The sequence below is a fragment of the Streptomyces sp. NPDC020845 genome, from assembly GCF_044334165.1.
Lineage (GTDB): Bacteria > Actinomycetota > Actinomycetes > Streptomycetales > Streptomycetaceae > Streptomyces.
Map to the genome: position 1 here is coordinate 115,344 of NZ_JBIRSJ010000006.1, position 115,343 is coordinate 230,686.

71 protein-coding genes and 1 pseudogene (2 of these 72 cut by a window edge) are annotated in these 115,343 nt (G+C 71.4%); 31 read left to right on the top strand and 41 right to left on the bottom strand.

The window, feature by feature from the left end; translation table 11 throughout:
• The 9 genes from ACH4U7_RS16465 to eccD all read right to left on the bottom strand — a co-directional run.
• Positions 1–31,288, bottom strand: the 5' portion of a protein-coding gene (locus ACH4U7_RS16465) for a lonely Cys domain-containing protein (protein WP_398528598.1). 11,411 nt of this gene lie to the left of the window's left edge; the window shows 31,288 of its 42,699 coding nt (coding positions 1–31,288); the start codon lies at positions 31,286–31,288; its stop codon lies off the left edge, out of view.
• Positions 31,289–31,290: 2 nt separating this feature from the next.
• Positions 31,291–31,677 carry a hypothetical protein gene (locus ACH4U7_RS16470; protein WP_398528599.1) on the bottom strand — a complete coding sequence of 129 codons (387 nt, stop codon included), beginning with the start codon at positions 31,675–31,677 and terminating at the stop codon, positions 31,291–31,293.
• Positions 31,678–31,683: 6 nt separating this feature from the next.
• Positions 31,684–32,139 carry a YbaB/EbfC family nucleoid-associated protein gene (locus ACH4U7_RS16475; RefSeq protein ID WP_398528600.1) on the bottom strand — a complete coding sequence of 152 codons (456 nt, stop codon included), beginning with the start codon at positions 32,137–32,139 and terminating at the stop codon, positions 31,684–31,686.
• Positions 32,140–32,181: 42 nt separating this feature from the next.
• The gene (locus ACH4U7_RS16480) at positions 32,182–35,499 is read right to left on the bottom strand and encodes an AAWKG family protein (RefSeq protein WP_398528601.1); all 3,318 of its coding nucleotides are present in this window, start codon (positions 35,497–35,499) and stop codon (positions 32,182–32,184) included.
• A gap of 62 nt (positions 35,500–35,561) precedes the next feature.
• Complete coding sequence (locus ACH4U7_RS16485; protein WP_398528602.1) at positions 35,562–36,065, bottom strand: type VII secretion system-associated protein; 504 nt, start codon at positions 36,063–36,065, stop codon at positions 35,562–35,564.
• A gap of 69 nt (positions 36,066–36,134) precedes the next feature.
• Positions 36,135–36,455, bottom strand: a complete 321-nt coding sequence (locus ACH4U7_RS16490; RefSeq protein ID WP_398528603.1) for a WXG100 family type VII secretion target — start codon at positions 36,453–36,455, stop codon at positions 36,135–36,137.
• A 55-nt stretch (positions 36,456–36,510) separates the two neighbouring features.
• On the bottom strand, positions 36,511–36,852 hold the full coding sequence (locus ACH4U7_RS16495; RefSeq protein ID WP_398528604.1) for a hypothetical protein: 342 nt from the start codon (positions 36,850–36,852) through the stop codon (positions 36,511–36,513).
• A gap of 90 nt (positions 36,853–36,942) precedes the next feature.
• A complete protein-coding gene (gene eccB, locus ACH4U7_RS16500; protein WP_398528605.1) occupies positions 36,943–38,421 on the bottom strand; it encodes a type VII secretion protein EccB in 1,479 nt (492 codons plus the stop codon).
• 21 nt (positions 38,422–38,442) lie between these two features.
• Positions 38,443–39,843, bottom strand: a complete 1,401-nt coding sequence (gene eccD, locus ACH4U7_RS16505) for a type VII secretion integral membrane protein EccD (RefSeq protein ID WP_398528606.1) — start codon at positions 39,841–39,843, stop codon at positions 38,443–38,445.
• A gap of 337 nt (positions 39,844–40,180) precedes the next feature.
• On the opposite strand from eccD, the gene eccCa reads away from it, so the two are divergent.
• Positions 40,181–44,179, top strand: coding sequence for a type VII secretion protein EccCa (gene eccCa, locus ACH4U7_RS16510; RefSeq protein ID WP_398528607.1), 3,999 nt, complete (start codon positions 40,181–40,183; stop codon positions 44,177–44,179).
• 245 nt (positions 44,180–44,424) lie between these two features.
• On the opposite strand, the gene ACH4U7_RS16515 is transcribed toward eccCa, so the two are convergent.
• On the bottom strand, positions 44,425–45,606 hold the full coding sequence (locus tag ACH4U7_RS16515; protein WP_398528608.1) for a S8 family serine peptidase: 1,182 nt from the start codon (positions 45,604–45,606) through the stop codon (positions 44,425–44,427).
• Positions 45,607–45,679: 73 nt separating this feature from the next.
• Here ACH4U7_RS16515 and ACH4U7_RS16520 point away from each other — a divergent pair, with 73 nt between their 5' ends.
• A complete protein-coding gene (locus ACH4U7_RS16520; RefSeq protein WP_398528609.1) occupies positions 45,680–48,994 on the top strand; it encodes a right-handed parallel beta-helix repeat-containing protein in 3,315 nt (1,104 codons plus the stop codon).
• Positions 48,995–49,246: 252 nt separating this feature from the next.
• Here the strand turns inward: ACH4U7_RS16520 and ACH4U7_RS16525 are convergent, their stop codons facing one another.
• The 10 genes from ACH4U7_RS16525 to ACH4U7_RS16570 form a co-directional block, all read right to left on the bottom strand.
• Complete coding sequence (locus ACH4U7_RS16525) at positions 49,247–50,389, bottom strand: sugar phosphate isomerase/epimerase family protein (RefSeq protein ID WP_398528610.1); 1,143 nt, start codon at positions 50,387–50,389, stop codon at positions 49,247–49,249.
• On the bottom strand, positions 50,386–51,816 hold the full coding sequence (locus ACH4U7_RS16530) for a nucleotide pyrophosphatase/phosphodiesterase family protein (protein WP_398528946.1): 1,431 nt from the start codon (positions 51,814–51,816) through the stop codon (positions 50,386–50,388). Before ACH4U7_RS16530 ends, ACH4U7_RS16525 begins: the two co-directional genes overlap by 4 nt.
• A gap of 35 nt (positions 51,817–51,851) precedes the next feature.
• Positions 51,852–53,021 (bottom strand): metabolite traffic protein EboE, encoded by a 1,170-nt coding sequence (gene eboE / locus ACH4U7_RS16535; RefSeq protein ID WP_398528611.1) that lies wholly within the window; start codon positions 53,019–53,021, stop codon positions 51,852–51,854.
• A 3-nt stretch (positions 53,022–53,024) separates the two neighbouring features.
• Positions 53,025–53,873: a TatD family hydrolase gene (locus ACH4U7_RS16540; RefSeq protein ID WP_398528612.1), complete on the bottom strand. Its 849-nt coding sequence runs from the start codon at positions 53,871–53,873 to the stop codon at positions 53,025–53,027.
• Positions 53,873–54,535, bottom strand: coding sequence for an EboA domain-containing protein (locus tag ACH4U7_RS16545; RefSeq protein WP_398528613.1), 663 nt, complete (start codon positions 54,533–54,535; stop codon positions 53,873–53,875). Before ACH4U7_RS16545 ends, ACH4U7_RS16540 begins: the two co-directional genes overlap by 1 nt.
• The gene (locus tag ACH4U7_RS16550; RefSeq protein ID WP_398528614.1) at positions 54,532–55,833 is read right to left on the bottom strand and encodes a sugar phosphate isomerase/epimerase family protein; all 1,302 of its coding nucleotides are present in this window, start codon (positions 55,831–55,833) and stop codon (positions 54,532–54,534) included. The genes ACH4U7_RS16545 and ACH4U7_RS16550 overlap by 4 nt, the downstream gene beginning before the upstream one ends.
• Positions 55,830–56,834, bottom strand: a complete 1,005-nt coding sequence (locus ACH4U7_RS16555; protein ID WP_398528615.1) for an SCO3242 family prenyltransferase — start codon at positions 56,832–56,834, stop codon at positions 55,830–55,832. Before ACH4U7_RS16555 ends, ACH4U7_RS16550 begins: the two co-directional genes overlap by 4 nt.
• On the bottom strand, positions 56,831–57,970 hold the full coding sequence (locus ACH4U7_RS16560; protein ID WP_398528616.1) for an inositol-3-phosphate synthase: 1,140 nt from the start codon (positions 57,968–57,970) through the stop codon (positions 56,831–56,833). Before ACH4U7_RS16560 ends, ACH4U7_RS16555 begins: the two co-directional genes overlap by 4 nt.
• Positions 57,971–58,129: 159 nt before the next feature.
• A complete protein-coding gene (locus ACH4U7_RS16565) occupies positions 58,130–60,622 on the bottom strand; it encodes a PQQ-dependent sugar dehydrogenase (RefSeq protein WP_398528617.1) in 2,493 nt (830 codons plus the stop codon).
• A 260-nt stretch (positions 60,623–60,882) separates the two neighbouring features.
• Positions 60,883–62,064, bottom strand: a complete 1,182-nt coding sequence (locus ACH4U7_RS16570) for an ROK family protein (protein WP_398528618.1) — start codon at positions 62,062–62,064, stop codon at positions 60,883–60,885.
• A 597-nt stretch (positions 62,065–62,661) separates the two neighbouring features.
• On the opposite strand from ACH4U7_RS16570, the gene ACH4U7_RS16575 reads away from it, so the two are divergent.
• Positions 62,662–64,005, top strand: coding sequence for a hypothetical protein (locus ACH4U7_RS16575; RefSeq protein WP_398528619.1), 1,344 nt, complete (start codon positions 62,662–62,664; stop codon positions 64,003–64,005).
• Between the two features lie 17 nt (positions 64,006–64,022).
• Here ACH4U7_RS16575 and ACH4U7_RS16580 read toward each other — a convergent pair whose 3' ends face one another.
• The 5 genes and pseudogenes from ACH4U7_RS16580 to ACH4U7_RS16600 form a co-directional block, all read right to left on the bottom strand.
• A complete protein-coding gene (locus ACH4U7_RS16580; RefSeq protein WP_398528620.1) occupies positions 64,023–66,521 on the bottom strand; it encodes an ATP-binding protein in 2,499 nt (832 codons plus the stop codon).
• Positions 66,522–66,588: 67 nt separating this feature from the next.
• The gene (locus ACH4U7_RS16585) at positions 66,589–70,410 is read right to left on the bottom strand and encodes a hypothetical protein (RefSeq protein ID WP_398528621.1); all 3,822 of its coding nucleotides are present in this window, start codon (positions 70,408–70,410) and stop codon (positions 66,589–66,591) included.
• A gap of 9 nt (positions 70,411–70,419) precedes the next feature.
• Positions 70,420–71,523, bottom strand: a complete 1,104-nt coding sequence (locus tag ACH4U7_RS16590; protein WP_398528947.1) for an alpha-L-rhamnosidase C-terminal domain-containing protein — start codon at positions 71,521–71,523, stop codon at positions 70,420–70,422.
• Between the two features lie 91 nt (positions 71,524–71,614).
• Positions 71,615–71,854 (bottom strand): annotated as a pseudogene (locus ACH4U7_RS16595) (hypothetical protein); the annotation flags it as partial.
• A 184-nt stretch (positions 71,855–72,038) separates the two neighbouring features.
• Positions 72,039–74,081 (bottom strand): spermidine synthase, encoded by a 2,043-nt coding sequence (locus ACH4U7_RS16600; RefSeq protein WP_398528622.1) that lies wholly within the window; start codon positions 74,079–74,081, stop codon positions 72,039–72,041.
• Positions 74,082–74,252: 171 nt separating this feature from the next.
• Here ACH4U7_RS16600 and ACH4U7_RS16605 point away from each other — a divergent pair, with 171 nt between their 5' ends.
• Positions 74,253–74,876, top strand: a complete 624-nt coding sequence (locus tag ACH4U7_RS16605; protein WP_398528623.1) for a hypothetical protein — start codon at positions 74,253–74,255, stop codon at positions 74,874–74,876.
• Here the strand turns inward: ACH4U7_RS16605 and ACH4U7_RS16610 are convergent.
• The gene (locus ACH4U7_RS16610; RefSeq protein ID WP_398528624.1) at positions 74,850–76,304 is read right to left on the bottom strand and encodes a YhjD/YihY/BrkB family envelope integrity protein; all 1,455 of its coding nucleotides are present in this window, start codon (positions 76,302–76,304) and stop codon (positions 74,850–74,852) included. The genes ACH4U7_RS16605 and ACH4U7_RS16610 overlap by 27 nt on opposite strands.
• A gap of 427 nt (positions 76,305–76,731) precedes the next feature.
• On the opposite strand from ACH4U7_RS16610, the gene ACH4U7_RS16615 reads away from it, so the two are divergent.
• From ACH4U7_RS16615 to ACH4U7_RS16670, 12 genes are all read left to right on the top strand, one after another.
• Positions 76,732–77,268, top strand: a complete 537-nt coding sequence (locus ACH4U7_RS16615; protein ID WP_398528625.1) for a GNAT family N-acetyltransferase — start codon at positions 76,732–76,734, stop codon at positions 77,266–77,268.
• 128 nt (positions 77,269–77,396) lie between these two features.
• A complete protein-coding gene (locus tag ACH4U7_RS16620) occupies positions 77,397–77,480 on the top strand; it encodes a putative leader peptide (RefSeq protein ID WP_309471194.1) in 84 nt (27 codons plus the stop codon).
• A gap of 252 nt (positions 77,481–77,732) precedes the next feature.
• Positions 77,733–79,430, top strand: coding sequence for a nitrite/sulfite reductase (locus tag ACH4U7_RS16625; protein WP_398528626.1), 1,698 nt, complete (start codon positions 77,733–77,735; stop codon positions 79,428–79,430).
• A 190-nt stretch (positions 79,431–79,620) separates the two neighbouring features.
• Positions 79,621–79,803 (top strand): hypothetical protein, encoded by a 183-nt coding sequence (locus ACH4U7_RS16630; protein WP_089508809.1) that lies wholly within the window; start codon positions 79,621–79,623, stop codon positions 79,801–79,803.
• Positions 79,800–80,516: a phosphoadenylyl-sulfate reductase gene (locus ACH4U7_RS16635; protein WP_398528627.1), complete on the top strand. Its 717-nt coding sequence runs from the start codon at positions 79,800–79,802 to the stop codon at positions 80,514–80,516. The genes ACH4U7_RS16630 and ACH4U7_RS16635 overlap by 4 nt, the downstream gene beginning before the upstream one ends.
• Positions 80,516–81,082: an adenylyl-sulfate kinase gene (cysC, locus tag ACH4U7_RS16640; protein ID WP_398528628.1), complete on the top strand. Its 567-nt coding sequence runs from the start codon at positions 80,516–80,518 to the stop codon at positions 81,080–81,082. Before ACH4U7_RS16635 ends, cysC begins: the two co-directional genes overlap by 1 nt.
• The gene (gene cysD, locus ACH4U7_RS16645; RefSeq protein WP_398528629.1) at positions 81,079–82,050 is read left to right on the top strand and encodes a sulfate adenylyltransferase subunit CysD; all 972 of its coding nucleotides are present in this window, start codon (positions 81,079–81,081) and stop codon (positions 82,048–82,050) included. Before cysC ends, cysD begins: the two co-directional genes overlap by 4 nt.
• A 2-nt stretch (positions 82,051–82,052) precedes the next feature.
• On the top strand, positions 82,053–83,390 hold the full coding sequence (locus ACH4U7_RS16650) for a sulfate adenylyltransferase subunit 1 (protein ID WP_398528630.1): 1,338 nt from the start codon (positions 82,053–82,055) through the stop codon (positions 83,388–83,390).
• A gap of 206 nt (positions 83,391–83,596) precedes the next feature.
• On the top strand, positions 83,597–84,739 hold the full coding sequence (locus tag ACH4U7_RS16655) for an aliphatic sulfonate ABC transporter substrate-binding protein (protein WP_398528631.1): 1,143 nt from the start codon (positions 83,597–83,599) through the stop codon (positions 84,737–84,739).
• A 105-nt stretch (positions 84,740–84,844) separates the two neighbouring features.
• Positions 84,845–85,669 carry an ABC transporter ATP-binding protein gene (locus ACH4U7_RS16660; protein ID WP_398528632.1) on the top strand — a complete coding sequence of 275 codons (825 nt, stop codon included), beginning with the start codon at positions 84,845–84,847 and terminating at the stop codon, positions 85,667–85,669.
• Entirely contained in the window at positions 85,656–86,594 is a 939-nt protein-coding gene (locus ACH4U7_RS16665; RefSeq protein ID WP_398528633.1) for an ABC transporter permease, read from the top strand. Before ACH4U7_RS16660 ends, ACH4U7_RS16665 begins: the two co-directional genes overlap by 14 nt.
• A gap of 73 nt (positions 86,595–86,667) precedes the next feature.
• Positions 86,668–87,444 carry a sirohydrochlorin chelatase gene (locus ACH4U7_RS16670; RefSeq protein ID WP_398528634.1) on the top strand — a complete coding sequence of 259 codons (777 nt, stop codon included), beginning with the start codon at positions 86,668–86,670 and terminating at the stop codon, positions 87,442–87,444.
• A 25-nt stretch (positions 87,445–87,469) separates the two neighbouring features.
• On the opposite strand, the gene ACH4U7_RS16675 is transcribed toward ACH4U7_RS16670, so the two are convergent.
• Entirely contained in the window at positions 87,470–87,934 is a 465-nt protein-coding gene (locus ACH4U7_RS16675; protein ID WP_398528635.1) for a hypothetical protein, read from the bottom strand.
• Positions 87,935–88,356: 422 nt separating this feature from the next.
• On the opposite strand from ACH4U7_RS16675, the gene ACH4U7_RS16680 reads away from it, so the two are divergent.
• Positions 88,357–89,958 carry a phosphodiester glycosidase family protein gene (locus ACH4U7_RS16680; RefSeq protein WP_398528636.1) on the top strand — a complete coding sequence of 534 codons (1,602 nt, stop codon included), beginning with the start codon at positions 88,357–88,359 and terminating at the stop codon, positions 89,956–89,958.
• Positions 89,959–90,038: 80 nt separating this feature from the next.
• On the opposite strand, the gene ACH4U7_RS16685 is transcribed toward ACH4U7_RS16680, so the two are convergent.
• On the bottom strand, positions 90,039–90,764 hold the full coding sequence (locus ACH4U7_RS16685) for a hypothetical protein (RefSeq protein WP_398528637.1): 726 nt from the start codon (positions 90,762–90,764) through the stop codon (positions 90,039–90,041).
• 50 nt (positions 90,765–90,814) lie between these two features.
• Between ACH4U7_RS16685 and ACH4U7_RS16690 the strand changes: the two genes are divergently transcribed.
• From ACH4U7_RS16690 to ACH4U7_RS16710, 5 genes are all read left to right on the top strand, one after another.
• A complete protein-coding gene (locus ACH4U7_RS16690) occupies positions 90,815–91,336 on the top strand; it encodes a hypothetical protein (RefSeq protein WP_398528638.1) in 522 nt (173 codons plus the stop codon).
• A 48-nt stretch (positions 91,337–91,384) separates the two neighbouring features.
• Positions 91,385–91,951 carry an exonuclease domain-containing protein gene (locus ACH4U7_RS16695; protein ID WP_398528639.1) on the top strand — a complete coding sequence of 189 codons (567 nt, stop codon included), beginning with the start codon at positions 91,385–91,387 and terminating at the stop codon, positions 91,949–91,951.
• 49 nt (positions 91,952–92,000) lie between these two features.
• A complete protein-coding gene (locus ACH4U7_RS16700; protein WP_398528640.1) occupies positions 92,001–93,107 on the top strand; it encodes a hypothetical protein in 1,107 nt (368 codons plus the stop codon).
• Between the two features lie 131 nt (positions 93,108–93,238).
• Positions 93,239–93,478, top strand: a complete 240-nt coding sequence (locus tag ACH4U7_RS16705) for a hypothetical protein (protein ID WP_398528641.1) — start codon at positions 93,239–93,241, stop codon at positions 93,476–93,478.
• On the top strand, positions 93,475–93,834 hold the full coding sequence (locus tag ACH4U7_RS16710; RefSeq protein ID WP_398528642.1) for a Uma2 family endonuclease: 360 nt from the start codon (positions 93,475–93,477) through the stop codon (positions 93,832–93,834). Before ACH4U7_RS16705 ends, ACH4U7_RS16710 begins: the two co-directional genes overlap by 4 nt.
• Positions 93,835–93,845: 11 nt before the next feature.
• Here ACH4U7_RS16710 and ACH4U7_RS16715 read toward each other — a convergent pair whose 3' ends face one another.
• Positions 93,846–94,283, bottom strand: a complete 438-nt coding sequence (locus tag ACH4U7_RS16715) for an organic hydroperoxide resistance protein (protein ID WP_398528643.1) — start codon at positions 94,281–94,283, stop codon at positions 93,846–93,848.
• Positions 94,284–94,387: 104 nt separating this feature from the next.
• Here ACH4U7_RS16715 and ACH4U7_RS16720 point away from each other — a divergent pair, with 104 nt between their 5' ends.
• The 3 genes from ACH4U7_RS16720 to ACH4U7_RS16730 all read left to right on the top strand — a co-directional run bounded on the left by ACH4U7_RS16720 (position 94,388) and on the right by ACH4U7_RS16730 (position 96,957).
• Positions 94,388–95,329, top strand: a complete 942-nt coding sequence (locus ACH4U7_RS16720) for an LLM class flavin-dependent oxidoreductase (protein ID WP_398528644.1) — start codon at positions 94,388–94,390, stop codon at positions 95,327–95,329.
• A gap of 4 nt (positions 95,330–95,333) precedes the next feature.
• Positions 95,334–96,005: a winged helix-turn-helix transcriptional regulator gene (locus tag ACH4U7_RS16725; RefSeq protein WP_398528645.1), complete on the top strand. Its 672-nt coding sequence runs from the start codon at positions 95,334–95,336 to the stop codon at positions 96,003–96,005.
• Positions 96,006–96,183: 178 nt separating this feature from the next.
• On the top strand, positions 96,184–96,957 hold the full coding sequence (locus ACH4U7_RS16730) for an SGNH/GDSL hydrolase family protein (RefSeq protein ID WP_398528646.1): 774 nt from the start codon (positions 96,184–96,186) through the stop codon (positions 96,955–96,957).
• Here the strand turns inward: ACH4U7_RS16730 and ACH4U7_RS16735 are convergent, their stop codons facing one another.
• From ACH4U7_RS16735 to ACH4U7_RS16745, 3 genes are all read right to left on the bottom strand, one after another.
• Positions 96,958–97,701 carry a class I SAM-dependent methyltransferase gene (locus tag ACH4U7_RS16735; protein ID WP_398528647.1) on the bottom strand — a complete coding sequence of 248 codons (744 nt, stop codon included), beginning with the start codon at positions 97,699–97,701 and terminating at the stop codon, positions 96,958–96,960. It lies immediately after the preceding gene.
• Positions 97,702–97,749: 48 nt separating this feature from the next.
• The gene (locus ACH4U7_RS16740; protein WP_398528648.1) at positions 97,750–98,391 is read right to left on the bottom strand and encodes a disulfide bond formation protein DsbA; all 642 of its coding nucleotides are present in this window, start codon (positions 98,389–98,391) and stop codon (positions 97,750–97,752) included.
• Positions 98,392–98,528: 137 nt separating this feature from the next.
• A complete protein-coding gene (locus tag ACH4U7_RS16745) occupies positions 98,529–99,749 on the bottom strand; it encodes a S8 family peptidase (RefSeq protein ID WP_398528649.1) in 1,221 nt (406 codons plus the stop codon).
• Positions 99,750–100,201: 452 nt separating this feature from the next.
• Between ACH4U7_RS16745 and ACH4U7_RS16750 the strand changes: the two genes are divergently transcribed.
• From ACH4U7_RS16750 to erm, 3 genes are all read left to right on the top strand, one after another.
• Positions 100,202–102,421: an MMPL family transporter gene (locus tag ACH4U7_RS16750; protein ID WP_398528650.1), complete on the top strand. Its 2,220-nt coding sequence runs from the start codon at positions 100,202–100,204 to the stop codon at positions 102,419–102,421.
• A gap of 151 nt (positions 102,422–102,572) precedes the next feature.
• Positions 102,573–102,725, top strand: a complete 153-nt coding sequence (locus ACH4U7_RS16755; RefSeq protein ID WP_385620783.1) for a hypothetical protein — start codon at positions 102,573–102,575, stop codon at positions 102,723–102,725.
• A gap of 290 nt (positions 102,726–103,015) precedes the next feature.
• On the top strand, positions 103,016–103,786 hold the full coding sequence (gene erm / locus ACH4U7_RS16760; RefSeq protein ID WP_398528948.1) for an ErmE/ErmH/ErmO/ErmR family 23S rRNA (adenine(2058)-N(6))-methyltransferase: 771 nt from the start codon (positions 103,016–103,018) through the stop codon (positions 103,784–103,786).
• A 7-nt stretch (positions 103,787–103,793) separates the two neighbouring features.
• Here erm and ACH4U7_RS16765 read toward each other — a convergent pair whose 3' ends face one another.
• The 5 genes from ACH4U7_RS16765 to ACH4U7_RS16785 form a co-directional block, all read right to left on the bottom strand.
• The gene (locus tag ACH4U7_RS16765) at positions 103,794–104,831 is read right to left on the bottom strand and encodes a CDP-alcohol phosphatidyltransferase family protein (protein WP_398528651.1); all 1,038 of its coding nucleotides are present in this window, start codon (positions 104,829–104,831) and stop codon (positions 103,794–103,796) included.
• 151 nt (positions 104,832–104,982) lie between these two features.
• Positions 104,983–105,816, bottom strand: coding sequence for a putative RNA methyltransferase (locus ACH4U7_RS16770; RefSeq protein WP_398528652.1), 834 nt, complete (start codon positions 105,814–105,816; stop codon positions 104,983–104,985).
• Positions 105,817–105,902: 86 nt separating this feature from the next.
• On the bottom strand, positions 105,903–107,222 hold the full coding sequence (locus tag ACH4U7_RS16775; RefSeq protein ID WP_398528653.1) for an ABC transporter substrate-binding protein: 1,320 nt from the start codon (positions 107,220–107,222) through the stop codon (positions 105,903–105,905).
• Positions 107,222–108,073, bottom strand: coding sequence for a carbohydrate ABC transporter permease (locus tag ACH4U7_RS16780; RefSeq protein WP_398528654.1), 852 nt, complete (start codon positions 108,071–108,073; stop codon positions 107,222–107,224). Before ACH4U7_RS16780 ends, ACH4U7_RS16775 begins: the two co-directional genes overlap by 1 nt.
• Positions 108,070–108,963, bottom strand: coding sequence for a carbohydrate ABC transporter permease (locus ACH4U7_RS16785; RefSeq protein WP_398528949.1), 894 nt, complete (start codon positions 108,961–108,963; stop codon positions 108,070–108,072). The genes ACH4U7_RS16780 and ACH4U7_RS16785 overlap by 4 nt, the downstream gene beginning before the upstream one ends.
• Before the next feature lie 306 nt (positions 108,964–109,269).
• On the opposite strand from ACH4U7_RS16785, the gene ACH4U7_RS16790 reads away from it, so the two are divergent.
• A complete protein-coding gene (locus ACH4U7_RS16790; protein ID WP_398528950.1) occupies positions 109,270–110,154 on the top strand; it encodes a phosphotransferase enzyme family protein in 885 nt (294 codons plus the stop codon).
• Between the two features lie 87 nt (positions 110,155–110,241).
• Here ACH4U7_RS16790 and ACH4U7_RS16795 read toward each other — a convergent pair whose 3' ends face one another.
• Positions 110,242–110,994, bottom strand: a complete 753-nt coding sequence (locus ACH4U7_RS16795) for a 3'-5' exonuclease (protein ID WP_398528655.1) — start codon at positions 110,992–110,994, stop codon at positions 110,242–110,244.
• Positions 110,995–111,160: 166 nt separating this feature from the next.
• Between ACH4U7_RS16795 and ACH4U7_RS16800 the strand changes: the two genes are divergently transcribed.
• The gene (locus tag ACH4U7_RS16800) at positions 111,161–111,904 is read left to right on the top strand and encodes a FadR/GntR family transcriptional regulator (RefSeq protein WP_398528656.1); all 744 of its coding nucleotides are present in this window, start codon (positions 111,161–111,163) and stop codon (positions 111,902–111,904) included.
• Complete coding sequence (locus tag ACH4U7_RS16805; RefSeq protein ID WP_398528657.1) at positions 111,901–112,779, top strand: ABC transporter ATP-binding protein; 879 nt, start codon at positions 111,901–111,903, stop codon at positions 112,777–112,779. The genes ACH4U7_RS16800 and ACH4U7_RS16805 overlap by 4 nt, the downstream gene beginning before the upstream one ends.
• On the opposite strand, the gene ACH4U7_RS16810 is transcribed toward ACH4U7_RS16805, so the two are convergent.
• The 3 genes from ACH4U7_RS16810 to ACH4U7_RS16820 all read right to left on the bottom strand — a co-directional run.
• Positions 112,725–113,249, bottom strand: coding sequence for a hypothetical protein (locus ACH4U7_RS16810; protein ID WP_398528658.1), 525 nt, complete (start codon positions 113,247–113,249; stop codon positions 112,725–112,727). The two genes, ACH4U7_RS16805 and ACH4U7_RS16810, sit on opposite strands and share 55 nt — an antisense overlap.
• Positions 113,250–113,315: 66 nt before the next feature.
• Positions 113,316–114,593 (bottom strand): SAV2148 family HEPN domain-containing protein, encoded by a 1,278-nt coding sequence (locus tag ACH4U7_RS16815; RefSeq protein ID WP_089508777.1) that lies wholly within the window; start codon positions 114,591–114,593, stop codon positions 113,316–113,318.
• Between the two features lie 65 nt (positions 114,594–114,658).
• A protein-coding gene (locus ACH4U7_RS16820; RefSeq protein ID WP_398528659.1) for a copper amine oxidase crosses the window boundary here: on the bottom strand, positions 114,659–115,343 show its 3' portion. It continues 647 nt past the right edge of the window; 685 of the gene's 1,332 nt are visible here — the last part of the coding sequence; its start codon lies beyond the right edge, outside the window — the gene reads right to left on this strand; its stop codon occupies positions 114,659–114,661.

Sequence of the window (115,343 nt, forward strand, 5' to 3'; positions counted from 1 at the left end):
CCCGTGCCGCCTCGACCCGAAGCGAGGTGCTGCGGAAGTACGGCACCTCGATCGTCTCGGCGCCGTAGACCGGGCCGCTCACCGAGGGCCGGTCCAACGGCCCCGGCGCCCCCCGGTCGCCCCACCAGACGTTCCGCCCGACCGGCGGCAGGATCTCCAGCGCCTCGATCGCCATGTCCACGTGCAGCTTCAGCTCGTCGTAGAGCCGGGCGGCGATGGCGTCCAGCCGGCGCCGGGGACGGGACAGCTCCGGGCTCGGTGTCTCCAGGTCCGCCAGCTCACTCAGCTCGTCGAACACCTCCAGCAAAGAAGGATGACTGAGCAGTACGAGCGGAAGCTCGTCGGCATCTTCCATCAGTACCGCGTCGCGCACCAGCCTCCATGTGGTGAAGCGCACCAGGTGACGGCCCATGCCCGGGCCGAACCGCTCACCGTTGAGCAGCGCCTTCATCAGCCGGTAGTCGGGACCGCTGTAGAGGTACAGGGCCGTGATGTGGGCGGGGGCGAGCCGCTTGAGCGCCTCGATGCCGCGGCTTCCGTAACGGTCCAGCCACTTGGACATGGCTGCGAGCCTCTCGGTGGTCGCGGGCGGCAGTGTGCCGGCGAGCGCGGCATCGACCATGGTGACCAGGGCATCAGGCACATCCACCGTATTGGTGAGCACCGCCGGGAACGTCATACGGCCCTCGTACACGGCCTGGTGCGGCGGAATCAGAGCGGAGAGCCGGCGGTCGGCGGGGGCGAGCCGGAGCAGTCCGCCCTCCGCGATGTGGTCCCGCGCCCAGTTGTGCAGACCGGCGCCGTCGCGGCCCGTGGCGGCCCGCTCGTCCGGGTCGCCCATGCCGATCAGGTGGGAGGCGCGCAGGATCTCGTGCAGCGATTGCAGATCGGCCGGAATCATCCAGGCGGTCAAAGCGGTGCGGAACACCGGCAGAGTGGACGGCGGCAGGCCGAGCGCGGCGAACATCCGCAGCAGTCGCAGCGCGGGGCCGCGCTCGCCACCCACCCGGCGGAAACCACGGCTGTCGTGCACGGCGCGGTAGGCGCTGTCCGCCGGGTGGAGCCGGGATCCGCGGCCGAGCGCGGCCAGCGCCCGCTCGACCTGGGAGGGCATCCCCGGACCGGCGTACGCGGCGTGGAGGAGAGCCCTCATCAGCCCGTCCAGCGCCTCCGGCCCCGGGGGCGCGCCGAGCAGCCGTTCCAACTCGGCAGCCGGGTCCTCCGGCATCGCGTCCGGGGCGAAGAAGGCGCGCAGCGCCCGCTCTTCTCCGTTGCTCCCGGCGAGCTTCTCGAACACGCCGCGCACCGCCAGCCCGACCACCTCGGCGAGTTCGGGGTTGTCGCTCAGCGCCTCGGCGAGGGTGTCCTCCCAGTCGGCGCTGCGCTGCCGCCACTCACGGTCCCGGTAGAAGCCCGTGAACCGCGCCGTGCCCGGGGCGCCGGCCGGCTGCCAGGCAGACACCGCCCAGGCCGCTCCCCCAGCGGCGTCGATGCGCTCGATTTCCTCCGGGGTGGCGTCCCGCACGCTGCCCGTGACGTTGAACTGTTCGCGGGCCGGATAGCCGACCGTGACGCGATTCCCGGTTCCCACGCCCGGGGCCGGCACCTCGGGGCCCGACCAGCCGTCCGGATACTCCGTCACCCACCCCGTGGCCCGCCCCTCGGCGTCCTCCAGCAGATGCGGCAGCCCTTCGGACACCGCGGCGCGGCCCCCGCCCAGATGAACCGGCAGCCCCGCCTGGTTCGCCATCCGCTTGGCCCGTGCCCTGGCCTCCGTCTCGCTCCCCGCCACATCGCCGGGACCACACGCGAGCACTGTCACGCTGCGGAACCCACGGCCCCGCGCCGACCGCAGCAACCGCCCCGCGTACGAACCGTCATCACGCCGGACACCGCCATCCTGGGTGACCAGCGCCAGCCCCTCGGGCCCACCGTGCGACGCGAAGAAGAACGTCCCCCCGGCCCTGCCGCCACCCGGCAACGCCTGGTAGGTCGCCACCGGTCGGCCCTGGCCGTCACGCTCCCACGACACGAACCCCGTCGCACGGCCCAACCGGGTGTGCTCCTCCCGGCGCACCGCCCAGTCCGCGTCGTCGAACGACGCCACGCCGATGAGCTCGCCGTCCTCCCCCTGAATCGGTCGCAACACCGGCGCGGGTTGCTGCCGGCCCTCGGCGGTGCCGGCCGTCGGTCCGACACGGAACAGGTCGTGCGGCAGGTCGAGTTGAAGAAGCGGTGGAGCGGAGCCGTCGGACGCGTGGTCCCCGGGCGGCGTGGCCTCCTGGACGGTCATGGACTCGTGCGGGATCGTCCGCTCGTCGCCGGGAACGACGCCCCGGCGGGTGAGATGGAAGAACGCACCCGGCGGATACGTGGCCTCCGCCTCCGACAGGGAGGCCACGAAGGGAGTGATCACCCGCGCCGTCGAGTTCGGAACACGCACCAGAGCGGGGTGCGAACCCTGGGGCGGGCGCTTGCTCCACGTCATGAACTCATGTGCCCGCGCGCGTACCAGCGATGTGCTGCGGGGGAACGGCATCGTGATCGTGTCCCGGCCGTACACCGGCCCGTCCACCGGCGGCCCGCCCAGCGGACCCGGCACCCCGCGGTCGCCCCACCAGACGTCACGCCCCACGGGCGGAAGGATCTCCAGCCCCTCGATCATCATGTCGACGTGCAGCGGCAGCTGGTCGTACAGCCAGTCGGCCATCGCGTCCGAGCGCTCCCGCAGCTCGGCCACCTCGGAGCCCGGCTCATCCAGGTCCGATTCGGCCCGCATGTCGTCGAAGAGCTCATCGAGGTCGGGATGGTTGCGGAGCATCATCGGCAGAAAGGCGGGCGCGTCCATCTCCACCGCTTGCCGGGTCAACGACCAGACGCTGGAGCGCAGCAGACGACGGCCCATCCCCGAGCCGAGACGCTCACCGTTGAGGTACGCCTTCACCAGCCGGTAGTCAGGCCCGCTGTACAGGTGTATGGCCGTCAGGTGGGCCGGTGCCAGGCGCGCCAGAGCCTGCATGCCCGCGTCACCGTACTCGCGGAGCCAGTCGTGGAGTGCCCGCTCCCTTCGGGTGCCGGACGGCAGATTCCCGGTGAGCGCGGCGCCGGTCAGCCTCACGAGATCGCCCGGGAGATCCAGCTCACTGGGGGTGATGTCCGCGCTGTACGTCATCCGCTCGCCGTACAGCCGGCGATGCGGCGGGATCAGATGACCGTGAGGATCGAACCTGTGGAAACCTGCGCTCCGTGCCGAGTCCGCCACCCAGTTGTGGAGCCCGGCGCCGTCGCGCAGCACGGCGCCGCGTTCTTCGGCGTTCCCCAGGCCGAGCAGGTGGGAGGCACGCAGGATCTCGTGCAGCGACTGCACATCGGCCGGGATCAACCAGCCGATGAGCGCGCCGCGGAACGCGAGCAGTTGGGCAGGGGACGCACCGAGCGCGGCAAAGGTCTGCAACAGCCGCAGCGCGGGACCACCCTCACCGCCCACCCGGCGCAAACCACGGCTGTCGTGCACCTCACGGTACGCACTGCCCGGGGCGTACCGCGCCCGGCGGCCCACCGGACGGGACAACGCCTCGGCGAGTTCGCGCGGCAGCCCCGGACCGGCGTACGACGCGTGGGTGAGCGCGGCCATCAGCTCATCCAGCGCGAGCGGCCCCGGCGGCAGCGTGCGCAGCCGCTCCAGCGCCGCCGCGGGGTTCGCCGACGCCGCGGCCGACGGGAAGAAGGCGCGCTGCGCCGCGGCCTCGCCGTGGCGCGCGGCGAGCTCGTGGTACATGCGGAACACGGCATCACGAGCGATCTCGGTGAACGCGCCGATCTGGCCCATGTACCCCGCGAAGACGAACTCCATGGCCACGCTGCGACGACGCCACTCACGGTCCCGGTACAGCCGCGCGAACCGCACCCTGCCCGGCGATCCGGCCGGCCTCCAGGACGACACCGACCAGCCCGGACCGTCGTCGGAGGCAGCGCTCTGCGGGTCGGCCGCGGACACGGGTGTGGCGTTGACCTGGGCGGGAGCCGGGTACGTGGCGGTGGTCCCGGGAGTGCCGGTGTCCGGGGCCGGGGCCGAAGCCGCTGCCGGAACCGGCCAACCGGCCGGATACGCCGTCACCCACCCCGTGGCCCGCTTTTCGGCATCCTCCAGCAGATGCACCTGCCCACCGCCGGACACCGCGGAACGGCCCACCTCCAGATGAACCGGCAGGCCCGCCGCGTCCGCGAACCGCTGAGCCCGCGCCCTGGCCTCCTCCACGCTCCCGGGCACATCGCCAGGACCACACGCCACCACCGTCACGCTACGGAAGCCACGGCCCCGTACCCACTTGAGCAGCCGCCCCGTATACGACCCGTCGTCCCGCCGGACGCCGCCACCTTCCTCGGCGAGTGCCAGCCCCTCGGCCCCACCATGCGAAGCGAAGAAGAACGTCCCCCCGGCAGCCCCGCCACCCGGCAACGCCCGGTGCGTCGCCACCGGACGCCCCTCAGCGTCACGCTCCCACGACACATAGTCCGTCGCCCGGTCCAAGCGCGCATAGCGATTCCGCCGCACCGCCCAATCCGCGTCGTCGAACGACGCCACACCGATGACCCGGCCGTCCTCCGCACGAATCTCCCGCAGCACCGGCGCGGGCCGCTCCGCCTCCTCAGCGGTGTCGGCCGCCCGGCCGATGTGGAACAGGTCCATCAGCGCGCCGAGTTCACGGACCGATGGAATGGAGCGGTCGGAGGCGTCGCCCATGGGCGCAGTGACCTCCTCGGCGACCATGGCCTCGTACCGCTGCCTGTCGGCGGGCGCTCCGATGACGCTCCGGCGGGTGATGTCGAAGGTCGCACCCGGCGGATACACGGCCTCGGTCTCCGACAGGAAGACCACGAACGGGCTGATCTCCCGCGCCGTCGACCCCGGAACGTGCACCAGACCAGGGTGCGAGCCCTCGGGCGCCCTCTTGCTCCGGGTCATGAACCCATGTGCCTGACCATGGAGCAGCGATGTGCTGCGGAAGAACGGCATCGTGATCGTGTCCCGGCCGTACACCGGGCCGTCCACCGGCGGCTCGTCCAGCGAACCCGGCACGCCGCGGTCGCCCCACCAGACATCGCCGTTCACCGGAGGCAGTATCTCCAGCGCCTCGATCGCCATGTCGATGTGCAGCGGCATCTCGGCGTACAGCCGGTCGGCCATCGCGTTGAGCCGCGTCCGCAGCCGGGACACCTGGGGGCTCGACGCCCCGAGGTCCGGCACGGCCCTCATCTCGTCGAACAGGTCCTCAAGATTGGGCTGCTTCCGCAGCATCATCGGAAGGAAATCGGCTTCGTCGACCGCCGCCGCCCTCCGGGTCACCGACCAGACGCTGAGGCGCACCATGCGACGGCCCATCCCCGAGCCGAGTCGCTCACCGTTGAGGAACGCCTTCATCAGCCGGTAATCGGGGCCGCTGTAGAGGTGCAGGGCCGTCATGTGGGCGGGGGCCAGCCGGTCCAGAGCCTGCCTGCCCCTGGGGCCGTAGTGGCGCAGCCAGCGCTGGAGCACGGCGCTCCTGCGGGTGACGGACGGCAGGAGACCGGCGAGCGCGGAGTCCACCATGGACTCGAGGTCGTCCGGGACGTCCAGCGCGCTCGGAGTGGACCGCCGGTCGTACCTCATCCGCTCGTCGTACAGCGCGCGATGAGGCGGGGTCAGCTGGTCGAAGAGAGCATCGTCGGGGCCGAGGCGCCGGAAACCGGCCCCCTTGGCTGCCTCCGCCGCCCAGTTGTGGAGCCCCGCGGCATCACGCATGGTGACGCTCCGTTCCTCCGCATCACCCATGCCGATCAGGTGGGAGGCGCGGAAGATCTCGTGCAGCGACTGCAGATCGGCCGGAATCATCCAGGCCATGAGCACGCTGCGGAACGCGAGCAGCTCCGCGCGAGACGCGCCGAGCGCGGCGTAGGCGCCCAGCAGTCGCAGCGCGGGGCCACGCTCACCGCCCACCCGGCGGAAACCGCGGCTGTCGTGCACGGCACGGTAGGCGCTCCCCGGCGCGTAGCGCGCACGGCGGCCGACCGGCCGGGACAGCACCTCGGCGAGTTCGGACGGCAGTCCCGGACCGGCGTACGCCGCGTGGGTGAGCGCGGTCATCAGCTCATCGAGCGTGAGCGGCCCCGGGGGCAGGGTACGCAGCCGCTCCAGCGCGGCCGCGGGGTCGGCCGGAACGGCGTCATGGGGGAAGAAGGCACGCGCCGCCGCGGCCTCGCCGTGGCGGGCGGCGAGTCGCTCGTACATGCGGAACGTGGCGTCGCGGGCGGACTCGGTGATCGCGCCGACTCCGCTCACCACCCCGGCGAGCGCGAACTCCAGGGCCACGCTGCGCCGACGCCACTCACGGTCCCGGTACAGGCTCGCGAACCGCACCATGCCCGGTGATCCGACCGGGCGCCAGGACGACACCGACCAGCCCGGACCACCCTCGGAAGCGTTCTCGGTACCTGCCTCGGGGGTGTTCTCCGGGTCGGCCGCGGACACGGGGGTGACATTGATCTGGACGGGGGCCGGGTAGGCGATACCGGATCGCTCGTCCCGCTCCCCGGAACCGGCGCCGTCCTGGCCGACGGTGAGAGGAGTGCCGGGCGCGAAGTGGAACGTCCCGACGCCGGAGGCATGCCGGATCCGCGGTGACAGCAGCGGAGCCGCCGCGGGTTCCTCGACCGTGGGAGGGCCGGACCGCGCGGAGGATGCCTGGCCGGTCGCCGGAGCGTCCGGCTGCCCGGCGGAGTCGCTCGGCGCCTCCCATTCGGTCCGGTCCCACCTGCCCCGTTTTCCGGCGTTGTCACTGCGGTGCGTCACGATGCGCAGCGGGGCCGACGGGTCGTCGGTCCCGGCCACCTCGTGGGGCGCGGTGTAGGAGTAGCCGACCCGCCCGGTGCGGTTGGAGTACGCCTGCGACACCGCGCGCTGCCGTCCGGCTCCGGGACCGGACATGAGGAAGACCGCCGGAACCTTCAGGGGGATCCTGTGGAACCGCGCCATGAGGTCGGTCAGGGCCAGGAACTCCCCCTGGGACACCGGTACGGCGCGGAGCTTGGGCAGGTGCAGCACCAGGTTCCCGGCCTGGTCCGTATCGGTCAACAACAGGATCGGCATGTCCGGCTGCCGCGCCCGCCACGTCGGCTGGTACGGCTTGGCGGTGGTCGTTCCGTCGGATGCGGTGGTCACCTCGTGCACGCGGTCCCACTCGATGCCGTTCGGTGCCGGCCTGCCACTCCAGTTGAGGCCCCGCAGGGACTCGCCGGCCGTGCCGGGATCACTGCTCCTCAGCAGCCTGGACTTGTGGAACGCGCCGCTCTCCTCGAGGTGGTACGCGGCCAGCACATCCGAGTTCAACGCATCCGCGCCCTGGGCGATGGCCTTGGCCGTCACCTGCCACAGCGCCGGGACCCTCGACGGGTCCCACGCGGTCCTGTCCCGCAGATGGAGCACCTTGCGGCCCAGTTCCGCCACGTCCCGCGGCGGCAGGGCGATGCGCTGGGACGCGGCGACGCCCGCCCACAGGGCCCACGCGACCTGTCGGGGGTCCACCTGCGCGGAGGAGCCCAGCCTCAGCAGGGTCCGTACGTGCGCGTCGCCACCCTTCGTCAGCTGGTCGAGGGAGTACGCCAGGGCCGGGTCGGGGGCTGGGGCGAGCCGGGCGTCCGGATCCGCGGCCAGCCGGTCGCGGGCGTCGTCGAGCACGGCCAGATAGTCGGCCCGGGTCGGGACGAACCCACCGGACCGGCGGGCGAGGAACGTCCACAGACCCATGTGGAAGGGCGTCAGCCGGCTCAGCTCCGGGTCGCCCGCGCGCATCCGCTCCAGCGCGGCGACGCCCTGGAACATCCCGGTGAACCGCGGATCGTCCTGGACGCCTTCGCCGAACGCCCGCTTCAGCGCCCGCACCAGCCGGAGCGTGGTCCTACGGGTCTCCGGAGACCCAGCACCCGGGCCGCGGTGCAGTTCCGCCTCCCGCGCCAGAGCGTCGAGTTCGTGGTCCAGCGGCTCCGGCCGGTGGGTGACCCTCCTGGCGGCCTCGCCGCCGGGGCCGTCGATCACCATCCTGCCGGTGTCCCCCGCGCCGGTCTGCCGGGTGTACGTGGTCGCCTCGCGCCGGCTCTCGTTGGCGACGCGCTGACCGAGCGGCACGTCCTCCAGCGGGTCGTCGACGAAGGGGGCCGGGGCGGTCGAAGGCTGAGGACGTGACGGGTCGCCTTCCGACTCGCCCCAGCACACCACGACGTCCAGCTTGTGGCCGGGAGGCAGTTCGGCCACCTCTTGCAGCCCGCCGATGTAGCGTCCCGCGTCGCGGGTGCTCAAAAACACCGTGCGGCCCTGCACACTGAGCCCCACCCTGCCCGGTTTGCCGTGCGCGACGAAGGTGTGGACCGCCGACTGCGGGGGCAGCTCTTCCGATCCGACGATGGCAAGGCCATCGCTCACCGGCACGAAGTGCGTGAGCCGGCGCGCGGAGCGGAACAACCGGTACCGCTGCTCGGCGGTGCGCCGCTTGGGCTCGTCGTCCCGATGCGACTCCAGGCCGAACCGCTCATGGTTCTCGTCGACCAGCGGCATGGTGTCCACGTCGCTGTCCCGGAACTCCGTACCGTCCAGCGCCGTCCACTCGCGGTCGGTGTAGCGCACCTTCACCGTCGGCGGGTCGAACGGCGCCCAGACGCCGAGCGGCCGGTCGGGGCCGGGGTCGACCAGCGCGAGAACGTGCGCGTCCAGCTCGCCGTCGTACCGCAGACGCCCGTCACCGCTGGGAGCCCACACCCGCCGTCCCAGGCGGATGGCCACCGCGCGCTGCAACGCCATGTACTGGCGGCGCGCCGCGTACGGCACGGCCAGCACCACCGGCACGTCCTTCGGCAGCTTCGCCAGCTCCGGATCGTCTCCCAGCTTCTCCGCGAACTCCTCGTACGTCAGCACCTGCCCGCCGAGGATCCGCACACCCCCCGGAACCAGCTCGCCGTCCACCATGTAGGCGTCGCCGCCCCACGGCGCGGGCTCGTCCGGTTCCCTTGCCTCCGGCTCGCCCGGCCTGTCCTGGACCACCAGCACACGATCGGTCCGCACCCGGAGGACCTGCTCATGCGTCAGGGTGCGTCCCCGCACCACACCGGAAGCGTCCCGCATCAGGGTGGCCGGCGACAGCAGGGGATCGGTCGCGTCCGAAGGTGCGGGGGGCGCGGTTCGGGGAGGCGGGGAGGACATCAGTGCGGCGCCCTGCGTGGCCGACGACGTGATGGTGGTGGGGTCGGGACGATCCAACCACGTCTTGCTCCACCTGCCCGGCTTCCCGGTACCCGCCTCGGGCAGGCCGAGGATACGCAGCGGGGCGGACGCGGCGCCTGCGGGCGGGGTGGTGGGAACCACCGTCAGCGGCGCGCCGTAGGCCCAGCCGTTGCGGCCCGTACGGTCGGTGAACACCTGTGACAACGGCGACGGCCGTCCCGCGCTTCCCACCCCGCCCGCACCGGACACCACGAACACCAGCGGCACGCCGAGGGGTGTCGCGCGCAGCATCGGGGCCAGGTCCAGCAGCGCCAGGAACTCCTGGTCGGGCAGCCGGAGCGGAGGCATCCCGGGCAGGTGGAGGACCACGAAACCGTCGGCGTCGGTATCCGTCCACACCACCATGACGTCCTCGGGCTCCCCGTCGGCCGTCCACGCCGCGCGGAAGTACTTGAGGGACGTCCCGCCGTCCTCCTGGTCCTGCCTGCCGACGACACGCAGGTACACGCCGTCGGGCGCCGGCGTGCCGCTCCAGTTGTAGCCCCGGACCGTCTCGCCTTCCTTGAGGAGATGTGCCGGCCCGAACGCCCCCTTGGACGCGAGGTGGAAAGCGGCCAGCGTGAAGTAGTCCGACGGGTCCAGCCCGGTCCCGATGGCCTGGGCCGTCAGGATCCACAACTCCTGCTTCTTCGCCGGGGTCCACTGTTCGTCCGGGGGCATGTGGAGCACTTCGCGCCCCAGCCGCTCCGTGAACGCCGCATCCATGCCGCCCATCCGCTGTGCGGCACCGGCCATCGCCCAGAAGACCCGCGTCACCGCGCGCTGGGTCACCGGCGTGGTCTCGGGCTGCCTCAGCACCGTCCGCACCAGACCCGCGCCCAACTTCGTCACCTGGTTCAGGGCGTGCTGGATGTACGGATCCGCGATGTCCTCGCTCAACCGGGCGTCCGGCTTCTCCGCGAGCCGCTTCGCGGCGAAGTCCAGAACCTTACGGTAGGCGTCCCGATCCGGCGCCTTACCGCCCACACGCTGCGCGATGAAGGTCCACAACTCCATGCGGAACGGTGTGAACCGGCTCAGTGCCGGATCGTTGGCACGCTGGATCTCCATCGCGCCGATGCCCTTGAGCAACTGCTGGTGCAGGTCACGGTCCGCCTCGGCCTCCGGACCGAACACCTTCCGCAACGCCCGTACCAGCCGGAGGGTGACCGCCCGCACCGCGGGCGGCGCCTCGCCCTCACCGGAGTGCAGCCCCGCCTTCACGGCCATGTCGTCCAGCTCACGCGGCAGCGGCTCGGGCACCGAGTCCTCACGGCGCCCGGCCACACCACCGGGCGTGTCCAGCAGAATGCGCGCGTCGTCGAAGAACCCGCTGCTCATCACCGACGCGTTGGTCACCCGCCGGCTCGCGTTGGCCGTGTGCTGGCTGAGGGACACCTCTGCCAGCGGATCGTCCACCGGGAGCGCCGGCCGGTTGTCCAACTGCGGCAGCAACGGATTCCCCGCCGAACCGCCCCAGCACACCTCCAGACCCATCCGGTGCCCGTCGGGCAGCTCGCTCACCTCACGCAGCCCGCCGATGTACCGCCCGCCGTCCGCGGCACTCAGCCACACCGTCCGGCCGCCGCGGAGAGCGAGCTGCAGTCCTCCTGGCAGCCCGTGAGCGACGAAGGAATAGACCGCCGGGTCCGACGGCGGCCGCTTCTCCTCGCTGACCAGCGCCGTCCGGCCACCGGACGGCACCAGATGCACCAACTTCTTCGCATGGAGGTACGACCGCAGCCGTTGTTCCCGGTCCCGTACATCATCCGCGTGCGACATCCGGCCGAATCGCTCATGCCGGTCGGAGACCACAGGCCGGGAGTCCACATCGCTGTCCCGGAACGTCGTCCCGTCCAGCGCCGTCCACTCACGGTCCACGAACAGCGCGGACTTCGCCGTCGGATGGAACGGCACCCACGCGCCGATCGGCTGGTCGGGACCGTGATCGATCAGCGCCGGAACATGCTCACGCTTCTTGTTCCGCACCAGGCGCCCATCACCACTGGGAGACCACACCGTCCGCCCCAGTCGATTCGCGACCGCGCGCATGTACTCCAGGTACCGCTCGTTCGCCAGATACGGCACCACCAGCACCACCGGCACGTCCTGCGGCAGCTTCGCCAACTCCGGATCCGCCGCCAGCTCCCCCGCCAACTCCTCGGCACTCAGCACCTGCCCGTCACGGAAGCGCACACCCGCCGGGTCCTTGTCGCCCCACACCGCATACGCCGCGTCTCCCCACGGCGCGGGGGCGGCGGCGCCCGGCACCTCCTTCAACGGCGCACCCGGCCGCTCCTCGAACACCCGCACCCGCCCGAGCCGCAGCTGGCGCACCGTTTCGCCCGTCACGTTGCGGCCACGCGGCGCCCCCGACGCATTCGTCATCAACGTCCCGGGCGACAACAGCGGACTGGACGAGGGCTCCCCCTCCGCACCGATCTGTAGCGCCCCGATGTCCGGCAGCTGTGTCGACGCGGCCGGGTCCGCCGGGCCGAACACGGTGACGGGGCCCGCTGCCGCCGATGACTGAGTGAGCGACTTCGGCGGTTGCCGCGTGGCCTCGGTCCACTGGCCCGGGGCCTGGGTGGCCGGGTCCAGGAGAGCGACGATGTCGAGCGGGGCCGACGGATCGGCGGCGGTCAGCCTGAGGGGCGCGCTGTAGCTGAAGGCGGGACGGCCGGTGCGCTCGGCGAACCGCTGCGCCACCTCCGGCCTCAGGGCGCCGGGACCTGAGGTCAGGAACAGGACCGGTTGCACAAGGTTGGTTCTGCGCATGACCGGTTCCAGGCTCAGCAGTGCCAGGAACTCGTCGTCGGACACTTCGATCGGAGGCCCGCCGGGCAGGTGCAGGACCACGTTCCCGGCCTGATTCACGTGAACCAGGTTGAGGATGGGGTCGGGCAGTCCCGGTCCGACCCATTCCGGCTGGACCTGTTGGGTGGTGGTCCCGCCCGGCCCCTGCGTCATCTGTTCCACGCTGCGCCAGTTGACCCCCGCAGGCGCTGGCGTGTCGCTCCAGTTGGCGCCCTGTATCACCTGCCCCTGCCTCAGCAGCTTGGACTTGACGAAGGCAAATCCCTTCAGGTGGAAGGCCGCCAGCACGTTGCGGTCGGTGACGTCCAGCCCCTCGGCGAGGGCCTTGGCGGTCAAGGCCCAGATCTTTTTCTGCTTCGGCAGGTCCCACGGGTCCGCGTCGGTCAGGTGGAGCACACTGCGGCCGTGTGCTTCCCGGTCCGCCGGCGGTATCTCGTTGAACAGCATCTTCGCGGCCCGGACCATCGCCCAGAGAGTGGACGCCACCTGCCCCGGGCTCGCCGTCGCCCCGACGGGCAGCCCCTGAACGGAACTCAATATGGCCTCGCCCGACGTGGCGAGCTCATTGAGCGTCACCGTCAGAGCCGGCGCCGGCACCTCCGTGCTGAGCCGCGCATCAGGATCCGCCGCGACACGGTCCCGGGCGAAGTCCAGAAGAGACTCGTAGGCGGCGGCATCCGCGATCCTCCCGCTGTGCTGCTGCGCGTAGAACGCCAGCATGTCCTCCCGCAGCGGGGTGACCCCACTGAGCGCCGGATCGTTCGCACGCATCGTCTCCAGCGCGCCGATGCCCTTGAGCAGCCGCTCATACCGCCCGCCCGGCACACCACGGTCGTTCTCGACGTCGTTGCCGAAGACGCCTCGCACCCCTCGCACCAGCCGCAACGCGGTCGCACGAGTCTCCGCCGGCACCGAACCCGGACCCTTGTGCAGACCCGCGTCACGCGCCAGCCCGTCCAGCTCATGATCAAGCGGCTCAGGCCGGAACGTGACACGACGCCCCCTCTCCCCATTGACCGCGGCGGTCATCACACGACTGGCACTCCCTATACCGGTCGATCTGGTGGTCGCGTTGGTTTCCCGCCTGCTCTCGTTGGCGGCGTACTGACCGAACGGGACGTCAGCCCAAGGATCGTCGACGTGGGGCACGGGCTGGTTCACGCCATGCGCCTGATGCGGGTCGGCGTCCGAGGCGCTGTAGCAGACCTCCAGGCCCAGCCGGTGCCCCGCGGGCAGTTGGCGCACCTCGCGCAGCCCGGCGATGTAACGCGCTGCGTCCTGCTTGCCCAACCGCACGGTCCGGCCGTCACGGAGGGCGAGCGCCATCAGGCCCGGACTCCCGTGTGCGGTGAAGACGTAGACCGCCGGATCAGGGGTTATCTCCTCGATCCCAACGTCCTGGCGGCCGGAACCGGCCGGAATCTCGTGCACGAGCCGCCGCATGTCGAGGTACGACTTGAAAAACTGCTCCGACCTCCGCAAGCTCTCGCCGTCCCGCGTGGAGATCCGGCCGAACCGCTCGTGATCCTCGGAGACCAGGGGCCGGGTGTCCACGTCGCTGTCCCGGAACGTGGTCCCGTCCAGCGCCGTCCACTCCCGGTCCTCGAACGGCAGCGTCGTGTCCTGGGGATCGTAGGGTGCCCAGAGACCGAACGCCTTCTTCGCGTCACGGTCGACCAGCACCGGAAGATGCGCGTTCCCCGACCCGTCACCGACCAGCCGCCCCTCACCGCTGGGACCCACCACCCGCCGACCCAGCCGGTCCGCCAGCACCTGCAGATCCAGGGACCGCTGCGCGAACGGCACAACCAGCAGCACCGGCACGTTCTTCGGCAGTCGTGCCAGCTCGGGGTCGGCGGCCAGCACGTCGGCCAACGCCTCCGTGTCCAGCACCCGGCCGCCGGAGACCCGCACCCCGCCGGGGTCGCCCTCCGCCGCGACGACATACGCCGAATCCGGCCACGGCGCGTCCTCCTCCGCGACGATCCTCGCCGGCGCACCCAACCGCGTCTCCATCAGACCCACCCGGCCGGGCCGCACCCGGCTCACCGGCTTGCCCGTCCAGTTCCGCCCCTGCCCCGCACCCGACGGACCCGCCATCAGGGTCTCCTCCGACAGCAACAGACCGGTTCCGTCCGAACCCGCTTGCTGTGCGGCGGCCGGGTCTGCCGGGTCTGCCGGGTCGGGCGAGTCCACGATGCTGGTGGGACCCGAGGGCTCCACGGGCGGCGACTGCCGGGTGGCCTTGGTCCAGTGGCCCGGGGCCTTGGTGGCCGGGTCCGGGAGAGCGACGATGTCGAGCGGGGCCGACGGATCGGCGGCGGTCAGCCTGAGGGGCGCGCTGTAGCTGAAGGCGGAACGGCCGGTGCGCTCGGCGAACCGCTGCACCAGCTCCGGCCTCAGGGATCCGGGACCGGAGGTCAGGAACAGGACGGGAGTACCCAGCGGCGTTGTGCGCAGCGCCGGGTCGAGGTCCAGCAGCGCCAGGAAGTCGTCCTCGGACACCGGGAGCGGGGTGCGGCCGGGCAGGTGCAGCACGATGTTCCCGGCCCGGTCCACATTGATCAGGTTCAGAAGGGGGTCGGGCAGCTCTGGTCCGACCCATTCGGGCACGACCTCTTGAGTGGTGGTCCCGCCCGGCCCCTGCGTCATCTGACGCACGCTGCGCCAGTTCACTCCCTCGGGCGCGGGCGTGTCGCTCCAGTAGACGCCTTGGACGTTCTGCCCTTGCCACAGCAGACCGGCCGGGCCGAAGGCGCCGGTCTGCTTCAGGTGGTAGGCGGCCAGCAGGCTGCGGTCGGTGACGTCCAACCCCTCGGCGAGGGCCTTGGCGGTCAAGGCCCAGAGGGTTTTCTGCTTCGGCAGGTCCCACGGGTCCGCGTCGGTCAGGTGGAGCACACTGCGGCCGTGTGCTTCCCGGTCCGCCGGCGGTATCTCGTTGAACAGCATCTTCGCGGCCCGGACCATCGCCCAGAGAGTGGACGCCACCTGCCCCGGGCTCGCCTTCGCCCCGACGGGCAGCCCCTGAACGGAACTCAATATGGCCTCGCCCGACGTGGCGAGCTCATTGAGCGTCACCGTCAGAGCCGGCGCCGGCACCTCCGTGCTGAGCCGCGCATCAGGATCCGCCGCGACACGGTCCCGGGCGAAGTCCAGAAGAGACTCGTAGGCGGCGGCATCCGCGATCCTCCCGCTGTGCTGCTGCGCGTAGAACGCCAGCATGTCCTCCCGCAGCGGGGTGACCCCACTGAGCGCCGGATCGTTCGCACGCATCGTCTCCAGCGCGCCGATGCCCTTGAGCAGCCGCTCATACCGCCCACCCGGCACACCACGGTCGCTCTCGACGTCGTTGCCGAAGACGCCTCGCACCCCTCGCACCAGCCGCAACGCGGTCGCACGAGTCTCCGCCGGCACCGAACCCGGACCCTTGTGCAGACCCGCGTCACGCGCCAGCCCGTCCAGCTCATGATCAAGCGGCTCAGGCCGGAACGTGACACGACGCCCCCTCTCCCCATTGACCGCGGCGGTCATCACACGATGGGTATAGGTCAGACCGGTCCGCCTGGTCGCCGAAGTGGTCTCACGCCTGCTCTCGTTGGCGGCGTACTGACCGAACGGGACGTCAGCCCAAGGATCGTCGACGTGGGGTCGCGGACCGTCGCCAGGGGGCTGCTGCGGGTCGCCGTCCGACGCGCTGAAGCAGACCGCCAGGTCCAGCCGGTGCCCCTTGGGCAGCTGGCGCACCTCGCGCAGCCCGGCGACGTAACGCGCGGCGTCCTGCTTGCCCAACCGAACGGTCCGGCCGTCGCGGAGGGCGAGCGCCAGCAGACCGGGCTTTCCATGACCGGCGAACACATAGACCGCCGGATCAGGGGTTATCTCCTCGGTCTCAGCCTCCTGATCGCCGGAACCAGCCGGAACCTGGTGCACGATCCGCCGCATGTCGAGGTACGACTTGAACCGCTGCTCGAACTCCCGCAGCTCCTCGCGGTCCTCCACCGAGATCTGGCCGATCCGCTGCGTGTGCCCGCTGGAGACCAGGGGCCGGATGTCCACGTCGCTGTCCCGGAACGTGGTCCCGTCCAGCGCCGTCCACTCCCGGTCCTCGAACGGCAGCGTCGTGGCCTGTGGATCGTAGGGTGCCCAGACGCCGACCGGCTTGTCGGCCGCGCGGTCGACCAGCACCGGAAGATGCGCGTTCCCCGACCCGTCACCGACCAGCCGCCCCTCACCGCTGGGACCCACCACCCGCCGGCCCAGCCGGTCCGCCAGCGCCTGCAGATCCAGGGACCGCTGCGCGAACGGCACAACCAGCAGCACCGGCACGTTCTTCGGCAGTCGTGCCAGCTCGGGGTCGGCGGCCAGCACGTCGGCCAGCGCCTCCGTGTCCAGCACCCGGCCGTCCGGGACGCGCACCCCGCCGGGGTCGCCGTTCGCCGCGACGACATACGTCGTATCCGGCCACGGCGCATCCTTCTCCGACACGATCTTCGCCAGCGCATCCGGCCGCGTCTCGATCACGCGGACCCGTCCGGGCCGCACCCGGCTCACCGGCTTGCCCGTCCAGTTCCGCCCCTGCCCCGCACCCGACGGACCCGCCATCAGGGTCTGCGGCGACAGCAACGGGTCCGTCGGTCCGGGGCTTGCCGGTTGCGGGGCGGCCGGGTCGGTGGGGGCGAAGGTGTCGGGGTCGGATGAGGCCGAGGACCACGTGGACGGGTTCGGTTGCCGGGAGGCGGCGTGCCAGGTGCCCGGGGCCTGGGTGGCCGGGTCCAGGAGGGCGAGGATGTTGAGCGGGACGAACGGATTCCCGGAGGTCAGCATCAGCGGCGCGCTGTAGCCGAAGGCGGGACGGCCGGTGCGGTCGGAGAACCGCTGCACCAGCTCCGGCCTCAGGGCGCCGGGACCGGAGGTCAGGAACAGCACCGGATGGGCGAGTGGGGTACTGCGCAGCCCCGGGTCGAGGTCCAGCAGTGCCAGGAACTCGTCTTCCGATACCGGGAGCGGGGGGCGGCCGGGGAGGTGCAGCACGATGTTCCCGGCCTGGTCCACATGGATCAGGTTCAGCAGCGGCATGGGCTGCCCCTGGCCCACCCAGGCGGGCTGTGCGGGCTGGGTGGCGGTCCCGCTGGGCCCGTTCGTCATCTGGCGCATGCTGCCCCAGTTGACGCCCGCGGGCGCGGGTGTGCCGCTCCAGTTGACGCCCTGGACGTTCTGCCCCTGCATCAGCAGAGCGCCGGGGCCGAACGCGCCGCTCTCCCTCAGGTGGTAGGCGGCCAGGACATTGCCGTCGGTGACGTCGATGCCTTCAGCGATGGCCTTCGCCGTGAGCGCCCACAGCGTTTCCTGCTTCGCCCGGTCCCATGTCTCGGTGCCGGGCAGATGGAGCGCCTTGCGGCCGAACGCCTCCCGGTCCGGCCCCGGCACCTGGCCCATCCGCTGAGCGGCACGAGCTGTCGCCCACAATGCGGATGCCACCTGCTTCTGGGTCAATGCCACCGTGCTGGGCAGTGCCTTCACGGAACGCACGACAGCTTCACCGTTGGTGGAGAACTGGCCGAGCGTCAGTCGCAGGGCAGCTGAATTGATCCCCTTGCTCAACTGGGCATGCGGATTTGCCGCGATCTGTTCCCGGGCGAATGTGAGCAATGCCAGATAGCCCGCCTCGTCCGGAGCCTTCCCGGTATGCGCCTGGGTCAGGAAATCCAGCATGTCCAGACGGAACGGGGTGCGATTGTTCAGCTCCGGGTCATTCGCGCGCAGTGTTTCCAGCGCGCCGATGCCCTTGAGCGCCTGCCGATACCGGAACGGATTGTCCTCGACCTTATTGCCCAACGCGGTCCGCAGCGCCCGCACCAGCCGCAAAGTGGTCGCACGCGTCTCGGGCGACACACCACCGGGCCCCTTGTGCAGATCCATGTCGCGGGCCAGCTTGTCCAACTGGGGATGAGACGGGTCCGGACGGTAGCTGACCCGACGCCCCCGCTCACCATCGGCCCCGTCCACCACCACACGGTCGTTGTCGTTCAGGCCCGTCGACCGCGTGACCGCCGACGCCTCCCGCCCACTCTCATTCGCCAGAAGATGACCGAACGGAATGTCCTCCAGCGGATCATCAATATGCGGCGCGGGAGCAGTGTCGGGATGAGCCCGCATCGGGTCGCCGTCCGAGGCACTCCAGCACACCTCCGCGTGCAGCCGATGCCCTGCCGGCAGTTCACGTACCTCGCGCAAACCCGCGACGTAACGCGCCGCGTCATGCTTGCCCAGCCGCACCATCCGGCCGTCGCGGAGCGCAAGAGCCAGCACACCGGGCTTCCCATGACCGGCGAACACATAGATCGCGGGATCCGGAGTTACCTCCTCGGACGTCCCGTCGTGCCGACTGCCACCGGCCGGCACCAGATGCACAAGCCGCCGCATCTCCCGGAACGTCCGGAACCGCTGTTCCCGTCGCCGCAGATTGTCGCGGTCCAGGATCGAAATCCGCCCGTAGCGCTCATGGTCCTTCGAGACCAATGGCCGCGTATACACATCGCTGTCACGGAACTTCGTGCCGTCCAGCGCCGTCCACTCACGGTCCTCGAACGGCGCCCCCGTCTTGGGCGTCGGATCGAACGGCACCCAAGCGCCGTACGGCAGATCCGCATCACGGTCGACCAGCCCCAGAACATGCGCGTTACCCGAGCCGTCGGGAATCAGGCGCCCCTCACCACTGGGCGCCCACACCATCCGGCCGAGCCGGCGGGCCACCTCATCCAGATACTCACTGCCCATGTCCGGCACAGCCAGCACCACCGGCACATCCTTCGGCAACCCCGCCAACTCGGGGTCCGCGCCCAGCACATCGGCCAACACCGCCGCATCCAGCACCCGGCCGTCAGGGACCCGCACACCCCCGTTCTCACCCTGGCCCGCCACCACATACGCCGAATCCGGCCACGGCGCGGGCTCATCCGACACGATCAGCGGCGTCTTTCCCGGACGCGTCTCATACAACCGCACCCGACCAGGCAGCACCCGGCTCACCGGCTTGCCCGTCCAGTTCCGCCCCTGCCACGCATCCGACGGACCCGCCAGCCGAGTCCACGCGGACAACAACGGATCGGACGCACCGGCGAAAGTCCCCGACGTGGCCTGGGGAGCGGGAGCGGGCACCGTGGACGGGGGAACGGGCGGGCCGGGGGGCGGCGAGAACAGGGAAGGCTCGTCCGTCCCGGCCAGGCCGGAACGGAGCGAACGGGCGGGTGCCGAGGACAGGGAGCCGAGCAGGGACGGTCCCTCGCCGGTGCCCTCCGCACGACGGCCGGTGTCCAGCCTGCCCGCGAGACCGGGCAGCCCGCCCCACGCCTCCGTATGGCGGCGCGCCTGCCTTTCCAGTTCCTGCCGGACGTCGTTCAGATCCCGCTCGATGCCGCGGACCTGGACCTGGACCGCGTCGCGGGCCCTGGTCCTGCGGGTCAGCTCCCTGACCGCCTGCTCCAGCCTCTGCTCCGCCCGGTCCACGGCGCCCTCGGCGCGTTCGAGGTCCTGGGTGAGGGTGCTCTCCCGCTCGCGTGTCCCTTCGAGGGTGGTCCCGAGCTCGTCGGCCGACTCTCGCGCGGTGGTCATCGCCGTGTAGTACTGCTGACGCTGCCGCGGGGCAGCCAGCACCCGTTCATGGGCGGTGGTGGCACGCTCCTGGGCCTCGGCCAGGGTGCTCCGTGGTTCGGCGGCGACGGCCGGGTCTGCTGCCGGTGAGGTGGCGATGAGCTGCTCGATGCGCTCCACCTCGGCCTGCGCCTGCTGCCACTCCTCGCGCATCCGCCGCTCCGCCTCCGGAGCGGCGTCGTAGCGCGCCTGCGCGTCACGCGCGGCCTTCTCCAGGCTCGCGAGTTCCTTCTCCGCCTCCCGGATCTCGGTCCGCACCCTGCCGAGTACGGTCCGGATGGCCAGGGCGCTCCGGACGGCATCGCCGTGGGTTCGATCGGCGCCCTGATGTGCGGTGGTGGCGGTGTCCACGGCACGGCCGGTGGTCTCCAGGGCCCGCGCCGCGCCGCGCTGCCGCCGCACCAGCCCGTCCTCCCTGTGGCGCGCCGTCGCCTCGGCCCGCACCGCGTCGAGGTAGGTGTCGATGGCGCCCTGTATCCGCTCCCAGGTGTCGCGGGTGGCCTCGGTCATATCGGCGAGAGAGCCGTCGGCGGCGAACGGCCAGTGACGCAGCCCCTCCTCGGCGCGCACCACCAGTTCGACCGGCTTCCCGGACAGCGCGGCCGTACGGGAGGCGACGAACAAGGCGCGGGCCAGCCGTGTTCCGTCCGGGTCGGCGCCGAGCGCGAGCCACAGCTGCGCCGACTCGTCCGCCTCGTCGATACCGTCCGTCAGCGTCTGTGGCAGGTCGGTGACCGGATGCCGTGCCCAGTCCCGCAGGTCGTCCGCGTCCTGGTGGGCGAGCATCGCGGGCAGGTCGTAGATCCCGGGGCCGGGGCGCGGCGGAGTGATGCCGAAGCCGAGCACGTCGCGTTCCCACAGCCGCGCGGTGGAGCTTCCGGTGACATACCGGGTGCCCTCGGGGCCACTCACCGTGGTGACGGTGTCCACCAGGGTCTCGTAGCCGCGCGTGCCGTGCCGGTCGTCGGGCTCGGTGGTGTTGCCGATCCGCATGCGGTTGAGGCCGGCGGCGGACGCGCCGCCTCCGGAGGAGGTGGTGTGCGGCTGCTGTGCCGCCAGCGGGAATCCCAGACTCAGCAGTTGGACGTTGCCGCTCTTGAGGCTGTAGGTGCCCTGCTGGTTCAGGGCGAAGGAACTGCCCGCCGAGGACGTCGTCGAGGAGGTGCGGCCCTGCTTGCGGATCCGGTCCACGGCCACATCGCCCGCATCCGTCACGGGCCGCGGGTTGTGCAGCGTGATCTGCAGGGACGGCGCGGAACCGGGGCCCTGAAGCGGCCAGCTGCCGGGCATCGTGGTGGTCAGGCCGGCCGCCGTGCGTGGCGGGTCGAGGCTGATGTCACCGGCCTGGATCAGCTCGCCCAGACGGGTGGCCGTCGCTTCCGCGGAGGCGTTCGCGGGCAGCCCCCAGGAGGCGGTCGTGCGCGGGGCGACGTCGTGCAGCGCCTGCCTCAGCTGCGGGACGGCGTTGTAGTCGTACACCGGCGTCGTCCCGGTCGGCACCAGTTGCGAACCGCCCGAGAACGGCAGTGTGCCCTGGGCCCGCGCCTGCTGGGGCGACATCTCCAGCGGGTCCTGGGTGAGCAGGGCCGGAGGCCGGGGCCCGGCGTGCTGCCGCGGCCGTACGGCCTCGGAGCCGACGAACCGCAGTACCGTCGCGACCGGCACGGTGGCCAGGCCCTCCGGCCGGCCCCGCAGCAGACGCCGGACCCAGGTGCGCACCCTCTCGGCCACATCGCCTTCGAGGCCGGACAGGTTCAGCAGCCCGCCCTGGAAGATCCCGCCGGGGATGTTGGCCGGCCACTCCCATATCAGCTGGGAGCGGACGGACGCGGTGAAGCGGTAGTCGATGTCGAAGTCGGCGGCGCTCCCCGAACGTATCTGGAAGCGGTCGTCCCCGGTCACCTCGGACCGCCTGGTGCGTGACCGGGTTTCGGTCAGCGCGACGGACGGGCCCTCACGGTCCGTACGCCCGGTGTAACCGGGGCGCGGATAGCGGGAGACGGGGTTGACCGCCGTCTGACGCGTCGTGGTGACGGTGGAGGATTTCGCCTTGTTCTCAGGGGTGTGCGAGTCGGTCTGTTCCAGGCCAGAGCCCTCACCGGCCGGGCGGCCGCGTACCCCGCGCAGGGCGGGCGTCTGGAGGTAGGGCTCGGCACGCAGGGTCACCTCGACCAGCCGCGCAGCGCCGTAGGCGACGTGGAGGAAGTGGAATCGCACATAACCCGCGGGGCCGCGTCCGGGCAGGGCGCGCAGCGCCGAGGGCTCGGTGTGGCGGGCGATCTCGGTCTCCACACCGGACAGGTAGGAGGCGTGGCCGGGCCGGGTGACGCCCGGCGCCTCGTTCTCCACCAGGGCCGTCAGCTCCCGGCCCAGCCGGTCCCGGCGCTCCCGGCGGTTCGTCGTGTCGTCGAGCTGAGTGACCGACAGAACGACTGCCGCACCCAGCTGGCGGGTGCGGGCGAACCGGTCGGGAAGCGGGACGCCCGGCCCCGGCGGCGTCAGGCTCGGGATGCCCGGGATGCCCTGGAACCACGCCGCCAGGCGGGCCAGTGCCTGAGCGGGAGCCAGGTACGTCACGGCGCGGGGCAGGTCGATCGCGACCGTCACCGGGGCGTAGCTGCCCAGGCCGACGGTGTTCCCGGCCACGTTGCGCATACCCCACTTGACCGTCATCACCAGCGTCAGGTCGTTTCCGATCCAGAGCTGGTCGCCCTTCTCGGACGGGATACTTGTGATCTTCGTGCCGGAGCTCAGCGCGCCGGTGTCGTCGGTGCGGCGGGAGTGGGTGTACCGGCCACTCGGGTTGAACTGGTGGACCAGCCGGTCGGGCACGGTCGGGGCCGTCTGGAGCGCGGTGAGCTGGAAGTTGCCCTGGTGCGCACCGCCGACGCCGCGCTGCCGGCCCGCCGTGTCCGCGGCGGTGAGGTCCTGCTCGGAGTACAGCGACTCGGAGCCCAGCTGCCGGGGATTGGTCAGATAGCCGCTGATCTCCACCATCATGACCTGGTCCGCCGCCATGCCCGGCAGCGTCAGGCCCTCGACCACATGCACGCCGCCCAGGACCTGCCAGGCCCGGGAAAGGAGCTGGGCCGGCCGGATCCCGTCATGCCGGGTCTCGGCCGCCAGGGTGCCCTGATCGTTCAGCGCCGCGCCCGCCACGGCCACCGATGTCCACTTGTAGGTCGCCACCGCCCCGGTCGCGGAGGCCTGGGCCGCCCAGGTCACGGGCGTCGCCGCCCAGCTGACGGCCGTGCCGACCCGGTTGACGGCGCCGGTCAGGCTCGCGGGCAGCGCCTCCTTCACCGCTGAACCCCGCCTGGAGGCGCTCGTGGCCAGGTCGGTCAGCGTCTCGGAGGCGCGCCGCACCGCCCGGCCCAGCGGCCCCTGCTCCGGGTGGCCCGGATAGGTCCCCGCGACGATCTGGCCCAGGGCCTCCATCAGAGCGGCGGTGGCACGGAAGGTGTCCACGACCGCGCCGTCCGGCAGCCGGGTCAGGCCCGGCAGCGGGCGGCCCTGCCCGTCGACCATGTCCAGGCGCCGGTAATCGTCCGTCGGCCCGCCGTCGGTGACCGGTTCCCGGATCAGATGCCCCGGCCGGGGCGCGGCGGGTACGAGGCTCCGGCGCGGCTGGTGGGTGCGGTAGTGCGGCACGAGCAACGAGACGCTGCCCGGGACGGTGTGCGGGGTGGCACCCCGGTCCCGCAGCTCCACCACGTCCGCGGGACCCGCGGTGTCCGTACGGCCGTCGGCGTCCGCCGGTGCCGTGTCGTCATCGGCGAAGCGGATGCGCGGGGCGTCGTCGTCGCCCTCGTACAGGTCCAGGGCGAGCCTGGCCGGTACCCGGAAGACCTCGCTGCCGTTCTCCGTCGCCATGACGAACTGGTCGAGGCCGACCGCGTCACCGGTGCTCACGGAGTCCGAGAGCTGCACGGTGCCGGTGTAGTCCGGGCCCGTGTTCAGCGTCCAGTCGCCGTCCGCGAGCGGGATGTTGAAGCCCCCGCCGCCGCCCACGGCGCCGCCCAGCGCCGTACCCCGCTGCCGCCCGCCACTGGACTCGTACGAACTGAACCCGACCTGGTGGACATCGGGCAGCCTGCGGGTGTGCTCGGAGTGCCGCCCGGTGTCCCGCGTGATGGAGAACCGCAGCTGCACCCGCCGGGTGCCGGTGACGGCGTTGGGCCGCTCGAACCACTCCGGGTGCCCGCCGTCCACCTCGTCCGGCGCCGAGGTGGCCAGTGCGAACTGCGACCGCATCCGTCCCAGCCGCCGCAGGTTCTCCAGCTGTGCCAGGACGAGCGGCTCGTCGAGGCGGAACGGGAAGGACCGCCGCCGGGGCTCGGCCGGCGGCAGGAACCCCTCCTGCCGCAGCCACGCCTCCGCCCGCGCGAACAGCGGATCGGCCCCCTCGACCTTGAAGGGCGTCTCGGAGTACCCGATGCTCTCCAGGTTCTCCAGGTGCTCGGGCAGCTCCCGCACCTCGTCCGGGCCGGGCCGGTGGCCCGCCATCGTCGCCCGCTGGGCGATCCGCAGCCGCAGGCCGTCCTCCCACGGTCCGAACGAACCGGTGACCTCCCCGCCTCCGGCCCGGTAGAACGTCACGTCGTAGGTGACCCGGCTGGGCGTGAGCAGATGGCTGCTGCCGGTGTAGACACCGTGCATCAGCGTCGCGCTGCTGGCGGTGCTCAGCCCCTCGTTCACCTGCCAGTTGACGCCCGCCTTGCCCATGAGGTTGCCGCCGAACGACGCCGGACCGCGGGGGTGTCCCGCGGCATGGTCGGTGGTGAACGTCGGCCCGCCCGAGCCTTCGATCCCGATGCCGCTGGTGAACCTCGCCGAGCGGTCCACGTTGGACGCGTGCGTGAGCCATGTCTCCAGTGAGAACTTGCCGTCGGCGCTCTTCCTCGTCGGCTGTCCCGGTTCGATCCGCGCGGCGAGCTTGACCATCCCGACCGCGTTGCCGTCCTCGTCCAGCAGCGTCGCCGAATACACCCCGCCGTCGCGCTGCAGATGCGCCGTGCCCTTCAGCATCTGCTCGGACAGGAAGTCCTCCAGCGCCCGCTCCTGGGCGGTCAGATCGGCGAAGCGCTCGTCCTGGAGGAGTTCGGTCAGCAGCCTGCGCGGTTCGGCGACGCTGTCGACGCCCCACAGCGGGAGGTCGTCGACGCCCCCGGGCTCGGGCAGGTCGGCGGCGTCGGTGTCACCGAAGGCCAGATGCTCGGGGTACCACGCGGTGAGGGTCCCGTGCGACTGCTCCGGCTGCCAGTTGGCGGTCAGATCCTCGCGCGGGGTGTCCACCCGGACCTGCCATCGCCCGTCGAAGTCCACCGGATGCGCGGGATCCTTGGCATGCTGCTTGCTCGTGACCAGGAACGTCTCGCCGACGGTGACGGACTGGGCCAGCTGGTTGTGCGTCGCGGACAGCGTGACCGTGCCGTCCCACCAGCGCAGCGCGCCGCCACCGTCGTGCGGGTAGACCGCGGTCCACGGCAACGAGCCGCTGCGTACGTTCCCCGATCCCTCCGCGTCCGAGGACGACTGGCTCCCCTCGGCGCGGCGCTCCACCTGGACGTCGGGCAGCGACGCCGGGGTCCGCCCGTACTTCGTCGACTTCCGGATGTCCGCGTAGGCGAGCCGTACGTCGACCGTCCGCTCCCGGTCACCGACCTGGACGGTGATCCGGTGGCCCTGAGTGCTGCGCAGATACGGCCGGTGCCGCTCGATCTCCTCCGCGCTCAGCACCTCGCTCAGCCGGGTGCGCAGGGCACGGCCGTCGGCACTGTCCGGCTCGACGCCGAGCGCCTCGATGATCTGCCGGTACAGCCCGTCGAGAACGGGGTCGGGGGTAGGCTCGTGCAGGACGAGGCCGAGGTGCCCGTCGTACTGGGTGCCCTGGCTCTGGATGTACTCCGACAGCTCACCGGAAGCGGGCGGCGAGGTCTGCTGGGTCTGCGGTGCGGCGGCCGGCTCGTTCCCCTTCGCGGATGTCGCGCCATCCGTGTCCGGCGGCGCGGCGGGAGCGTCCGTGATCCCGCCGGCCGGGCGCACGGGGGGCGCGGGCACCGGGGCGGGGGTGTGGGGCTGGGGCACGTGGGTGCCCTCCGCCTCGTCCCACAGCGCCCGGAAGCCCTCCCAGATCTCGTTCTCCGCCTGGGTGGCGTCGACCGGGTTGACCGTCCCCGCGTACACGGCCTCCGGGTCGGCGCCGTACAGCCGCTGCGTCAGCGGGAACAACGCCGGGTAGTGCCTGCGGACCCAGTCCGGTCCGCCGTTGTGCCGCGACTCCCCGGTGTACGGGTCCTTCCCCCGGTTCGCCCGGAAGTAGACGTTGGTGAGCTGGGCGAAGAACTCCAGCTCGTCCCGGCTGGAGTAGTTGGCCCCCGTACGGCGCCCCTCGCCGTCGTAGCCGTACCGCGGGCCGTCGGGGAACAACGCGCCGTCCTCGTCCAGGGTCTCCTGGTACACGTCGTGGATGAGCTGCTGCTCCGCCTCGCTCAGCCCGTACTGGTGGATCGTGTGCGCGAACTCGTGGAGGGTCGTGGAGTACCCGTCCGGATAGGCGGGCTGGGCCCCCGGGACGGAGGTGAACTCGCCGAGGAGGTTCTCCTCCGTCACTCCCGCCGTCCGCCGGCCGATACCCCGCACCTCGTCCCACGACCGGCCGTCCGACCTGATCCGCCCCGCCAGGTCGCGGAACGGGTCCAGCGTGGTGATCGCCTCGCTCTTGGGCACCACGATCACGCGAGCGCCGTCCTTCAGCAGCTTCGCCGTGACGTCCGGGTCTCGCAGCATGCGCGCGATCTGCGTCCGCACCTCGTGGCGCGCCGACACCGGCTGGTCCACCCCGGCCGGTATCTGCACCATCAGGTGGGCCGCCGTCGTGGCGAACTCCTCGCCGGGCAGAGTGGTCCGGAGCGCGTCCACCAGCACCGGATCGGACGCCAGCCGCTCACGGTCCCCCGGCGACAGCAACTCCAGCTCCCGCGTCCGGTCGGCCTGAGGCATGCCCGGCAGACGCGACGCCAGTTGCCGGACCGGGTCGGAGGCCACCGTGTCGGTGGCGCGCAAGGCGTCGGCGAGGCTGGTGAGTTCGTCGTTCAGCCACCTCAGGTCGGCCTGTACCGCGCCGAGGGCCGACCACTTCGCCTCGTACACCGACCGGGCGTCGGGGTTCCGCGCCACCCCGTCCAGCAACTCGCTGAGCCGGACGGTCAGTGTGGGGGCGGTCCAGGAGGGGCGTGCGGCACGGTAGGCGTCGCCGCGTAGCGCCTCCAGCCGGGCGGCCGGCAGCGCGTCGTCGTCCGGGGCGTACGACAGGCCCCACAGCAGGTCGAGCAGGCCCCTCTCGCGCTGCTGCTCGTCGGTGGCCAGGGCCAGCGTGTACGCGGTGTCCGCCAGCGACTCGGTGGCGGAGGGAACGGTGAAGCCGTCGATCTCGGTGGTGTCGGCGGGAACGTGGGTGGCCGTGCCGACGGTGATCTCCGCCCCCTGGACCACACCGGTCAGCGTGCGTCCGTCCGCGCCCGCGCGCAGGGCGTTCGGCGACGCCCCGGGGAACCACTGGGCGATGGCCCGGTTGACGACATCGGCGAACTGGGCCGCGTCGGTGGGGAGGTGGAACTCCAGGGTGCCGAGGGGGCGCGGGTTCTCGAACTGCACCCTGCCCCGGGCCCCGCCGGCGAGGACGACGGGGTGGCCGATGTCCCGCATGAGGGCGTTGAACCGGCGGCCGACGTCCAGTTTCACGTCGTCAGGGAGCGGTTGAACGGGCGACGCCCCGGGGGTCCCGGTGGCCTGCCTCACCGGCTGCGGCGCGGTGGACGGGTCGCCGGGGGACGTCTGGAGGCCGGCCTCGCCCGGTGCCTGCCCGGGAGGTGCCGGGTGGTCCGCCGTGCCGGAGGCCAGGCTGTCGGTGGAGCTCGTCAGCACGTCCGGGGACCCGGTGCCGGACGACCACGAATCCGCGTAGGCGATGGTCGAGGACCTCCGACGGGCCACGAACCTGAGCAACGGCTCCCCGCCGCCGCTCAGCCGGTGCGCCTCGTTGACGGTGCTGTAGAGCGCCCGGCCGAATTCGCCCTGCGGATTCCAGCGCAGATGCGCCCCGTGCATGACGTCCATGTCGGAGTTCTTCATCTGCTCGATGAGCGACTCGTACTGCTCCGCCGACAACGGGGTGCCATCGAGTCTGTTGATCCTGAAGATGTCGAGATCTCCGGTGAGCGGCCTCAGTGCGCCGCCGTCGACGACCGCGTGGACCACGCCGCCGACCGTCCGGTACCGGCCCTCCGCCGCCAGCTCGTCCATCTGGTTCCGCAGCGACTGGTACTCCTTCAGGCGCTGCTGGTAACGGGCCAGGACCGGGTCGTCGGCGGACACGCCCTCGGGCAGCCGCGGCTCGAAGAAGCCGACCAGCCCGCGCTTGTCCTGCGGCGCGCCGAGACGCACGTCCAAGGCGTTGACCGTCTTCGCCTTGATCTCCTCGGGCTTCGGAAGCGCGCCCAGCGTCAGCCACTTCACGGAGTCCACGTTGCGCGGCCGCACGTCGATGACCAGCTCGCCCTGGTCGGCGAATGCCTGGAACCGAAGGTGGTTGTCGCGGGACATGCCCCAGCCCGAGGTGGCCGACTCCTCGGGCACGTCGGCGGAGTGTTCCCCCACCTGAGGCGCCTGCTGGATTTCGACACGCCGTTCCGGCCCTGGCCGCAGCCGCGAACGCCCCTCGCGCGCGCTCGCGGGGGGTGCCGCGGGGGCCTCGGGGAACGCACTCGACGTCGCGGTGACGGGCCGGTGCGGGGCGGCGGCCGGATCGTCGGTGGAGACGGCCGGACCGTCGGTGGAGACGGCCGGGCGGGTGTCGGTCAGGTCCTCGACGGTCTGGAGCTGGTCCAGCGGTACGGCCGGGCCCGGCAGCGCGTCCGGGGCCGGGGCGACACCGGCGTAGCGCAGCATCTGGCGCAGGGCCGTGGTGTCGTTGCGGGCCTGGCGGCGGTCACGTTCGGGCGCGGCGAGCGACGGGTCGTCGGAGGCGAGCCGGATGTGGAACTGGTCGGACGGGGCGGGGGTGTCCGTCGCGGACAGCTCGATGGCCTCGGCGTTGCCGGGATCGTGGATGAGGTTGAGGTCGATGTGGAGCTGGTCGCCGGAGCGCGGCAGCGGCAGCCCGTGGTTGACCTGGGTCTCCAGCAGTGCGCGCGTCCGCTCCTGGAACTGCTGGAGCCGGTCGGCGGGGAACCCGTCGCCGAACCGCACCGGGAGGTCCAGCGTCAGGTTGCGTACGAAGCGGCCGTCGTCGGCCTGGACACGCTGGACCTCGGTGCGCACGACCGTGTCCTGACCGGGCTGGGCCGCCGGGTCGAGGTCCTGGTCGGCCACCTGGTCCTCGACCACCAGGGACTGGATCTCGGTGCGCACGAGGGTGGCGGGCACCTGCTGCTGCCGTCCCCGCCACTGCTCGGGGCGTACCGGGTCCCGGACCGGTTCCGCGGTCGCCGGGTGGTGGGGGGCGGGCTGTGCCACCTCGCCGGAGACCGATTCCGCGGTGGTGGTCTCGTCGGGGGTGGGGGTGTCGTCCTCGTTGTGGCCGGACGGCGTGGTGGACGGCCGTGTGGCCGAGTCGTGGCCGGTGGTGGGGGTGTTGCCCTGGCCGGTGGCCGTCGGGGTCCGGCCCGTAGTGGCGTCCGGGGTCGCGGAGGGGGGCGCCGCCGGGATGTCCTGCGGCGACCGCTCGTCCGGGAGCATCCCGGTTTCCTGGTCGGCGATGGCCTCCGACTCCGTACGCGGCCTCGGCGTGGCGCTCGCGGGCGCGGGGTTGGTGGCGTGGCCGGTGGCCCCGTCCCCCGGCACCCCCGTGCTGTGCGGCAGGCCGCTCGTGTCGGGCGTCCCGCTCGTCTCGTCCACGATCGGGTCCGGGAGCGGCTCCGGATCGAGTGTCAGATCCGGCGTCTCGTCGAGGGTTCCGTCGAATCCGGTGTCCAGCGTGCTGTCGCGACCGCGCGGCGGTGCGAACGGCGTGGTCGAGGGGGTCGTGGAGGGAGTGATGGATGGCGTGGACGTGGGCGGCAGCGAGAGATCGCCGTCCAGCACGGGGTCCGGGAGCGGGGTGGTGTCGGCCCGCCGGGACGCCGACGGCAGTGGCGTGGGGTCGGGGGCACCGGCTTTGGGCGTGGTCAGCGGCACGGCGCCGGGGTCGGTGTCCGGGGACGAGGTGCCAGTCTCCTCGTACGCGTCCCAGTCGGTGATGTCGGAGTACCCGTCGGAATCCGCGATCGAGTCGGTGTCCGTGTCCGTGCCCGTGTCCGTGTCCGTGTCCGTGTCCGAGAAGTCGTCGTCTCGGTCGAGGTCCACGATCTCGCTCGTCGGCGTCTCGACGGGGTCGTTGTAGACGGTCGGAGGAGTGAGCGCCGTGGGTACGGGCGTGGGGGTCGACGTCGTGTTCGGGGAGGACGGCGTCGGTGTCGGTGTCGGGTCCGGCGTATCGGGGGTCAATGTGCTGTTGGTGACCGGCTTGACGATCGGGCCGCCGCCACCGCCCCCCAGGACGGAGTTCGGGCCGGGCAGGGGGTTGTACGTGGCGAAGATGTTGCGGCCGCCGAAGACCTTGGTGTTCAGCCCCTTGCCGATGCTCTCCAGGACTGTACTCATGACGAGTTCGGAGATGGCGCTGAGGCCACCGCCGACCAGCGACATGGGGTCGAACTTCCACTTGCCGTCGAAGAGGCCGTTGACCAGGAACTCGGCGAGGGCCTCACTGGGGCCTTCGCTCGAGAAGCCCCGGAAGGCCTCGCCCCCGAACTGCGCCCACTTGTTGTCGTTGAAGTTGTTGAACTGGTTCTTGTAGAAGTTGCCGATGTACTTGGAGATGACGGAGGTGAAGAAACCCGCCAACGCGCCGACCGTGAAGGACTTGAGGATGGCCGTCCCGTCGATGCCGTCGGGGCGGCGCTTGCCGTCGTTCAGCGCCAGCATCGCCAGCCGTACCGCGAAGGTGGTGAGCGCCTCCTCGATCGCCTCGGTGATCGAGGGCAGCAGATGCGTCTGGCGCAGCAGGCGGTTGAGGGTCGTCAGGATCGCCACCGTCGTCCGGGCCTTCGCCGCGGCGGTGTCACCGAAGGACAACCCTCCGGTGAAGAAGGACAGGGCCGCGATGATGGCCAGCTCCGCAAGCAGGATCAACGCCTCGGCGATGATCTCGAACTTGGACTCCATGATGTTTCTGGAGTGATCGATCTGATTGCGCGACTTCTGGCGGAACTGATCGGAGAACCCGGACATCGTGTCCGAGCCCCCGACATCGATCAGAGTGGCCATCGCCTCCTTGAAGCGGGCGGCCACCTCCGGCGGGAGGGCTCCGTCGACCTTGTACACCAAATCCGTGATGCGATCACGGAGTTCCAGCACACGATCCCCGTTGTCCTCGTACGGCGTGCTCCTGTCGAACGCCATGTCCGAGGACGCCTGAAGCGGCAACTCGCCCAGCAGAACAAAGAGTATCCAGCGGACCTCTTCGGGGAATTCGATGCTGTCGGGTACCAAGGTCAGCGCTTTCCGCCGGTGCTCTCGCCGCCGGGTCCCTCACCGATGTTGTTCATTTGCGACTTCAACGCGTCCACGCTGTCGATGTTTTCGCCCACGGTCTTCCTGGCCTTTCGCAGCTCCAGGAAGCGGCCCTCGGTGATGCCGTCGAAGGCGTCGGCGATGGCGTAGTACGACTGGACCAAGGACGCGACTTCACGACGGTCCCCCGGGTCCACCTCGTCGTGGAAGTCGTCATCATATCCAGCCCAGATGGACGTACGCTCCAGGTCCGACTCGAATTTGGCCGCGGCGGCCCGTATGTCCTTGCCGAGAGCGCGGCTCTCGGCTATGAAGGCCTCGAGACGACCGGGATCGAGCTGGAAACTGTCTCCGTATCCGTAGACCATTGGCCGCTACCTCTTCTCCCCGTCCTCGGTGATCTCATCCCGCAGCTTGTCGCTCGCTCCGCGGCGTGCGGCCGCGCCCCGCTCAATGGTCTCCGTGAGCGGGCCGAAGATCTGGTCCCAGTCGACACCCGATCCCTCGACGTGGGGCCTGGCTCCCGGCGTCTCGGACAGCGGCTGAAAGGTGTTCAGCACCATCTGGGCCATCTCCGCCTGAGCCTGCTGGGCCGCCTCGATCACCGCCGCCGACAGCTGAGCGGCGCCCATGGTGCGGTACTTGCCGTCCAGGAACTTCACCTCGCTGAGCTGGCCCTGGGAATTGACGGTGACCTCCACGCTGCGGTCCCGGGAGCGCACCGTGGCCGAAGCCACGCTCAGCTGCTCCTGCGCGCGGGCCACTGCCTTCTTGGTCTCTTCCAGATTGGCCACGGCCTTGGCCAACCTGTCCTTGATCGATTCTGCCATCTTGCTCCACCTCCAGTGCTCTCGTCCCTCGTACGGGCTCGTTCAGCGTCCGATCACGGCCGGCGCGCCGCCCTCATCGGTGCCCCAGACGTCTTCGTCCTCCTCGACCCAGGAGGACCGTTCACGGTCGGCCGACTGGGTCTGCTGCTGACCCTGACCACCGGCACCGCCCATCGGCGGCATGAAGGGCATTCCGCCCGACGTGGTGGCCGTGCCGCGGCCCGCGACGGGGATCGTCTCCTCGTCCTGGTATCCGCCCCTGCTGGTCTGCGGTGTGCTCCGTCGGGTGGTCATGGTCTGCCCGTCGTCCATCACGGCGCGGACGCGTTCGCCGTCGCTCGACGATCCGCCGCCGCCCATGCCGCCCATGCGGCCGGGCATCATCGGCATGCCACCCGCGCCATTGCCGGTGCCCATGCCGTACTCGGACGGGTCCATGGAGCCGGGGGTGTAGTCGTACAGCTCCTCCTCGTAGCCCGAGCCGTCATACGAGGGCGAGTACACCGAACTGCCCGAGTTGCCCGGGCCGGACGAGCCCCCGCCGAGGCCGGAGGGTCCGCCGAGTTCGCTGGGCAGGGTCTGGCCCGGGTCGATGGGGGTGGTGATCGTCGTGCCGTCGGGCTGGTGACTGGTGATCGTCCCCCGGTCCGGGTCCAGAACGCTGGAGCCGCCGTCGGGGAAATCGGTGGTGACGGTGCCATCCGGGTTGAGGGTGGTGGTGCTGCCGTCGCTGTTGGTGATCGAGTCCCCGGGGCGCAGGCTGTCCATGTCGGTCGAGCCGTCGGGCAGCGTCGTGGTGATATCGCCGCTGGGCAGATCGATGGTCCGGGACGTCCCGTCGGGGTAGTCCATCGTGACCGAGCCGTCGGGGTTGAGTGTGGTGGTGGCTGAGTCATCCCCGAGTAGATCGCTGTCCGGGAGATCGCCACCGGGCCCGAGGCCGCCCGCCCGCTGGTTGAAGCGCTCCTCGGCCTCCTTCTGCTGCTGCTCGGCCTTCTGCTCGGCCTCCGCCTGCTTCTGCTCGGCCTTCTGCTCGGCCTCCGCCTGCTTCTGCTCGGCCTCCTTCTCCTTCTCCTCCTGCTTGCGCTCCTGCTCCGCCTGCTTCTGCTCCTGCTCCTGCTGGAGCTGCTCCTGCTTGGCCTCCTGCTCGGCCTGCTTCTGCTCGGCCTTCTGCTCGGCCTCCTGCTGCTTCTGTTCCTGCTCCTTCTCCTTCTGCTCCTGCTTGGCCTCCTGCTCCTCCTGCTTGGCCTGGTACTCGGATTCGGTCTGGATCTGCTTCTGCTCCTGCTCCTTCTCCTTCTGCTCCTGCTTGGCCTCCTGCTCGGCCTGCTTCTGCTCCTGCTCCTTCTCCTTCTCCTCCTGCTTCTGCTCGGCCTCTTTCTCCTTCTCCTCCTGCTTTCGCTCCTGCTCCGCCTGCTTCTGCTCCTGCTCCGCCTCCTTCTGGGCCTGCTTCTGCTCCTGCTCGGCCTGCTTGCGCTCCTGCTCCTTCTTCTCCTGTTCGCGTTCCACACGGGCCTGATTAGTGGCAACGATCTGTCGTTCTTCGGCTTCCTTCTCCTTCTGTTCCTGCTTGGCCTCCTGCTCGGCCTGCTTCTGCTCCTGCTCCTTCTCCTTCTCCTCCTGCTTCGCCTCCTGCTCGGCCTCCTTCTGTGCCTGCTTCTGCTCCTGCTCGGCCTGCTTGGCCTCCTGCTCCTTCTCCTTCTCCTCCTGCTTGGCCTCCTGCTCCTTCTCTTTCTCCTCCTGCTTGCGCTCCTGCTCGGCCTGCTTGGCCTCCTGCTCCTTCTCCTTCTCCTCCTGCTTGCGCTCCTGCTCCGCCTGCTTGGCCTCCTGCTCCTTCTCCTTCTCCTCCTGCTTGCGCTCCTGCTCCTTCTCCTTCTCCTCGGCCCGCTGCTCGGCTTCCTTCTGCTTCTTGTCGGCCCGCTCTTCCGCTTCCCTCTGCCTCTCCTCGGCCCGTTTCTCGGCTTCCTCGGCCTTCCGCTCGGCCTCCTTCTCCTTCTCCTCGGCCTTCCGCTCCGCCTCCTTCTCCTTCTCCTCGGCCTTCTTCTCCGCCTCCTCCTTCTCCTTCTTCGCGTCGGCCTTCTCCTTCGCGGCCTGGTCGACGTTGAACTTCTCCGTCAGGCTGACGGTCTCCGTCTCGATCTTCTTCGGGAAATTCTGGTCGTTGATGGCGTTTTCGATGTCGATGAGAGCCTTCTTGCCGGCCACTTGGAGGACGTCCTTGACCGATTGCTGCCACCGCCTGATGGCCTCCTCACCGATCTTCTTCCAGGTTTCCTTGTCCTCCAGCGGGCCGTACTTCCTGTCACCGCCGTAGAAGCCGCCGAACTTCACATAGTGGTAGCCGCTGCTATAGCCATAAGGACTGTAAACCGGCTTGTAGCGGACCTTGGTGATGTTGTTGTGCCACACCTCCTTCGCCACCTCGCCCAGGATGTCAAGCAGCCAACGGAGCGGGTTTCCGGTCAAGGTGGCCCATGTGTCCCACTTGTCATGCAGGCGCTGTGCGCTGTTCCGCACCGCCACGCGGTATGCCCGAAGGTCGTCGCCGTACTTCGAACCGGTTGCTCCGGACACCGGGAACTGCTCGTTGTAGGACTTGTAGTTGCGGACGAGCCCATGGATCAGGTCCTTGAAGACGCCGGCGGCCTGCCCCTTCCAGGCCGCCTCCTGCTTACCGAGGTCGAACTCCCAGTCCTGGAGATCCCGGTAGCGCTGCTGGAAGAACTGCGCGACGCGGTCGAACGCCTTGGCGTTGTCCTCAAACGACTTCAGGTCTACCGCGTTCTCCTCAGTGATGGGGAGGTCGTTCCATGAGTAGCCGGACGTGGTGTCGTGGTCCAGCAGTTGTTGCAGCGCCATGCCACCGCCGAAGGCGTACTGCGAAAGGGCCTTGTTGCTCCAGACCGTGTCCTTGGACTGGCCCTGGAAGTCCTTCCCGAGACCGCTCTTGAAATCTCCGCCGTAGAACACCCCACCGGCCGGGGCGTCCTCCTTGTCCGTGCCGGTGGTGCCCAGCATCGTGATCCGGGCCTTCTTCATGACGACCTTGGTGCCCACGTCCGCGTCTCCGACCTTGCCGTGCTTGCCGGAGTAGAACGGGATCACGACGTCGGTGTTCTCGACGCGCCAACCGGAGCTTTCGTACAACCAGTTCAGATCGTCGGACGCCTCGACAATGGCATTGGACGGCTCACCGTCGTAGTCGGAGAACTCGACCCTCATCATCGGGATGTCGTCGTTTCCCAGCAGCGCCCCGAAGAGCGTCTCGCGCTTGGGCAGCACCATCCCGGTCAGCACCTGGATCGCGGTGTGCCAGTAGTCATCTACGGAATCCGCTGGGTAAACGACTTTGTCGGCCACGGTGGGGGGTCCTCCGATGGGCGGGTCAGGGCAAGATGGAGCGAACGGGTGAGAGGATTGCGTCAGTCTTCGTCGTCACCATCGCCACCGCCACCCTTTTTGCCGCTCATGTCGGAGTCCACATCCTCGAAGATGTCGAGGAATTCCTGACCGTCGATGTCCACCAGACTGCCCGCCTGCGTCGAGAAGAGGGTCTCGAGCGAGGTCTTCAGGTTGTCCGCGATGTCCTTGAAGAGCTCGGTCTGCTCTTCGTAAATCGTCGTCAGGTCGGTGGCGGTCTTGGCGATGGCCTTGTTGAGCGCATCGCCCTTCCCGTGCAGATTCTCCTGCTTGAGCATGAGTCCGAGTCGCAGCGGTTTACTGAGCCCGTATGAATCGAACTGCTCGGGGGTGGTGTAGTCGGTGTCCCCGAGCAGCGTACCCATCGTCGGCCCGAGGGTCGGGTCATCCGATGCGATCTTGCGCAGCTCATCCTGGAACGGCACCAAGCGGTTGTCCCGGAACGCCTCGAGTCCGGCCTTGTCCATGGACAGTTTGCCGGTCTTCGAATTCGGGTCTTCTGCCATGGCGAGTCTCCTTTGGTCGAGAAGTCGGGACGCGGCGGCCGCAGGGTGACGGCCGCCCGAGCCGGAGGGTCAGCGGCCGATCTTCACCGAGTCCCACATCTGGGTCAGCGACTGCTCGCTGTACTGGTAGTTCTCGGACACCGAGGTGAGCAGGGTGGAGTGCTTGGTCAGCAGGTCCTCCATGGCCTTGACCGCGTTGTCCCAGGACTGCTGCTTCTGGGCGTAGACGTCCTTGTCGTCACCGATCCAGCTGTTCTTCAGCTCGTTCAGCTCCATCTCCAGATTGGAGAGGGTGGTCGCGATCGCCTTGGTCTGGCTGATCATGTCGTCGGCGGCGTTGCCCATCTGCGAGTAGTCGACGTAGATGTAGCCGTCGGTGAAGTCGCTCATTTACCTGTCCTCAGTCTCGCGTCGGATGCGAAGGGGGTTCCGGGAGTGCTCGGGCTCAGCCGGCCAGGGCGTCGAAGACGGCGTCCGACTGGGCGTACGCCTCGTTGATGCTCTCGACGGAGGACCCCTGCTGCTTGCCGTGCTCGACGAGGGTCTGGTTGAGCGTTTCGATCATGTCCTGGACGTTGGTGAGGATGACGTCGGCCTTCTCCTCCCAGGCGGTGACCAGATCCTTGAACGCCCCACCGTCACTGCCCTTGTAGTGGGCCATGAGGTTGTTCTTGGTGTTCTCGACGTCCTGGCGGCACTTCATGACGCCGTTGAACGCCATCTCCAGCGCCTGGACACCGTTCCGTGTCGCGTTCTCCTCAGACTGCTGCATTCCGTTGATGGCCATGCGTAGCCCTCTCGTCGCTCGATCCGGGATGGCGATGCTACGAGCGGGTGGTTGCCTTTCGAATGATCTGACTTGTCGTCAGATTGCTTTTCAGTTGTCGCGCTTGCTCTGCCAGGCACAACGCGGTGCCGTGACATCGGCGCGGCCCGTCTGGGCGGCCTTCGGGGACAGGTCGGGGCCGGAGGGCAGCATCGCCAGCATCAGCAACGGCATCTCCTTCGGTGTCGCGTCCTGGTAGCCCAGCGCTTCAACGGCGTCCGCGGTGGCCAGGCGGTACTTCACACCGGTTTCGGTGACCAGATAGAGCGTGCCGCCGACCTTGCCGCCGCCCGCGCCCACGGCGCGGACCAAAGCGCCGCGGCCCGGTGGCACGGTGATCCGGTCCACGGGCAGACACGCCGCCGCGGCCGCTCCGGAGGAGTGCTGGGCGACCGGGCCGAGGTCGGGTGCGGCCGCCAGCGCCACGCCCACCCGGGTGCCCTTGCCCTGCGGCGTGACCCGCGCGCACAGCGTCTGATCCTGCGGAACCGCCACCGGCTTCGGCGGGTTCTCCGGCGACGCTCCAGGGCCCTTCTCCTCCCCGGCGCCGGGCGCCAGATGGCTCTTGAGGGACTGCGAGGTCAGCGTCAGAGGGGCCGGGGAGGCACCGGCGTAAGCCTTCTGACGGGTCCGCGGATCGCCGAGCACCAGGGCCACCTCGGTGGCGGTGAGCGGTGCCAGGCCGTCCTTGCGCAGCAGGTAGTAGCGCGCGCCGGCGCCCGGGACGGTCAGCTTGAAGACCTGCCCGACCCTGGTCGCCTGGCCCCCCAGCTCGGGCCCGGAGGTCCCGAGTCCGGGGTTGTCCGGCGGGGCGAGGTCGGGCCCGGCGGGCAGCGCGTTCAGGAAGGCGGCCGAGACCGGTACGGGGTTGGTGGACGCGTATCCGAGGGCCTCCGGTGCGGCGGAGGTACGGTCCAGCCGCAGCCGGCTTCCCTGCCACAGCAGATAGTCGGTACCGCCCGGAGCCGCCACCAGTACCCCTTGGTCCTTGCCGAGGGGGTCGCCGCCGGCGCCGTTGCCCACCGCCAGGGTGGTGATGGAATCGACCCTGCCTTTGGCGTCCTTCTCGGGGGTGGCGCACACCTGCCAGGGATCACCGGACAGATCACCGGCCCCGGGAATCTCGTCCGGCGCCCCCTCGATGCCGACCGGGGCCCCGTGCGGAGTGCCCTTGAGGGAACCCGCGCCCACGGTGGTGGTGGCCAGGTCCCCTCCGCCAAGGAGTTTCGCCGACGCGTAATTGCGCACCGGGCGGAGCCGGCCTCCCAGGAAGAGATAGCGGGCCCCGCTGTTCTTGTCCACGATGAGATCGCCCGAGGAACGCCAGGAATCCGTTTTGCCGGGGCTGATCAGGCCGATGACGAAGGCTCCGGCCGCCAGCAGGATCGCGATGATGATCCCGATGGCCACGCCGCGGTTCGTCCGTCCCTGCGGGCTTTCGGGCGCGTCGGGGTCCGCGCGCAGCATGCTGGAGGTCAGACGGCCCATGAGGAACATGTGGGCCTGGACCTGGTCGCGTTTGTTCTGCATGTGCTTGTCGGTCCTTAGGGGTCAGCCGTTGAGGGCGCGCAGCCAGCCGTAGACGCCGAGCACCCACAGCGACAGGGGCAGCAGGCTGATGGCCATGGCGGAGTGCAGGATTTCGGCCGCCCGGCCCCAGTACGGGACCAGCCGGCGGCCGGGCACGGTCCACGATGCGATGGCGATGGCGGCGGCGACCGCCAGCAGCCCCGCCGCCAGCAGCAACCGCCCACCCGGGGTGGTGGAGACGGCGGCGTCGTAGGCCAGGAGTCCGGCGCCCCATACGCCTGCGGCGACCAGTGACAGGCGCTGGAGGGTGTTGCCCAGGCCGCGGCTGTGCAGCAGCAGGAGCAGGGAGAGGGCCACGATGGTGAGGGTGGTGGGGAGGGTGAGGCGGTGGGCCAGGCCGTACTGGCAGGCCGCGCAGATGGCGGCGGTGGCGCCGTACAGACCGGTCATCCAGCCGTCGGCGACCACGGTGCGGGCGGCCACGGCGGAGGGTGAGTGCGGCTCGATCCCCTCCTGCAACTGATGGGCGTTGGTGGGCAGTGGTGGCATGCGCATCCCGGAGAGCCGGAAGGACATCGAGGGCACGAACGCCCCGAAGATGACCGCGACGAGGGCGAGCACTCCGGCCGTGTGACCCGGGCCGAGATCAGCGGTCATCATCAGCGCCCCCGCCAGCACAGCGGCCACCGCGACCGCGACCAGGGCCAGGAACAGCGAGGCGAAGGCGGCCGCGACGGCGACCGCGAGCATCGCGCCGCCCGCCGCCGCGGCACCGGCGGCCAGGATCCGGGAGCCCAGCATCTCGTAGTAGTGCGGCCCGCTCAGAGCCCCGCCGGGCAGCAGCCAGCCGGCCAGGCCGAAGTACGGCACGGCCGCGAAGCCCAGCGCGGCACCGGCCTCCGCGTCGCCGACGGCACGGCTGGCCGAACCGGCGCCCCCGAGCAGCAGCATCCCCGCTGCGGCCGCGGCCAGCGCACGCAGCTCACCGGAGGACCCCGGCACGGCGAGCGCGGCCAGACCGGCGGCGAGGGTGAGCATCAGCATGCTCAGGAGCGTTCTGCGGCTGATTTTCGGCGCCCACCCGAAGGGGCGGTCCTGCATGGTGGTGGCGATGCCGTCCACCAGGTCGTCCAGCACGACCTCGGGGAGGGAGTCGGTGCGCGGCCGCAGGTAGAGGGTCTCACCGTCGCGCAGCCCGATGGACTCCAGGCTGCGGTCCTCTTCCAGCGGCTGCTCGCCCAGCCGCTGGAGGATCCAGCCGCCGTGTTCCAGCCCCTTTTCGGCGAGATCGTCACCGGCGTAACTCACCAGGGTGGGCAGCAGATCAGCCACGGGTACGTCGGCGGGAACCGCCAGATCGATGGATTTGGCCGGCGCGTGCACCGTGACGCGGCACAGACCTGCCGTTGCGCTCTCAGGCATGGGAAAACTCACGCTTCGTCGGGAGACTTTCGAGTCTCCGGGGAGGGCCGTTCGTTGGACGTGTGCGCGGTTGAGCTGCACACTACTTTGCTGAACGCCTGCTCGTGTGCGTCCATCTGAGTGAACCGTAGAAACGGATCGTAGACTCTTCCCGTCCGGTCGGGGTTCCTGCCCCCGGACCGGCCGCGATGGCACGTGCCGTCTCTCGCACCTGCACGCTTGTCTCCCCCGTCCCGGCTGTCCTGTTGCCCAGGTCAGCGTCCATACCCCCGTCCCGTCCCCGAGTTGCTGTCGGGTGCGGCCGGAAGGACAGCACCCTCCGAAGGAGACCACCCGCTTGAGTACCGTCCTGTTCCGCAGGCCCGCGCGTCGGCGCGGACCGGACATGCCCGAAGGGGAACTGAGCCTCCAGGAGCCGCCCACTCTCCCCGAGGTCACCCCCGACTCCTCCGCCATCTGGAACTACCTCCCCATGGCACTGATGTCGGTGTCCATGATGCTCATGTACATGAGGCCCGGCGGCTCCAGGAGCGGCGCCTTCATCTACCTCGCCCTGGGCATGATGGTCGTCTCCGCGGGCGCCATGATCCTGGGCCAGCTCGTCCGCCGCAGCAGCGAACGCAAACAGAAACTCAAGGGCGAACGGCGGGACTACCTGCGCTATCTGCGCCAGACCCGGCGCAAGGTCCGCGGCGCCGTGGCCGACCAGCAGCGCGCCCTGGCCTGGCGCCACCCCGAACCCGGTGCCCTGTGGTCGCTGGTCGGCACCACCCGGCTGTGGGAACGGCGCCCGGCCGATGACGACTTCGGCGAAGTACGGGTCGCGGTCGGCGATCAGAAACTGGGGCTGCGGCTCGCACCGCTGTCCACCAAGCCGGTCGAGGACCTGGAACCGCTCAGCGCACACGCCCTGCGCAGCTTCATCCGCGCGTACTCCACCGTGCCCGAGCAGCCCATCGCGGTCTACCTGCGCACCTGGGCCCGGGTGCTGTTCCGCGGCGACGAGGAGCGCATCCACGCGCTGGCGCGGGCGATGGTGGCGCAGCTGGCCGTGGTCCACTCCCCCGAGGACCTGTGGATCGCGGTCTGCGCGGCCGATGAGCGGCGCGGCGAGTGGGAGTGGGTGAAGTGGCTTCCCCACAACCTCCACCAGCAGGAGTCCGACGGCGCCGGTTCGGTACGGATGGTCGTCTCCTCCGTCAACGAGCTTGACGATCTCCTCGGCGCCGAGTTCACCGAGCGTCCCCCGTTCGAGCCCGACGCCATGGCCGGACGTGAGGAGCCCTACACCGTAGTCGTCCTGGACGGGGTCACGGTCCCGGGCGGACATCGGATGGAGGGTCCCGGCTTCCGCAACGCGGTCGTCCTCGACCTGGACACCTCGCTCACCTGGCGGCCCGGCCGGTCCACGCTCCGGCTCGACCTGGCCGAAGAGATCATGCGCCTGGTGCGCACCGACCGTGAGCGCAAGGAACAGCACACTCCGCTGGGGCGGCCGGACCGGATGGGCATGGCCACCGCGACCTCACTGGCCAAGCGGCTCGCCCCCTACCGGATGGGCATAGCCCAGGATTCCTCCGAACCCCTGGCCGCCGACGTCGAGCTGACCTCGCTGCTGGGCATCCCCGACCTGCACCGTCATGAGCCGCCCTCGCTGTGGGAGCGGCGTACGGGGTCGGAGCGGCTGCGGGTGCCGATCGCGGTGGGCACGGACGGAGCGCCGGTGGAGCTGGACATCAAGGAGTCCGCGCAGGGCGGTACGGGCCCGCACGGCATGCTCATCGGCGCGACCGGCTCGGGTAAAAGTGAGCTGCTGCGCACCCTGGTACTCTCGCTCGCGCTCACCAACTCCTCCGAGACCCTCAATTTCGTCCTGGTGGACTTCAAGGGTGGCGCGACATTCCTGGGCCTGGACGAATTGCCGCACACCTCAGCGGTCATCACCAACCTCGCCGATGAGGTGGCGCTGGTTTCCCGTATGCAGGACGCCCTGCACGGTGAACTCATCCGCCGCCAGGAACTCCTGCGGGCGGCCGGTAACTACACCTCGGCACTGGAATACGAGAAGGCCCGGGCCGACGGAACACCGCTGAACCCGTTGCCGAGCCTGTTCGTCGTCGTCGACGAGTTCAGCGAACTCCTCGCCGCGCACCGGGAGTTCATGGAACTCTTCGTCATGATCGGACGCCTCGGGCGCAGCCTCGGCGTCCATCTGCTGCTCGCCTCGCAGCGCCTGGACGAAGGCCGCATGCACCAATTGGAATCCCACTTGTCCTACCGCATCGGTCTGCGTACCTTCTCCGCGATGGAAAGCCGCGGCGTCCTCGGCGTACCCGACGCCTACGAACTGCCGTCGCGTCCGGGAAGTGGTTTCATCAAGACCGGTGTGGAAGCGTTGACCCGGTTCCGCGCCGCCTATGTCTCCGGCCCTTACCGCCGCCGGAGCGGCAGCGCGCATCAGGCCCGGGTGGCCAGTCAGGTGGTGCCGTGGACGGCGGGCTGGGTGGTGCCCCGGCAGCTGCCCGACCTGCCCGAGAACGAGCCCGAGAAGCCCGACGAGGAAGAGGACGGTGACTCGCTGCTGTCGGTCGCCGTGGACCGGATGCGCCACGCCGGCCCGCCCGCCCACCAGGTCTGGCTGCCCCCGCTCAACAAACCGTCCCCCCTGGATGAGCTGCTGGCGCCGCTGGCGCCGGACGCCGAGTACGGCCTGACCTGCGACCGCGCGCGGCGGGGACGGCTCACCGCACCGGTGGGCATCATCGACCGTCCCTTCGACCAGCGCCGGGACGAGCTGCTGGTGGACGTGTCCGGCGCCGGTGGCCACGTCGCCATCGCCGGCGGCCCGCAAAGCGGCAAATCCACCCTGCTCCGCACCCTCATCACCTCACTCGCTCTCACCCACACCCCCCGCGAAGTGCAGTTCTACTGCCTCGACTTCGGCGGCGGCTCCCTGGCGGGACTCGCTCGGCTCCCCCACGTCGGCGGTGTGGCCGCCCGCATGGACAAGGAGCGGGTCGGGCGCGTCATCTCCGAAATCACCTCGCTCCTCGCGCACCGGGAGAAGTTCTTCCTCGACCACGGCATCGACTCCATGCCCACCCTCCGCCGCCGCCGGGCAGCGGGCGAGTTCCCCAACGAGGCGCATGGCGACGCCTTCCTGGTCATCGACGGCTGGTCCACTGTCCGCCAGGACTACGACCAGCACATCCAGACCTTCAACGCCATCGCCAGCCGCGGCCTCAACTACGGCATCCACCTCATCACCACCACCGCCCGCTGGGTCGAACTCTCCTCCGCCATCCGCGACCAGTCCGGCACCCGCCTCGAACTGCGCATGGGCGACCCCATGGACTCCGGCATCGACATCCGCAAAGCCGCCAAAGTCCCCCGCATCCCCGGCCGCGGCCTCACCCACGACTCCAAGCTGGATTACCTCGCCGCGCTGCCGCGCGTGGACGGGAAGCCGGACGCCGACGACCTCTCCGACGGCGTCGCCGACCTCGTGGCGAGGGTGCGCGAACACTGGACCGGCCCGTCGGCCCCGCCCGTGCGGATGCTGCCCACCCTGCTTCCGGCCGCAGAACTGCCCGCGCCCGAGGGCGACTTGCGGGTACCGCTGGGCATGGGGGAAGAGCGGATGGACACCCTCTGGCACGACTTCACCACCAACCCCCACCTGATCGTCGTCGGCGACACGGAAAGCGGCAAGACCAACCTCCTGCGTCTGATGGCCAAAGCCATCACCGACCGCTACACCCCCGCCGAAGCCCGCATCATGGTCGTCGACTACCGCCGCGAACTCGTCGAGGCCATCCCGGACGACTACCGCCTCGGCCACGCCGTCTCCATCGACGCCCTCAAAGAGCTGGTCGACGGAGCGGCCCGGGCCGTACGCACCCGACTCCCCGGCCCCGATATCGCACCCGCGCGGATGCGGCTGTGCGACTGGTGGACCGGACCGCGGCTGTTCATCCTGGTCGACGACTACGACATGGTCGGCGGCGGCGGACCCCTCAACCAGCCCTTCTCGCCCCTCATGGACCACCTCGCCCTCGGCTACGAAGTCGGCATGCACCTCATCGTCGCCCGCGCCGCCGCCGGAGCCGGACGCGGACTCAACGACCCCCTCATGCGACGCCTCCAGGAAGTCAACGCCCCCGGCATCCTGCTCTCCTGCCCGCCCACCGAGGGCTATCTCTTCAGCAACGTCAAGGGCCGCAACCTCATACCAGGACGCGGCACCCACATCACCCGCCGCAAGAAGGTGGAGGTCCAAACCGCCCTCCTCGAGCCGGACTCCGCAGGCCCGGAGCCGGTAAGGCCGGGGGCCTGATGCCGGGGGCCAGATACGCCACGAGTGCGGGGGAACGAGTCCCCCGCGCCCGGCGCGAGAGAAGCGCCCTAGGGCGTGTTTCGAAAGTAGCGCCGTCCGCCCGGAGGGCGGGCCCCGCGGCGTCTGGTGCGTGCGATCGCAAGGCGGAGGGGCGTCCTCGTAGTGGGCCTACCTGGACGACCCCGACAACGCAGCGAGCGTGCGTGCCAGGCGCCGCGGGGCAGGCGGGACTTTCGAAACACGCACTAGGGCGCCGGGCGCCAGCCGCGGGCCTTGCCCAGCGGCACGATCACCATCGCGGCGCCCACCAGCAGCACCACCACCAGGGCGCCGCCGCCGATCATCAGCGCCCGCACACGGGGCGTGTCCGAGGCGGCCGGGGGGATGTGCGCCGGGGCGGCCTCGGCCTCGGCGGCGGGCCCGTCGGTCGGGAGGACGGCCGTCAGCCCGGCGTAGGCATCCAGTTTGGGTACGGCGTCGGGGTAGGCGGCCTCCAGCAGCCTGCGCGAGACCTGGGCCGCGGAGAGGTCGGGCTGGTAGGAACGGATCAGCGCCGCCGCTCCCGCCACGTGTGCGGCCGCCAGCGACGAGCCCGAACCGATGTAGTGGCCACTGCCCTTGGGCCCGATGCCCACCACGGCGTCACCGGGCGCGGCCAGGTCGGGGTCGAGCGCCGGGGGCGCTCCCTTGGGGCGGGTTCCGGCCGGGCCGTAGTCGACGACCGACAGCACATGGGGGATACGCGCCGGCCAGTACGCCCTGGCCCGGGTGTCGGGCTTCCCGTCGGCGCCCTCGGGAGCGACGTCGGGGGCCACGGGGGCGACGATCAGCACGTCCTTGCTGCCGGCGTAGGCGACGGCTTCGGTCAGCTCCTTGCCGCCGGTGGCCAGGGCCTGGCCGACGTACACCACGTCCGCCCCGTTGTCCACGGCGGACCTGATGCCGTCCGCCACCAGCTGGGCGGAGGGATTGCCCCGGGTGTCCGTACCCCGTACGGCGAGGATGCGCGCGGCGGGCGCGACACCCGTGACGGCGCCCTTCCCGGTGGGGGCGGCCGCGATCAGACCCGCGGCGAAACTGCCGTGGCCCACGCAGTCCTGACCCGCCGTGCCCTCGGCCGTGACGCGGCCGGACAGCGCGGGGCTCTGCTGTCCGACCCCGGTGTCCACCACGGCCACGGTCACGCCGGCGCCCCGCGACAGCTGCCAGGAGCGGGACAGTTGGAGCGCCTGGTGCGTCCAGGGCCGGGCTTCGGCCGTCTTGACCGAGGCGGCGGCACACGAATCGTCGGCAGCCATCCGCAGCCGCAGCGGGGGCAGACTCACCGGATCGCCGTCGTCGGCATGGGCGGGCGGGGACATCACCAGAGCGGGAAGTGCGGCTGCCGCCGCGAGGGCCGCAGCCCGACGGTAACGGTCGGATGGCATACGGCACATGGTATGGGATTGGATATGGGGACCGGGCCGGGCCCGGCCCCCCACGAAACCAGGAGGTCGTAGCGTGTCACGGCAGGTACTTACGGTCGGTCCGGAGCAGCCGGAGGGTTTCCGGACGATTGGTGAGGCGCTGGCCACGGCACGTACGGGCGCGGTCATCCACATCCGTCCCGGCCGGTACGCCGAAAACCTCACGGTCCGGACCCGGGTGACGATCGTGGCCGAGGGTGAGCCGGGGAGTGTGGAGATCTGTCCGCGGCGGGGTACGGCGTTGACGCTGGTGGCGGATGCGGTGATGCTGACCGATCTGGTGCTGCGCGGCGGAGCTGAGGATGTGGCCGTGGTGGACGCGCCGCGCGGTCAGGTGGCCATGGACAGTTGCACGATCGTCGGGTCAGGGTGGACGGCGGTGCTGGCGCGGCAGACGGGTTCGCTGGCCATGCGTGGCTGCCGGGTCACCAACCGCGAGGGCGCCGGAATCGTCGACACATCCGAGACCGGCAGCGTCATCGAGGACTGTGTACTGGAGAACCTCGGCACCTCGGCCATCGTGCTCAGCGAGAACGCCCGGTCCACGATTCGCAACTGCCGTATGCGCGACGCACGCGGCAACGGCGTCCTCGCCAACGGCGAAGCCCAGGGTTCGATCGAGTCGTGTGACATCACCGGGACGGACAAGCCCGCGATCGCGCTGGAGGGCAACAGCACGACGCGAGTCATGCACACCACCGTGCGCGACACCTCCGTCGGCGTCTACCTGACCAGCTCCTCACGTCCCACACTGGAGCAGGTGTCGGTGTCCGGTACGACCGGGCCGGGGATCGCATTGTCAGCCGGCGCCGACCCCCTGTTGCGGCGGTGTACCACGACCCGGACGAAGGGTCCTGGGCTGGTGGTCTCGGAGCGTTCGCGCGGTACCTTCGAGGACTGTGAGTTCACCTCGGCAGGCGGTTCGGCGATCCGGGTGGCCGACTCCAGTTCGCCGTCGTTCTTCCGCGCGGTGGTGCGTGACTGCGCCGACCCCGCGGCCGCGGTGCAGCTCGTCGATGAGTCGACCGCGGAGTTCGACCGGCTGGAGGTGTCGGACGCCCAGGGCAGCGCCATCTCCATCCGCACCCACGCCAACCCGCTCATCCGCCATGCCCTCATCACCGCACCCGGCCGGTTCGGCGTCGAGGTGGGCGAAGAGGGCCGCGGACGGCTGGAGTTCTGCACCATCGAGCGCGCCACCGACGCCGGGATACGCATCGCCGGCGGCGGCAACACCCAACTGGACGACTGCGTACTGCGCGCCTCCGGCGAAGCCGCCGTCTCCATCGGCCGCGAGGGCATCGCCACCGTTCGCGACATCGAGATCGACGGCAGCGGCGCCTCCGGCATAGCCGTCGAGGACGGCGCCGAACTCACCCTCACCCGGGCCCGGATCACCGGTGCCCAGGCGCATGGTATCCTGCTCACGGCGGGCTCGCGCGCCGAACTGCGTACCTGCCAGATCAGCGGCAGCGTCGGCGACGGCATCCGCATCGACACCGCCGAGCCGGTCACGGTCACCGGCTGCACCGTCCGCGACAACCGCGGCGCCGGACTCGCCCAGACCCGGCCCAGCGAGCGCCTGGACATCACGGAGCTGACCAGCGCGGACAACGGAACGCCCGACGTGTGGGGTGACGCGGTGGCCGCTGGTGCCGGTGGGCGCGCCGCTTCCGGCAAGGACTCCGGCCGCGGTGAGCCGGCGGATCCGCTGGAGGAACTGGACGCCCTGATCGGTCTGGAGGGGGTCAAGCACCAGGTACGGACCCTGGTCAACCTCAACCAGCTCGCCCAGCGGCGGCAGCGGCTGGGCATGCCGGTGCCCTCCATGAGCCGCCATCTGGTCTTCGCCGGCCCCCCGGGTACGGGTAAGACCACCGTCGCCCGGCTCTACGGCTCCATCCTCGCCCAGCTCGGCGTCCTCCCCGAAGGCCACCTGGTCGAAGTCTCCCGCGCCGACCTCGTCGCCCAGGTCATCGGCGGTACGGCCATCAAGACCACCGAGGCGTTCAACCAGGCCATCGGCGGGGTGCTGTTCATCGACGAGGCCTACACCCTCACCCCCGACGGCGGCAGCTCCAACGACTTCGGCCGCGAGGCCGTGGACACCCTGCTGAAACTGATGGAGGACCACCGCGAGGACGTGGTGGTCATCGCGGCGGGCTACTCCGCCGAGATGACGTCCTTCCTGGAGTCCAACCCCGGCCTGGCCTCCCGCTTCACCCGCACCATCGAGTTCGCCAACTACTCCGTGACGGACCTGGTGACCATCACGGAGAGCATGTGCGCCTCCCACCAGTACGAACTGGGCCCGGGGACCACGGAGACGCTGGCGGCGCACTTCGAGGGGATGGACCGGGGCGCCAGCTTCGGCAACGGCCGCGCGGCCCGCCGGGTCTTCGAGGAGATGGTCGACCGCCAGGCCTTCCGGCTCGCCACCATGGCCGAACCCGCCGAACGGGACCTCACCCTGCTGCTCCCCGAGGACGTCAGCGACGAGAGCGGCGCATACCAGCAGACCCATGAGGACCGGGAGGCGATGCTCGCCAGGCTCGAGGCCATGGTCGGCCTCAGCGCGGTCAAGCGCGAGGTCACCGACTTGGTCTCGCTGCTCACCACGGCCAAGCAGCGCGAGGCCGCCGGGCTGCCGGCCCCGCGCATCAGCCAGCATCTGGTCTTCTCCGGCCCGCCCGGCACCGGCAAGACCACCGTCGCCCGCCTCTACGCCGGGCTGCTGCACTCCCTGGGCGTCCTGCCCCGCGGCCAGCTCGTCGAGGTCGCCCGCGCCGATCTGGTGGGCCGCTATGTGGGCCACACCGCGCAGCTCACCAAGGAGGTCTTCGAAAGCGCCATGGGCGGGGTGCTGTTCATCGACGAAGCCTACACCCTCACCCCCGAAGGGGGCGGTTCCGACTTCGGCCGCGAGGCCGTGGACACGCTGCTGAAGCTGATGGAGGACCACCGGGACCAGGTCGTGGTCATCGTCGCCGGCTACACCGCGGAGATGCGGCGCTTCCTGGCCTCCAACCCAGGCCTGGCCTCCCGCTTCTCGCGGTTCGTGGAGTTCGAGAACTACTCCACCGACGAGCTCCTCACCATCCTGGAGCGGCACGCCGAGGAGTCCGGCTACACCTGCACGGCGGACACCCTCGACGCGCTGCACACCCATATCGACGCCATCCCCCGCGACCGCTCCTTCGGTAACGGGCGCCTGGCACGGCAGCTCCTGGAAACCATGATCACCCACCAGGCCCGGCGGCTCACCGCAGTGCGCACACCCAGCGTGGACGATCTGCGGACGCTGCTACCGGAGGATCTGCCGGCCGCAGGACTCGGTGTATTCGGGTGAGCGGGTGGGGGGTGTCAGGGGCGCGGTCCGACCGCCGTGGCGCCGCCGCGGATCACTCCGGTCGATCTCGGCCTTCCAGGTCATCCGGCTCACCATCCGATGGGCATGACACGTGGTCCCCGCACCGGCGCGCGCCAGGGTGCCGCCCACCTCGATCCATGGTCAGAATGCCCGCGGGCGCCACGGAATTTCGCTCGGCACGGGCAGAGGGCGGCCGGGTTGCGCCGGAAAGCCCTCCGCCCGTGCCTGCTGCTAGCGGCGCAGGGCGGCCAGGTTGCGGTAGCCGATCGCCGCGTGTTCCAGGGACTGGCCCGGGTTGGTGGTGCTCGGTGCGTTGTCCTGCTCGACCATCGGGTTGTGGTAGTTGCGGTGGCCCACACGGGAGAAGAACGTGGTGTAGTCGATGACGCCGGTGCCGAACGGGACCATGTCGTAGCCCATCCCGTTGGTGGTGTTGACGACGCCGTCCTTGGCGTGGAACAGCGGGTAGCGCTTGTTGTTACGGGTGACGAGGCCGGCCGGATCGAAGACGTTCGTCTGCGTGGAGCCGTCGTGGGCGGTGTAGGTGCGGAACTTGTACTGGGCGACATGCGCCCAGAAGACGTCCATCTCCAGCCAGACCAGCTCGGGGTCGGTGATGGACAGGAAGTATTCCAGCTTGCGGATGCCGGAGCTGCGGGTGGGCTTGGACTGGGCGTCCAGCGGGCCGCCGTCGAGCAGGAAGCCGTAGGCCGCGTCGTGGTTGTGGGTGTAGAGCTTGAGGCCGGCGCGGCGGGCGATCGCGCCGAGGGCGTGCCACTTGTCGGCGGCGACGTCCCAGTCGGCCTTGTAGGCGCTTCCGGTGGGGTCGCCACCGGTGCCCATGTGGGCCAGGCCGAGGATGTTCGCGATCTCCAGGTGCTTTTTGAAGGTGTCCAGGTCGGCGCTGGTCAGGGGCCAGGAGCCAGGGATGAAGCCGTGGTTGCCCTGGGCGCGCAGCCCGTTGTCGTCCAGCCAGCGGCGCAGCAGCTTGGCGCCCTCGACGGACTCCAGGCTCGCGCCGCCGGGGGCGTTGGCGTGCTGGCCGTAGCCGGCGAACTCGACCTGGCGGTAGCCGAAGCGGGCGAGCTGTTCGAAGACGGCGCGGAAGCCGGACGGGAGGGAGGTGGTGAGCGGGTCGCGGCCGATGGCGTCGCGGACCGTGTAGAGGATGATGCCGCGCTTGTCCGCGGGGACGAGTGCGTGCCCTCTGCCGGTGCCGGCCGACCGGGGTGCGGCGGCCTGTACGGGGCTCGCGCCGAGGACGGGGGCTGCGATCGCCCCGGCCGCGACGGCGGTGCAGGTGCTCAGGAAGCGGCGGCGGCCGATGCCGAGGCTGCGGCGCAGCTGGTCGTCGGTGTCAGGCGTGTTGTTCACGGGGTGCCTTCCTTCGTTTCCTCTGGGGCGTCGGTATCGAGACCGGCGAGGTGGAGCAGCAGGGACTTCACGTCGGTGGCCGCGATGCGGTCGCCGACGGCGCGGGGGGTGGAGCACAGCAGGAGCGGACCGTCGTCGTCGCTCGTGGGCAGGCGGCCGTGGCTGCCGCGGATCGGGGCGGGGTCGAGGGGGACGACCGCCATCCGGTAGCGCATCCCGAGCTTCTTGCGGGCGAGCGCGGTGGCGGCCTTGACCTTCACATAGGGGTCGAGCGGGTCCATGAACAGCTCGACCGGGTCGTAGCCGGGCTTGCGGTGGATCTCGACCAGGCGCGCGAAGTCGGGCGCGCGGGCGTCGTCGAGCCAGTAGTAGTACGTGAACCAGGCGTCCGGTTCGGCGATGGCGACCAGTTCGCCGGAGCGCGCGTGGTCGAGGTGGTGGGCCTTCTTGCCCTCGTCGTCGAGTAGTCGCTCGATACCGGGCAGCCCGTCGAGGGCGGCGCGGGTGGCAGCCATGTCCTCGGGTCGGCGGACGTACACATGGGCGATCTGGTGGTCGGCGACGGCGAAGGCGCGGGAGGCCATCGGGTCGAGGTATTCCATACCGTCCTGGGTGTGCACCTCCAGCAGCCCGGCGCGGCGCAGGGCGCGGTTGATGTCGACGGGCCGGCTGACACGGGTGATGCCGTACTCGGACAGCGCGACGACCGTACGGCCCTCGGCGCGGGCGTCGTCCAGCAGCGGGGCCATGGCCGCGTCCAGGTCGGCGGCCGCCTTGCGGGAGCGGGGGTCGTCGGGGCCGTAGCGCTGGAGGTCGTAGTCGAGGTGCGGGAGGTAGCAGAGCGCCAGGTCGGGGTGGCGGGTGCGGAGGATATGGCGGGTGGCGTCGATGATCCACTGGCTGGAGACCAGATCGGCTCCGGGTCCCCAGAAGTGGAACAGCGGGAACGTGCCGAACTTCTCGGTGAGTTCGTCGTGCAGGGCGGGCGGCCGGGTGTAGCAGTCCGGCTCCTTGCGGCCGTCGGCGTAGTAGACGGGGCGCGGGGTCACGGTGAGGTCGGTGTCGGCGCCCATGGCGTACCACCAGCAGACGTTGGCGACCGTGTAGCCGGGGTGGGCGCGGCGGGCCGCGTCCCACACCTTGTCCCCGGCGACCAGGCCGTTGTGCTGGCGCCACAGCAGGACGTCGCCGAGCTCGCGGAAGTACCAGCCGTTGGCGACGATGCCGTGTTCGGAGGGCGGGGTGCCGGTGAGGAAGGTGGACTGGGCGGCGCAGGTGACGGCGGGCAGTACGGTGCCGAGATGCGCCCGGGAACCGGCGGCGGCGAGGGCCTTGAGGCGGGGCATATGGGCGAGTAGCCGGGGGGTGAGGCCGACCACGTCGAGGACGAGGAGCGGGATGGGACGGCGACCGTTGGACCCGGTCATGGCGGCTCCCAGGTTGGGCGCGGTCATGGGTCCGGTCATGGCAGCTCCTTCAGCCCGAGGCCGGTCAGCTCGTCGCGGGCGAGGGCGAGTTCGGCGGCGATGCCGTCGGCGAGCCGGTCCCGGCTGCGGGGCCGCAGCTCGGGCGGGAGCGCCTGCCAGGTGTACGTCTCGACCTCCAGATGGCGGGTCAGCGGATGCGGGCCACCGACGAGGCGGGTCAGGGCGGTCCGCAGGACCGGGAGTGTGGAGGTCAGGGGCGCGGCGGGGGCGGCGTGCAGCGGGACGTGGAAGTGGGACCGCCAGGGGGCCGTGGCGGGCAGGGCCGTGCCGCCGACGGCCTCGTCGAGGTCGTCGGTGCCGCGCAGGCCAGTCGCCGTGACCGTGCGGGTCTGGTGCAGAAAGCGGGGTTCGGCGAAGGCGGCGAGGGCCGCGCGGACCTCCGGCCGGTCGGGGTGTTCGGCGTGCAGGGCGGCCGACAGCTGGGACTTGACGACGGGGACGCGGGCGGCGGCGAGCGCGTCCAGGGCCGCCGTCGGGTCCTCGAAGGAGGTGGCGAGATGGCAGGTGTCGACGCAGACGCCGATACGGGGGTGGCCGACGGCGGTGAGCGGGGCGAGGGCGTCACCGGTGGTCTCCACGGTGCAGCCGGGCTCCGGTTCCAGGCCGACCCGGACGCTCCGGCCGGTCAGTTCCGCCAGTGCGTCCAGGCGCTCGGCGAGGGTCGACAGCGCCCGCTGCCCCGCGCGGGCGCGGTCGGCGCTCCAGGTGGTGCGCCAGCCGAGCGGCAGGGTGGAGACGCTGCCCTCGGTGACATCGTCGGGCAGCAGACCGGTGAGGATCCGGGCCAGTGCGGTGGTGTACTCCAGGCGCTCGGGATCGGCCCAGTCCGGCTTGTACACGCGGTACTTCACCTCGGCGGCGCCGAAGCCCTCGTACGGGAAGCCGTTGAGGGTGACGACCTCCAGGCCGCCGCGGTCGAGTTCGCGGCGCAGGGCGCGCAGCGCGGCCGGGTCGGTGTCGAGGGTACGGGCGGCGTCGCGGGCGAGCCACAGGCCGATGCCGAGGCGGTCGCGGCCGAGTCGGCGGCGGACGGGCGCGCAGTGGTCGCGGAGCTGGGCCATGACGCCGTCGAGGGATTCGGCGGGGTGCACATTGGTGCAGTAGGCGAGGTGGACGGTGGTGCCGTCCGGGTGGCGGAAGCGCATCGCTCACTCCCCTCCGCGCAGCAGGGAGTTGCCCTCGTGGGTGGCCTCCGGCGGGGTGACCTCGAGTTCCAGTCGGCCGCTGAGCCCGTAGAAGGCGACGGGGTTGCGCCACAGCACCCGGTCGACATCCGTCCCGGTGAATCCCTCGGCCAGCATCAGGTCGGCCACCCGGCGGGTCTTCAGCGGATCGCTTCTGCCCCAGTCGGCGGCGGAGTTCACCAGCACCTTCTCGGGCCCGTACGCGCGCAGGATCGCCACCATCCGGCGCTCGTCCATCTTGGTGACCGGATAGACGGAGAAACCCAGCCAGCAGCCGCTGTCCTTGGCCTCCTTGACCGTCGTCTCGTTGAGGTGGTCAACCAGCACCCGGTCCACGGGCAGCGCGGACTCGCGGACGACATCGAGGGTGCGGCGCAGACCGGCGAGCTTGTCGCGGTGCGGAGTGTGCACGAGCGCGGGCAGGCCGTGGTCGGCGGCGAGCTGGAGCTGTGCGGCCAGGGCGGTGTCCTCGGCGGGGGTCATCGAGTCGTAGCCGATCTCCCCCACGGCCACGACCTGGTCCTTGACGAGATAGCGGGGCAACTCGTCGAGGACGGGCACGCAGCGGGGGTCGTTCGCCTCCTTGGGGTTGAGGGCGAGCGTGCAGTGGTGGGCGATGCCGTACTGGGCGGCGCGGAAGGGCTCCCAGCCGAGCAGGGAGTCGAAGTAGTCGAGGAAGGAGGCGGGCGAGGTACGGGGCTGGCCGAGCCAGAACGACGGCTCGACCACGGCGCGGATCCCGGCGGCGCGCATCGCCTCGTAGTCGTCGGTGGTGCGGGAGGTCATATGGATGTGCGGGTCGAACAGGCGCATCAGGACTCCTTGCCGTGGGGGTGGTCCGCCTCGAGGTCTTCGGCGGCGAGGTCCAGAACGCGGTACAGGTCGGCGGGCACGGGCCGGTCGGCGGCGGTGCGCTCGGCCGCGTAGTCGGCGAGCATGCGGGCCAGTTCGGCGTCCCCGCGCCCGCGCGCCGCGAGGCCGGCCACCGCGTCCACCGGGACGCCGGTGAACAGACACTTCAGTACGGCGTGCCGCCAGCTGTGGGCGTCGAGGTGGCGGGCCGCATAGGGGCCGAGCGCGGCGGCGAGAAGACGGGTGTCGTTGGTGCGCAGGGCGTCCTCGACCAGGGGGACCCCGTCGGGGCCGGGCACGAGGTGCGGCAGGGCACACAGCACGGCGCGGCGCTCGGCGGCCGAGCCCTGGTGATAGAGGCGGGCCAGCGTGGCGGGGTCGGCGCAGGCCGCGTACAGGATCAGGACACGGGCGGCGTCGGCGTGCCGGCTGCCGCAGCGACGCCCGGCCTCGGCCACGCGCAGCTCCCATGCAGAGCCGGAATTGGCGGCGGCCTCGTCCAGAGCCTGCCGGAGCCAGGCGCGGGCGGCCGGGTGGAGGTGGGTGTCGAGGCGGTCGCGGTGGTCGCGGAGTGCGTCGGGGGTGGGGTCCGGGCCGGTGCCCGTGGCGGGCGAGTGGGTCATGGGGTGCTCCCTTCCGGCACGGCGGTGGTGGGGGTGGTGGTTTCCGGGGTGGCAGTAGCCGGGTTGGCGGTGGCCGATGCGGCAGTGGCGGGGGTGGCGGCCGGGCCGGTGATGGCGGGGGTGGCGGCCGGGCCGGTGATGGCGGGGGTGGCGGCGACCGGCGCGGCAGCGGGCAGCGCGGCCGTGGCCGGGTGGCCGGCGCCCGAGGCGGTGGCCGGGACGGTGGCCGACGTGGCGGCAGCCGCGCGCCGCAGGAACGGCAGGGAGGTCTGGGCGTAGTGGGGGCCGGCGTGGGAGTGGCGGGGCAGCTCGACGACGGTCAGGCCCTGGTAGCCGGTCGCGGCGAGCGCCGCGAGGACGGGCGGGAAGTCGATCTCGCCCTCCCCGAACGGGAGGTGGTCGTGGACGCCGCGCCGCATGTCCTCGATCTGGACATGCCGCAGCCAGGGCGCGGCGACGCGTACGCAGTCGGCGGGCGGCAGGGGTTCCAGGCACTGGCAGTGTCCGAGGTCCAGGGTGAGGCCCAGCGCGGGCGGATCGCCGAGGAGGCCGCGGAGGTGGTGGAAGTCGGCGAGGGTGGCGACGAGGTGGCCGGGTTCGGGCTCGATGGCGAGCGGGATCCCGGCGGTGGCGGCGGCTTCCAGGACCGGGGTGAGGGAGGCGGCGAGCCGCCGCCAGGCCGTGGCCGCGTCTCCGGTGGCGGCGTCACTGGTGGCCGGGTCACCGACGGGCGCGTCACTGGTGGCCGCGTCGCCGATGGGCGCGCCGCTGGTGGCCGCGTCGCCGATGGGCGCGTCACTGGTGGCCACGTCACCGGTGGGCGCGCCGCTGGTGGGCGCGCCTCCGGTGGGCGCGCCGCTGGTAGCCGCGCCACCGGTAGCCGCGCCACCGGTAGCCGCGCCACTCGTGGGCGGAACGGTTCCGCTGAAGCAGTGCACGGCGTGCGCGCCGAGGTCGGCGGCCACCCGGACCGCGCGTAGCAGGAGGTCCACACGGCGGGCGCGGGCCTCCGGGTCCGGGTCGAGGAGCGAGGGGCCGTGTTTGCGGCGGGGGTCGAGGACATAGCGGGCGCCGGTCTCCACAGTCACGTCGAGTCCAAGCGCGGCCAGGCGCCGGCCGACCCGCCGGGTGCGGGCGGCGAGGTCGGGGGCGAGCGGGTCGAGGTGCATATGGTCGAGGGTCAGGCCGACGCCGTCGTAGCCGAGATCGGCCAGGAGGGCGAGGGCGTCCTCGAGGCGGAGGTCGGCGAGGCCGTTGGTGCCGTAGCCGAACCGGAGGGCTGTCCCCTGGGCGGTCATGTGACACTCACCCGCTTCGAGAAGCGCCGTGCCAGTGCGGTGAGGGCGGCCGTGGCCAGCGCGGTGGCCCCGGCTCCGGCGCGGGCGGCGAGGGCCGCCTGGAGCGGGATGGTGGCGCGGATGCCGGCGCCCACGGCGCGCTGGGTGAGCGGCGGCGAGGGGTTGAGGGCGGCGTTCAGGTACGGGCGGGCCGTGGCGGCGGCGTAGCTGAGAGCGAGGGCGGTGGTGAGGAAGCCGGACGGCCGGCTGTGACCTGGGGTTGCGGTGCGAGAGGGAGCGGGCGAGGCGCCGGAAGGTTCCCGGGTGGGGTATCCCCTGCTCGAGCGAAGCCGAGAGCTTGGGGAAGCGGCTACGAGTCGCGCGGCTACGAGGACATCTCGGCGCTCGCGCCCCAGGTCGCCCGGCAGCAGCCGGGTCAGGGTGGCCGTGGCGGCCAGCGCCGCTAGTGGGGCGAGCGCGGTGCCGTCGCGGGTCTCCTGGCGGGAGACGGCGGTGACGGCGAGGGTGTGGGTGGAGAGCAGGGCCGCCGAGGGCAGGGCCGGGCGGACGGCACCGCCGGTGGCCGCGGCGCCGAGGAGCAGGTCGAGGCCGCGGGCGGCGGCCATGGCGCCGGGCCCGGCGGGCGTGCGCTTCAGGACCAGGTCGTACGACCAGACGGTGGCCGCCAGGGGCAACGCGACCGCCAGCGCCGGGCGCCCCGCACGGGCGGCCAGGGCGAGGCCCGCGGCCGTGAGGGCGCAGGCCGCGGCGAGGGCGGCGGCGGGGCGGACCCGGCCGGACGGGAGCGGGCGGTGCGGGCGCTCGACGGCGTCCTCGGCACGGTCGGCCCAGTCGTTGAGGGCCATCCCGGCCTCGTACAGGCACAGGGAGCAGCCGACGGCGAGCGCGGTACGGCGGTCGGGGCGGGCGGCGACGGCGGCCGCTCCGGCCAGCCCGTCGCCGGGGACGGTGAACAGGGCGGGCAGGCGCAGCAGTTCGGCCCAGGCGTGGAGTCGGCTCACTCGCTCTCCCCCAGCCCCCGGGCGAACCGCACCAGTTCCGCGTACTGCTCCCCCAGCGCCGACGGCGCGTCCCCGACCGGGTCCTTGAAGAAGAAGGCGAGTTCGGCGAGAGGGCCGCGCAGACCGGTCTCGTGGGCGCGGGCGACGAGCCGGGCCAGGTCGAGGACCAGGGGCGCGGCGAGTGCCGAGTCGCAGCCCTGCCAGATGGTCTGGAGGACCATGCGGGTGCCGAGGAAGCCGTCGAAGGCGACGTGGTCCCAGGCGGTCTTCCAGTCGCCGAGCGCGGGCACGTCGTCGATGTGGACCTCGCCCTCGGGGGTGGTGCCGAGGGTGTCCGCGAGGACGCGTTCCTTGCCGGCGTTCTTCGCCGCGGCGGCGGCCGGGTCGGCGAGGGAGGCGCCGTCGCCCCCGCCGAGGAGGTTGGTGCCGGACCAGGCCCGGACGTCCAGCGCCCGCTGGGCGAACATGGGGCCGAGGACGGAGCGCAGCAGGGTCTGGCCCGTCTTGCCGTCGCGGCCCGCGTACGGCAGTCCGCTCGCCGCGGCGAGCGGGGCGAGCGCCGGGTGGTGCAGGCCCGTGGACGGGGTGAAGTTGACGTACGGGCAGCCGGCGCGCAGGGCGGCGGCCGCGTAGAGCGAGCTGGGCGGAAGAGGGGGGCCTGGCGGCGGGGCCGGTTCGGTGGAGGCGACGTTCACGACCACCGCGCGCTCCAGGCCGAGCCGGGTGACGAAGTCCTGGAGGTCGGCGGCGAAGGCGGCGATCAGCGCGTCCTCGTCCCGGGTGTCGCCGGGGAGCGGGCCGCCGGGCCTGATCTCCGCGTCGGCGGCGGCCAGTTCGGCCGCGACGGCGGCGGGCAGACCGGTCGGGAGGACGCCGCCCGCGGCCAGTTGCTCGGCGCGTTTGGGCAGGGGGCAGTCCGTGGTGTCGTGGCCGCCGAAGACAAACGACGACAGGGCAGGCAGGGCGGGCAGGCCGCTGCTGAACGCGGGCGCCTCGGTGACCAGCCCGGTCGGCGGGCGCAGCCCGGCGTTCACGGCGGCGCATCCGGCGACGACGGTGGTGGCGACGGAGCCGCGGGCCCCGACCAGCCAGACGCCGATCCGAGGGGGACGGGAGAGGGACAGGGACGCGGACATGAGCAGCCTCCTTGTCCGGGGCACGAAAACCCGGAGGGGATGAGGGGTGGTGACGGCGGGCGGGAGTCCGGCGTCTCCCGCCCGCCGCCGTTCAGTGGCCCGTGGCGGGCTCAGTGGCCCGTGGCGGGCTCAGCGGGTCGTGGCTCAGCCGGTCGTGGCTCAGCCGGTCGTGAAGGTGAAGCCGTCGATCTCGTAGAGGGCACCGCTGCCGCCCTTGAAGACGAGGTAGAGGGTGGTGGTGTCGCGCGGTGCGCGGGACAGGTCGGCCGAGACGTCCTGGTAGGTCTCCCAGCCGCCGGTCACGGGCACCGTGGCCTTGCCGAGCAGGGTGCCGGTGGCCGAGCCCGCGCGGACCTCGAGGGTGCCGCCCGCGCCGGCGGAGGCGATCCGCGCGGTGATCTTCGTGGCGTCGCTCAGTACGTAGGGCTTGAAGGCGATCCAGTCGCCGTTGTCGATGTCGCCGACGACCTTGGCGCCCTGGGCGGTGTCATGGCCGACGACCGTCACGCCGGAGCTGGTGCCGAAGTGCTCGGCCTGGCGGTGGCGGGGCTGGAGGACGTGTCGGTCGTGCGAGGTGAGCGGGGCCTGGCCGCCGCCCCCGCCGTCGGTGTACTCGGCGTCCAGGACGCCGAAGATGTTGGCGTCCTCGTCGTGGCCGCCGTCGGCGCTGGACTGGATGGTGCCGGAGCAGCCGTTGGCCGAGGTGAGCGGGTGGCCGTGGGTGTCATGGCCGAGGATCAGGGTGACCTTGACCTTGTCGCAGTCGATGGTGCGGCCGTCCTCGGGGTCGGTGACCTTCACCTTGAACGGGATGGTGTCGCCGAAGCTGAACAGCTGCCCGTCCTTGGGCGTCTCGAGGACGACCTTGGGCGCGGTGTTGCCGACGACGATCTGCACACTGGCGCTGCCGGTGCGGCCGGAGGGGTCCTTGGCGGTGACGGTGGCGGTGTAGGTGCCGTTCTTTGAATACTTGTGGGCGGGGTTGGCGGCCGTGGAGGTGGCGCCGTCGCCGAAGTCCCAGCTGTAGGTGAGCTTGTCGCCGTCCTGGTCGGTGGTGCCGGCCGAGGAGAACTGGACCTTCATCGGGGCCTGGCCCGAGGTGCGGTCCGCGGCGGCCTGGGGCGACGGGGAGTGGCCGTCGGTCGCGTTCTCGATGCGGTACAGCGCCGAGTGCTCGTCGCCGCCGAACCAGGCGGTGCCGTAGTCGAGGACGTACAGCGCGCCGTCCGGGCCGAAGGCCATGTCCATTATCTGGGTGCCGCTCCAGGGGATGTCGTTGATCGACTGCACCGTGCCGTCGGCGTCGCTGCTGATGCGCTTGATCCAGCGGCGGCCGAACTCACCGGCGAAGAAGTCGCCGTCGTACGCCTCGGGGAACTTCACGGGAGAGTCGAGGGCGGCGTCGTAGTGGTAGACCGGGCCGCCCATCGGGGACTCGGAGCCGTCGCCGAACTCCGGTACGGATCCGCCGTTGTACGGAATCCAGGCGGCCTGCGCCGGGGGCAGATCGGTCAGGCCGGTGTTGTTCGGCGAGGTGTTCTTCGGGGCGGAGCAGTCGAAGGCGGCGCCGGAGGTGCGGGTGGCGAAGTCGAAGTCGACGTAGGCGTCGTTGGCGCCGGTGCAGTACGGCCAGCCGAAGTTGCCGGGGCCGGTGACGCGGGCGAACTCGACCTGTCCGGCCGGTCCGCGGTTCGGGTCGGCGGCGCCTGCGTCGGGGCCGTAGTCGCCGACGTAGAGGATGCCGGTCTTCTTGTCGACGCTGAACCGGAACGGGTTGCGGAAGCCCATCGCATAGATCTCGGGCCGCGTCTTGTCGGTGCCGGGCTTGAAGAGGTTGCCCTCGGGGATGGAGTACGAGCCGTCGGCCTCGACCTTGATGCGCAGGATCTTGCCGCGCAGGTCGTTGGTGTTGCCCGCGGAGCGCTGGGCGTCGAAGCCGGGGTTGCGGTTGGCGCGTTCGTCGATCGGGGTGTAGCCGTCCGACTGGAAGGGGTTGGTGTCGTCGCCGGTCGACAGGTACAGGTTGCCGGCCGCGTCGAAGTCGATGTCGCCGCCGACGTGGCAGCACAGGCCGCGGGTGGCGGAGACGTCGAGGATCTTCTTCTCGCTGGCGGTGTCGAGGGTGCCGTCGGCCTTCAGCACGAATCGGGAGAGGCGGTTGACGCCGTCGAAGGGTGCGAAGTCGGCGGCGGTGCCGGTCTCCGGGGCGTCGCCCGCCGGGGTGTTCAGCGGGGGCGCGTAGTAGAGGTAGATGAAGCGGTTGTCGGTGAAGCCCGGGTCGACGCCGACGCCTTGCAGGCCCTCCTCGTCATGGGAGTAGACGTCGAGCTTGCCCGCGAGTTTGGTGTTGCCCGCGGCGTCGGTCAGGCGCAGTTCGCCGTCGCGGGAGGTGTGCAGGACCGAGCGGTCGGGGAGGACGGCCAGCGACATGGGCTCGCCGACCTCCGCCTCCCCCTTGGCGAGGGTGACCTGCTGGAAGTCCTCGGCCGCCGCGGCCTTCTCCTGGCCGGTGACGGCTGCGCCGGCCTGGGGGGTGGTGAGGGTCAGGCCGGCACCGGCGAGGAAGGCGCCGCTGAGCAGCGCGATCGCCTTGTGCAGACGCGATCTGCGGGTTCGGGGGCGGGTGCGGGTGATGCGGTCGTTCCCGTGCACGAAATGCCTCCAGAATGGGGCTGGTTGTACGGGCGGGCGCGTACGCCGGGATGCGCCGTCATCCCGGAGTTCTGGACAACTGACCTGGTTGACCGTGGTCAGTTGGAGAATGTGGCATCGAGGGAGGCCGACGGCGGCTTGCAGCCGTGGGCCGGAGGGCCGGTGTCAGGGCGTGTCGCGCCTGTCGTCGGCGCGGCGCCGAGCAGGCGTGCGTGGATGAGAAGAGGTGGTCGCTGAGGCGGGTGGGAAGGGGTGGTCGCTCAGGCGGGTGCGAAGAGATGGTCGCTGATCAGCCGGGCCGCGCCGGTCACTCCGGCGGTGGAGCCCAACTCGCCCAGGACGATGGGGAGATTGCCGGTCGCAAGGGGCAGCGACTGGCGGTAGACCTGGGTACGGATCGCGGCGAGCAGGGTGTGGCCCAGGCCGGTCACCCCGCCGCCGATCACTAACAGACCGGGGTTGAAGAAGGAGACGAGGCCGGCGATGACCTCGCCGACGCGGGTGCCGCCTTCGCGGATCAGCTCCAGTGCGGTGGTATCGCCCGCGGTGGCCGCGGCGGCGACATCGGCGGCGGTGAGGGTGCCGTTCGTCGCCAGCCGGGCCGCGAGGTCGGTGGACAGGCCCTGTTGGGCCACCTGCACCGCGTCGCGGGCCAGCGCCGCACCACTGAAGTGCGCTTCCAGGCAGCCCCGGTTGCCGCAGGCGCAGGGCCTGCCGCCGGGCACGGCCTGGATGTGGCCGATGTCGCCCGCGCTGCCGGTGGTGCCGCGGTAGACCTGGCCGCCGACGACGATGCCGCAGCCGATACCGGTGCCGATCTTGACACAGAGGAAATCGGCGACGTTGCGAGCGACTCCGGCGTGCTGTTCGCCCATCGCCATGAGGTTCACATCGTTGTCGACCATGATCGGGCAGCCGAGTTCCTGGCTGAGCGCTTCCCGTACGGGGAAGCCGTCCCAGCCCGGCATGATCGGCGGGGCCACCGGTATGCCCTCGGGGAAGCGGACCGGTCCGGGAACGCCGATGCCGGCGCCGTCGAAGCCCTCGGCGAGCCCGGTGGCCTTCAGCTTCTCGGCCATGTCCAGGACTTGCTCGAAGACCGCCACGGGGCCCTCACGGACGTCCATCGGCTGGTTGAGGTGGCCCAGGACCTCCAGCTCCGCGTTGGTGACGGCGACGTCGACCGATGTCGCGCCGATGTCGACGCCGAGGAACCTCAGGCCCGGGTTGAGCCGGACGTTGTGGGAGCGGCGGCCGCCGCGCGAGGCGGCGAGCCCGTCGGCCACCACCAGGCCCGTCTCCAGCAGCCGGTGCAGTTCCACGGCCAGTTTGGAGCGGGACAGGTCGACCTGGTCGCCCAGCTGGGCACGGGAGTTGGGGCCGCCGTCGCGCAGCAGCTTGAGCAGGCGTGCCTGGTGGGCGCTCGCCGGTCGTGCCGTCATGCGTCTCACTGTCCCCTCCCCGCCCAGATTCCGCCCCAGTGCCGGGCTTTCGTAGGGAACGTAGCAGCGGCTGCTGGACCTGGGAAGAAGTTGTGCATGGATTACTGCACACTTTCTCCACTCACAGGACAAAGATCGGTTGGACGCAGCCCGAAGAACGGCCATGGTCACCGCCGGTAAGATCGCCAGGATGACGGGCACGCCGCGACTGAGGGTTCCGGTCGGCGCCGACGCGGAGCGGTGGGTGACCCGGGCGCAGTGCCGTCGGGTGCTGCTCGTGGTGCACAACGTCACCTCCGCGACCCGGCTGTTGGACGTACTCCCGCTGCTCAGCGGCGACCTGCGGGTGCAGCTGCTGGCGACGTGCACCCAGTCCTCACCCTTTCTGGCCGGGGTGCCCGAGCTGCTGGCCGCCGCGGGGCTGCCGGTCCTCCCCTGGGAGCAGGCGAAGGACACCGCCGTCGACCTGGCGGTGTCCGCGAGCTACGGCGGCCAACTCCACGCACTGCAAGGCGAGTTGGCCGTGCTGTCGCATGGCGTTGGGTACAATAAGAAGCTCGCAACACCGGACAACACCGGACAACACCGGTCTTCGGGTTGGGGCCCGAGTGGCTGCTGCACGACGGCCGCCCCATCGCCTCCGCCACCGTCCTGTCCCACCCCGAGCAGCTGGACCGGCTCGGCACCGCCTGCCCGGAGGCGGTGCCGACGGCCGTCCTCGCCGGAGATCCCTGCTACGACCGCATCCTTGACGCCCTCCCGTACCGCGAACGCTTCCGCCGCGCCCTCGGGGTCGCGCCGCACCAGCGGCTGGTCGTGGTCAGCTCCACCTGGGCGCCGCGCTCCCTCTTCGGCGACGGCGACACCGAGGGCAACGGCGAAGGCGATCTGCTGCCCTGGCTGCTGCCCCGTCTGGCGGCCGAGCTGCCGGCCGACGAGTACCGCACGGTGGCCGTCCTGCACCCCAACATCTGGAACGGGCACGGCCCCGGGCAGGTCCGGGGCTGGCTGGACCGGGCGCGGCGGGCCGGTCTCGGCCTGATCTCCGAACTGCACGGCTGGCGGCAGGCCCTGATAGCGGCGGACTGCGTCCTGGGCGACCACAGCAGCGTCACGTACTACGCGGCATCCATCGGCAGGCCCGTCCTCCTCGGCGCGTTCCCCGACGGCGACCTCGACCCCGACTCGCCGGTCGCCGCGCTCGGCCGGACCGCCCCGAAGCTCCGCCCGCACGGCAGCCTGCGTGCGCAGATCGAACGCGTCGTCCAGGGCCACGACCCGGGCCGCTACGCCGAGTTGGCCACCCAGACCACATCCGCGCCGGGCCGCTCCGCCGGTCTGCTGCGCCGCCTGTTCTACGACCTCATCGGCATCCCCGAGCCCGCCGACCGCCCCGCCCTCCTCGACCGGCTGCCGCTGCCGCCGTACGAGCCCGCCGAACGCACCGCGCCCGTACGCGTCCTGACCCGGCTGATCGACACCGAACCGCCGACGGTCGCCGTCACTCGCTACGCCGACGCCGCCCACGAGCCGGAGGACCCGGACGCCGACGCCGCGCACACGGCGGTGCACGAGGACACCCAGGACGCCGGGCGGCTGAGCGTCGCGGACGTCGTCGTACGGTACGGCGCGGAGGACGACCCCAGGGTCGGCCCGCCCGCCGCCTGGACGGCGGAGGTCCTGGCGTGCCATCCGCACTGCGCCCTGGCCGTGTATGTGACCGGCCCGGACCGCTGCACGGTGTACACCCGGCAGGGGGATCTGGTGCGGCTGACGGCCGCCCCGGACGAGACCGGCCGGGCCGACCTGTGCGACCCGGCGGCGTACGCGTCGGCGCTGCTGGCCTGGCTCGGGGCCAAGCCCCTCGGCGCGGCGCAAGCGGAGCTGACCGTGGTCACCGGGGCGGCACACCACCGCGTCGCGGTGGAGCCACTGGCCTAGAGATCGCTGACATCTGCTCAGGCGACCTCCAGCTCCGCCAGCCGCGCGCGCACGCGGGCGACGGACGCCTCGTCGCCCGCCGTCTCGTACAGCGCGACCGCCGTACGCAGATCACCGGCCTCCCCGGCCGGGTCGGCCAGCGCCCTCGCGCAGCGGGCCCGCATCTCCGCGGCGTCGGCGTGCTGGAGTTCGGCGCCCTCTCGGCCCATGGTGGCGATGGCCTCGTCGAGGCAGACGCGGGCCGCCTCGGCGTCACCGGCATCCAGATGCGTCTCGCCCAGACTCATGTACACCCGGCCCTCGTTGTACAGATCGGGCTCGGGCAGGGCCCGGAAGTGGGCCAGGGCCTCATGGAGTCGGCGCACCGCCTCGCCGTACCGCTCCTGTCCGCGCAGGGCCCGGCCGGTGTGGTGGTCGAGCAGCGCCAGGGCGCGGGGCACATCCGCCGCGCCGTCGTCCCCCGGGCCGATCCGCCCCAGCACCTGCCGGGCCTCTTCGAAGCTCCGCTGTGCCTCGGGGTATCGCCACTGCTTGAGCCGCAGCAGTCCCAGCGCCTCGACGGCGCTCGCCTGGCCGCGGTGGTGCCCGGCCCGCTCGTCCGCGGCGGCGGCGTTCAGCAGGGCCTCCTCGGCCTCGGCCCAGCTTTCGAGGCCCATGTGGGCGAAGGCGAGCTGGACCAGCATCCGGCCCTCGGCCCGCGGGTCGCCGAACTCCGCGGCGCTCCGGCGGGCGGCCGCCACGCCCTTCAGGTGGGTCTCGACCCACTGCTCGTGGAAGCCGAGGCGCAGATGCAGGCCCCACATCGCCTCGCACAGCTGCCAGGCGAGTTCGTCGAAGCCGTGGTGCTCGGCGGCCCGTACGGCCGCGGCCAGGTTCTCGCGTTCGGCGCGCAGTTCGGCCAGGGCGAGGCGGCCGGCCGGGTGCATGGAGTCGCGGTCCGCGGGCGGCGCCAGCCGCGCGTAGGCGGGGCCCAGCCGCCAGCGCCCGGGAATGACGCGGAGGTCGGCGGCCGCCGCGAACCCCAGGTACCAGCCGACGACGCGGCGCACGGCCGCCGCCCGGTCGGCGTGGCGGTCCTCCGCCTCGCCGCGCCGCGCGGCGTGGTCGCGTACGAGGTCGTGGAAGCGGTAGCGCTCCTCCCCCACTTCCTCGAGCAGATGGACGCCCGCCAGTTCGTCGAGGAGCGCCCGCGCCTCGTCGTCGTCCGCCGCGTCCACGGCCTTCCGGGCGGCCCCCACGGAGATACCGGGCCACGGCCACACCCCGAGCATCCGGTACAGCAGGGCCGCCCGCGGGCTCAGCTCCCCGTACGTGACGTCGGTGGTGAGGTCCACCGCGGCCCGGGCGGACCGGTCGTCCATGGACAGGGCCTCCTGTTCCCTTCGGTGTGCCCGCTCGGACAGCTGCCGCTCGACGGTGTCCCAGGTGAGGTGTTCCCGTACGGCGACGCGGGCGCCCGTCTCGCACAGCGCGAGCGGAATCCCGCCGCACCGCTCCGCGACCGCCGCGACACCGGGGCCGGGCCCGCGTCCGGCCGTCGCGTCCCGGCCCACGATGCGGGTCAGCAGCCGGACCGAGTCGGCGGTGGTGAGCGGGTCGAGCCTGATCACCTTGGCACCCGGATCGGCCGCGAGCCGGTCGAGGCGGTAGCGGCTGGTGATGATGGCCAGGGACTCCGGGGCAGCGGTCAGCAGCGGCCTGACCTGCCGTTCGGAGTGGGCGTTGTCCAGTACGACGACCATGCGCCGCTCGGCCGCGCAGTCGCGGTAGAGCTCGCTCAGCCGCCGCTCGTCGGCCGGCAGCCGGTCGGTCGGCACCCGCAGCGCGTCCAGGAGGCGGACCAGCGCCTCGGAGGGGGTCAGCGCCGTCGTCGCGGACTGCCCTTGCAGATCGATGTAGAGCTGGCCGTCGGGGAAGCGCTCGGTGAGCCGGTGCGCGCAGTGCACGGCCGCCGCGGTCTTCCCGATGCCGCCGGGCCCGACCAGCACCACCACCGCCGGGACGCCGTCGGCCCTGTCCTCGCCGTCCAGCACCCGGGCGATCTGGTCCGGCAGCGCCTCGCGGTCGGTGAAGGCGGCGTTCGCGGGCGGCAGCATCCGCGGGCGGGACGCCCCGGGGGCCACGGCGGGGACGGCGCGCGACCCCAGCCATCCGGTCTCCCGCAGCCAGGCCGTCACATCGCGGGCGAAGCCGGGAGAGGTGCGGGAGCTCTCCCACAACTGCCGGGCCAGCTCGCGCCGCTCCTCGTCGGTGGCGGGCAGCAGGGACGGCTCGTCCGCGCGGACGCCGGGGTCCCGATCAGCGGACGCCTCGGGGTCGGGGTCCTGCGGCGTCCCGGGCTCGGGGTCCTGCGGCGAGCCGGGGTCAGGATCCGCGTCGCGGCGCCGCATCCTCCGTACGAGCCCGGCCAGCGCCTCCGAGCTCCGCCGCCCCATCTCCCCGCCCGCGCCCGACAGGGCGCCCGAGGTCACCGTGGTGACCGCCGAGGCCACCGCCGCCATCGTGAACGGCTCCACAGCCCACCCCCAACTCGCGTCTGTACACACGGTATCGGGAAGGTCGCGATCATCGGGGAGACCGCGCTCAGCCCATGTCGCACGTCCTGCGATACGACTTCTCCGGGATCAGCTGCTTCCACTCCTCGCGGGTCAGATCGCGGGAGAGCGCCGAGCACAGTTGCGTCGCGGTGCGCCGGGGGTCGGTGTTCCACAGCCTGACGGTGCCGTCGTCCCCCGCCGTGGCCAGCGTGCGGCCGTCGGGGCTGAAGGCGACCGATCTCACCTGCGCGGTGTGGCCGGTGAAGGTGGCCAGTTGCTTGCGGCGGGCCACGTCCCAGAGCATGACCGAGGTGTCCGCGTTGGCGGTGGCGAGGGTACGGCCGTCGGGGCTGAACGCCACCGCGAACGCGGGTCCGGTGTCAGCGGCCAGGGTCGCCAGGCGGGTGTGCCTGGCCACGTCCCACAGCATCACCGTCTGGTCGATACCGGCGCTGGCCAGCGTGCGGCCGTCGGGGCTGAAGGTCACCGCCCGCACCTGTCCGGTGTGGCCGGTGAGCGTGGCCACGCGGCTCCGCCGGGCCACGTTCCACAGGGTCACCCTGCCGTCGTAGTTGGCGGTGGCCAGCGTACGGCCGTCCGGGCTGAACGCCACCGCGTTCACGCCGCTGCCCTCGGTGCCGGTGTCCGCGGTGAAGGTGGCGAGCCGGGTCCCCCGGGCGGCGTCCCACAACATAACTTTCTTGTCCGCGGCGCCCGTCGCGATGATCCGCCCGTCCGGGCTGTAGGCCACGTCAAGGACCCGGGCGGTGTGACCGGTGAGGGTGACAGGCCGTCGCGGGCCCGCGCGGCCGGCGAGCGGCCACAGCATGAGCGTCTGGTCCTTGGGGCTCGGCGGCCGGGAGGCGGGCCCGGTCGGAGTGTCCTGGGAGATCCCGGTGACCGTGGCCAGCGTACGGCCGTCCGGGCTGAACGCCGCCGATCTGACGGTTCCGTGGCCACTGGGCAGCACGGCGCGCGGGGTGCGGTGGATGACGTCCCACAGCACGGCGGACCCGTTCTGGCCCGCTGTGGCGAGGGCGCGTCCGTCCGGGCTGAACACCACCTTGTTGACCCGGTCGGCGAGGCCGGTCAGCGGGATCCGGGTGGGATCCCACAGGGTGATCGAGCCACTTTCCCCGGCCGTGGCGAGGAGGGTGCCGCTCGGGTCGTAGGCGAGGCTGTAGATGTTGGTGCCGTGTCCGACGAGGGTGGCCTGGCGGGTGTGGCGCTCGGCGTCCCAGAGCATGACCGTGTGGTCCTGTCCGCCGGTGGCCACCGTGCGGCCGTCGGGGCTGAAGGCCACCGCCCTGACCTCCGCGCCGTGCCCGACGAACCTGGCCACCGAGGTGCGGCGCCGCACGTCCCACACCCTGGCGGTGTAGTCCTGGCTGGCCGAGGCCAGCAGCTTCCCGTCGGGGCTGAACGCGACGGCGTCCACGGACCGGGTGTGGCCCCGTAACACGGCCAGTTGCTCACCGGTCGCCGCGCTCCACAGCCGCACCGTACCGTCCGCACTGGCCGTGGCCAGCAGTTTCCCGTCCGGGCTGAACTCCACCGCCCACACCATGGCACGGTGGCCGGTGAGGGTGACCCGCCGGGAGCCGCTTGTGACATCCCACAGGATGACGGTGCCGTCGTCGCTCGAACCGGCCACCGTACGGCCGTCCGGGCTGAACGCGACGCTCTTGACCGGCCCCCGGTGTCCGGTGAGGGTGGCCGTCTTCGTACGGTGCGCCACATCCCACAGCACCACCTTCCGGTCGTCGCCACCCGTGGCCATCCGGCGCCCGTCCGGGCTGAAGTCCACCGCCCGGAGCCAGGTGGCGTGGCCGGTGAGGGTGGCCAGCCGGGTGTGGTGGCGGGCGTCCCACAGCACCGTCTTCCCGTCCCGGCCGACGCTGGCGAGCGTTCCGTCGGGGCTGAACGCCACTTCGGACACGGCGTCGGCGTGGCCGTTCAGCTCGGCCTGGTAGGAGCGGCGCGCGGACATGCTGAGCAGGGCCCCGCGCGCCTCGGGCGTGGGCGCGGTGCGGTACGCCTCCACGGCGAGCAGCATGGCGGTACCGGGCCGCGAATCGCCCAAGTTCAGTGCTTGCGCCGCCAGTTGACGGGAGGTGGCGACCCGCTGGGCCTCGACGGCGCTGTGCCGCTGCCGTACGGCCACCACACCGACGGCCGTGACCACGACCAGGAGCACCGCCAGACACGCCGCGAGAAAGGCCAGCCGTCGGGCGCGGCGCGCGGCGGCGGCCCGCTCGCCGTCCGCCAGGCCGATGCTCGCCTCCAGAAACGCGCGCTCCACGGTGTTCAGTTCGTCGAGGGCGCCGTCACGCGCCGCCCACTCGCGCGCCACCGCGAGCCGCGTCCCCCGGTACAGCGCGCCCGTCTCGCGCCGCAGCTCCTCCCAGGCGCGCGCGGCCTCGGTCAACTGCCGGTGCGTACGGAGCCGTTCCCGGTCCTCCGCCACCCAGCCGCGCAACCTCGGCCACGCCGTGATCAGGGCCTCATGGGCCAGGTCGACCGTGTTCTCGTCCAGCGTGATCAGCCGGGCGCGGGCCAGCCGGTCCAGGACGGCGGTGGTGTCGGCGGTGGTGTCGGTGGTGGTGTCGGCGGTGGTGTCGGCGGTGGTGTCGGCGGGGTCACCCCAGTCGAGTTCTGCGCGGTCGACGCCGCGGCGGGTGTCCTGCGCCCCCTCGCCCGGTGTGATCAGCCGGAGCAGAACGCGGCGGGCGAGCGACGCCTGGGCGGGGGTGAGCCTGGCGTAGACGTCCTCGGCGGTACGGGCCACGGCCCCGCGCACCCCGCCGACCGCGTCGTACGTGGCCTCCGCCAGCGTCCGGCCCTTCCGCCGCCGCCACGCCTCGAGCAGCACGTGGGACAACAGCGGCAGCCCGCCCGGCTCGCCGTCAACCTCGGCGATCAGGCGTGCGGTCAGGGAGCGTTCGACGACCAGGCCCGCCGCCGTGGCCGGTTTGACGATGACGTCGCGCAGCTCGTCCGCGGTCATCGGGCCGATGAGCAGGGTGGCGTCGCGGCAGGCTTCGGCGAGTTCGCGGTGTTCGGCGCAGTGCCCGAAGAAGTCCGCCCGCACCGCGACGACGACCCGTAACCCGCTTCCGGCGCGGCGGGCGTCCAGTAATCGGTCGACAAACGCCTTGCGTTCGTCCGGGTCGCGGCAGAGGGTGAAAACCTCCTCGAACTGGTCGACGACGACCACCGTCTCGCCCTCGCCGCCCATCGGTGCGAGCGCTTCGGTGTGTGTGCGAGGGTGTTCGCCCGGGGCGAGGATGCGGACGGCGGCAGGCCGCTCGTACGGCTCGCCCGCACTCTCGTACGGCTCCTCGGCACGGCGCTCATGCGGCTCGGGCGGGTCGCGCGGCTCTTCGGGGCCCCGCAACCGGGGGATCAGACCGGCCCGCAGCAGCGAGGACTTCCCGCTCCCCGAGGCCCCGACCAGCACCACGAACCGGTGCGTGCGGACCAGGCCCACGAGGTCGTCGACGAGCCGGTCCCGGCCGAAGAACCGCTCGTGGTCCCCCGGTTCGAACCGCGCGAGGCCCTGGTAGGGCGGCTCGGCGTCGTCGTCCTCGACGGCCCGCAGCGCGATCTCCTCGGACGTCTGCCGCCAGTGCCGCTCCCACTCCTCGCGGTCCCCGCCGCACGCGGCCACATAGGCGAGGGTGACCTCAAGCGAGGGCAGTTGCTCCCCGGCGGCGGCCCGCGACAGGGTCGAGACCGTGTACGGGGTGCGCTGCGCCATCGCCCGGTACGTCGGTCCGCCGGCCTCGGACCTCAGCTTGCGCAGCGCGAACGCGAAACGCTGCTCGGGGCCCGCGCCGGGGTCGAGCGGCCTCTCCTGGCGGCCCATGGCTCCCCCTCAGGTGGCCTGTCTGAGGGGGAACTTAGACACATGGGACGGGGGGGGACAAGGGTGGTTGGCGCCATCTCGACGCCCCAATGTCCGGCCCCCGCTGACCTGCGGCAGACCTCGTCGGACGGCCGGGGTGAACGTGGAGTGACCGGAGCCCACCGTATAGATGGCGCGGCCGTTACGAACACCCTCGAAGCGCGGCGCGGACGCGCCGTCCGGGCCCGCGCCACGGGCCTTGGGTGCCTGGCCGCCGGCGAGTGGAACCTCCACTTCGGCGGTGGTGTTGACCGGGATGTCGACCTTGACCTCGGTGCCGTGCGCGGTGGTGTTCCAGCGGATCCCGACGGTCCCGGCCCGCGTCCACACCGTGCCCTCGGCATGGGTCAGTTCGGTGTCACGCGGTGGCCGGATCCGCAGCGTGGTGGCGGCCGTGCCGGTGACGTTCAGCCCGAGCAGATCCTGCTGGAGGTCCACCAGGGCGGTCGCGCCCCACCCGTGGGACAGGCTCTGGCCGTCGTCCGGCGCCTCCCACGACTCCCAGGTGAAGGTGCCGCCCCGGGCGAGGATGTTGGCCCAGCCGAGCGAGGTGCGGTCGGTGAACCGGGCCAGCACCTGGTCGTCGCGGCCCGCCCGGTGCAGGGCCGTGAGCAGCCAGTTGGCCGTCATCGGGCCCATCTGGAGCTTGAGCGAGACGAGGTGGCCGGCGATGGTGTCCACGCTCGCCTCGGGCGCGATACCGAAGGCGATGGCGTACGCGTTCGCGATCTGCGAGGCGTGCGCGCTCTGGCCGCCGTCCGCCTTCAGCCCGTCGGTGTAGAGGCCGTCCGGGCGGCGCAGCCGGTCGTTGACGGCTTCGGCCACCTTGGCGGCGTCGGCGCGCAGCGCGTCGGCCTCGGCCTTCGGCCGGCCGAGTGCGGTGGCCTGGTCGGCGGTGCGCCGCAGGGCGTCCACGGCGAGGATGTTGACGGTGGTGCGGGCCGTGGTGTCCGTGTCGTAGCCGTACCGGTTGGGCCAGTCGATGATGCCGTACTGATAGGCGCCGGAGCCCCCGGCCAGCTTGGTGACCAGGCCGGTGGCGGGGTCGATATAGCGACGGATGTAGTCGGCGATGGCAGCCGAGGCGGGGTAGGTGGCGGCGAGCGTGGCGGTCGCCGGAGCCCCGGTAGTACTCCCAGACCCAGCCCGGGAACATCTCGGTGTAGTCGGGGATGTCCCGCTTGCCGTCGCCGTTGGGGTAGACGGCGTTCATCCGGCCGTCGGGCCAGTACCGCTGCTGCGACTCGGCGAACTCCCGGATCGCCCTGGCGGTGAGCGCGCGGTCGCCGGAGCCGGCCATCAGGGCGCGGGAGACGTCCACGGAGTCGCCGAGGAACTGCCCCTTCTCCCGGGTCGGGGTGTCCAGGAACTGCTCCTGCGAGTCGTACAGCGCGGAGCGCCGCATCAGCTCGGCCACCGCGTCCAGGGTGGGGTCGGAGCTGTGGAAGGTGGCGGCGCGGGCCGGGTCGGCGTCGGTGTGCTGGACGACGGCGGCGAGCTATTGAATCGATTCAACAGCGGAGATCATTGTGCCGGCGCGGATGCGGGGATGAGAACCCACCGGAACCCGGAAATCTGTCAGGTGCAGCTCAGGGGCGCGCGGTGGGCTCGACCGTGACCCGTTCGACGGGCTCCGCCGGACCGCGGGTGTGACGGGTGAGGCGCATCGCGATACACGCACCCACGTACAGCCCGGCGACGACGAGAAGCAGCGCCTGATAGCCGGTGACCAGGGCGAGGTATTCGAGCGTGCCACCGGTGAGGGCGCCCAGGAGGTTCGCGCCGAAGGCGGCCGTGGGGTCGGGGGCCGCCGCCAGGCGGTCGGAGAAGATGAGGTTGGCGCAGAAGATCGGCGCGAAGGCCAGGGCGATCGCCGCGATCAGCCGCGCCGCGACCGGCAGCCCGAGCACCCAGTGGGTCGGGACGAGCCAGGACACGGCCAGGGTGGCGAACAGCAGCAGTTGCAGCACGGACTGGTTGACGCGGCGCATCCGGCGCCGGGTCTCGACCGCGCCGAGCACGGCCAGCATGACACCGGCGAAGACGATGGCGTTCACCAGCCAGGTGGTGCCGAAGTATAGGGCGAACCCGATCACGTTCTTGGTCTCGAGCAGCATGAAGGCCGCACCGAGCAGAAACATGTCGGTGTATCTGACGGTGCGCCGGACGCGAACCCCGGTCAGCCGCACCGACACCACGGTCACCAGCAGGATCGCGCCCAGCACCCAGAGATAGAGGCTGGGGATGGTGCGGTGCAGCAGATACGGGAAGGGGTGGTCGTCGGTGGCGGCCGCGGGCACCGGGCCCGAGGGCCGCCAGGCGGTGGCGCACCGCTGGTCGCCGGGGGTCGCACCGGCGACGAGGATGGCGGCCTTCTTGCCGCCGTAGTGGGTGATGCAGGGCGCGTGTCCGAAGACCGTGCTGAGGGTGGAGCCGTACCGGTCGATCAGCCAGTTCTGCCGGTAGTAGTTGTACATCGCGAACGCGCCGCCGGGGGCCAGATGGCGGTGTGCCGCCTCGAAGGCCTGCCGGGTGAACAGATAGCTCTCCAAGCGGAGGTTGCTGGCGCCGGACACCAGGGTCAGGGAGTCCGGCAGGGCGAGGACCACCAGGTCGTAGCGGGCGTCCGTACGCTCGAGAAAGGCCCGCCCGTCGTCGATGTGGACATGCACCCGGGGGTCGTCGTACGGCCGGTCGGGGTGCAGATCGGCGCCGATCTGCCGGAGCCTGGGGTCGATCTCGACGGCGTCCACCCGCTGGGCGCCGTGGGCGAGCGCGACGGCGACGTCATTGCCGTTGCCCGCGCCGATGACCAGGACGCGGCGGTGGGGGTTGGCCGGGGTCTCCCGGTACGGCTCCTCGTACGGGGAGTCGGAGCGCCGCAGCACCTTCAGCGGGGCGATGCTCTGATGCGGAACCCCATTGGCGGAGATCTTGTAGTCCCGGCTGCCCGAGCTCGGCCGCTTGAGCTCGATCTTGTAGTACGGGGACCAGGAGATCCCGCTCGCCAGCGACTCCAGCGTCAGCGCCGCCACCACCGCGGCCAGCGGCACCGCGTACCGGACGGTGTTGTGCCGCCCGCCCAGCACCAGCAGCGCCACCGCGGCCAGAACCCCCCACACCACCGACGGGGCGCGCAGCCAGGACAGCGCGGCGAACGAGAGCGAGCCCGCCAGCGAGCCCAGCAGGTCGTAGCGGTAGGCGTCCAGCGACGGCAGCTGCCGGAACAGGTCCGCCGTCATCTTGCCGATGGCCATCATGATGAGCGCGACCAGCCCGAACAGGATGGGGAGAGTCACCCACTGGGGCAACCCGGTGGTCTTCACGGCCGTGAAGTAGATGACCTCGCCGCTGGTCTGCCGCACCTGTACGGGAAACTCCCGCACCAGGACCACAAGGACGGCGAGCGGTACCGGCGCCCAGCGGATGAGCCACTGCCCGCGCCCGGCCGGGATCAGGAAGCCCAGGCCGATGCCGAGGAACGAGCCCAGCAGGATGAAGTTCGAGAAGTAGCTCAGGTGGACGATGTTGGCGCCGGTCCACCTGATCAGCGCCAACTCCACAAAGAGCATGGTGGCGCTGGCCAGCACCAGCCTCGGGCGCAGGTTCCGCGTTCGAGCGCTGTCGTCCATGCCTGGACGGTGTCATCCGAGCAGGGGCAGGTCGAGCACCCCCGGCGGCACATGCGCCACCTGGCAGGCGCGCGTCACCTGATGGGGCCAACCCCGCTGTCGGTGGGCCATGACACTCTGCGATTCCGCAAGGCGCGGCACTGGGCAGTGGTGGACACGGAGGGGCGCGGTATGGGCAGGTCCAGCTTCTGGCTGATGGGGGCGCTGGGCGATACGGACGTCGCGGAGCTCGCCCCGCTCGCGGTGCCCGCCATCGAGGCCACGGCGGCGTGGTCGACGGCGGTGGGTACGTGGTCGCGCTGGGAGCGCGACGCGGCGCGCGGCGGTGGCGCGGTGACGGTGTGGCGCGAGGACGGCTATAACACCGAGGCGGTGCTGCACCTGTACAACATGGTCAACGACTCGGCCTTCGACGCCATGGACACCACGGGGAAGCTCCACGTCATGGACTGGTGGGACCGGCTCGACACCGACACGGTCGAGCCGTTCTTCGAGTCCGTACGCAAGGACAACCCGGTGGCCGCCCTCTTCCACGGCCTGGGCCCCGAGCGCGCGGCGCTGCTGCCCGGCTGGGTCGGCGACGCGGTGTTCCCCGCCGACGAGGTGCGGCGCCGGCTTCCGGCGGCCGAGGCCGCGCTCGCGGTGTCCGGGGCGGAGCGCGAGCGGGCGCTGGCCCGGATCGACGACTGGCCGGGCGAAAAGGAGGCCGAGGCGCTGCTCGACGGGCCGCTGCGGGTGTGGCGGGAGACGGCCGAGGCCGGGCTGGGGCTACTGGCCTCCCGTATCTGGCACTGACCGGCCGGTCGCGCTGCGCACCGGATTCCCGGCGGCGTCGGTCCGGCCGTCGGACGGGGAGTCGTCCTGCGGCGGGGCGTCCTTCGGCCGGGAGCTGGGCCTCGAATCGCCTGGCCGGGATTCGCTTGGCCGGGAGTCCCGCGAGGCGCCGTTCTCCGCCGCGAGGTTCTTCGCCCCGCCGTTCTCGGACGCTCGGGGCTCCGGCGTCCGCGCCTCGGGTGTCCGCGGCTCGGGTGTCCGCGCCTCGGGCGCCGGTGTCTCCGGCGTCTTCGTCTCCGGCGTCTGTGTCTCCGGCGTCTGTGTCTCCGGTGTCCTGGGTGCCTGTCGTGGGGTGCGCCTGTGGTGCAGCCGGGAGCGTACGTCGGCATGCGGCAGGAACTGCGCCCAGCGCTCGGGGAACTCCGACGGCGGGGTGATCTCCGCCGCCCCGTCGTCCGCGGTGCGCTGCTCCCAGGCCCGCCGCCTGGCCGCATCCTCCCGCGCCCGGGCGGCGGCCTCGGCGCGCCCGGCCGCGGTGGCGACCGACGGCCAGACCCGGTCGATCGCGGCGTTGACGGCCGCGCCGACGAGCACCGCGAAGGCGGACACACCGATCCACAGCAGCACGGCGACGGGCGCGGCCAGCGAGCCGTAGATCGTCGGCCCCTCGACGGTGTGGACCAGGTAGATACGGAGCAGGACGCTGCCGAGCACCCATATGGCCAGCGCGACCAGCGCCCCGGGGATGTCCTCCCGCCAGGGCGAGCGCACCGGCACGGAGACGTGGTAGAGCGTGGTGAGGAAGGCGACGGACAGCAGGATCACCACGGGCCAGTAAAGGATCCGTACGAGGTCCCCGCTCGCGGGCACCAGGTCCACGACGGTCTCCGGGCCGATCACCATCAGGGGCAGCGCCACCGCCCCGATGATCAGCGCGACCAGATAGAGAAGGAAGGACAGCAGCCGGGTCCTGACGATCCCGCGGCGGCCTTCGAGCCCGTACATGATGGTGATGGTGTCGACGAAGACGTTGACCGCGCGGGAGCCGGACCACAGGGCGATGGCGAAGCCGAGGGAGATGACGTCCGGGCGGCCGCCCTTGATGACGTCGTCCAGCAGCGGCCGGGCGATCTCCCGGACCCCCTTGTCGGACAGCACGGTCCCCGAGGCGTTGAGGATGTTCTGCCGGATGGTGGCCACGGTGTCGGTGTTGGTCCACGCGTCGAAGTAGCCGAGGAGCCCGATCAGACCGAGCAGCAGCGGCGGCAGCGACAGCAGGGTGAAGAAGGCGGCCTCGGCGGCCAGGCCGGTGACCCGGTACTCCATGCAGGAGTGGACGGTGTCCTTCAGCAGCAGCCAGGCCATCCTGCGCTTGGACACATTGCGGTACAAGGCGCGGGCCTTGTTGAGCCGACCGGACGGCTTCGACGGTTCTTTCCCTGGCTGCACCTTCCAACGGTATCCGCCCCGGGACGCCCCACGGCCCCCGGTGTTTCCCTCCGTGACCAGCCGGTGACCAGGCCGGACGAGGCGAGTGAGCCGAAGGGGCGCGGTCGCCCGCGCCGGAGGCGCTGATGTCACTGTGAAAGGGAGAGCGCGCGGAGGCCCTGAGGCTGCAGTCGATATGCGGCTCCGCCGCGCGGAGGGCCGAGCACGGTCGACCGTCGACAGGGGCTGTAGCCCCCCCGGGGGGGCACCTCCCAGCGGTAGCCGGGGGAGAACCGAGCCGCAAAAAAGCTGGGAAACTCGGCGGAGGGGATGCCGCGCCGACTCGGTACCGCCCTCCGCCACGCCCACTGTCCGTGCCCGCTACAGCCATGCGCAAAGGTTGCGCCGCGTTGCAGCCACCGGCCGCGGTCGTGATGGGATGTGCCGCATGAGCATCACCGTCACCACCTGGTCCCTGGAGCAGACCTCGCCCGCGGACCTCGCCCCGGCGCAGCAGCCCCCCGCCGACGCGGGGGTGCGGATCGTACGGGCCGAGATCCCGGGCCCGGAGTTCAACCGCTTCCTCTATACGACCGTCGGCTCGGATGTGGCCTGGACGGACCGGCTGGGGTGGACCGTCGAGCAGTGGCGGGAGTTCCTGGAGCGGCCCGGCGTGGAGACCTGGGTCGCGTATGAGCGCGGCACTCCGGCGGGGTACATCGAGCTGGACGGGCAGGACGAGGGCGTGGTGGAGATCGCGTACTTCGGGCTGCTGCCCGCCTTCCGGGGGCGGCGCATCGGCGGGCATCTGCTGACCTGGGGCACCGCCCGCGCCTGGGACCTGGCCGAGCGCTGGGCCTGGCGGCCGCCGACCAAGCGGGTGTGGGTGCACACCTGCAGCAAGGACGGGCCGTACGCGCTGGACAACTACCGGCGGCGCGGGTTCCGGGTCTTCGACACCAAGCACGACGCCGAGACCGAGTGAGCCGTGCGCCCGGACCGCAAGTCGCGCAACAGGTGACCAAGGACACAGCATCCCACCATGCGAGACATTGTTGTCCAGATATTGGATGATGGTGGACTGCCCCGAGACCCCCATGCCACGCTTCCCTCATGTCTCGAGCTGGAATTGCCTTGGTGAGTCGGCGCCACGTCGATCTCGGCCGCATGTCCAGCGCGATCTGTCCAGCCGGCTGAGGCTGTACCCCTAGGCGGTCCCCGACCCCGGAGCGCACCGCCGGCCCCACCTCATTCCCCGCCGCCCCCGACGACGTGGGCGACCTCGCACGCCTCATTCTCCCCGCCACCGCACCTCACCCTCCCCCGTATTGCCATGCCCGCCTGCGCAAAACCGCAGGTCACCGACGCGCAGGCCAAAGCGCGGGGCACCGGGGGTGTGCACGAGCACCGTCCGCCGCACCAGAGCCGCTCAGAAGGACACACACCGCCATGGCCGCCACCCCGGACCGCCCCAGCGCAGCCACGCCCCGCCGCAAGGCCGGACGCCACCGCGGCGAGGGCCAGTGGGCCGCGGGTCACTTCACGCCCCTCAACGCCAACGAGCAGTTCAAGAAGGACGACGACGGTCTCAATGTGCGGACACGCATTGAGACGATCTACGCCCACCGTGGTTTCGACGCCATCGACGGCGCCGACCTGCGCGGACGTATGCGCTGGTGGGGCCTGTACACCCAGCGCAAGCCCGGTATCGACGGCGGAAAGACCGCCATCCTGGAGCCGGAGGAGCTGGACGACGAGTTCTTCATGCTGCGCGTCCGCATCGACGGCGGCCGACTGACCACCGAGCAGCTGCGGGTCATCGGCGAGATCTCCCAGGAGTTCGCCCGCGGCACGGCCGACATCACCGACCGGCAGAACATCCAGTACCACTGGATCCGGATCGAGGACATGCCGGAGATCTGGCGGCGGCTGGAGGCCGTCGGCCTGTCGACCACCGAGGCGTGCGGCGACACCCCGCGCGTCATCGTCGGCTCGCCGGTCGCCGGGATCGCCGAGGACGAGATCATCGACGGCACCCCGGCCATCGAGGAGATCCACAGCCGCTTCATCGGCAACAAGGAGTTCTCCAACCTGCCGCGCAAGTTCAAGACGGCCATCTCCGGCTCGCCGCTGCTCGACGTCGTCCACGAGATCAACGACGTCGCGTTCGTCGGCGTACGCCACCCCGAGCACGGCCCGGGCTTCGACCTGTGGGTCGGCGGCGGTCTTTCCACCAACCCGAAGATCGGCATCCGGCTCGGCGCCTGGGTCCCGCTGGACGAGGTCCCGGAGGTCTGGGCGGGTGTCATCGGCATCTTCCGCGACTACGGCTACCGGCGGCTGCGCAACCGCGCCCGGCTGAAGTACCTGGTGGCCGACTGGGGCGCGGAGAAGTTCCGCCAGGTGCTGGAGGACGAGTACCTGAAGCACAAGCTGGTCGACGGCCCCGCGCCGGAGCAGCCGCTGCAGCGGTGGCGCGACCACATCGGCGTACACCGCCAGCAGGACGGCCGCTACTACGTCGGCTTCGCACCGCGCGTCGGCCGCGTGGACGGGGCCACCCTCACCAAGATCGCCGAACTGGCCCAGGCACATGGCTCCGGCCGCCTCCGCACCACCGTCGAGCAGAAGATGATCGTGCTCGACGTCGAGCAGGACCGGGTCGACTCGCTCGTCGCAGGGCTGGAGGCGCTGGACCTTCAGGTCCAGCCGTCCACGTTCCGGCGCGGCACGATGGCCTGCACCGGCATCGAGTTCTGCAAGCTCGCGATCGTCGAGACCAAGGCGCGCGGCTCCTCGCTGATCGACGAGCTGGAGCGCCGTCTGCCCGAGTTCGACGAGCCCATCACCATCAACCTCAACGGCTGCCCCAACGCGTGCGCGCGCATCCAGGTCGCCGATATCGGCCTCAAGGGCCAGCTGGTCATGGACGACAACGGCGACCAGGTCGAGGGCTACCAGGTCCACCTGGGCGGCGCGCTCGGCCTGGAGGCCGGCTTCGGCCGCAAGGTGCGCGGTCTGAAGGTCACCTCCGCCGAACTCCCCGACTACATCGAGCGCGTGCTGCGCCGCTTCCAGGAAGAGCGGGAAGAGGGCGAGCGGTTCGCGACGTGGGCGGCCAGAGCGAGCGAGGAGGCGCTGTCGTGAGCGACGCACGCATGAAAGCTGCCTGCGCGCAGCGCAGCCTCTTGAGGGCGGTGGCGGGAGACGGGCGGGACGCCGGGCCGCGGACGACGACGAAAGCCGCGCCTCTGCGCCGCGCGGGCGACAGTGCCCGCGGCGGAGCCGCTGATGTGACGAGCAGCCGCTGCCGCGGCGGGGCGAACAAGGAGGCGCTGTGAGCGAGCGTGCGGCGCCTTTCTACTGCCCGTACTGCGGGGACGAGGACCTGCGCCCCTCCGAAGAAGGCCACGGCGCCTGGGAATGCGTGTCCTGCAACCGCGCGTTCCGGCTGTCGTTCCTCGGGCTGCTGGCCAAGGGGCTGCGGCGCGACCACGGCGAAGGGGGCACGGCGATATGACCGAGCAGCGACAGACGCACCTGGAAGAACCCGCCACCTTGCAGGAGCTGGCCGAGCGCGCGGGGCGTGAACTGGAGGACGCCCCAGCGCTGGAGATCCTGCGCTGGGCGGCCGACACGTTCGGGCCGCGCTTCTGCGTCACCTCCTCGATGGAGGACGCGGTGGTGGCCCATCTGGCGTCCCGTGTGCTGCCGGGTGTCGATGTGGTGTTCCTCGACACCGGCTACCACTTCCCGGAGACCATCGGCACCCGCGACGCGGTGGCGGCCGTGATGGACGTCAACGTCATCACGCTCACCCCCCGCCAGACCGTCGCCGAGCAGGACGCCGAGTACGGCCCGAAGCTGCACGACCGGAACCCGGACCTGTGCTGCGCCCTGCGCAAGGTCAAGCCGCTGGAGGAGGGGCTGCGCGGCTATGACGCCTGGGCGACCGGGCTGCGCCGCGACGAGTCCCCGACCCGCGCCAACACCCCGGTGGTGGGCTGGGACCCCAAGCGGGCCAAGGTCAAGGTCTCCCCGATCGCCCGCTGGACGCAGGCGGACGTGGACGCGTACGTCGACGAACACGGTGTGCTCACCAACCCCCTGCTGATGGACGGATATGCGTCGGTGGGGTGCGCGCCCTGCACCCGGCGGGTATTGGAGGGCGAGGACGCACGGGCCGGCCGCTGGGCGGGCCGCGCCAAGACCGAGTGCGGGCTGCACGGCTGATGGCTGACCAGGAGAACCAGATGAGCGTGACAGAGCAGGGCGCCACGGTATGGCTCACCGGGTTGCCGAGCGCGGGCAAGACGACGATCGCCTACGCGCTGGCCGAGCGGCTGCGCGGTGAGGGCCACCGGGTGGAGGTGCTGGACGGCGACGAGATCCGCGAGTTCCTCTCCTCCGGCCTCGGCTTCTCCCGCGAGGACCGGGACACCAACGTCCAGCGGATCGGCTTCGTGGCCGAGCTGCTGGCCTCCAACGGCGTCAAGGTCCTGGTGCCGGTCATCGCCCCGTACGCGGACAGCCGCGAAGCGGTCCGCAAGCGCCACCAGACCGAGGGCACGGCGTATCTGGAGGTGCATGTCGCCACGCCGGTGGACGTGTGCGCCGAGCGTGATGTGAAGGGGCTGTACGCCAAGCAGGCCGCGGGCGCGATCAAGGGGCTGACCGGGGTCGACGACCCGTACGAGGCCCCCGACTCCCCGGATCTGCGCATCGAGACACATCAGCAGGGTGTGCAGGAGTCCGCCGCGGCGCTCAGGTCGCTGCTGAGTGAGAGGGGTCTGGCATGACGACCGTGGCTCAGACGAACGGAACCGGACCCGGCTCGGAAGACGGCGGCGACGGCGGCGAGGACGGCAACCTCTACGCGCTGACGCACCTGGACGCGCTGGAGTCCGAGGCGGTGCATATCCTCCGCGAGGTGGCGGGCGAGTTCGAGCGGCCGGTGATCCTGTTCTCCGGCGGCAAGGACTCCATCCTCATGCTGCATCTGGCGCTCAAGGCGTTCGCCCCGGCACAGGTGCCCTTCTCGCTGCTGCACGTCGACACCGGACACAACTTCCCCGAGGTCCTGGAGTACCGGGACCGTGTGGTGGCGGCCCATGGGCTGCGCCTCCATGTGGCCTCCGTACAGGACTACATCGACCGCGGGGTCCTCAAGGAGCGCCCCGACGGCACCCGCAACCCGCTGCAGACGCTGCCGCTGACGGAGAGGATCCAGGCCGAGCGGTTCGACGCGGTCTTCGGCGGCGGTCGCCGCGACGAGGAGAAGGCCCGGGCGAAGGAGCGCGTGTTCTCGCTGCGGGACGAGTTCTCGCAGTGGGATCCGCGCCGCCAGCGCCCCGAGCTGTGGAATCTGTACAACGGCCGCCACGCGCCGGGCGAGCATGTCCGCGTCTTCCCGCTGTCCAACTGGACCGAGCTGGATGTGTGGCAGTACATCGCCCGCGAGAACATCGAACTGCCGGAGATCTACTTCGCCCATGAGCGCGAGGTCTTCCAGCGCAACGGCATGTGGCTGACCGCCGGCGAGTGGGGCGGGCCCAAGGACGGCGAGACGGTCGAGAAGCGGCAGGTCCGCTACCGCACCGTCGGCGATATGTCCTGCACCGGCGCCGTCGACTCCGACGCGACCACGCTGGACGCCGTCATCGCCGAGATCGCCGCCTCCCGGCTCACCGAGCGCGGCGCCACCCGCGCCGACGACAAGCTGTCCGAGGCCGCCATGGAGGACCGCAAGCGCGAGGGGTACTTCTAAGCATGTCCACGACCACGACCACAGAGCTCTCCGAGACGACCCTCCTGCGGTTCGCCACCGCCGGTTCGGTCGACGACGGCAAGTCCACCCTCGTCGGCCGCCTGCTGCACGACTCCAAGTCGGTCCTCGCCGACCAGCTGGAGGCCGTGGAGCGCGCATCGGCGAGCCGCGGCCAGGACGGCCCGGACCTCGCGCTGCTCACCGACGGGCTGCGCGCCGAGCGCGAGCAGGGCATCACCATCGACGTGGCGTACCGCTACTTCGCCACGCCCCGGCGCCGGTTCATCCTCGCCGACACGCCCGGCCATGTGCAGTACACCCGCAACATGGTCACCGGCGCCTCCACCGCCGAGCTCACGGTGATCCTGGTCGACGCCCGCAACGGCGTCGTCGAGCAGACCCGCCGCCACGCCGCGATCGCGGCGCTGCTGCGCGTCCCGCATGTGGTCCTCGCGGTCAACAAGATGGACCTGGTCGACTACCGGGAAGCCGTCTTCGCGACCATCGCCGAGGAGTTCACGGCGTACGCCACCGAGCTCGGCATCCCCGACGTCACCGCCATCCCGATCTCGGCGCTGGCCGGTGACAACGTGGTGGAGCCGTCCGCGACGATGGACTGGTACGGCGGACCGACCGTCCTGGAGCACCTGGAGACGGTCCCGGTCAGCCATGACCTGGCGCACTGCCACGCACGGCTGCCCGTGCAGTATGTGATCCGTCCGCAGACCGCGGAGCACCCGGACTACCGGGGGTACGCGGGCCAGATCGCGGCCGGTTCGTTCCGTGTGGGCGAGCGGGTCATGGTGCTGCCGTCCGGCCGTACGACCACGATCTCGGGCATCGACCTGCTGGGCAAGCCGGTCGACGTGGCCTGGACGACGCAGTCGGTGACCGTTCTGCTGGCGGACGACATCGACGTCTCGCGCGGCGATCTGATCGTGCCGAGCAAGGACGCGCCGCAGGCCACGCAGGACATCGAGGCGACGGTCTGCCATGTCGCCGACCAGCCGCTGACGGTCGGCCACCGGGTGCTGCTCAAGCACGGCACCCGCACGGTGAAAGCCATCGTCAAGGACATCCCGTCCCGGCTGACCCTCGACGATCTGTCCCTGCACCCGCACCCGGAGCAGCTTGTCGCCAACGACATCGGCCGGGTGAAGATCCGTACCGCCGAGCCGCTGCCGGTCGACTCCTACGCCGACTCGCGCCGCACCGGCTCGTTCATCCTGATCGACCCGGCCGACGGCACGACGCTGACCGCGGGCATGGTGGGCGACTCGTTCGCGACCCCTGTCCCCACCCATGACGACCAGGCAGATGACGACGGATGGGACTTCTGACCATGTCCGGTGATGTCTTCTCCACCTTCGCGAAGGAGGGCGGCCGCGTCGGCAGCGGTGCCCTGGGCAGCGGGCAGGGAGGGGTCGGCCGATGTGCCTGCTGACCTGTGCACTCCCCGCTCCCCTGCCGTATCGCAACCGAAGACCTGCCGATTTGCCGGGCGTCCCCTGACGCTGTCCCCGGCCCTCCGAGAGGAAATCCTCCCGTGTCCGTCGACCGCACCACGCACCCTCGACCCGCCTTCAGCCGACGCACCCGCCTCTTCGCGGCAGCCGCCGCGCTCCCCCTGCTGATCGGCGCGCTGGGCGCCTGCGGCTACGGCTCGCAGAAGGACGACACGGGAAGCAAGACCGTCCCCGCCGCGGGCGGCAAGAAGATCGACGGTCTGGACAACGTGAGGATCGGCTACTTCGCCAACCTCACCCACGCCACCGCGCTGGTGGGTCTGCGCGACGGCGGGCTGATCCAGAAGGAGTTGGGCGGCACGGGGATCCAGCCGTTCGTCTTCAACGCGGGCCCGTCCGAGATCGAGGCGCTGAACGGTGGCTCCATCGACATCGGGTGGATCGGCCCCTCGCCGTCCATCAACGGCTATGTGAAGTCCCACGGCGAAAACCTCAAGATCATCTCGGGTTCCGCATCGGGCGGGGTCAAGCTCGTCGTCAACCCGAAGAAGATCAAGACGCTCGACGACCTCAAGGGCAAGAAGATCGCCACCCCGCAGCTGGGCAACACCCAGGACGTGGCGTTCCTCAACTGGATCGCCGAGAAGGGCTGGAAGGTCGACGCCCAGAGCGGCAAGGGCGATGTCTCCGTGGTCCGTACGGACAACAAGGTGACCCCCGACGCGTACAAGTCCGGCTCCGTCGACGGCGCCTGGGTGCCCGAGCCGACCGCCTCCAAGCTGGTCGCCGAGGGCGGCAAGGTGCTGCTGGACGAGTCCACCCTGTGGCCGGACAAGAAGTTCGTCATCACCAACGTGATCGTCCGGCAGGACTTCCTCAAGAAGCACCCGGATGTCGTCGAGGCCGTACTGCGCGGCTCGGTGAAGACCAACGCGTACATCAAGGCCAACCCCGACAAGGCGAAGGCCGAGGCCAACGCCACGCTCAAGGCGGAGACCGGCAAGGCCCTCCCGGCCGAGGTGATCGACCCGGCGTGGCAGAGCATCCAGGTCACCGACGACCCGCTGGCCTCGACCCTCGACACCGAGGCGGACCACGCGGTGGCGGCCGGGCTGCTGGAGAAGCCCGACCTCAAGGGCATCTACGACCTGACCCTGCTCAACAAGGTCCTCAAGTCGGAGGGCAAGCCCACAGTCTCGGCCGCCGGTCTTGGCACCCAGTAGCCGCCGAACGCCCGCGTACGCACGCATCGCGTACGCGGGCGCCCCGTACGCACACCCGCATCCCGTACGCACACCGCACGTACGCACCCATCAGGAGGTGACCGGATGTCCCCGGCACTGACCACCGACAAGGCCGACCGGGCGGGCGCGGCCACGGCGGCCGCGGCAGGCTCGTCGCAATCCTCCGGAGCTGTCCGGATCGACCACGTCCACAAGGCGTTCGGCCGCCCCGGCGCCGCACAGCCCGTGCTCGACGACATCAACCTCGATGTCCGGCCGGGCGAGTTCGTCTGCATCCTGGGCGCCTCGGGCTGCGGTAAGTCGACGCTGCTCAACCTGGTCGCGGACCTGGACAGGCCGACCGCCGGGACCATCGAGGTCGCCGGCGGCCGGCCGGCCCTGATGTTCCAGGAGCACGCGCTCTTCCCGTGGCTGACCGCGGGCAAGAACATCGAACTGGCGCTGCGGCTGCGCGGCGTACCGCGCGCCGACCGCAAGCCCCGGGCGGAGGAGCTGCTGGAGCTGGTGCGGCTGGGCGGCTCGCACGGCAAGCGGGTGCACGAGCTGTCGGGCGGTATGCGGCAGCGGGTCGCGCTCGCCCGCGCGCTGGCGCAGGACTCCAGCGTGCTGCTGATGGACGAGCCGTTCGCCGCGCTCGACGCGATCACCCGCGATGTGCTGCACGGCGAACTGACCCGCATCTGGAGCGAGACGGGCGTCTCGGTCCTGTTCGTCACGCACAACGTGCGCGAGGCGGTGCGCCTGGCCCAGCGCGTGGTGCTGCTGTCCTCGCGGCCGGGGCGGGTCGTCCGGGAGTGGGCGGTCGACATTCCGCAGCCGCGCCGGATCGAGGACGCGGCCGTCGCGGACCTGTCCATTGAGATCACCGAAGAACTGCGTGGGGAGATCCGCCGCCATGGCCGGCACTGAGATCACCGGCGAGTCGCCGAAGACGACGGACGAGCCCGCTACGGCGGAACGGGGAAAGCAGTCCAGCCAGGACCTGGCGGGTCTTGAGGCCGGGCTCGACGCGCTGGACACGGTGCAGATCCGGCGTACGTCCCCGGCCGAGGTGCTGGTCCAGAAGGTGCTGCCGCCCGTCGTGGCCGTCGCCCTGATCCTCCTCATCTGGAAGGTGCTGGTCTGGGCGAAGGTCACCGACGACTACAAGCTCCCCGACCCCAAGCTGGTCTGGGACGCGCTGCGGGAACTGTGGCTCAAGGGCGAACTGCTCGACATCATCTGGACCAGCGTCTCGCGCGGCCTGTTCGGCTTCCTCATCGCGCTGGCCATCGCCACCCCGCTGGGGCTGATCGTCGCCCGGGTGAAGTTCATCCGGGCCGGGATCGGCCCGATCCTGTCCGGGCTCCAGTCGCTGCCCTCGGTGGCGTGGGTGCCGCCCGCGGTGATCTGGCTGGGCCTCAACGACAAGATGATGTACACCGTCATCCTGCTCGGCGCGGTCCCCTCGATCGCCAACGGCCTGGTCTCCGGCATCGACCAGGTGCCCCCGCTGTTCCTGCGCGCCGGACGCACGCTCGGCGCCCGGGGCCTGGTCAGCGCCCGCCACATCCTGCTGCCCGCCGCGCTGCCCGGCTATGTCGCCGGGCTCAAGCAGGGCTGGGCGTTCTCCTGGCGCTCGCTGATGGCCGCGGAGATCATCGCCAAGTCCCCCGACCTGGGGCTCGGACTCGGCCAGTACCTGGAGAACCAGCGCAACAACTCCGACATGGCGGGGGTGCTGCTCGGCATCATCATGATCCTGTTCGTCGGGATCGCGATCGAGCTGCTGATCTTCGCCCCGATCGAGCGACGGGTGCTGCGCAGCCGGGGCCTGCTGGCAAACGCCCGCTGACGCCCGCAGCCCGATAGCCGCGCCCGTGCCCACCCTGTTCCCCGCCCTCGTAAGGAATCCGGAAACGCCTCCCGTGACCTCCACCACCCCCACCCTGCTGGTCATCGCCCACGGCAGCCGCGACCCACGCCACGCGGCGACCGTCGCCGCGCTGTGCGCGCGGGCGCGGTCGCTGCGGGCGGGGCTGCGGGTGGAGGCGGCGTTCCTGGACTTCAACGCGCCGCGGGTGGGCCAGGTCCTGGACCGCCTGGCGGCGGAGGGCGCCCACGACATCGTCGCCCTCCCGCTGCTCCTCACCCGCGCCTTCCACGCGAAGGCCGACATCCCGGCGGTGCTGCGCGAGGCGACGGCCCGCCACCTTGGCCTGCGCGTCCGGCAGGCCGAGGTCCTGGGCCCCTCGCCGCTGCTGACGCGGGCCCTGGAACGGCGCCTGTACGAGGCCGGGCTGCGCCCCGGCGACCGACGCTCGACCGGGGTCGTCCTGGCCTCGGCGGGCTCCACCGACCCGGAGGCGATCGCGGTGATCGCAGAAATCGCGCGGGAGTGGCGGCACACCGGTTGGTGCGCCGTGCGGCCCGCGTTCGCCTCCGCGGCAATTCCCGCGGGGTTCCCCCGCACCGAGGACGCGGTGCGCGCACTGCGCGCCGAGGGTGTCCGCCGGGTGGCCGTCGCCCCGTACGTCATCGCCCCCGGCCGGCTCCCGGACCGCATCGCGTACGGCGCGCGCGATGCGGGCGCGGATGTCCTGGCGGGCGTTCTGGGCCCGGCCCCGGAGCTGGCCCGGTTGCTGCTGCGCCGCTACGACGAGGCGCGGGCCGGGGCCGAGGAGCTCACCGCGCTCACGGCCTGACCGCGAGCGCGGTGCGTCGCGGCGGTTACTGATTCGTGTTCCCGCCGTTGCCGCCATTGGCGTTGCCCCCGTTGGCGTTCCCGCCATTTCCACCGTTACCGCCGTTCGGTTGGCCGCCGGAGCCACCGGACTGCTGATGCTGGCAGGAGCTGGCGATGCAGAACGTCACGTTCACGGTGAAACTGTTGCCACCGTTCCCGTTGCCGTTTCCGTAGCCGTCTCCGCCGTTGCCGCCCTGGCCGCTCCCGGACGTGCCGGTCCCACCCTGGCCACCCCCGTCGGTGGCTCGCGGGGTCGGCTCGCCGGGCGTTGTCTCCGCGGTCGGAGCCGCGGGCTCCAGGGCCATTTGTGAGGCCGAGGCCGTGCCCTGCTGGGCCGCATCGCATGCGAGGGCCGGCGCGGCGGCACCCATGAGGCCGGCGGCCACCGCGATGGCTCCTGTGAGCAGACGGACTGAAGTGTGCGATTTCGCCTTCTGCGACTTTCGCATCGCTTCACCTCCTTGACGCGCGGTGCCCAAAGGCACACCCGTTCAACGTAATTCGCCTGCCTGCGGGTCGCTTCGCGCTACTAGGCCGAACAGGTGATCGGGAAGGTTCTGTCACGGAGCGTCGCGCGAGACGCGACATGACGGCTGAGGAGAGATAATCCACCTGTCCCAGCTCTCGGCCGGACGACTCCTCTTACTGGCCTCTCATCGGCCTCGGGGCTTGGGCGTCAGCCGCCTCCTCCTCACCGTTCACCGGCCCTTTCCCGTCCCCTCCCCGGACACCGCTGGACTTTCCCTGCACCCACCAGGACGTCGCACGACGTCGAGGCCCCCAGGGGGATGTCATGCACAACGAAAGCCACACTCGTTCACTCGGGGCGGACACAGCCCGCCGCAGACCTCGAAGGCGCGTCGCGCTCGCTGTGGCGTCCACCATCGCGCTGACGGTCGTCAACCCCTTGGCGGTGCCCGCACCCGCGCAGGCAGCCACCCCCACGGCCCCCCACTCCGTCACCACCGCGGCCGCGGCCCCCGCCCAGGTCCAGTGGACGACGCGGACCGTGGCCCCGGGCGTCCAGATACGCACCGGCACCATCCAGAACCCGGACGCCAAGCCGGCCTGGACGGTGACCATCCACGCCCCCGCCGTCAACCGGCTGACCGGCGCCCGGACGTTCGCCCCGCTCTCCACGCACACCTGGGCCGAGGACACCGCGCGGCGGCTGCGCGACGCCGGGCTCGAGCCGCGCCTGGAGCAGGTCAGCTGGCCCGCGTACGCGGACACGCCGCGCGGCACGATGGGGTGGCGGGTGCGCGTCGGTACGTACGCCAGCTCGGACGAGGCGCAGCGTACGACCCCGAAGGTGACCGCGCTCGGCCTCCAGCCGGCCGTGGAGTGGACCGGCTACGACGTCGAGCAGCCGGCCGACCGGGAGAGCGTGCATGTCGCGGTCATCGACCCGGCCGCCTTCACCGGCACCGTCGAGTCCACGCACAACGGCGATGTCGCGGACCGCGAGACGACCTCCTCGGTCGCCGCGAAGACCGGCTCGCTGGTCGGCGTCAACGGCGGCTTCTTCATCACCTCCGACGCCGACGGCGTGCAGGGCACGATGGCCGGAATCAGCGCCTACGACGGCGAGCTGCAGTCGATGGCCGCCGGTTCGCGCGCCGCGCTGATCCTTGGCGACGGCGGCCGGCGCGCCCGTATCGCGGATCTGACCACCACGGTCACCGCGCGGGCAGGGTCCAAGTCTGCCGCCTACGTGGTGCAGGGCATCAACCGGGTGCCCGGCAAGGTGCGCAACTGCGGCCGTCCCGGCGCCACCCCCACCGAGCTGCCCCGCCAGGACCTCACCTGCGCCAAGGCCGACGACCTGGTCAAGTTCACCGCGGCGTTCCGCGCCGACCTGCCCACCGGCCCCGGCGTCCAGGTGGTGCTCGACGCCGACCACCGCGTGGTCTCCACCGGCCGGCGCGGCGGCGAGGTCCCGTCCGGCGGCTCGGTGCTCCAGGGCGTCGGCTCCGCCGCCGACTGGCTGACCGCCCACGGCCGTCCGGGCACGCGGATCGCCGTCCAGGAGACGGTCCGCGACACCGCCGGGCGGCAGGTCGAGCTCGGCCGCGACGACAGCATCGTCAGCGCCGCGCCCACCCTGGTGGAGGACGGCCGGATCGCCATCGACGCCGCCACCGAGGGCATGCTCGACCCCCGGGACCTCTCCTTCGGCTACGCCTGGTCCAACGGACGGCAGCCGCGCACCATGGCCGGCCTCGACAAGCGCGGACGCCTGCTCCTCGTCACCGTGGACGGGCGCCGGCCCGGCGTAAGCGAGGGCTTCACCCTGGCGGAGGGCGCGGAGTTCATGCGCTCCCTGGGCGCGGAGCGGGCGCTCAACCTGGACGGCGGCGGCTCCAGCACCATGACCGTCGCCGGCAAGCTCGTCAACGCCCCCTCGGACGCGGCGGGCGAGCGTCCGGTGGGCGACACGGTGCAGGTGATCCCCGCAGGCCCCGGCCGGTGACATTGCGGTGGATACGAGACGACGACGCGCCGTGGCGTCGGCGTGTCGCTGTCTCGTATCCACCGCAGATCGCGTACCTCCTACACAAGCAGGTCGAGGCCCTCGTGCCCGATGCCCGGGGCGTTGAGGGCCAGCCAGCCGTGGCCGCTCATCCGCGTGTCGGGGCCGATCTCCGTGGGATCGACGGACAGCCGCCCGCAGGCGTAGGCCGCCCGCGCCGTGCCCTCGTTCGGCTCGGCCTCGTCGTACTCCGGGTCGAAGTCCTCGTCGTCGACGCGCAGGTCCTCCCAGGGCAGCGGCTCGCCGATCCACTCGGGGTCGCTTTCCGCCGCGTAACGCCGCCGGATCCGCCCCTTCTCGGCCACCACCCAGACGTCCGCCCCGGCCGCCTCGTCCTGGAAGAACATCTGCGCCTCGCCGCAGTGCTCGCTCAGCCGCTCGACCGCGCCCATCCACTCGTCCCAGTCCCAGCCGACCGCCTCGGCGAGGTTGCCGAAGACCAGCCGCCAGCCGTCCAGTTCCGGCGTGATGAACACCGGGTACGCGCCCCTGCGCGACGACATGTCCTCCACATCGGCGCCCTCCTCCAGCGTGACCGGAAACCGGTCGTGCAGTTCCAGCGCCTCGAAGACCCCCTCGTACGCCGCGCCGGGCACCGCGTACCACCATCCGCGCGGTTCCAGCCGGGACGGCTTCTCCCCACTGGCCTTGATCCGCGCGCGGCGCTCAAGCAGCGCCTTGTCGCGGGCGTCGAGGGTGTCGATCAGTCCGGTGGCGAGGAGTTCGCGGAGCCTGTCGTGTGTCATGGTCAGGGACCCTAGCCGGACGATGTGACACCACGAGTGAGGAGGGCTTGGTGAAGAGTCTGCTGCGCCGATGGGGGACGACCGCGGCCGCTGTGACCGTTGCGCTGATCGGCGCCCTGCTGCTGGCAGGCCAGGTCAAGCACGTATGGGACGGCCACACCGAGTTGGCCGCGCTGCGCGCCCACGGACTGCACGCCCGGGCCCAGGCGTCCCTGACCATCTCCTGCGCGCAGGGCCGGGGCATCAGCTGCCACACGTCATCGGTGTGGCTCGATTTCGACGACGCCGACGGCCACTCCGTCTCCGTACCGGAGGAGACGATCGACGGTTCGCTCTACGTCCCGCACGGCCACCGCGACGCCGAGGACCGCGTGGCGACGACCGTCGTCTACGACCGGGCGAACCCCTACGAGGCACAGCCAGCCGGCGCCCTCGACCAGAGCGTCCTCGACCTCGCGGCCCACCACTGGATCGCCTGGACCATCGCGCTCGCCCTCCTCGGCGGCGGCACCGCCGGCGCCATCGCCGCCTGGCCGCCGCCCCGGCCCTCACCCCGGCGGCGCCCCGCCTGACGACAATTGGCGTGCCCGCCACCACGTCGCCGTGATTCGCTACCCCGTATGGCAAGACTGCGACTCGACCGCGTACTCGTCGTGGACATCGAAGCGACCTGCTGGGACGGCCCGACCCCCGAGGGCATGGAATCCGAGATCATCGAAATCGGCCTGTGCGAACTGGACGTCGCCACCGGCGAACGCCCCGTCCGCCGCTCCCTCATGGTCCGCCCCGAGCGCTCCACGGTCAGCCCCTTCTGCACCGAGCTGACCACCATCACCCCCGAACAGGCCGCCGCCGGCATCGGTTTCGCCGAGGCCTGCGAGATCCTGCGCGACGAACACGGCGCCGGACACCGCGTATGGGCCAGCTGGGGGGAGTACGACCGCGCCCAGTTCACGCGCCAGTCGTCGGCGACGAACATCCGCTATCCGTTCGGCACCCGGCATCTCAACGTCAAGAACCTCTACTCGCTGATGCACTCCCTCGACCGCGAACTGGGCATGGCCGGCGCCCTCGACCACGCGGGGCTCCCTCTCGAGGGCACACACCACCGGGGCGTGGACGACGCGTGGAACATCGCGGGGCTGCTGGCGGGGTTGCTGGGGCGCGGCGCGGTCCACTCCTTGTAGGCTCCGCCGTGATCGTCGTGATCGCGAACGTGGACCCGGGGAAGGAACGTTGACGGACACGGAGCCGCGCCATATCGACCCGCTCGAAGCCGTGGAGCACCTGTTCGCGCTGTGGCTGCCGCGCTGGCGCCTGGCACTCGTCGGCGGCGAAGCTCCGCCGTCGTACGAGGAGGAGTGGACCGCCGCGCCCTCGCCGGCCGAGGTGTCGGACTACGGTGCCTTCCCGTCCACGTTCGACGGCCCCGACGGGCAGCGCCATCCGGTGGCCGTCGAGCGGTTCGACATCGAGGACCCGGACGAGACGTCTTCCGGCCCCCTGCACGCCTCGTGGGGCCTGCCGGACGAGGGTGCGGAGCATACGTTCGCGTTCATCAGCGAATTCCTCACCGAAGCGGCGGAGTCGGACCCCGACGGCCCGGACCGACGGGGCCGGGCGCTCGCCGGATACCTGGCCGGTCACCTGGCGGCGGACGGTACGGATCTGCTCCGCATCACGGTGGCCGCCGAGCCGGACGGCCCCGCGCTGGACGATGAGCTGCACCTGCTGGTGCGCTCCCACGACAGAACAACGCGGCTGGCCCTGACCGACGCCAAGGCCGCCCCGGCCACCCCCGACGCCAATGACACACCCGAGTACCGGATCGCCTGCGTCACGTCCCTGCTCAGCGAATTCCTCCAGATCAACAACACCGACGCGGTCACCTTCGAGGTGACCTTCGGTACCCATGACGTCGACCTGAACGTCGCCGACCCCGACGCCGCCTTCCGCGCCGGCTGGGCCGAAGACGAAGACTGGCTGATCGCGGAGGAGGGGGACGACGAAACCGACGACGTCCTGTGGGCCCTGGACGCCGCCTCCCTGAAAGCCGCGCTGACCGAGTCCGAACGGAACATGGTCGCGGCGGCCCGGGCCCAGACCCTGGTCTGGGAGTTCGACTCCACGACCCCCGAGATCCCCGGCGATGAACTGGTCTCCTGGCTCGCCCGCGACCTCCTCGAAACGATCCTCACCAAGATCACCGGCACGCCCGGAACCCCGCCCACCCTCGCGTACGCCAAGAATCTCCCCCTCGAATCCGTCCTGTCCGGCGAAGGGGACTCCTGCCTCCTCCTGGTCGCGGCACAAGGCACCGCCCTCATCTACATCAGCGGATAGCGCCCGACCAGGTTCACTCCACAGAGTGATATAAGCGCCTTTTCGGTACGCGCAGGCGGCACGGGCTGGAAGTCTCGGCGAGTGTCCGAACTGCGTGCCTTGCTCGAGTCCAGGAACACGAGGAGGCGGTGATGGCAGTCATGAGCGTCGCCAAGATGCGAGTCGACGATCACGAAGGCCCTTGGACAGTCGATGACGTCCTCGCGCTCCCGGAGCACCCGGCACGCGCCCGCTATGAACTAGTGGACGGCGTCCTCATGATGTCCCCCGCACCCGCCTGGGACCACCAGATCGTGTCCTCGGACTGCACCGTCAGATCCACACCGCCTTGGCCCAATCTGCCGCGCCGTTCCTATCCGCTGGCGCGGTGATGGTGACCGGCGAATCCAGACTCTTCATCCCCGACATCGCCATCGTCGACCGCGCCGCCGTCCAGCGCGGCACGCTGGCCGTGCCACTCGAAGCGGTCCTGCTGCTCGTGGAAATCGTGTCGCCGTTCAACCGGTCCACCGACCGTATCCTCAAGCCCGCGCTCTACGCCCAGGCGAAGGTGCCGGCCTACTGGCGCGTCGAGCTCGCGCCCGCGGTGCGGATTGTGGTGCACGAGCTGTCCGTCGACACATACCGCGAGGTGACCACGGTCACGGGGAAGGAGTCCGTCCAGGTCGCCGGAGAGTTCAGCGTCGAGTTGGATGTCCCCGGACTGCTCGGCGATCTGGCGGACTGAGCGCCTTGACGCTAACTCCGCTGAACCCGAGCGCCGTTGACCACCAGCTCCACGTCGAGGTTGTCACGCGTGGCGTTCGAGTACGGGCAGACCCCGTGGGCCGTCCTGACCAGTTCGACGGCCTGCTCGCCGGTGACCGACGGCAGGGAGATCCGTAGCTCGGCGCCGAGCTTGAAGCGGCCACCGTCGATCGGGATCAGCGAGACCGACGCGTCGATCTCCGCGTCGTCCGCCTTGAGGTTTCCGCGTTGCCCGATCAGGGCGAGCGTCGCACCGAAGCAGGCGGCGTACCCGATCGCGAAGAGCTGTTCGGGGTTGGCGCCCTCACCGTCCCCGCCCAGCTCCTTGGGCAGCCGCAGTTCCAGGTCAAGCCGTCCATCGGAGGTGCGACCGCGGCCGTTTCTGCCTCCGGCCACGTGTGCCTCCGCCGTGTAAAGCGCCTTCGTCATCCTCAACTCCCGTTGCATCGCTTCCGCAATCTGAATCTGTCACTTCAAAATCAGGAAGTCAATCGCTAGGCTCGGACACCTCAACGACAACAACTGGGGCCAAGATGGCGAGACTTGAGGTCGGCTACCTGCTGCCGACGCGCGACCAGACCGTTCGGGGCGAGCACGCACCGCGGCGGCTCATCGCCCAGGCGCGGCGCGCGGAAGAGCTCGGGCTGGATTCGGTCTGGGCGGGCGACTCCCCCGTGACCAGGCCCCGCGCCGATCCGCTGCTGCTGATGGCCGCCGTGGCCGAGACCACCGAACGGATCGCGCTCGGCACGGCGGTGCTGCTCCCGGCGCTGCGCCATCCGATCCTGCTGGCGCATCAACTCGCCACCCTCGACCGGCTGTCGGAGGGGCGCCTGATCGCGGGCATGGGCGGCGGGTTCCCGAACCCCGACACCGAGGCCCAGTTCACGGCGGTCGGCGTCGACTTCGCCCGCCGGATCAGCCGCCTGGAGGAGTCGATCGACGCCATGCGCCGGCTCTGGAGCGGAGAGGAGGTCTCCCACCAGGGCAAACACTTCTCCTTCGACGGCGTGCGGCTGACTCCCCCGCCGTACCGTCCGGGAGGCCCGCCGATCTGGCTGGCCGGAAGCGGCGGCCCGGCGCTGCGCCGGGTGGCCCGCCTCGCCGACGGCTGGCTCCCGTATCCGCCCGAGTCGACGACGTACGCGGAGGAACGCCGGACCATCGGGCGCGCGGCGCCGGCCCGTACGGTCACCCCCGCCCTGTACGCGACGCTCTGCCTGGACGAGGATCCGTACAAAGCGCGCCAGCGGCTGCGGAGCATCATCGAGCCCTACTACAACGCGCCGCTTGAGCGCATCGAGCAGATCCAGGCCATGTTCGCCGGTACACCCCGCCAAGCCGCCGACTGGTTGCACGGCTACGCCGAGGCGGGCGCCCGCCACGTCGTGATCCGCCTGGCGACCGACGACCACGACCAGGGCCTGGAGGAGTTCGCCGAGCGAGTGCTGCCGCTCCTGCGCGGTCTAGAGTGATGAAGTGGAACAGCGAACGTACAACCAGTACTGCGCCACCGCGCGCACCCTCGACCTCGTCGGCGAGCGCTGGACGCTGCTCCTGATCCGCGAACTGCTGACCGGACCCAAGCGGTTCGGCGACCTCCAGGCCAGCCTGCGCGGTCTGGGCACCGGCCTGCTGGCCGCCCGTCTGAAGCATCTGGAACGCGAGGGCCTGGCCCACAAGATCACCCTCCCGCCCCCCGCCCGCACCCCCGCGTACGCCCTCACCGAAGCCGGTGATGAGCTGGGACCGGCGATCCTGGAACTGGCCCAGTGGGGCCTGAAGTGGGCGATGGGCGAGCGGCGCGAGACGGAGACCTTCCATCCGGGCTGGGCGGTCCTCGGCCTACGGGCCTGTTTCAACGCCGAGGCCGCCGCCGGGCTCCGCGCGGTGTACGAATTCCGCGTCGACGACGAGGTCTTCCACGCCCGGATCGACGACGGGACGATCGAGGCGCTGCACGGGCCTGCCCAGCACCCCGACGCGACCGTCACGATCAGCGAGGAGGCGTTCGTCAGCCTCACCGGGCAGGGCCTCACGTTCGCCGATGCTCTCGAGAGCGGTGCCGCGTCGGCGTCCGGCGACAGCGAGGCGCTGCACAGCCTGAGGGGCCTCTTCCCCCTGCCGCCCCCGCGCACCCGGAAGGCTTGACGGCGCTCCAGGTGACGGCGATCCGCCCGGCGGCCTCGGCCGACCGCCATGGCTATGGCGCGTCTTGACTCTTGCCGACTGAAAAAGTTCGGAACACACTCCGGAATGTTTCAGCACCTCTCCGGAGTCGCCAGAGATCGAGAGGCGGCCTCGTGATCCCCCATCGAGGAAGGCGATCATGACAAGCATAAGACGCCTGGTCACCAGTTCCATCGCTCTCGCGTCCCTGATCCTCGCGCTGTTCACCGCAACCGGCACCGCCCACGCCGCAACCTCCACCCCAGCCGCGCCCAGGGCCGGCGTGCGCGTGATGCCGCTCGGTGACTCGATCACCGACGGTTTCAACGTCCCGGGCGGCTACCGCGTCGACCTCTGGCAGAAGTTCGCGGCAGGCGGCCACAACGTCGACTTCGTCGGTTCCATGTCCAACGGTCCGAGCAATCTCGGCGACCGGGACCACGAAGGCCACTCCGGGTGGACGATCGGCCAGATCGACAGCAACGTCGTGAACTGGCTGCGCACCTACACCCCGCGCACCGTACTCCTGCACATCGGCACCAATGACATGTACGGCAGCGACCCCGCCGGCGCACCGGGACGGCTCTCCACCCTGCTCGACCACATCACCGCCACGTCCCCCAATACGGAGGTCTTCGTGGCCACGATCGTCCCCATCTCCTTCGCCGACTCGACCGTCCGTACCTTCAACGCGGCGATCCCCGGGATCGTGCAGAGCAAGGTGAACGCCGGCAAGCGCGTGCATCTGGTTGACATGTACCGGGCACTCACGACCGCCGACCTGGCGGACGGAGTGCATCCGAACGCGGGCGGCTACAGCAAGATGGCCAACGTCTGGTACAGCGCGCTTCTCTCGGTGCCCGGCAGCATGGACGTCAGGGGCCCGGCACGGACGGGACGAGCGTCGTACCAGGAGGCGACGACGGGACGGTAGTCACTGGGGGAGTCGGTAGACCGAGACGTGGGAGCGCGAATCGGCCGTGAATTCCGCTCCCTGCCAGTCGGCATGCCGGGACTCCAGCTCGAACCCGGCCAGCTGGGCCATGAGATCGAGTTCGGTCGGCCAGACGTAGCGGTGCGGGCTGCGGAACACCCGTGCCTCCCTGCCCTCGCCGAACCGGAAGTGGTGGGAGACGACGTGCTGACGCAGTACGTCGTACGTGTCCAGGCCGATATAACCGGCCTCGGACTGCCAGACCACGGCCTGCTGGCCGGGGGAAAGCTTCCGTACCTCGGGGACCCACAGCTCGATGACGAACCGTCCGCCCGGTGCGAGGTGGCGGGCGGCGTTGCGGAAGCACGCGACCTGCTCGGCCTGGGTGAGCAGATTGGAGATCGTGTTGTAGATGAGATAGACGAGCTGGAACGTGCCCGGAGCGTCGGCGGTCGCGGTCGCCATGTCGCCGACGACGACCGGGATCGTCGCGTCGTCCGCCTTCGTACGCAGTTGGTCGATCATCGGCTGCGACATCTCGATGCCGGTGACCGGCACTCCTCGCCGCACGAGCGGGACGGCCACACGGCCGGTGCCGATGGCGAATTCGAGGGCCCGGCCGCCGTCGGCGAGTTCGGCGAGGCGGTCGACGGTCGGGTCCAGAACCTCCGGGGCGAACATGCCGGCGCCGGGGGTGTCATAGCTCTGCGCGGTCTCGACGTCCCAGATCTCGTCCTGTCGCATGCCGCCAAGATTTCCCGAGCGCGCGAGCGGCGTCCACGGATTTATTGGTCAGCTGAAGTCCAAGTCCCCCGTACGCGTCCGCTTGAGCTCGAAGAAGTCCTGGTAGCCCGCGAGCAGCCGGGCGCCGTCGAAGATGCGCAGGGCGTCCTCGCCGCGCGGGATGGAGGAGAGGACCGGGCCGAAGAAGGCGACGTCGTCGATGTGGAGCGTCGGGGTGCCGACGTCCTCGCCGACGGGGTCCATGCCCTCGTGGTGGCTCTTGCGGAGGGCTTCGTCGTAGGCGGTGCTGGTCGCGGCCGAGACGAGGTCGGCGGGGAGGCCGACTTCGGCGAGGGCTTCGCGGATCACGGCCTCGGTGTCCTCGTTGCCCTGGTTGTGGATGCGGGTGCCGAGCGCGGTGTAGAGGTCGCGCAGGACCTCCTCGCCCTGATGCTGCGCGGCGGCGATGCACACGCGGACGGGGCCCCAGCCCGCCTCCAGCAGGTCGCGGTAGCGCTCAGGGAGGTCTTCGCGACCCTCGTTGAGGACGGACAGGCTCATCACCCGGAAACGCAGGTCGAGGTCGCGGAGACGCTCGACCTCCAGGATCCAGCGCGAAGTGATCCAGGCGAAGGGGCAGATGGGGTCGAAGTAGAGGTCCACCTTGGTGGGGGCGGTGGTGGCGTCCGCGGTATTCGAAGATGTGTTCACGTTGGGGACTTTAGCCGTGGGGCGGCCCGGGGCCCTGGGCCACTTGTACCCGCGCTCGGTGGGCCATTTCGCGCCGAGAGATGAGGCCGCCGCGCTCCATGGGGGATGAGCGCGGCGGCCACGGGGTCGTACGGGTCCTACTCGACTATCTTCAGCAGCTTGTTCGGCGTGCCCGCGCCCGGGTTGGAGATCTTGTCCGGGGTCGCGCCCTCGGTCAGCGCCTTGGTCACGTCCGCCGGGGTGGCGTCGGGGTGTCCTGCGAGGTAGACCGCCGCGGCGCCCACGACATGCGGGGTGGCCATCGACGTGCCGGAGATGGTGTTGGTGGCGTCGTCGCCGGTGTTCCAGTCGGAGGTGATGTCCGAACCGGGGGCGTAGATGTCCACGATGCCGCCGTAGTTGGAGAAGTCGGACTGCTCGTCGGCGTCCGTGCTGGAGGCGACCGTGATCGCGTCCTTGACGCGCGCGGGCGAGCCCTTGCTGGCGTCGGTGGACTCGTTGCCGGCCGCGACGCCGAAGGTGACGCCGGAGTCGATGGCCTTCTGGACGGCCGCGTCGAGGGCCTCGTCGACGGTGCCGCCGAGGCTCATATTGGCGACGGACGGGCCCTGGTGGTTCTCGGTGACCCAGTCGATGCCCGCGACGACCTGCTCGGTGGTGCCCGAGCCCTGGTCGTCCAGGACGCGGACGGCGACGATCTTGGCCTTCTTGGCGACGCCGTGGTCGGAGCCGGCGATGGTGCCCGCGACATGCGTGCCGTGGCCGTGGCCGTCGTTCGCGTCGTCGTCGTTGTCGATGGCGTCGAAGCCGGAGGTGGCGCGGCCGCCGAAGTCCTTGTGGCTGATGCGTACGCCGGTGTCGATGACGTACGCGGTGACGCCCTCGCCCGCGCTGTCCGGGTAGGTGTACTTCTTGTCGCCCTCGGTGTCGGCCTGGTCGATGCGGTCCAGGCCCCAGGACGGCGGGTTGTCCTGGGTGGCGTCGATCGTGAAGCGGTGGTTCTGGACGACCTTGGCGACGGCCGGGTCGGCGGCCAGCCGCTTGGCCTCGGTCTCGGTCAGGCCGCTCGCGGAGAAGCCGTTGACCGCGGAGTCGTAGCTGCGGCGCAGCGTGCCGCCGTAGCGCTCGGCGAGGTCCTTGCCCGTGCTCTGCGCCTTGATGGCCTTGCCACCCTTGAGCAGGACGATGTAGCTGCCCTTGACGGAGTCCGCGGACTGGGTGCCGTAGACCGTGCCCTCGGCTGGAGAAGCGGTGGACGCGCCGGCCGGGACGGCTACGAAGGCACCGGCCGCCACTGCGGCCGCGACGGCCGTGGCCAAGGTGAGTCGACGCGCGTTGACTTGCTTGTGAACTGCCATGACGAGGGATCCTCCTCGTGTGGTTGTGGGGGGAAAGTGCACGTGGCAACAGCGCCGGAGCATCGGTGGGGACCCGCTCCGGCCTGACTGGAAACCCTGACTGATTGACGCGCTCAATTCAAGATCCTCGACCGCGTGTGACCTAGGCAACTTCACTCACACCACAAGGCGTTGACAGTTCGGTGGCAGGACGGTCGCGGTTTCTTTACATGTAAGGGGCCTCCTTCTCGGGGGTAGGGATATCCCCCCTCCTTTCGGTGGAGGAGGCCGCCCGACGGTTCACCGGACAGCAGGATGGGACGGCACCCCCGCGCCCCATAGCGTCATGAGCGTCATGCCGAGGTCGGCGGCAGCGAGTCCGCCATCGGAAGATCTTCGGGAGATCTGGGGAAGTGGGGGACATCGTGGCGGACACACGCCGCTTGGACAGGCCGCATGGAATCGCGGCCCGCATGGGCAGTTGGAGTGCCCGGCACCGGTGGACCGCGGTCGGGGGGTGGGTGCTGCTCGTCATCCTCGCCCTCGCCGTCGGGTCGATGGCGGGCCGGGTGGATGTATCGGACGGCGAGGGCATGCCGGGCGAGTCCGGGCGTGTCATGAAGCTTCTGGATGAGGTCGGCATTGAAGACCCGGCCGGTGAAACCGTGCTCGTCCAGGCGAAGGGCAAGGGCGTCACGGCGAGCGACCCGGCGTTCCGCTCCGCCGTCGACGGGGTGATCAAGGCCGTCCGGGGCACGGGTCAGGTCACCGGCGTCACCTCGCCGTACGAGACGAAGACGATCTCCGCGGACCGGCGCTCCGCGCTCGTCCAGTTCGATATGCGCGGCGACCCCGAGAAGGCCGCCGACCACGTCCAGCCCGTACTGGACGCGGTGAAGAAGGCGCAGGACGAGCACAAGGACCTGCGGATCGAGCAGTTCGGCGACGCGAGCGGACAGAAGGCGTTCGACGACGCGTTCGGCGATGACTTCCAGCAGGCCGAGTACTCGGCGCTGCCCGTGGCCCTCGGCATTCTGCTGATCGCCTTCGGCGCGCTGGTCGCCGCCCTGCTGCCGGTCCTGCTCGCGATGACCGCGTTCCTGGCCACCACCGGTCTGGTGGCGGTGGTCAGCCACGCCGTGCACATGAGCGACACCGCCAACTCCGTGATGCTGCTGGTGGGTCTCGCGGTGGGCGTCGACTACTGCCTGTTCTATCTGCGGCGCGAACGCGAGGAGCGGGCGGCCGGCCGGGACGCGCAGACCGCGCTGCGGATAGCCGCCGCCACCTCCGGCCGGGCCATCCTCGTATCGGGCTTCACCGTCATCGTGGCGATGGCGGGCATGCTCTTCACCGGTATCGCCGAGTTCAAGGCGATGGGCCTGGCCACCCTGCTGGTGGTGGCGGTGGCGATGATCGGCTCGGTGACGGTGCTCCCGGCGCTGCTGTCGCTGCTGGGCGAGCGGGTCGAGAAGGGCCGGGTGCCGTTCCTGGGCCGGGCCAAGAGCCGGAGCAACGGCGAGAGCCGCTTCTGGCGTGCGGTGCTGGGGCGGGTGCTGCGCAAGCCCAAGCTGTCGGTGGCGCTCGCGACCGGTGTGCTGGTCGCCGTGGCCGTCCCAGCCGTGGGCATGAACACCGCGAACCTCACCCTGGACCAGGAGTTCGGCAACTCCCTGCCGATCGTGGCCGCGTACGAGCACATGGACGAGGCGTTCCCCGGCGGGCCCTCCCCCGCCCAGGTGGCCGTCAAGGCCGATGACATCAACGCCGCGCCGGTGCGCGCCGCGATCGAGGACTTCCGCGACGAGGCCGTCGCCAAGGGCGCCTCCAAGGGCCCGGTGAAGGTGATCGTCCACGACCGCCAGAACCTCGCCGTCATCGAGGTGCCGCTGGTCGGCGGCTCCGACGAGGACAAGAGCGAGAAGAGCCTGAACATCCTGCGCGACACGGTGCGCCCGGACACGCTCGACAAGGTGGACGGCATCGCCGACGCCCCGATCGGCGGCTCCACGGCCATGTCCAAGGACTTCAACGACAAGCTCGGCTCGGCCGTGACGCCGGTCTTCGCCTTCGTCGTCGTCTTCGCCTTCCTGCTGATGCTGATGTCCTTCAGGTCGCTGACGGTCGCCATCACCTCGATCGTGCTCAACCTGCTGTCGGTGGGCGCCGCGTACGGCGTCCTGACCGCCATCTTCCAGCACGGCTGGGGCGCGGGCCTGGTCGGCGCGGAGGGGGTCGGGGCGATCGTGTCCTGGCTGCCGCTGTTCCTCTTCGTGATCCTGTTCGGGCTGAGCATGGACTACCACGTCTTCGTGGTCTCCCGGATCCGCGAGGCGCGGATGGCCGGGCGGACCACCAAGGACGCGGTGGTGCACGGCGTGGTCACCACGGCGGGCGTGGTCACCAGCGCCGCCGTCATCATGGTCGCGGTCTTCGCGATCTTCGGAACGCTGTCGATGCAGAGCATGAAGCAGATGGGCGTGGGCCTCGCTGCCGCGGTGCTCATCGACGCCACCGTGATCCGCGGGGTGCTGCTGCCGGCCGTGATGTCGCTGCTCGGCGAGCGCAACTGGTACCTGCCGCGCTGGCTGCAGTGGCTGCCGGACCTCACGCACGACGAGCCGGTCGCGGCGGCGGCCCCGGTCGCCGGGGTGGAGCCGGAGCCGGAGCGTAAATCGGTTGCGGCCCGCTAGGACGGGTCCTTACGGTGAGCCGGTCGCGTGGCCCTTGTGCCGCGCGGCCGGTTCGTGCTTTGACGGTACGACGGTACGGACGGCAGGTACGAAAGACGTCGCGGATCTCGACTCGCGACACGCACACGCACACGCGCGGAGGCACTCACCGATGGGATCTCTGATCGGCGCGTTCATCCGCGACTCCCGGGGCTTCGCCCGGGTGGCGTGTGTGAACGCCTCTCTCCTGCTCACCCGCCGCCCGCGGCGCGGCCCCGGTGCCCTGGCCGGCCCGGACGCGCCCAGCGCCTTCCCGAGCCGTTGACCGCTCGCCACTGAGCGCTCGACACCCCTCGACAAACCGCTCACCGCTGAGGCTTTGAGAGCTTCGTAGCCGTACGCACTGCTGCGCTTCGCGGCTGCCGCGCCTCACCGCCTTACGGCCCGCTTCCGTATGCCCTCGGTCAGGGCCCCCGCCAGTCCAGGAATCACTCACTCCGGGACGGGCGGCAGGGCCCGTTCCGCGCTGCTGCCGCCCGCCCGGCTCCGAAAGGACCGCCGGCTGTGGCCCGCAAGCGAAATCCATCCCGAAACCCGCGCTATTCCGAACGCGATCTGGCGCGCCGTACGCTCTCGCAGAACTTCCTGGTCGACCCGGCCGCCGTCGCCCGCATGGTGCGGGCCGCTCGGCCACGCCACGACGGCCTGGTGGTCGAGGTCGGCATCGGCAAGGGAGCGCTCACCGAAGCGCTCGCGCCGCGCTGCCGCGAGCTCATCGGCTACGAGATCGACCGCCGTCTCATCCCCGGGCTGCGGCTGCGCCTGGCCGCGCACTCCCATGTGCGCGTGGTGCACCAGGACTTCCTGACCGCCCGGCCACCGCTCGAGCCGTTCGCGGTGGTCGGCAATGTGCCCTACGCCCGCACCTCCGAGATCGTCGACTGGTGTCTGCGGGCACCCCGGCTGACCTCGGCCACCTTCATGACCCAGCTGGAGTACGCCCGTAAGCGCACCGGGGACTACGGCCGCTGGAGCCTGCTGACCGTACGGACCTGGCCGGACGTCGACTGGCAGCTGTGCGGGCGGGTGCCGCGCGCCGCCTTCCGGCCGGTGCCGCGCGTCGACAGCGGGATCCTGCGGCTGACGCGGCGCCCCCGGCCGCTGCTGACGGGCGCGGCCGAGCGGGCCGCGTACGAGCGGATGGTCGAGCTCGGCTTCTCCGGCGTCGGCGGGACCTTGTACGCATCGCTGCGCCGCGCGCACCCCGCCCGGCGGCTGGACCGCGCGTTCCGGCGGGCGGGGCTCGGCCAGGACGCCGTGGTGGCGTATGCGACACCGCGGCAGTGGCTGCTGCTGTTCGAGGAGCTGAGCGGCACGCCCGGATGACCGGTGCTCAGGCGGTCGGCTCGAAGGAGTTGAGGGTGCGGGTGAAGTCCCGGGTGGACAGCAGCAGTTTGTAGATGATGGCCAGCTCGAAGACGAGCAGCAGGACACCCGAGACGACGGTCCCCGCCAGCACCGAGTCCAGAACGGGCCCGATGATGAACACGCCCATCTGGAACTCGATACCGCTGATGAGATGGGCACGGACGCGGTGCCGCGTGAGGAACGAGCGGCACCGTGTCCACCAGGGGAAGCGGCGGCGGAACTCCTGTTGCAGATCGACGACCGTGGGCTCGCCGGAGGTCTCCGGCGCGGTCACCGCGATGGCCTCGGCCGTCGCTTCCGCCCCCGCCTCGGCCGTCGTACCGCGCGCCGTCTCGGCCGTCGCTTCCGCCCCCGCCTCCGTCGTCGTACCGCGCGCCACCTTGGCCGCGACGGCGCGGTCGTGCTCCACATCGGCCTCGGGGTTCTCCCGGAGCAGGTCCTCCATGAAGGCGAGTTCGGCCTCGTTGTGCGACTCACGGGCCGTCTGCATCCGGGCCTTGATCTGCTCGCGCATCCCGTGCCGGATCTTGAACGTCTCGAGCGCGTTGATATAGCGCAGCGCGTCCAGGGACGTCACGGCGAGTGCGAGCCAGATGTAGAGCACATCCCCGGTGCGCTCGTACTGGCCGCCCATCAGCGCGACCGCGCAGACCAGGACCCGGATCCGGTCGAAGACGAAGTCCAGCCAGGCGCCGAAGACCGAGCCGGTGCCGGTCAGCCGGGCGAGCTTGCCGTCCATGCAGTCGAAGATGAAGCTGACGTGGTAGAGCAGGGCGCCGAGCAGCAGCCAGCGCCAGTCCCCCTGTGCGAAGCAGGCGGCGGACCCGAGGCCCACGAGGAACGCGCCCCAGGTGAGCTGGTTCGGGGTGGCGCGGGTGTGCATCGCGGTCCAGCGGACCAGCGGTGTGGCAACGGGGTCCACGAGCAGGACGGTCCACCACGCGTCGCGCTTCTTCTCGGTGATCCGGCGCACTTCGGCGAGTGGCGGTATGTCTGGGCGCATGTCCAACTTTCCGGCATTGGTCAAGAGTTCACCCGACGGTAAGGATCCGTTAAGAAAGGACACAAGGTCGGCCGAACACAACCTTTCGCCTCCGGTAACGGTCTCCCGGAGGGAGCGGGTCCATGGCATCGGCCTGTCAGCCGGGCTTCTGTCAGCCGGGCCGGTAGACCGCCAGCCGGAAGGACGTGGTCACCCGTAGCGGGGCGGGCAGACCGGCCGCCCGGCGGCGCACCTCCGCCGCGTCGAGGTGGTGGGCCGAGGGCCCCATGGCGGCCGCGTGCTCCGCGTCCTCGGCGGTCAGCGCGACCGTACGGTCGCAGGACGCGGTGCGCTCCAGCCGGAAGTGGCCGTCCAGCGCACGGCGCAGCCGGGCCTCCTTGGCCGGGTCGACCGACAACAGGCCCATGGAGGGCCTGAGTTCTCCCAGATGGCGCTCCGTGGGGGTGACCACCAGCAGCGCCCCGCCGGGCCGCAGTACGCGGCGGAACTCCCCGCCGTTGCGCGGCGCGAACACATTGAGCAGTACATCGACCGAGCCGGTCCGTACGGGCAGCGGCCGCCGTAGGTCCCAGCGCGCGGCGCCCGCGCGCGGATGGGCCCGCCCGGCGCGCCGCAGCGCGTACTTGGAGGTGTCCAGCGCCAGACCGACCGCGCCGGGGGCGGTGTCCAGTACAGCGGACAGGTAGTAGCCGGTGCCCGCCCCGGCGTCCAGCACGGTGCCGCCGGGCGGGCACAGCGGTGCGGCGAGCTGCGCGAGGGCGTCCGCAAGCCCCGCGTAGTGCCCGGCCCCGAGGAACGCGGCCCGGGCCCGGACCATGGCCGCGGTGTCGGCGCTCACGGTGGACGCGCCGCCGACGAGCAGGCTGGCGTATCCCTGGCGGGCGATGTCGAAGGCGTGGCCTCGGGCGCAGCCGAGCGCCCCGGTGCGGGGCCGGAGGCCGTCGCCGCACAGCGGGCACAGGAGGGCGTCGAAGGGTTCGGCCACGGCCGTGACATTAAACGAGACGAGACGTCTCGTGCAACCTCCGTGGTCCTCCTGCCTCCGCTCTCGTAGTCCTCCTGCCTCCGCTCTTATCGCTGGTAGCGGGCGAGCACCAGATTTCCGTCGTCCACCAGTCGCTCTCTCAGTTCCTCCATCCCGATCTCGCCGCCGTAGTACTCCTGGAGCCCCGGCGTGGCGATCTTGTCCTTCCACTCCGGATAGCCGCGCACCGTCTGGGCGGGCGCCGGGCGCAGCGCGGGCGCCAGGGCCGTGCCGGTCGCCCAGCCGTGCTCGCGGGTGCGCAGCGCGGGATCGGCCAGGGCGCGGGTGCCCGTCGGCAGCAGCCAGTCGCCGCGCGCGAGCCGCACCATGTTGCGCGGCCGGAGGAAGAAGTCGATGAAGCGGACCGCCTCCTCCTTGTACGGGCAGTCCTCGGCGATCGACAGCGTCTGCGGGCTGACGCCCTGCCGCTGGTCTCCGCCCGGCCCCGCGGGCGCCGGGAGGACGGTCCACGCGAAGCCCTTGGGCGCCTGCTGCACGAGCTGCTGGCGGTACGAGAAGCCGAGCGGCACCATCGCGTACTTGCCGCCGAAAAAGCCGGGCAGGGTGTCCGAGCCGCCCATGCCGAGGGTGGTGCGGGAGCCGGTGCGATCGGCGCCCAGCTGGCGGTGGATGACGGCGGGGACCGCCTGGTCGGCGGCGTCGAAGCGGATGGTGACCTTGCCGTCGGCGCCCCGGTGGAAGATCTGGCCGCCGGTGGACAGCGACAGGTTGAGGGTCGCGGAGACGGGCTCCTTGAGCGGCCAGGCCACCCCGTATGTGCCCTTGCGGGTCAGCCGCTCGGCGACCTCCTCGAACTCCTCCCAGCTCCATGGGTCCCGCGCGGTCGGGATACGCACCCGGGCCGCCTCCAGCAGGGCGCGGTTCGCCATGATCATGCGCGGCTCCTGGAGGAACGGCACGCCGTAGATGCCGTCGCCGAACGTCGCGGTCCCCCAGCTCTCCTGCGGGATGTCCTCCTCGAGGCGCCGGGGCAGCAGACCGGTGAGGTCGGCCAGCGAGCCGCCGTACGCGAAGTCCGCGAGGTCGTCGGTGGCATCGTGGATGATGTCGGGCGGCTCGCCGCCCTCGAAGGCGGTCAGCAGCTGGTCGTGGACGCCGGTCCAGCTGCCCTGGACGTAACTCACCCGGATCTTCGGGTTGGCCGCGTTCCACTCCGCGACCAGCTGCTTGTTCACGGCGATGGACTCCTGCTGCCAGGCCAGCGACTGGAAGCGCAGGGTGACCGTGCCATCGGCCGAGCGGCGGCGCCGGTCCGCCGAACAGGCGGACAGCAGCGCGGAGGCGGGCAGCGGCCCGGCGGTGGCGGGCGCGGCCAGCGCCCCGGCGAGGAAGTGCCTGCGGCGCATCAGTGCTTCACCGCCCCGGCCAGCACCCCGCCCGTGATCCGCCGCTGGAGGACGGCGAACAGGACGAGGGAGGGAATCGTGGCGAGCAGCGCGGCCGCGGCGAGCGGACCGAGGTCGGCCACGCCCTCCGCGCCGATGAAGTGGGTGAGGATGACCGGCATGGTCTGCTTCTCCGGCGACTTGAGCAGGACCAGGGCGAAGAAGAACTCGTTCCAGGAGGTGATGAAGGCGAAGAGGGCGGTGGCCACGATCCCCGGGGCGAGCAGCGGGGCGGTCACCGAGACGAGAATGCGCGCCTTGCCCGCACCGTCCACGGCCGCGGCCTCCTCCAGTTCGCGCGGCACGGCGCGGACGTACCCGGTGAGCATCCACAGCGCGAACGGCAGCGCCCACACCACGTACACCGCCACCAGCCCCGCGAGGGAGTCGATCAGGCTGAGGTTCTTGAGGATCAGGAACAGCGGGATGATCACCAGCACCAACGGGAACGCCTGGCTGACCACCACCCATCCGGTGGCTGCGCGGGACAGCGGGGACCGGTGGCGGGCCATGACGTACGCCATCGGGGTCGCGAGGGCGACGGCGATGACGGCGGCGCAGGCGGCGGCGATCAGGCTGTTGGCCGCGGCCTGGAGGAGCGGCTGCTCGTCGAACGCCTGGCGGAAGTTGTCCAGGGTGGGGTGGTCGGGGATCCAGTGCGGGTCCAGGGTCGCCAGCTCGCGGGGCGGCTTGAAGGCGGTGGACATCAGCCACAGGAAGGGCAGGACGAGGAAGGCCAGGTAGCACAGCAGCGCGAGGTACTGCCCGGCGCGGGCCGTCCGACGGGTGCCCATGGTGCCCATGCGCTTCATCGGTCGTCTCCCCTCATCCGGCCGACCAGATACACGGCGAGCAGTACGGACACCACCGCGACCAGGACGCAGCCCATCGCCGCCGCGTAGCCGAACTGGCCGTAGCGGAAAGCCTCTTCGTACGCGAAGAGCATCGGCAGCCGGGTGCGGCCGCCGGGGCCGCCGTTGGTCAGGACGTAGACCAGCGCGAAGGAGTTGAGGTTCCAGATGAAGCTGAGCGCGCTGATCGCGAGGGCTATCGGCCGGATGGCAGGCCAGGTGACGGTGCGGAACCGGCGCCAGGGGCCGGCGCCGTCCACCGCCGCGGCCTCGTGCAGTTCACGGGGCACATTGGCGAGACCGGCCAGCAGCGCGACGGTCACCTGCGGCATGCCCGCCCAGACGCCGACCACGATGACGGCGGGCAGGGCGGTCGTGGGGTCGCCCAGCCAGTCCTTGTCGGTGCCCAGCGCGTCGCCCAGCAGGCCCGCGTCGGGCTGGTAGACGAGCCGCCACATGATGCCGACGACGATTTCCGGCATCGCCCAGGGGACGATCGCGAGGGCGCGCGCCAGCCACCGGAAGCGGAGGTTCTGGTTGAGCAGCAGCGCCAGTCCGAGCGCCAGCAGGAACTGCGGGACCGTCACCCCGACCGCCCACTGAAGACCGATGCGGAAGGACTCCCAGAAGAGCCGGTCCTGCGCCAGGTCCTGGAAGTTGAGCAGGCCGGTCCACTGGATGGGGCGGGAGCGGCCCGACTGGGAGTCGGTGAAGGCCAGCGCGATCCCGTACAGCAGGGGACCGACGCTGAGCACGAGGATCGGTATGAGTGCGGGCAGGACCAGGAACCACGCGCCGCGACCGGGCCTCCCGTCCGGCGGTCTGTTGCCCGGCCGCGCCATTGCGGCCATCGATGTCACGGCGAAGGGCTCCTTAGGGCGCATCTCAATGTGGCTGAATCAGGGCGCCCGGTGCGGAGGCCCACGTCATCGTGCGGAGGGTGCGCGGCGCAGTCAAGCGTTTGGATCTCCTTGGTCGGTAAGGGACTTGGGCGCGGCCACCGCTGGGGGGGTGTCCGCGCCGCGGCCCGCACGGGGGCCTGCCGCCGTCGGCTCCCGGTCGGACGGCATGATGGGCAGGCCCCACGGGCGAGCCCGGCGCAGACGGGAAGACAGCGGCGCGGTACACAGAGGAGGCACGGTATGGGGAACGCGGCCCTGACCGAGGAGCGGGCGCGCGCGGTGCTCGCCGCCGCGCTGCCGCCGTACCGGGCGGGCACCGCCGAGGCGCGGCTGCTGGCGCTCGGCGAGAACGCCGTCTTCGCCGTCGACAGCCTGTCCCTCGTGGTGCGGATCAGCCGCGATCTGGAGGTGTGGGACCGGGCCGCGCGGGAACTCCAGGTCGCCGACTGGCTGGCGCGGGAGGGTCTGCCCGCGGTGCGCCCGGACCGCCGCTACGGCCCGGAGCAGCCCCTCCCCTTCGGCGGCCACCTCGTCACCTACTGGCAGCAGCTCCCCGAGCCCGTACGCCCCGCCGGCCCCCGCGACCTCGGCGCGCTGCTGCAGCTGGTGCACGCGCTGCCAGATCCGCCCTTCGAGCTGCCGGGCCGCGATCTGCTGGGCGGCGTCGAGCGCTGGCTGCGGCTGGCCGGGGACGCGATCGACCCGGCGGACGCCGCGTATCTGCGGGCCCGCCGGGACGAGGCCGCGGCCGCCACCGCGGAGCTGACCCCGCGGCTGCCGCCCGGCCCGGTGCACGGCGACGCGCTGCCGCGCAATGTGCATATCGGCCCCGACGGACCGGTGCTGGTCGACCTGGAGACCTTCGCCTACGACCTGCGCGAGCACGACCTCGTCGTCATGGCCCTCACCCGGGACCGCTACGGGCTCGGCCCGGCCGCGTACGACGAGTTCGTGGCGGCGTACGGCTGGGATGTGCGGGAGTGGGACGGCTGCGCGGTGCTGCGGGGCGCGCGAGAGATCGCGAGCTGCGCCTGGGTGGCCCAGCACGCACCGGGCAATCCGGCCGCGCTCACCGAATTCCGCCGCCGGGCGGCCTCCTTGCGGGACGGCGATCCCACGGTCCGCTGGTACGCGTTCTGACCGGCCGTCCCGTCCGACCGGCCGCCCCGAGGGGGCGGCGTGTCGAAGAGCCGCCGCACTGCCAGGGCCTGCCGCACCGTGGGGCGGTCAGCCCGCCACCGCCTCCGCCCCCACCTCGATCTCGGCCTTGCCCTCGGCCTCGTGGAGCGGCCAGTGACCATCGACCACCGCGTCCGGCGTGCCCTTGCGGCGCAGCCACGCCTGGAAGTCGGCCGCCCATTGGGCATACCAGACGACCTGCTTGCGGTGCAGCTCCCACAGGTCAAGACCCGCCACCTGGCCGTGCCGCTCCGCGACCGCGTAGGCGACGTGCACCGCCGCCAGCGCGTCCGCCCCCGCGTCATGGGCGCGCTCATGGACCACCCCGTACTCCCCGCACACCGCCTCCAGCGTGCGCTTGCCCTTGCGATACCGGTCGACGGCCCGGTCTATCGTGTACGGATCCACGACCGGGCCGGTCTCGGCGCCGCCCAGCCGCTCGCCCAGCGAGGGCAGCCCATGGCGCCGCAACTCGGCGGCGAGCAGGCTCAGGTCGAACGCCGCGTTGTACGCCACCACCGGCGCGCCCGCCCGCCAGTGGGCCACCAGCACGTCCGCTGTCTCATCGGCCACCTCGCGCGCGGGGCGTCCCTCGGCCGCCGCCCGCTCGGTGGTGATGCCGTGCACGGCCACGGCGTCGTCCGGAATGGTCACGCCCGGATCGGCCAGCCACTCGCGCCGCCCGACCGGCTCCCCGCCCCTCACTTCGACCACGGCCGCCGTCACGATCCGCGCCTCCGCCGGATCCGTGCCCGTGGTCTCGAGGTCGAATCCGATCAACAGCTCCCGGTGCCAGCCCATACCGGCCCTCCTTCACTTCCCCCTGGTGTGCACCACCCTCCCACGCACCACTGACAACGCCCCGGGCCCGCCGGGGCGATGAGCCCACTGGGGCGGCAAGTCCTCAGACGTCTGAGGACTTGTGTTAGAGTCCCCGCCGTTGGACATGATCGGGAGGGGTGGGGGCATGGCGGAGCCGACCCGGCTGCGGCACGGGCCTGTCGTACCGCAGGTCGAGGGCGCGCTGCGGGGCATGCTGCGCGAGGGGCGCTGGGAGCGCGGTGAGCGGCTGCCCAACGAGGTGATGCTCGCGGCCGAGCTGGGCGTCGGCCGGTCCTCGGTGCGGGAGGCCGTACGGCTGCTGGCCCGGGACGGTCTGCTGGATGTGCGCCACGGCTCGGGCACCTTCGTCACCCGGACCGAGCCCGAGCAGACCGGGCAGAGCGGGCAGGCCGACGCGGCCGGGGAGCTGGACCTGCGGCACCTGCTGCGCCGCGCCCGGCTGCTGGAGGTCTACGAGGTGCGCCGGGCCCTCGAGGTGGAGGCCGCCCGGCTGGCCGCGCGGCGGACCCGCCCCGAGGACATCGCCCGGCTCACCGCGGACCTGAAGCGGCGGCAGGAGGCCGCCGAGGCCGGGCCCGCCGCCTTCGTGGACGCCGATCTGGAGTTCCACCGGACGGTCGTCGAGCTGTCGGGCAACGCCGTGCTGCTCGGCCTGTTCGCCTCCGTGCTGCCGGTGCTGCGCGAGGCGCTGGTCGAGATGGTGACGTACGAGACCGGGCTGCCCGATCTGTCCTGCGCCCACGCGGATCTGCTGGACGCCCTGGCGCGCGGCGACGCCGCGGCCGCGATCGCGGCCACCACCCGGCATCTGGAGGCCGTCATGGCTCTCGTCGATCCCATCAGCCCTGCCGGGGAGGAGGTGCGATGACCGGCTCTCCGGTGCTGCGGGCCGAGGACGTGGACGTCGTACGCGACGGCCGATTTCTCCTGCGGTCGATCTCGCTGACCGTATGCGAGGGCGAGCACTGGGCGCTGCTCGGCGCCAACGGCGCCGGCAAGAGCACCCTGCTCGGCCTGCTCGGCGCGCTGACCCACCCCACCCGGGGCACGGTGCAGGTCCTCGGGCACACGCTGGGCCGGGTGGACCTGCGGGAGCTGCGCACCCTCGTCGGCCATGTCAACCCCCGCCATCCGCTGCGCTCCCCGCTGCGGGTGCGGGACGTGGTGCTGACCGGGCTGACCAACACCGTCGAGTCCGTTCCGCGCCGACGGCCCGAGCCCGCCCGGCTGGAGCAGGCCGAGCGACTGCTCGACACGCTGGGGGTGGGCGACCGGCGCGACGCCCTGTGGCCGACCCTGTCCCAGGGCGAGCGCGGCCGGGTGCTGATCGCCCGGGCGCTGATGCCCCGCCCGCGTCTGCTGCTGCTCGACGAGCCGGCCACCGGCCTGGACCTGGCGGCGCGCGAGCAGTTGCTGGACAGCCTGGACGCGCTGGCGCGCGACCATCCAGAGCTCGCGACCGTCCTGGTGACGCACCATCTGGAGGAGCTGCCGGCCGGCACCACGCACGCCCTGCTGCTGCGCGAGGGGCGCGCCCTGGCCTCCGGGGCGGCCGACGAGGTGGTCACCACGGAGCGGATCAGCGCCTGTTTCGGCCATCCGGTCCGTATCACCCGCACCGAAGGCCGCTGGACGGCCCGCACCGGCCGGACCCGTACCGACGGCCCTGCCCGTACCGGCGGCACCCTTCAGCCGGCCACCAGCGCGGCCATGGCCGCCGCCGACTCGGGGGCCAGCCGATAGATGCCCTGGACGCTGTGGGAGCGCTTCAACTCGCCGTCCTCGACGTGCTTGATGCGGCGCTCGCCCCGCAGGGAGCGGTAGGTCAAGGAGGCCAGGAGGTCGGGCGGCACCGCCCGGTCGAACCGCAGGGGCGAACCGGGCGGGCCGAGCAGCACCTCGCTCACTCCGCCCCCGGCCTTCAGCGCCCGCCAGCGCAGCACCCGGGCGTAGTCCTCGTCGGTGGTCAGCTCGCCGACCGTGTCGTACGGAAGGATCCGGCCGACCTCCATGCGGCCCAGCGCCCACAGCCGCTTGCGGAAGGCGCGCACGGGGTAGATGTGGTCGCCCTCCTTGACCCCGGCGCGCAGGAAGCCGGGCATCGACTGGAACGGCCCGCCGAAGAGGATCACGAGGCGCTCGCCCTCGTAGCCCTCCTTCTTGAGGTACGCACACAGGTCGTTGGTCCACAGCATGGTGTAGGCATCCGGCATGCCGGGAGGCTAACCGCCGCCACTGACAGCCCCTGACAGCCGTCGACAGCCACCCGACAGCGCAGGTCAGGACACCGGCCGGGAGTCCGCCCACACGCTCTCGAACTCCTCCCGGTACGTACCGAACAGCCCGTTGTCGCCGTCGCGGCTCAGGTCCTGCCCGTCCCGCACCACATCGTGCCCGCGCCCGCCGCCGCGCAGCACCAGCACCGGGGCCTCGATGCCCCGGGCCTTGCGCAGATACGACTGGACGACGGCCAGGCCGTCGGAGCCGTCGCCGTTGACCAGGTAGGCGGTGAAGCGCGGGGTCTCGTCGAAGACATGGATCTCGAACGCGCCAGGGTCGCGCAGCCGGGCGCGCACCCGCCGCATATGGAGGATGTTCATCTCCACCGACCGGCTCATCTCGCCCTTCTTGAGCCCCAGCTCGCGCTCGCGCCGCCGCACCGCGCTGCTGGCCGGGTTGAGGAACAGCAGCCGGGCCCGGCAGCCGGCCTCGGCCAGCCGGACCAGCCGGCGGCCGGAGTAGTTCTGGACCAGGAGGTTGAGCCCGATACCGACGGCGTCGAGGCGGCGGGCGTTGCCGAACAGGTCCTCGACGGGCAGCTGCCGCTGGAGCCGTACGCGGTCGGGGTGGACCCCCACGACGTCCGCGTACCGGTCCCCCACCAGGTCCTCGACGGCGTCGATGGGCAGCCGGTCGGCGGAGGGGGTGCCGGTGCCGCTGCCGAGGATGTCCAGGAGCCGGGCGGAGGCGCGCTCGGCCTGGGCCAGGACGGTCACGGACAGGGCCCGGTTGCGGGAGACGACGTTGCGGGCGACCTCCAGCTCGTCCAGGGCCAGTTCCACCTCGCGCCGGTCGTCGAGGTACGGCTCGAAGCACGGCCAGTGCTGGACGAGGAGTTCGCGCAGCTGCGGCAGGGTGAGGAAGCTGAGGACGTTGTCGTCCGCCGGGTCCAGCAGATAGCCCTTGCGGCGGCTCACCTCCCGTACGGCGACGGCCCTCTGCACCCACTCCTGCCCGGCGGGACCGGCCGCGGCGACGACCCAGTCGTCGTCGTGGACCGGCTCGTAGATGGGGCGGAGCACGGCGGCCACGACCGCGCGCAGCCGCTGCTCGACGAGGTTCAGCCAGATGTAGGCCCGCCCGGCCCGGCGTGCGCGGGTGCGCACCTCGGCCCAGGCGTCGGCGCCCCAGTCCAGTTCCGCTCCGATCTCCACCGGCTGTACCAGGGACACCGCACCGGGGGGTGTGTCGGTGGCGCTGTCACTCCCGGGAACCGCGTCCCCAGAAGGCAGCTCCAGCCCGCCCGAGCTCACCTGTGCACCGCCTTCCGCCCCCATCCAACGATCACCGCAGACTACTGCGGCGGACGGGGACGGTGCAGCTCGATCGATCGACCTTACGGTCAACCTTCTTCTTCTGTATGGCCGTTGTGATCAGACAGTGCAGAAGGCGTGAGCGGATTCATAGCGGTGACGTCCCGAGGGGCGAGCTGGAAGCCCTGCCAGTGCACCGGCATGGGCTCCTGGTCCTCATCGCGGGCGATGTGGTGGAACCCGATGTTGACCCACACGATGGGGTGCTTGAGGGTCTGGCCGTTCACCCACTTGTCGACGCTCTTGCCCACACTGCAGCTGCGCGGGTTGTTGCTGGCGAACTGCTCGCATTTGTTGTAGTCGGTGAAGTAAACGTCGTGCTTGGTGTAGCTGCGGCCGGGGAACTTGCTGGTGTGGCCGGGCACGATCTCGTAGCTGCGCGGATGGCCGTCCTTGTTCTTGCCCGCGGTGGACACGATCCGCCACCAGCGCTGGGCGGCGGCGTCCCCGGCCAGTTCCTTGGTGACCTGGGTGCGGGTGGTCTTGGTCTTGGGCTTCTGGCCGGTGGCCGTGGTGGTCTTGGAGTCGTACTGCTCGATCTTGCTCTTGGGGGAGCCGTCGAGGCCGAAGTTCAGCCGCCAGAAGACGTTGTGGGCGTGGCTGGTGGCGTAGTCCTTGGCGCCCTTGCCGATCGGCCAGCCGCGGCCGTCGCCCGCGTCGTAGTCGAGCGGGGAGAGCGTGCCGGTGGCGCCGACCTGCATGGTCATGGTGCCG

Bases quoted from the DNA above. Each gene is read 5' to 3' on its own strand.
- ACH4U7_RS16715 (WP_398528643.1), bottom strand. From the start codon at position 94,283: ATGACGAAGGCGCTTTACACGGCGGAGGCACACGTGGCCGGAGGCAGA.
- cysC (WP_398528628.1), top strand. From the start codon at position 80,516: ATGGCTGACCAGGAGAACCAGATGAGCGTGACAGAGCAGGGCGCCACG.
- ACH4U7_RS16570 (WP_398528618.1), bottom strand. From the start codon at position 62,064: ATGACGGCACGACCGGCGAGCGCCCACCAGGCACGCCTGCTCAAGCTG.
- eccB (WP_398528605.1), bottom strand. From the start codon at position 38,421: ATGCAGAACAAACGCGACCAGGTCCAGGCCCACATGTTCCTCATGGGC.
- ACH4U7_RS16750 (WP_398528650.1), top strand. From the start codon at position 100,202: ATGGGCAGTTGGAGTGCCCGGCACCGGTGGACCGCGGTCGGGGGGTGG.
- ACH4U7_RS16560 (WP_398528616.1), bottom strand. From the start codon at position 57,970: ATGTCCGCGTCCCTGTCCCTCTCCCGTCCCCCTCGGATCGGCGTCTGG.
- ACH4U7_RS16635 (WP_398528627.1), top strand. From the start codon at position 79,800: ATGACCGAGCAGCGACAGACGCACCTGGAAGAACCCGCCACCTTGCAG.
- ACH4U7_RS16585 (WP_398528621.1), bottom strand. From the start codon at position 70,410: ATGGGCCGCCAGGAGAGGCCGCTCGACCCCGGCGCGGGCCCCGAGCAG.
- ACH4U7_RS16810 (WP_398528658.1), bottom strand. From the start codon at position 113,249: ATGCCGGATGCCTACACCATGCTGTGGACCAACGACCTGTGTGCGTAC.
- ACH4U7_RS16665 (WP_398528633.1), top strand. From the start codon at position 85,656: ATGGCCGGCACTGAGATCACCGGCGAGTCGCCGAAGACGACGGACGAG.
- ACH4U7_RS16470 (WP_398528599.1), bottom strand. From the start codon at position 31,677: ATGGTCTACGGATACGGAGACAGTTTCCAGCTCGATCCCGGTCGTCTC.
- ACH4U7_RS16675 (WP_398528635.1), bottom strand. From the start codon at position 87,934: ATGCGAAAGTCGCAGAAGGCGAAATCGCACACTTCAGTCCGTCTGCTC.
- ACH4U7_RS16815 (WP_089508777.1), bottom strand. From the start codon at position 114,593: ATGGGGGCGGAAGGCGGTGCACAGGTGAGCTCGGGCGGGCTGGAGCTG.
- ACH4U7_RS16625 (WP_398528626.1), top strand. From the start codon at position 77,733: ATGGCCGCCACCCCGGACCGCCCCAGCGCAGCCACGCCCCGCCGCAAG.
- ACH4U7_RS16685 (WP_398528637.1), bottom strand. From the start codon at position 90,764: ATGACACACGACAGGCTCCGCGAACTCCTCGCCACCGGACTGATCGAC.
- ACH4U7_RS16550 (WP_398528614.1), bottom strand. From the start codon at position 55,833: ATGACCGCCCAGGGGACAGCCCTCCGGTTCGGCTACGGCACCAACGGC.
- ACH4U7_RS16805 (WP_398528657.1), top strand. From the start codon at position 111,901: ATGACCGGCTCTCCGGTGCTGCGGGCCGAGGACGTGGACGTCGTACGC.
- eboE (WP_398528611.1), bottom strand. From the start codon at position 53,021: ATGCGCTTCCGCCACCCGGACGGCACCACCGTCCACCTCGCCTACTGC.
- ACH4U7_RS16490 (WP_398528603.1), bottom strand. From the start codon at position 36,455: ATGAGCGACTTCACCGACGGCTACATCTACGTCGACTACTCGCAGATG.
- ACH4U7_RS16785 (WP_398528949.1), bottom strand. From the start codon at position 108,963: ATGGCCGCAATGGCGCGGCCGGGCAACAGACCGCCGGACGGGAGGCCC.
- cysD (WP_398528629.1), top strand. From the start codon at position 81,079: ATGACGACCGTGGCTCAGACGAACGGAACCGGACCCGGCTCGGAAGAC.
- ACH4U7_RS16615 (WP_398528625.1), top strand. From the start codon at position 76,732: ATGAGCATCACCGTCACCACCTGGTCCCTGGAGCAGACCTCGCCCGCG.
- ACH4U7_RS16495 (WP_398528604.1), bottom strand. From the start codon at position 36,852: ATGGCCATCAACGGAATGCAGCAGTCTGAGGAGAACGCGACACGGAAC.
- ACH4U7_RS16660 (WP_398528632.1), top strand. From the start codon at position 84,845: ATGTCCCCGGCACTGACCACCGACAAGGCCGACCGGGCGGGCGCGGCC.
- ACH4U7_RS16695 (WP_398528639.1), top strand. From the start codon at position 91,385: ATGGCAAGACTGCGACTCGACCGCGTACTCGTCGTGGACATCGAAGCG.
- ACH4U7_RS16530 (WP_398528946.1), bottom strand. From the start codon at position 51,816: ATGACCGGGTCCAACGGTCGCCGTCCCATCCCGCTCCTCGTCCTCGAC.
- ACH4U7_RS16600 (WP_398528622.1), bottom strand. From the start codon at position 74,081: ATGGACGACAGCGCTCGAACGCGGAACCTGCGCCCGAGGCTGGTGCTG.
- ACH4U7_RS16540 (WP_398528612.1), bottom strand. From the start codon at position 53,873: ATGCGCCTGTTCGACCCGCACATCCATATGACCTCCCGCACCACCGAC.
- ACH4U7_RS16800 (WP_398528656.1), top strand. From the start codon at position 111,161: ATGGCGGAGCCGACCCGGCTGCGGCACGGGCCTGTCGTACCGCAGGTC.
- ACH4U7_RS16515 (WP_398528608.1), bottom strand. From the start codon at position 45,606: ATGCCATCCGACCGTTACCGTCGGGCTGCGGCCCTCGCGGCGGCAGCC.
- ACH4U7_RS16650 (WP_398528630.1), top strand. From the start codon at position 82,053: ATGTCCACGACCACGACCACAGAGCTCTCCGAGACGACCCTCCTGCGG.
- ACH4U7_RS16775 (WP_398528653.1), bottom strand. From the start codon at position 107,222: ATGCGCCGCAGGCACTTCCTCGCCGGGGCGCTGGCCGCGCCCGCCACC.
- ACH4U7_RS16745 (WP_398528649.1), bottom strand. From the start codon at position 99,749: ATGGCAGTTCACAAGCAAGTCAACGCGCGTCGACTCACCTTGGCCACG.
- ACH4U7_RS16475 (WP_398528600.1), bottom strand. From the start codon at position 32,139: ATGGCAGAATCGATCAAGGACAGGTTGGCCAAGGCCGTGGCCAATCTG.
- ACH4U7_RS16605 (WP_398528623.1), top strand. From the start codon at position 74,253: ATGGGCAGGTCCAGCTTCTGGCTGATGGGGGCGCTGGGCGATACGGAC.
- eccD (WP_398528606.1), bottom strand. From the start codon at position 39,843: ATGCCTGAGAGCGCAACGGCAGGTCTGTGCCGCGTCACGGTGCACGCG.
- ACH4U7_RS16730 (WP_398528646.1), top strand. From the start codon at position 96,184: ATGACAAGCATAAGACGCCTGGTCACCAGTTCCATCGCTCTCGCGTCC.
- ACH4U7_RS16780 (WP_398528654.1), bottom strand. From the start codon at position 108,073: ATGAAGCGCATGGGCACCATGGGCACCCGTCGGACGGCCCGCGCCGGG.
- ACH4U7_RS16765 (WP_398528651.1), bottom strand. From the start codon at position 104,831: ATGCGCCCAGACATACCGCCACTCGCCGAAGTGCGCCGGATCACCGAG.
- ACH4U7_RS16705 (WP_398528641.1), top strand. From the start codon at position 93,239: ATGGCAGTCATGAGCGTCGCCAAGATGCGAGTCGACGATCACGAAGGC.
- ACH4U7_RS16755 (WP_385620783.1), top strand. From the start codon at position 102,573: ATGGGATCTCTGATCGGCGCGTTCATCCGCGACTCCCGGGGCTTCGCC.
- ACH4U7_RS16735 (WP_398528647.1), bottom strand. From the start codon at position 97,701: ATGCGACAGGACGAGATCTGGGACGTCGAGACCGCGCAGAGCTATGAC.
- ACH4U7_RS16720 (WP_398528644.1), top strand. From the start codon at position 94,388: ATGGCGAGACTTGAGGTCGGCTACCTGCTGCCGACGCGCGACCAGACC.
- ACH4U7_RS16545 (WP_398528613.1), bottom strand. From the start codon at position 54,535: ATGACCCACTCGCCCGCCACGGGCACCGGCCCGGACCCCACCCCCGAC.
- ACH4U7_RS16795 (WP_398528655.1), bottom strand. From the start codon at position 110,994: ATGGGCTGGCACCGGGAGCTGTTGATCGGATTCGACCTCGAGACCACG.
- ACH4U7_RS16485 (WP_398528602.1), bottom strand. From the start codon at position 36,065: ATGGCAGAAGACCCGAATTCGAAGACCGGCAAACTGTCCATGGACAAG.
- ACH4U7_RS16620 (WP_309471194.1), top strand. From the start codon at position 77,397: ATGTCTCGAGCTGGAATTGCCTTGGTGAGTCGGCGCCACGTCGATCTC.